The 115,343-nt window shown below is 45.9% G+C and carries 104 protein-coding genes and 1 riboswitch (2 of these 105 cut by a window edge); of the genes, 20 read left to right on the plus strand and 84 right to left on the minus strand.

Annotated elements, in window-relative coordinates; all coding sequences use genetic code 11:
* Both DWV34_RS09195 and dpsA read right to left on the minus strand, forming a co-directional pair.
* Positions 1–196, minus strand: the 5' portion of a protein-coding gene (locus DWV34_RS09195) for a dipicolinate synthase subunit B (RefSeq protein ID WP_009289030.1). Its footprint begins 386 nt before the window's first position; only the first 196 of its 582 coding nucleotides appear in the window; its start codon is at positions 194–196; its stop codon lies off the left edge, out of view.
* Positions 196–1,038 carry a dipicolinate synthase subunit DpsA gene (gene dpsA / locus DWV34_RS09200; RefSeq protein ID WP_009289031.1) on the minus strand — a complete coding sequence of 281 codons (843 nt, stop codon included), beginning with the start codon at positions 1,036–1,038 and terminating at the stop codon, positions 196–198. The genes DWV34_RS09195 and dpsA overlap by 1 nt, the downstream gene beginning before the upstream one ends.
* Before the next feature lie 154 nt (positions 1,039–1,192).
* Between dpsA and DWV34_RS09205 the strand changes: the two genes are divergently transcribed.
* The gene (locus DWV34_RS09205; protein WP_006566484.1) at positions 1,193–1,561 is read left to right on the plus strand and encodes a desulfoferrodoxin family protein; all 369 of its coding nucleotides are present in this window, start codon (positions 1,193–1,195) and stop codon (positions 1,559–1,561) included.
* Positions 1,562–1,866: 305 nt separating this feature from the next.
* On the opposite strand, the gene DWV34_RS09210 is transcribed toward DWV34_RS09205, so the two are convergent.
* From DWV34_RS09210 to melB, 7 genes are all read right to left on the minus strand, one after another.
* Positions 1,867–3,129: an ATP-binding protein gene (locus DWV34_RS09210; protein ID WP_006566485.1), complete on the minus strand. Its 1,263-nt coding sequence runs from the start codon at positions 3,127–3,129 to the stop codon at positions 1,867–1,869.
* A gap of 36 nt (positions 3,130–3,165) precedes the next feature.
* Positions 3,166–3,882: a LytR/AlgR family response regulator transcription factor gene (locus tag DWV34_RS09215; RefSeq protein ID WP_118476109.1), complete on the minus strand. Its 717-nt coding sequence runs from the start codon at positions 3,880–3,882 to the stop codon at positions 3,166–3,168.
* A gap of 324 nt (positions 3,883–4,206) precedes the next feature.
* The gene (gene galE, locus DWV34_RS09220) at positions 4,207–5,202 is read right to left on the minus strand and encodes a UDP-glucose 4-epimerase GalE (protein WP_024728379.1); all 996 of its coding nucleotides are present in this window, start codon (positions 5,200–5,202) and stop codon (positions 4,207–4,209) included.
* Positions 5,203–5,219: 17 nt separating this feature from the next.
* On the minus strand, positions 5,220–6,722 hold the full coding sequence (gene galT / locus DWV34_RS09225; RefSeq protein WP_118476111.1) for a UDP-glucose--hexose-1-phosphate uridylyltransferase: 1,503 nt from the start codon (positions 6,720–6,722) through the stop codon (positions 5,220–5,222).
* Complete coding sequence (locus tag DWV34_RS09230) at positions 6,715–7,740, minus strand: aldose epimerase family protein (protein ID WP_024728381.1); 1,026 nt, start codon at positions 7,738–7,740, stop codon at positions 6,715–6,717. The genes galT and DWV34_RS09230 overlap by 8 nt, the downstream gene beginning before the upstream one ends.
* A gap of 12 nt (positions 7,741–7,752) precedes the next feature.
* Positions 7,753–9,033, minus strand: coding sequence for a galactokinase (locus DWV34_RS09235; RefSeq protein ID WP_118476113.1), 1,281 nt, complete (start codon positions 9,031–9,033; stop codon positions 7,753–7,755).
* Positions 9,034–9,053: 20 nt separating this feature from the next.
* Complete coding sequence (gene melB, locus DWV34_RS09240) at positions 9,054–10,433, minus strand: melibiose:sodium transporter MelB (RefSeq protein WP_009289039.1); 1,380 nt, start codon at positions 10,431–10,433, stop codon at positions 9,054–9,056.
* A 213-nt stretch (positions 10,434–10,646) separates the two neighbouring features.
* Between melB and DWV34_RS09245 the strand changes: the two genes are divergently transcribed.
* Positions 10,647–11,660 (plus strand): LacI family DNA-binding transcriptional regulator, encoded by a 1,014-nt coding sequence (locus DWV34_RS09245; RefSeq protein ID WP_009289040.1) that lies wholly within the window; start codon positions 10,647–10,649, stop codon positions 11,658–11,660.
* A gap of 46 nt (positions 11,661–11,706) precedes the next feature.
* Here DWV34_RS09245 and DWV34_RS09250 read toward each other — a convergent pair whose 3' ends face one another.
* From DWV34_RS09250 to ribD, 8 genes are all read right to left on the minus strand, one after another.
* Positions 11,707–12,771, minus strand: coding sequence for an FAD:protein FMN transferase (locus DWV34_RS09250; protein ID WP_009289041.1), 1,065 nt, complete (start codon positions 12,769–12,771; stop codon positions 11,707–11,709).
* A gap of 27 nt (positions 12,772–12,798) precedes the next feature.
* Complete coding sequence (locus DWV34_RS09255; protein ID WP_006566496.1) at positions 12,799–13,293, minus strand: Gx transporter family protein; 495 nt, start codon at positions 13,291–13,293, stop codon at positions 12,799–12,801.
* 12 nt (positions 13,294–13,305) lie between these two features.
* The gene (locus DWV34_RS09260; protein ID WP_009289042.1) at positions 13,306–13,671 is read right to left on the minus strand and encodes a NusG domain II-containing protein; all 366 of its coding nucleotides are present in this window, start codon (positions 13,669–13,671) and stop codon (positions 13,306–13,308) included.
* Positions 13,668–14,396: an NAD-dependent protein deacylase gene (locus DWV34_RS09265; protein WP_009289043.1), complete on the minus strand. Its 729-nt coding sequence runs from the start codon at positions 14,394–14,396 to the stop codon at positions 13,668–13,670. The genes DWV34_RS09260 and DWV34_RS09265 overlap by 4 nt, the downstream gene beginning before the upstream one ends.
* A 116-nt stretch (positions 14,397–14,512) precedes the next feature.
* On the minus strand, positions 14,513–14,977 hold the full coding sequence (gene ribH / locus DWV34_RS09270) for a 6,7-dimethyl-8-ribityllumazine synthase (RefSeq protein ID WP_009289044.1): 465 nt from the start codon (positions 14,975–14,977) through the stop codon (positions 14,513–14,515).
* A gap of 32 nt (positions 14,978–15,009) precedes the next feature.
* Positions 15,010–16,206, minus strand: a complete 1,197-nt coding sequence (locus DWV34_RS09275; protein ID WP_006566500.1) for a bifunctional 3,4-dihydroxy-2-butanone-4-phosphate synthase/GTP cyclohydrolase II — start codon at positions 16,204–16,206, stop codon at positions 15,010–15,012.
* 11 nt (positions 16,207–16,217) lie between these two features.
* Positions 16,218–16,862: a riboflavin synthase gene (locus DWV34_RS09280; RefSeq protein ID WP_118476115.1), complete on the minus strand. Its 645-nt coding sequence runs from the start codon at positions 16,860–16,862 to the stop codon at positions 16,218–16,220.
* A gap of 4 nt (positions 16,863–16,866) precedes the next feature.
* Positions 16,867–17,931, minus strand: coding sequence for a bifunctional diaminohydroxyphosphoribosylaminopyrimidine deaminase/5-amino-6-(5-phosphoribosylamino)uracil reductase RibD (gene ribD, locus DWV34_RS09285; protein ID WP_022260729.1), 1,065 nt, complete (start codon positions 17,929–17,931; stop codon positions 16,867–16,869).
* A gap of 361 nt (positions 17,932–18,292) precedes the next feature.
* Positions 18,293–18,407, minus strand: a riboswitch (FMN riboswitch).
* A 282-nt stretch (positions 18,408–18,689) separates the two neighbouring features.
* On the opposite strand from ribD, the gene DWV34_RS09290 reads away from it, so the two are divergent.
* Both DWV34_RS09290 and DWV34_RS09295 read left to right on the plus strand, forming a co-directional pair.
* Positions 18,690–18,917 carry a type II toxin-antitoxin system Phd/YefM family antitoxin gene (locus DWV34_RS09290; protein WP_009289049.1) on the plus strand — a complete coding sequence of 76 codons (228 nt, stop codon included), beginning with the start codon at positions 18,690–18,692 and terminating at the stop codon, positions 18,915–18,917.
* Complete coding sequence (locus DWV34_RS09295) at positions 18,901–19,314, plus strand: PIN domain-containing protein (protein WP_118476117.1); 414 nt, start codon at positions 18,901–18,903, stop codon at positions 19,312–19,314. Before DWV34_RS09290 ends, DWV34_RS09295 begins: the two co-directional genes overlap by 17 nt.
* A gap of 175 nt (positions 19,315–19,489) precedes the next feature.
* On the opposite strand, the gene fba is transcribed toward DWV34_RS09295, so the two are convergent.
* The 12 genes from fba to DWV34_RS09355 all read right to left on the minus strand — a co-directional run bounded on the left by fba (position 19,490) and on the right by DWV34_RS09355 (position 31,696).
* Positions 19,490–20,338 (minus strand): class II fructose-1,6-bisphosphate aldolase, encoded by an 849-nt coding sequence (gene fba / locus DWV34_RS09300; protein WP_264470105.1) that lies wholly within the window; start codon positions 20,336–20,338, stop codon positions 19,490–19,492.
* 4 nt (positions 20,339–20,342) lie between these two features.
* On the minus strand, positions 20,343–21,290 hold the full coding sequence (pfkB, locus tag DWV34_RS09305; protein WP_118476121.1) for a 1-phosphofructokinase: 948 nt from the start codon (positions 21,288–21,290) through the stop codon (positions 20,343–20,345).
* 18 nt (positions 21,291–21,308) lie between these two features.
* Positions 21,309–22,205 (minus strand): sugar phosphate isomerase/epimerase family protein, encoded by an 897-nt coding sequence (locus tag DWV34_RS09310; RefSeq protein ID WP_118476123.1) that lies wholly within the window; start codon positions 22,203–22,205, stop codon positions 21,309–21,311.
* Positions 22,206–22,245: 40 nt separating this feature from the next.
* Positions 22,246–22,779 carry a 6-phospho-3-hexuloisomerase gene (gene hxlB / locus DWV34_RS09315; RefSeq protein ID WP_118476189.1) on the minus strand — a complete coding sequence of 178 codons (534 nt, stop codon included), beginning with the start codon at positions 22,777–22,779 and terminating at the stop codon, positions 22,246–22,248.
* A 19-nt stretch (positions 22,780–22,798) separates the two neighbouring features.
* Positions 22,799–23,848 carry a galactitol-1-phosphate 5-dehydrogenase gene (locus DWV34_RS09320; RefSeq protein ID WP_009289055.1) on the minus strand — a complete coding sequence of 350 codons (1,050 nt, stop codon included), beginning with the start codon at positions 23,846–23,848 and terminating at the stop codon, positions 22,799–22,801.
* Positions 23,848–24,486 (minus strand): ribulose-phosphate 3-epimerase, encoded by a 639-nt coding sequence (gene rpe / locus DWV34_RS09325; RefSeq protein WP_227060204.1) that lies wholly within the window; start codon positions 24,484–24,486, stop codon positions 23,848–23,850. Before rpe ends, DWV34_RS09320 begins: the two co-directional genes overlap by 1 nt.
* Before the next feature lie 24 nt (positions 24,487–24,510).
* Positions 24,511–25,566: a galactitol-1-phosphate 5-dehydrogenase gene (locus DWV34_RS09330; RefSeq protein WP_009289057.1), complete on the minus strand. Its 1,056-nt coding sequence runs from the start codon at positions 25,564–25,566 to the stop codon at positions 24,511–24,513.
* A 34-nt stretch (positions 25,567–25,600) separates the two neighbouring features.
* A complete protein-coding gene (locus tag DWV34_RS09335) occupies positions 25,601–25,903 on the minus strand; it encodes a PTS galactitol transporter subunit IIB (protein WP_009289058.1) in 303 nt (100 codons plus the stop codon).
* Positions 25,904–25,928: 25 nt separating this feature from the next.
* Positions 25,929–26,372, minus strand: a complete 444-nt coding sequence (locus DWV34_RS09340) for a PTS sugar transporter subunit IIA (protein WP_009289059.1) — start codon at positions 26,370–26,372, stop codon at positions 25,929–25,931.
* A gap of 11 nt (positions 26,373–26,383) precedes the next feature.
* Positions 26,384–27,649 (minus strand): PTS transporter subunit IIC, encoded by a 1,266-nt coding sequence (locus tag DWV34_RS09345; protein WP_006566516.1) that lies wholly within the window; start codon positions 27,647–27,649, stop codon positions 26,384–26,386.
* A 250-nt stretch (positions 27,650–27,899) separates the two neighbouring features.
* On the minus strand, positions 27,900–29,993 hold the full coding sequence (locus tag DWV34_RS09350; RefSeq protein WP_006566517.1) for a BglG family transcription antiterminator: 2,094 nt from the start codon (positions 29,991–29,993) through the stop codon (positions 27,900–27,902).
* A 125-nt stretch (positions 29,994–30,118) separates the two neighbouring features.
* Entirely contained in the window at positions 30,119–31,696 is a 1,578-nt protein-coding gene (locus DWV34_RS09355; RefSeq protein ID WP_022260733.1) for an alpha-glucosidase, read from the minus strand.
* A gap of 125 nt (positions 31,697–31,821) precedes the next feature.
* Between DWV34_RS09355 and DWV34_RS09360 the strand changes: the two genes are divergently transcribed.
* Positions 31,822–33,210 carry an MATE family efflux transporter gene (locus DWV34_RS09360; protein ID WP_009289061.1) on the plus strand — a complete coding sequence of 463 codons (1,389 nt, stop codon included), beginning with the start codon at positions 31,822–31,824 and terminating at the stop codon, positions 33,208–33,210.
* A gap of 54 nt (positions 33,211–33,264) precedes the next feature.
* Here DWV34_RS09360 and DWV34_RS09365 read toward each other — a convergent pair whose 3' ends face one another.
* The 16 genes from DWV34_RS09365 to DWV34_RS09440 all read right to left on the minus strand — a co-directional run bounded on the left by DWV34_RS09365 (position 33,265) and on the right by DWV34_RS09440 (position 53,367).
* Positions 33,265–34,674 (minus strand): sensor domain-containing diguanylate cyclase, encoded by a 1,410-nt coding sequence (locus tag DWV34_RS09365; protein ID WP_022260735.1) that lies wholly within the window; start codon positions 34,672–34,674, stop codon positions 33,265–33,267.
* 128 nt (positions 34,675–34,802) lie between these two features.
* Positions 34,803–35,183, minus strand: coding sequence for a RidA family protein (locus DWV34_RS09370; RefSeq protein WP_039946522.1), 381 nt, complete (start codon positions 35,181–35,183; stop codon positions 34,803–34,805).
* Between the two features lie 91 nt (positions 35,184–35,274).
* Complete coding sequence (locus DWV34_RS09375; protein WP_006566522.1) at positions 35,275–36,411, minus strand: hypothetical protein; 1,137 nt, start codon at positions 36,409–36,411, stop codon at positions 35,275–35,277.
* Positions 36,412–36,423: 12 nt separating this feature from the next.
* Entirely contained in the window at positions 36,424–36,978 is a 555-nt protein-coding gene (gene lepB, locus DWV34_RS09380; protein WP_006566523.1) for a signal peptidase I, read from the minus strand.
* Between the two features lie 64 nt (positions 36,979–37,042).
* Entirely contained in the window at positions 37,043–38,329 is a 1,287-nt protein-coding gene (locus DWV34_RS09385; protein WP_009289065.1) for an adenylosuccinate synthase, read from the minus strand.
* A gap of 117 nt (positions 38,330–38,446) precedes the next feature.
* A complete protein-coding gene (locus DWV34_RS09390; protein WP_009289066.1) occupies positions 38,447–40,945 on the minus strand; it encodes an LTA synthase family protein in 2,499 nt (832 codons plus the stop codon).
* Between the two features lie 70 nt (positions 40,946–41,015).
* A complete protein-coding gene (locus DWV34_RS09395) occupies positions 41,016–42,146 on the minus strand; it encodes a chorismate mutase (protein ID WP_006566526.1) in 1,131 nt (376 codons plus the stop codon).
* Positions 42,143–42,970: a 2-amino-4-hydroxy-6-hydroxymethyldihydropteridine diphosphokinase gene (folK, locus tag DWV34_RS09400; protein WP_006566527.1), complete on the minus strand. Its 828-nt coding sequence runs from the start codon at positions 42,968–42,970 to the stop codon at positions 42,143–42,145. Before folK ends, DWV34_RS09395 begins: the two co-directional genes overlap by 4 nt.
* Before the next feature lie 13 nt (positions 42,971–42,983).
* Entirely contained in the window at positions 42,984–43,790 is an 807-nt protein-coding gene (folP, locus tag DWV34_RS09405; RefSeq protein WP_006566528.1) for a dihydropteroate synthase, read from the minus strand.
* Positions 43,791–43,799: 9 nt separating this feature from the next.
* Positions 43,800–44,273, minus strand: a complete 474-nt coding sequence (locus DWV34_RS09410; protein WP_009289067.1) for an HD domain-containing protein — start codon at positions 44,271–44,273, stop codon at positions 43,800–43,802.
* Positions 44,274–44,277: 4 nt separating this feature from the next.
* A complete protein-coding gene (locus tag DWV34_RS09415; RefSeq protein ID WP_118476125.1) occupies positions 44,278–45,555 on the minus strand; it encodes a bifunctional folylpolyglutamate synthase/dihydrofolate synthase in 1,278 nt (425 codons plus the stop codon).
* A 33-nt stretch (positions 45,556–45,588) separates the two neighbouring features.
* Positions 45,589–47,895, minus strand: a complete 2,307-nt coding sequence (lon, locus tag DWV34_RS09420) for an endopeptidase La (RefSeq protein ID WP_118476127.1) — start codon at positions 47,893–47,895, stop codon at positions 45,589–45,591.
* Positions 47,896–47,998: 103 nt separating this feature from the next.
* Positions 47,999–49,300, minus strand: a complete 1,302-nt coding sequence (gene clpX / locus DWV34_RS09425) for an ATP-dependent Clp protease ATP-binding subunit ClpX (RefSeq protein ID WP_006566532.1) — start codon at positions 49,298–49,300, stop codon at positions 47,999–48,001.
* A gap of 22 nt (positions 49,301–49,322) precedes the next feature.
* Entirely contained in the window at positions 49,323–49,913 is a 591-nt protein-coding gene (clpP, locus tag DWV34_RS09430; protein WP_006566533.1) for an ATP-dependent Clp endopeptidase proteolytic subunit ClpP, read from the minus strand.
* Positions 49,914–49,944: 31 nt separating this feature from the next.
* Positions 49,945–51,231 carry a trigger factor gene (gene tig, locus DWV34_RS09435; protein WP_009289070.1) on the minus strand — a complete coding sequence of 429 codons (1,287 nt, stop codon included), beginning with the start codon at positions 51,229–51,231 and terminating at the stop codon, positions 49,945–49,947.
* A gap of 132 nt (positions 51,232–51,363) precedes the next feature.
* Positions 51,364–53,367: an LTA synthase family protein gene (locus tag DWV34_RS09440; protein ID WP_009289071.1), complete on the minus strand. Its 2,004-nt coding sequence runs from the start codon at positions 53,365–53,367 to the stop codon at positions 51,364–51,366.
* 545 nt (positions 53,368–53,912) lie between these two features.
* On the opposite strand from DWV34_RS09440, the gene glmS reads away from it, so the two are divergent.
* Complete coding sequence (gene glmS, locus DWV34_RS09445; protein ID WP_009289073.1) at positions 53,913–55,733, plus strand: glutamine--fructose-6-phosphate transaminase (isomerizing); 1,821 nt, start codon at positions 53,913–53,915, stop codon at positions 55,731–55,733.
* A gap of 179 nt (positions 55,734–55,912) precedes the next feature.
* Here glmS and DWV34_RS09450 read toward each other — a convergent pair whose 3' ends face one another.
* The 5 genes from DWV34_RS09450 to fsa all read right to left on the minus strand — a co-directional run bounded on the left by DWV34_RS09450 (position 55,913) and on the right by fsa (position 60,152).
* Positions 55,913–56,341: a hypothetical protein gene (locus DWV34_RS09450; RefSeq protein ID WP_009289074.1), complete on the minus strand. Its 429-nt coding sequence runs from the start codon at positions 56,339–56,341 to the stop codon at positions 55,913–55,915.
* Between the two features lie 267 nt (positions 56,342–56,608).
* Positions 56,609–57,487, minus strand: a complete 879-nt coding sequence (locus DWV34_RS09455) for a ribokinase (RefSeq protein ID WP_009289075.1) — start codon at positions 57,485–57,487, stop codon at positions 56,609–56,611.
* Positions 57,488–57,718: 231 nt separating this feature from the next.
* A complete protein-coding gene (locus DWV34_RS09460; protein WP_118476129.1) occupies positions 57,719–58,657 on the minus strand; it encodes a transketolase family protein in 939 nt (312 codons plus the stop codon).
* A gap of 1 nt (position 58,658) precedes the next feature.
* Entirely contained in the window at positions 58,659–59,480 is an 822-nt protein-coding gene (locus DWV34_RS09465) for a transketolase (RefSeq protein WP_009289077.1), read from the minus strand.
* A gap of 18 nt (positions 59,481–59,498) precedes the next feature.
* Positions 59,499–60,152: a fructose-6-phosphate aldolase gene (fsa, locus tag DWV34_RS09470; protein ID WP_009289078.1), complete on the minus strand. Its 654-nt coding sequence runs from the start codon at positions 60,150–60,152 to the stop codon at positions 59,499–59,501.
* A 330-nt stretch (positions 60,153–60,482) separates the two neighbouring features.
* Between fsa and DWV34_RS09475 the strand changes: the two genes are divergently transcribed.
* Positions 60,483–61,562, plus strand: coding sequence for a LacI family DNA-binding transcriptional regulator (locus DWV34_RS09475; RefSeq protein ID WP_118476131.1), 1,080 nt, complete (start codon positions 60,483–60,485; stop codon positions 61,560–61,562).
* Here the strand turns inward: DWV34_RS09475 and DWV34_RS09480 are convergent.
* The 9 genes from DWV34_RS09480 to DWV34_RS09520 form a co-directional block, all read right to left on the minus strand.
* Complete coding sequence (locus tag DWV34_RS09480) at positions 61,559–63,163, minus strand: amidohydrolase (protein WP_118476133.1); 1,605 nt, start codon at positions 63,161–63,163, stop codon at positions 61,559–61,561. The two genes, DWV34_RS09475 and DWV34_RS09480, sit on opposite strands and share 4 nt — an antisense overlap.
* Before the next feature lie 71 nt (positions 63,164–63,234).
* Entirely contained in the window at positions 63,235–64,149 is a 915-nt protein-coding gene (locus DWV34_RS09485; protein WP_009289081.1) for a diacylglycerol/lipid kinase family protein, read from the minus strand.
* Between the two features lie 59 nt (positions 64,150–64,208).
* A complete protein-coding gene (purB, locus tag DWV34_RS09490) occupies positions 64,209–65,639 on the minus strand; it encodes an adenylosuccinate lyase (RefSeq protein WP_006566548.1) in 1,431 nt (476 codons plus the stop codon).
* 12 nt (positions 65,640–65,651) lie between these two features.
* Entirely contained in the window at positions 65,652–67,079 is a 1,428-nt protein-coding gene (gene purF, locus DWV34_RS09495; protein ID WP_009289082.1) for an amidophosphoribosyltransferase, read from the minus strand.
* A gap of 24 nt (positions 67,080–67,103) precedes the next feature.
* Complete coding sequence (purC, locus tag DWV34_RS09500) at positions 67,104–67,808, minus strand: phosphoribosylaminoimidazolesuccinocarboxamide synthase (RefSeq protein ID WP_006566550.1); 705 nt, start codon at positions 67,806–67,808, stop codon at positions 67,104–67,106.
* Positions 67,809–67,946: 138 nt separating this feature from the next.
* Positions 67,947–69,143, minus strand: coding sequence for a glycoside hydrolase family 3 protein (locus DWV34_RS09505; protein WP_022260878.1), 1,197 nt, complete (start codon positions 69,141–69,143; stop codon positions 67,947–67,949).
* Between the two features lie 80 nt (positions 69,144–69,223).
* A complete protein-coding gene (locus DWV34_RS09510; RefSeq protein ID WP_118476135.1) occupies positions 69,224–71,362 on the minus strand; it encodes a sensor histidine kinase in 2,139 nt (712 codons plus the stop codon).
* Entirely contained in the window at positions 71,334–72,041 is a 708-nt protein-coding gene (locus DWV34_RS09515) for a response regulator transcription factor (RefSeq protein WP_022260876.1), read from the minus strand. The genes DWV34_RS09510 and DWV34_RS09515 overlap by 29 nt, the downstream gene beginning before the upstream one ends.
* A 95-nt stretch (positions 72,042–72,136) precedes the next feature.
* Positions 72,137–72,781 carry a DNA-3-methyladenine glycosylase family protein gene (locus DWV34_RS09520; RefSeq protein WP_009289086.1) on the minus strand — a complete coding sequence of 215 codons (645 nt, stop codon included), beginning with the start codon at positions 72,779–72,781 and terminating at the stop codon, positions 72,137–72,139.
* 290 nt (positions 72,782–73,071) lie between these two features.
* Between DWV34_RS09520 and DWV34_RS09525 the strand changes: the two genes are divergently transcribed.
* Complete coding sequence (locus DWV34_RS09525) at positions 73,072–75,111, plus strand: thioredoxin domain-containing protein (protein WP_009289087.1); 2,040 nt, start codon at positions 73,072–73,074, stop codon at positions 75,109–75,111.
* Here the strand turns inward: DWV34_RS09525 and DWV34_RS09530 are convergent.
* The 3 genes from DWV34_RS09530 to DWV34_RS09540 are packed head-to-tail and all read right to left on the minus strand — an operon-like array spanning position 75,094 to position 77,904.
* The gene (locus DWV34_RS09530; protein ID WP_009289088.1) at positions 75,094–75,546 is read right to left on the minus strand and encodes an NADH-quinone oxidoreductase subunit NuoE family protein; all 453 of its coding nucleotides are present in this window, start codon (positions 75,544–75,546) and stop codon (positions 75,094–75,096) included. The genes DWV34_RS09525 and DWV34_RS09530 overlap by 18 nt on opposite strands.
* Complete coding sequence (locus tag DWV34_RS09535) at positions 75,543–76,469, minus strand: tocopherol cyclase family protein (protein WP_006566558.1); 927 nt, start codon at positions 76,467–76,469, stop codon at positions 75,543–75,545. The genes DWV34_RS09530 and DWV34_RS09535 overlap by 4 nt, the downstream gene beginning before the upstream one ends.
* A complete protein-coding gene (locus tag DWV34_RS09540; protein ID WP_009289089.1) occupies positions 76,426–77,904 on the minus strand; it encodes an FAD-dependent oxidoreductase in 1,479 nt (492 codons plus the stop codon). The genes DWV34_RS09535 and DWV34_RS09540 overlap by 44 nt, the downstream gene beginning before the upstream one ends.
* 224 nt (positions 77,905–78,128) lie before the next feature.
* Here DWV34_RS09540 and htpG point away from each other — a divergent pair, with 224 nt between their 5' ends.
* A complete protein-coding gene (gene htpG / locus DWV34_RS09545) occupies positions 78,129–80,120 on the plus strand; it encodes a molecular chaperone HtpG (protein WP_006566561.1) in 1,992 nt (663 codons plus the stop codon).
* Positions 80,121–80,180: 60 nt separating this feature from the next.
* On the opposite strand, the gene DWV34_RS09550 is transcribed toward htpG, so the two are convergent.
* The 9 genes from DWV34_RS09550 to DWV34_RS09595 all read right to left on the minus strand — a co-directional run bounded on the left by DWV34_RS09550 (position 80,181) and on the right by DWV34_RS09595 (position 88,035).
* Entirely contained in the window at positions 80,181–81,206 is a 1,026-nt protein-coding gene (locus DWV34_RS09550) for a sensor histidine kinase (RefSeq protein ID WP_009289091.1), read from the minus strand.
* On the minus strand, positions 81,199–81,882 hold the full coding sequence (locus DWV34_RS09555; RefSeq protein ID WP_009289092.1) for a response regulator transcription factor: 684 nt from the start codon (positions 81,880–81,882) through the stop codon (positions 81,199–81,201). The genes DWV34_RS09550 and DWV34_RS09555 overlap by 8 nt, the downstream gene beginning before the upstream one ends.
* A 12-nt stretch (positions 81,883–81,894) precedes the next feature.
* On the minus strand, positions 81,895–83,943 hold the full coding sequence (locus DWV34_RS09560; protein WP_009289093.1) for an ABC transporter permease: 2,049 nt from the start codon (positions 83,941–83,943) through the stop codon (positions 81,895–81,897).
* Entirely contained in the window at positions 83,933–84,703 is a 771-nt protein-coding gene (locus DWV34_RS09565) for an ABC transporter ATP-binding protein (RefSeq protein ID WP_006566566.1), read from the minus strand. The genes DWV34_RS09560 and DWV34_RS09565 overlap by 11 nt, the downstream gene beginning before the upstream one ends.
* 143 nt (positions 84,704–84,846) lie before the next feature.
* Positions 84,847–85,125, minus strand: a complete 279-nt coding sequence (locus DWV34_RS09570; RefSeq protein ID WP_006566567.1) for a DUF2325 domain-containing protein — start codon at positions 85,123–85,125, stop codon at positions 84,847–84,849.
* A gap of 61 nt (positions 85,126–85,186) precedes the next feature.
* Positions 85,187–85,624, minus strand: coding sequence for a flavodoxin (locus tag DWV34_RS09575; protein ID WP_009289094.1), 438 nt, complete (start codon positions 85,622–85,624; stop codon positions 85,187–85,189).
* Positions 85,625–85,636: 12 nt separating this feature from the next.
* Complete coding sequence (locus tag DWV34_RS09580) at positions 85,637–86,197, minus strand: DUF3793 family protein (RefSeq protein WP_118476137.1); 561 nt, start codon at positions 86,195–86,197, stop codon at positions 85,637–85,639.
* Between the two features lie 138 nt (positions 86,198–86,335).
* Complete coding sequence (locus DWV34_RS09585; RefSeq protein ID WP_009289095.1) at positions 86,336–87,172, minus strand: aldo/keto reductase; 837 nt, start codon at positions 87,170–87,172, stop codon at positions 86,336–86,338.
* A gap of 467 nt (positions 87,173–87,639) precedes the next feature.
* On the minus strand, positions 87,640–88,035 hold the full coding sequence (locus DWV34_RS09595; RefSeq protein WP_006566572.1) for a hypothetical protein: 396 nt from the start codon (positions 88,033–88,035) through the stop codon (positions 87,640–87,642).
* A 238-nt stretch (positions 88,036–88,273) separates the two neighbouring features.
* Between DWV34_RS09595 and DWV34_RS18100 the strand changes: the two genes are divergently transcribed.
* Genes DWV34_RS18100 through DWV34_RS09610 form a run of 4 tightly spaced genes read left to right on the plus strand, consistent with a single transcriptional unit; the run spans position 88,274 to position 90,145 of the window.
* Complete coding sequence (locus DWV34_RS18100) at positions 88,274–88,759, plus strand: nitroreductase family protein (RefSeq protein WP_412246719.1); 486 nt, start codon at positions 88,274–88,276, stop codon at positions 88,757–88,759.
* Positions 88,642–89,007, plus strand: a complete 366-nt coding sequence (locus DWV34_RS18200) for a nitroreductase family protein (protein WP_022260875.1) — start codon at positions 88,642–88,644, stop codon at positions 89,005–89,007. Before DWV34_RS18100 ends, DWV34_RS18200 begins: the two co-directional genes overlap by 118 nt.
* Before the next feature lie 11 nt (positions 89,008–89,018).
* Positions 89,019–89,396 carry an ArsR/SmtB family transcription factor gene (locus DWV34_RS09605; RefSeq protein WP_006566574.1) on the plus strand — a complete coding sequence of 126 codons (378 nt, stop codon included), beginning with the start codon at positions 89,019–89,021 and terminating at the stop codon, positions 89,394–89,396.
* The gene (locus DWV34_RS09610; RefSeq protein WP_118476141.1) at positions 89,393–90,145 is read left to right on the plus strand and encodes an EFR1 family ferrodoxin; all 753 of its coding nucleotides are present in this window, start codon (positions 89,393–89,395) and stop codon (positions 90,143–90,145) included. Before DWV34_RS09605 ends, DWV34_RS09610 begins: the two co-directional genes overlap by 4 nt.
* Here DWV34_RS09610 and DWV34_RS09615 read toward each other — a convergent pair whose 3' ends face one another.
* The 7 genes from DWV34_RS09615 to kdpA form a co-directional block, all read right to left on the minus strand.
* Complete coding sequence (locus DWV34_RS09615) at positions 90,146–90,844, minus strand: response regulator transcription factor (RefSeq protein ID WP_118476143.1); 699 nt, start codon at positions 90,842–90,844, stop codon at positions 90,146–90,148.
* Complete coding sequence (locus DWV34_RS09620) at positions 90,828–91,925, minus strand: sensor histidine kinase (RefSeq protein WP_006566577.1); 1,098 nt, start codon at positions 91,923–91,925, stop codon at positions 90,828–90,830. Before DWV34_RS09620 ends, DWV34_RS09615 begins: the two co-directional genes overlap by 17 nt.
* 9 nt (positions 91,926–91,934) lie before the next feature.
* Positions 91,935–92,633, minus strand: a complete 699-nt coding sequence (locus DWV34_RS09625) for a response regulator (RefSeq protein WP_006566578.1) — start codon at positions 92,631–92,633, stop codon at positions 91,935–91,937.
* A complete protein-coding gene (locus tag DWV34_RS09630) occupies positions 92,626–95,334 on the minus strand; it encodes a sensor histidine kinase (RefSeq protein ID WP_118476145.1) in 2,709 nt (902 codons plus the stop codon). Before DWV34_RS09630 ends, DWV34_RS09625 begins: the two co-directional genes overlap by 8 nt.
* 88 nt (positions 95,335–95,422) lie before the next feature.
* Entirely contained in the window at positions 95,423–96,073 is a 651-nt protein-coding gene (locus DWV34_RS09635) for a potassium-transporting ATPase subunit C (RefSeq protein ID WP_118476147.1), read from the minus strand.
* 19 nt (positions 96,074–96,092) lie between these two features.
* A complete protein-coding gene (kdpB, locus tag DWV34_RS09640; protein WP_006566581.1) occupies positions 96,093–98,159 on the minus strand; it encodes a potassium-transporting ATPase subunit KdpB in 2,067 nt (688 codons plus the stop codon).
* Between the two features lie 24 nt (positions 98,160–98,183).
* Positions 98,184–99,914 (minus strand): potassium-transporting ATPase subunit KdpA, encoded by a 1,731-nt coding sequence (kdpA, locus tag DWV34_RS09645; protein WP_009289102.1) that lies wholly within the window; start codon positions 99,912–99,914, stop codon positions 98,184–98,186.
* A gap of 228 nt (positions 99,915–100,142) precedes the next feature.
* Here kdpA and DWV34_RS09650 point away from each other — a divergent pair, with 228 nt between their 5' ends.
* Positions 100,143–101,048, plus strand: a complete 906-nt coding sequence (locus DWV34_RS09650) for a DMT family transporter (RefSeq protein WP_006566584.1) — start codon at positions 100,143–100,145, stop codon at positions 101,046–101,048.
* On the opposite strand, the gene DWV34_RS09655 is transcribed toward DWV34_RS09650, so the two are convergent.
* From DWV34_RS09655 to DWV34_RS09665, 3 genes are all read right to left on the minus strand, one after another.
* A complete protein-coding gene (locus DWV34_RS09655) occupies positions 101,045–102,331 on the minus strand; it encodes a homoserine dehydrogenase (protein WP_187115059.1) in 1,287 nt (428 codons plus the stop codon). The genes DWV34_RS09650 and DWV34_RS09655 overlap by 4 nt on opposite strands.
* Positions 102,332–102,437: 106 nt before the next feature.
* On the minus strand, positions 102,438–103,097 hold the full coding sequence (locus DWV34_RS09660; RefSeq protein WP_006566586.1) for an alpha/beta fold hydrolase: 660 nt from the start codon (positions 103,095–103,097) through the stop codon (positions 102,438–102,440).
* Between the two features lie 11 nt (positions 103,098–103,108).
* Positions 103,109–104,245 carry a glycerate kinase family protein gene (locus DWV34_RS09665; protein ID WP_118476151.1) on the minus strand — a complete coding sequence of 379 codons (1,137 nt, stop codon included), beginning with the start codon at positions 104,243–104,245 and terminating at the stop codon, positions 103,109–103,111.
* A 166-nt stretch (positions 104,246–104,411) separates the two neighbouring features.
* On the opposite strand from DWV34_RS09665, the gene DWV34_RS09670 reads away from it, so the two are divergent.
* Together DWV34_RS09670 and DWV34_RS09675 are read left to right on the plus strand one after the other, a co-directional pair.
* Entirely contained in the window at positions 104,412–104,840 is a 429-nt protein-coding gene (locus tag DWV34_RS09670; protein WP_009289106.1) for a MarR family transcriptional regulator, read from the plus strand.
* An 18-nt stretch (positions 104,841–104,858) separates the two neighbouring features.
* Positions 104,859–106,274 (plus strand): MATE family efflux transporter, encoded by a 1,416-nt coding sequence (locus DWV34_RS09675; RefSeq protein ID WP_118476153.1) that lies wholly within the window; start codon positions 104,859–104,861, stop codon positions 106,272–106,274.
* A gap of 8 nt (positions 106,275–106,282) precedes the next feature.
* Here the strand turns inward: DWV34_RS09675 and DWV34_RS09680 are convergent, their stop codons facing one another.
* On the minus strand, positions 106,283–107,650 hold the full coding sequence (locus DWV34_RS09680) for a citrate/2-methylcitrate synthase (protein ID WP_006566591.1): 1,368 nt from the start codon (positions 107,648–107,650) through the stop codon (positions 106,283–106,285).
* A gap of 138 nt (positions 107,651–107,788) precedes the next feature.
* Here DWV34_RS09680 and DWV34_RS09685 point away from each other — a divergent pair, with 138 nt between their 5' ends.
* The 3 genes from DWV34_RS09685 (at position 107,789) to DWV34_RS09695 (ending at position 110,482) form a co-directional block, all read left to right on the plus strand.
* Complete coding sequence (locus DWV34_RS09685) at positions 107,789–108,232, plus strand: MarR family winged helix-turn-helix transcriptional regulator (RefSeq protein ID WP_006566592.1); 444 nt, start codon at positions 107,789–107,791, stop codon at positions 108,230–108,232.
* An 86-nt stretch (positions 108,233–108,318) separates the two neighbouring features.
* A complete protein-coding gene (locus DWV34_RS09690) occupies positions 108,319–108,705 on the plus strand; it encodes a BlaI/MecI/CopY family transcriptional regulator (protein WP_006566593.1) in 387 nt (128 codons plus the stop codon).
* A 1-nt stretch (position 108,706) separates the two neighbouring features.
* Complete coding sequence (locus DWV34_RS09695; RefSeq protein WP_009289110.1) at positions 108,707–110,482, plus strand: BlaR1 family beta-lactam sensor/signal transducer; 1,776 nt, start codon at positions 108,707–108,709, stop codon at positions 110,480–110,482.
* On the opposite strand, the gene DWV34_RS09700 is transcribed toward DWV34_RS09695, so the two are convergent.
* Positions 110,460–112,478, minus strand: coding sequence for a penicillin-binding transpeptidase domain-containing protein (locus DWV34_RS09700; protein ID WP_306799460.1), 2,019 nt, complete (start codon positions 112,476–112,478; stop codon positions 110,460–110,462). The two genes, DWV34_RS09695 and DWV34_RS09700, sit on opposite strands and share 23 nt — an antisense overlap.
* 225 nt (positions 112,479–112,703) lie before the next feature.
* Here DWV34_RS09700 and DWV34_RS09705 point away from each other — a divergent pair, with 225 nt between their 5' ends.
* Positions 112,704–114,839: a sensor domain-containing phosphodiesterase gene (locus DWV34_RS09705; protein WP_233444252.1), complete on the plus strand. Its 2,136-nt coding sequence runs from the start codon at positions 112,704–112,706 to the stop codon at positions 114,837–114,839.
* Positions 114,840–114,903: 64 nt separating this feature from the next.
* On the opposite strand, the gene DWV34_RS09710 is transcribed toward DWV34_RS09705, so the two are convergent.
* Positions 114,904–115,343, minus strand: partial view of a hypothetical protein gene (locus tag DWV34_RS09710; RefSeq protein ID WP_022260869.1) — the end only. The gene runs 544 nt beyond the window's last position; the window shows 440 of its 984 coding nt (coding positions 545–984); its start codon lies beyond the right edge, outside the window; the stop codon is at positions 114,904–114,906.

The raw sequence follows: 115,343 nt of genomic DNA on the forward strand, positions 1-115,343 counted from the left end.
CAGTGATCTTCTCTGCCCTATCCAAGAAATCTTCTGCCTTTCCAAATCGGCTGTCTATGCTCTGTGCGGCCCCGGAAAAAATGGTCTGCACCTGTGCTCCTTCTTCTGCCAGCTTCTCAAGCTGGATAAAAATTTTTTCATATGTGCAGAATGAGCCAGTTACGGCAATTCCTATTTTCTTTCCTTTTACACTCATCATACATCCCATTCCGTAATCATTGTTTCTGTCAGAATGGCAGCTGCCGAACACGCTGCATACTTGCCGGGAATTCCAAGACATTGTTTTGCCTTGATCCCCAATTCGTCTGCCGCCATGAAATCTACGCCTCCCGGCGCAGATGCAATATCCACGATTAACGCCTCTTTTTTTACCTGTTCCAGACGTTCTCTGTCTAAAATCATGGCCGGAATCGTGTTAAAAATAAAATCAGCCTGAGAAAGTTCTTCTTTCAGCTCATCGAGAGAGACTGCTTTTATTCCAAAGGACTCCGCCAGGGCACGCTGCTCCTTATTTCTTGCGGCTGCCGTTACTTTGGCCGACCAAAGCTTCAGCTTTTCTGCCAGGACGCTGCCGCATCGTCCGAAGCCTGTCACCAGACATCGGCTTCCCTGTATCTGTACAGGAGAATCAAAAACGGCTTCTGCCACAGCTCCCTCGGCAGTGGGCACGGCATTTTTTAACGCCACTGAGTCCAATTTCATAAAGTCATGGACAGCAACCCCCGCATTCATGCAATAGCGGCAGAAGTCATCCGGAATACATCCCGCAAAGATCTTCTGCCCTTTCCTCAGATGCTGTTTTACATCCTCTATTCCGAAGTCAGCACAGCATTCCATGGAAACCAGGTTTTCACGGTCTTTGGAAAAAGGGATCGGGCCGATCAGGATTTCTGCATTTTCCACGGCTTCTTTCATAGAAGAAGCCTGCACCTCCCCGGATGCGATCCCATAGGTAATCACAGAATAGCCTTTAAAAGCAAGCTGTTTTGCCATATAAAACTGTCTTAAATCACCGCCAAGCACTGCAAAATCATACATTTTACCGCTCCTTTCTGCTGCCATCTAATGATAGTATATGAAATTTGTCACAGAGTTGCTTCATTTTTTCCAAATTCTACAGACAAATGACGCATAATCTGATATATTAGAATCAGTAACCAGGGTTGTTGTTTTAAAGAAGGGAGTTCTTAAAATGAAATTTTTTATCTGTGAACACTGCAAAAACATCATGACTTTGCTGAATGACAGCGGGGTACCGGTCATGTGCTGCGGCCAGAAAATGACGGAGCTTGTTCCAGGCACTACCGACGGGGCAGCAGAAAAACACGTCCCGGTCATTTCAGCGGATGACCGCAGGATCAGCGTGAAGGTCGGAGAAGCCGAACATCCTATGATGGAGGCTCACTACATTATGTTCATCTGCATTGAAACCAGCCGCGGCCATCAGATAAAATATCTGAATCCGGGTGAAAAACCGGAGGCAGAATTCCTTCTGGCAGACGGTGAGGAATTGATTGCCGCATATGAATACTGCAATCTCCACGGACTGTGGAAAGCATAAAATCAGACATAATAAAAGAGGCATCTCTGATCTTCTCAGAAATGCCTCTTGTTTTATGTCTCTTAATTTAAGGCTACCCTCATAATTAATTCTTTATCCTTTGTAATTAGTCCTCCAAACGGACTAGATGACGATTAGAAAGGCCAAGGCCATCTCATGCATGTCATTGTTTTATCCCCCTTTATACTGCTTTGCTTTCGACAATTATCTCGGTAACAATACACACTATAAAAGGTCCTATTCCTTGTTTCAATATACCCGCGGGGAACGACTTGATATTTGAATAACCGTCATCTTTTTTTCCATTAAATAGTATCCAGAAGGATAATTTTTACATAGAATATCCCATTCTCACACCGGAAGGAAACATCCCCGTTATACTTTTCGGCGATTTCGATCATATTGCGGCTTCCAATGCCGTGTTTTTCTTTGTCATGCTTCGTAGTTTTGAGACGGCCGTCTTCTATGATCACCGGCTTCATGGTCCGGTTGCTCTCCTCCAAAATCAAATGATGCCCGGTGAGCTTGACCGTGACGCTGACTGTCTTGTCTTCCATATCTCTGACGGCTTCCGCAGCATTTTTGAGAAGATTGGAAAACAAAATACAGATCTCTGCATTGGTCATGTTAAGCCTGCTCGGAATTTTTCCTTTCCAGTTGATCTTAATCTTTTCGCTCTGGACAATATCATTTACCACTATATCAACCACATCATTTCCGGTAGAAATGAGAATATTCAAACGCTTTATATCTCCGGTCAGCTCGCCCAGATATTCCCTTGCATTGTCATACTCTTCTTTTTCCAGAAATCTGCTCAGACATGCCAGCTGGCTTTTCATGTCATGTCTGATCTTTTTGGTCATCTCCTCCTTCTGAAGCAGCAGTTCATAATACTTTTTCTGTTCGTTTAACAGACGTTCATTCCACAGCATCTGCTGTTCAAACTGTTCCTGCTCCTGCCTGACTCTGCAGATCCGGTATATAATACTGCTGATTCCAAACAGCATCAAAAGAAATCCAAGAAGGATCTCCAGCCTCTTACCGATGGATGTCCAGTTCTGAAATCCTTCCGACAGAAAGGGACCGATACAGGCGATCACCCCAACCAGTACCATGGCTCCCAGTGCCACATCACTGTATGTATACTGGATCTTCTTGACTTCAAACCTCTTCCGTACCGCAATGATAACGATCAGCAGAAGAAAACTGAAGACCTCCTCCACATCAGCGAAATGATTGCTGTTATAAGCTGTCTGAAAATCCATCTGTGCGAAAAAAATAATAAACAGTCCGATCAGAAAATCCATGATCGAAATTCCGAGCCAGGTAAACACTGACAGAAAAAACTTATTAAAATAAATCCATGCCGACAACATAATAAACAGGACAATAACTATATTCACGGGAAGCTGGTACTTAAAGCTTGCCAGCACTCCCAAAACTGCCGGAATCTGAAACATCAGCACCTGCCGTTTCCGCACCGGTTCGATCCCTAAAATCCCCCTCATGATCAAGATCATCTTCCAAAGTTCAATGGCGTACACATACACCCAATATAATCCTTTCACTTTTCACCCTCACTGCCCATTTCCCATATGGGTTCATTATATCACTTTTGCATATTTGGTTATATACTCAAAATAGTGTTTTTTGACCTCCTTCTGTTTCCTCTTGGAAATCTGAAATTCCTTTCCGCAGAACAGCACAAGCCGTTCTTTGTAATAATGCTCTACGAATTGGAAATTAATTATGTATCCCTTGTGGATCCGCTGAAACCTCTCATCCAAACACCCCTCAATTTTTTTCAGAGACAATCTCACGATCAGATGCCCTCCCACAAGAAACACCGCTATTTCATCGCCCAGAGCTTCGATCCATCGAATCTCCCGGAAGTAAACGAATCTGCTCTCCTCCTTTCCCTCCAGTACAATCCCTTCATTGTCGTTCATATCTTTGAGCGCGTCTTCCAGCGCCTCCAAAAGATCCTGTCCGCTTCCACTTTTATACAGATACCTGAATGCCTGAACCTTAAAAGCTCTCTGGACCCATTCATCATGGCTCGTTATAAAAATGATCTTTCCGGGTCTCTGAAGGTTCTTCCACTCTTCCGCAACAGAAAATCCATCCATATCCGGCAGTTCCACGTCGAGCAGGATGATATCGAACTCATCCTCCGAAGAAAGCAGAGCTTTTCCCCTTTGAAAACAGAAGATTTGTGCCTTTTGATTTCTGCACTCCAGGAACCGGAGGCATTCATCTTCCAAGATATCCAAATAAGTCTGTTCATCGTCACAGATTGCTATTTTTAACGTTCTCTCCATCCTCAGTCCTTTCTATATTATAAAACGTAAAATATAATCATATTTTACCCCTTTCCCACGCCAAATGCAAAAAAGAACAGGCATGTGCAATAAAAAATGCATCATGCCTGCTTTTTTAATTATGATAAATATTTGTCTGTGCTCCGGCAGATTCTGGGATTACATTCTCTAAGGATGTTGTCTCTGCTGATCAACAACAAAACCCGCCAAGCTTGTGGTCAGTATAGAACAATACCGTATGATCGTCAAGCATATTGGTGGAAATCCAGATATACGTTCTAATTTCCTGATAACCGTTCCATTTTTTACATTATATTACTTGTATTATTTGCTCTGATATCCTTCCGGATGTGTGCTGTGCCACTTCCATGCACTCTCAATGATCTCATGAAGATCCGCATGTTCCGGCTTCCACCCAAGGACTTTCTTTGCCTTCTCACTGGATGCGATCAGCACTGCAGGGTCCCCGGCCCTCCGGCCTTCTTCCACTGCCTTGATCGGTTTTTGCGTTACCTCTTTTGCAGTCTCGATCACCTCTTTGACCGTAAAGCCGATTCCATTTCCGAGATTGAAGATATCACTTTCATTTCCTTCCATCAGATATTTTACCGCGAGGATATGCGCTTGTGCAAGATCCGTCACATGAATATAGTCCCTGACGCAGGTCCCGTCTTTGGTCGGATAATCGGTTCCGAAAATACTGATCGCTTCTCTTTTTCCGTTCGGCACCTGAAGGATCAGCGGAATCAGATGGGTCTCCGGATTGTGGGCCTCGCCGATCTCTCCGCTTTTATGGGCTCCGCATGCATTAAAATAGCGCAGTGATACAAACCGGAGTCCGTGTGCTTTGCCCACCCATTTGAACATCTTTTCCATGGAGAGCTTTGTCTCGCCATAAGTATTGGTCGGCTCTGTCCGGTCTGTCTCCAGGATCGGAGTCTTCTCCGGTTCTCCATAGGTCGCCGCCGTAGAAGAAAAAACAATCTTATCGATGCCGTGTGCCACCATAGATTCCAGCATGGTCTTTGTGCCGCACAGATTGTTGTCATAATATTTCAGCGGATTCGTCATGCTCTCACCTACGAGTGAGTTTGCCGCAAAGTGGATGACCGCATCGATGCCGGTCTCCTGATCCAGAACGCTGTCCACAAATGCCCTGTCTCTTAAATCTCCCTGATAGAATTTGGCTTTCGGGTGAACCGCCTCTTTGTATCCGGTCTCCAGGTTATCAATGATCACAACGTCTTCTCCCGCATCAGTCAGTTCATAAACCGTATGGGACCCGATGTAGCCTGCTCCGCCTAATACTAAAATCTTCATATTTCATTCCGCCTTTCTTACTGCTGATCCAGTGTAAAAATGAATCTCTCAAACTGTTTCCTGCCCTTTTCGGTGCATTTATAAACTCCTGCATCCTCAAGGACTTTTACAAATATCTGTCCGATCTCTTCTTTCAGGATATCCATGACATTCTCTTTGTTGATCTCCTTATATTTTGGCACAAACTGCTCCGCCCAGTCAACATGCTTTCTAAGACATTCATATTCTTCGATCGGAGTTTTACATACAAGGCACTCCGCAAGAAGCTCCATTTCTTTTTTTAATCTGGATGGCAGCACCGCAAGACCCATGACTTCGATCAGACCGATATTTTCTTTCTTAATATGGTGATATTGTTCATGAGGATGAAACAGCCCCAGAGGATGTTTTACAGTCGTGATATTATTTCTCAATACGAGATCCAGCTCATAGGTCTCCCCGGTCTTTCTCGCAATCGGAGTGATGGTATTGTGCGGTTCCCCGCCGGTCTGTGCATAAATATGGGCATCCCCGTCGCTGTATTCCCTCCATACTTTTAGGACATGATCCGCCATATCAATCAGCCGATTCTCGTCCTTTGACCGGATTCGGAGCACTGACAGCGGCCAGTTTAAGATTCCCGTCTCCACATCCTCAAATCCCTTGATCGTATAATGTTTTTCGATCTTCGCATCTGCCATGGCAAATTGATAATGTCCGCCCTGGAAATGGTCGTGTGACAGGATGGAACCTCCCACGATCGGAAGATCTGCATTGGAGCCGAGGAAGTAGTGAGGAAACTGTCTGACAAAATCAAACAGCTTCACAAACGCCGTCCGGTCAATCTTCATAGGCACATGCTCTCCGTTAAATACGATACAGTGCTCATTGTAATAAACATACGGTGAATACTGGAATCCCCATCTGCTGCCGTTGACTGTAACCGGAATGACTCTGTGATTCTGTCTCGCCGGGTGATTCATGTGCCCTGCATACCCTTCATTTTCCATGCACAGCTGGCATTTGGGATAACGGCTCTGCGCCGCATTCTTTGCCGCGGCAATGGCCTTCGGGTCCTTTTCCGGCTTGGAGAGATTCACGGTAATATCAATGATTCCATATGGGCTGTCTACGGTCCACTTCCAGTCCTTCTTCACACGGTATCTGCGGATATAGTCTGTATCCTGACTGAACTTATAGAAAAATTCGGTGGCTGCTTCCGGACTTTTTTGATACTTCTCCCGGAAATCCCGTATCACCTGGCTTGGCCTCGGCACCAAAACACCCATGAGCTTTGTGTCAAACAGATCTCTCGTCACGACATCATTGCTCTTTATAATATAACGGTCATATGCCTCATCCGTCAGTTTTGTCAGGATTTCTTCCAGATCGATCTCCCCGGCAGGTCTTTTGGGCTCCTCGTAATCATCCAGCTTAAAGATCTCCAGATACTGATTGATCGTGTAAATCTTGTCCTCCGGTTCGATCAGTTTTTTATCGAGCCCATACTGTACTAATTTTGCAATATATTCATCAATCATCTTCCTGCACCTCGAATTTAAAAGCGGTAAACACTGCATAACTGCCGCCTTTTCTGAGGATCACCTGTGGCTTTTCCTCAAGATTGACAGCATTTGGCATGAACTGGGTTTCCAGGCAGACACCGTCCCTGTTTACGTTGACTCTTCCCTCTTTCCCCGGCAAGCCTCCTTCCAGAAAGTTTGAAGTGTAAAGCTGTACGGTCGGAAGGTTCGTGGAAACTGTCACTTTTCTCCCTGTTTCTTCATGAAACAGCGTGATCTGGTCTTTCTGCCCGCTGAAAACAAAAGCGTGGTCATACCCTCCTGCAAAGTTAAGCTGTTCATGATCTTCATCGATCCGTTCCCCGATCCTGTGGAATTTTCTGAAATCGAACGGGGTGCCGTCCACGAAGAGTTTTTCGCCGGTAGTACATCCGTCCTGGTCTACACAGGCAATCTGAGCTGCTTTTATTTTCAGCTTATGGTCATAAATCTTTTCTTTTCCTCCGGACAGGTTAAAGTAGGTGTGGTTGGACAGATTTACAATCGTGTCCTTGTCGGTTGTTCCGTAGTAAACCATGGTAAACGTATTTCCTGTCAGTTCATAGGAAACATGTATCTTCAAGTTTCCAGGATATCCTTCTTCCATATCTTTTGACAGATAGGAAAAGATCACTTTATGGTCCCGGATCTCATAATCCCAGACTTTCTTATCGAACCCTTCTGTGCCTCCGTGAAGATGGTTCGGTCCGTTATTGACCGGCAGATGATACTCCTGTCCGTTAAGGGTAAACTTTCCGTCTTTGATCCGGTTCGCCGCCCTTCCTAGGATTCCTCCGATATATTTGTCATCCTCCTTATAGTCTTCTATATTTTGAAGTCCGAGCACAACATCGTCTATATTTTCTTTGTTGTCTTTCATCCAGACCGAAAGAATGTGGCATCCCAGATTTGTAACTCTCACTGTCAGATCCTGATTCTTCATCTCAATGATGTCAATGCCGTCTTGTCGCTGTTCGATCACTTTCATCTCCGCCATTGTCCTGTCTCCCTATAAAACTTTCATTCCGCCGTATTTGCGGACTTTCAAAATATGGCACGCTTCTTCTCCAAATACACTGTCCATGGTTTTCTGATACAGCGGAACGATCTCATCCGGTACAAAAGCCTGAATGGTTCCTGCAAAGCCTCCCCCGTGGACACGGCTTACACCTCTGTCTTTCAGTATCACATCACTGACTGCAAGTCCGATGGAAACACTCTGGTTGTTCACCTGGTGATTGGAATATACGTTTTGTAAATACTTGAAAGAGGAATCTCCTGAATCCTTCACCAGTTTTTTGAAGACCTCGAATTTTCCCTGTTCCAGGGCCTCCGCCTCTTCTTCCACCCTCTTATTTTCCTCAAACAAATGCATGGCGCGGAGCACGGCCCGGTCCCCAAGGATTTCACGGATGGCCGGTATATTCAGATAAAAGTCGGTCTTGTCTACTTTCCGCAGCACATCTTCTTCAAAATAATGGGCCACCTGCTTCATTTCAGACGGAATCATGGCATAGTCCTCTGTCAGATCCGCATGGGACCCTCTCGTATCCACAATGCAGAGGCTGTGTCCAAACCCTTCAAAGTCAACTTTTACCTGCTTTACTTCCGGCTCCTCCGGATTTTCAAAATCAATATAGATCATTCCTCCCACCGAAGACGCCATCTGATCCATCAGGCCGCATGGTTTCCCAAAATATTCATTTTCTGCATACTGGCCCGCCTGGGCTAAGAACACCGGGTCCAGTTTCATCTGATTGTACAGTCCGGACAGGATCGTACCAATCAAGGTTTCGTAGGCTGCGGAGGAAGACATTCCTGCGCCGATCAGCACATCACTGGTGATATATGCCCGGAAACCTCCTATCTTATGACCTTTCTGTTTCAGCCTGGCGGCAACCCCCCTGATTAGTGCCAGAGAGGTTTCTCTTTCATCCTCTTTGGCAGGCAGGTCGTTTAAACCGATTTCCATGCGCTCATATCCGTCAGATACTATCGTGATCTTCTCATCTTCTGTCCTGGCAGTCACTGCAATGGCATCCAGGTTAATAGACGTTGCAAGAACCTTACCATATTGATGGTCCGTGTGATTGCCCCCCACTTCACTTCGTCCCGGTGCAGAATAGATCTCCACTTCCTCTTCCCCGAATATTTCTTCATACTGATTCAGTGCTTTTATGTATCTTTCTCTCTGATATTCCAGCACACTGTCATCTACATAAATATCTTTCAACAGACTCTCATAAGTTCCTTTTTTAAATTCGTTCATCAGCACACTTGTATCTTTCATCTTTCCACCTCCGCAGAATGTCAGGCTTCTGCGTTAAATCTCCTTTCCTGTATTGTTTCAATCACTTGTTTCATAAAACTGTCGCTGAGCTTATATGCTTTTTTATAAATGACATATGCAGTGAGCATAGAAAGTGCAGGCACGGCACACATCAGCACCCGTATGGAATTCATGGTCAGCATACTCTGGTCCGGGCTGTTTGGTATGTATCCCGTCTGCTGCAGTGCAAATCCTATAAACAACGAGGTCAGTGCAGCTGTAAATTTCACGATCAGTGTCTGTAAAGAGAAGACTACCGACTCATTTCTTGTACCCAGCTTATATTCTCCGTAGTCCACTACGTCGGATAAAAATACAGTGGCACAGCCAAGTTCCAGGCCGGTTCCTGTCTTTACAATGATTCCTGATATGGCTGTGAGCACGATATTTTCGGGACAAACAAATCCCACCGCAAGGAGAAGAGCCAATCCCACAAACGGAAGAGTACAGGCCAGCAGGAAAGATACCTTTCTGGACAGCCTTGCCGCTACTTTCGGAAAGATGATGAGTCCCACCACTTCCGCAATGGATGCGCTGATCATAAATGCAGAAAGCATCCCTGCGTTGCCGCATACATAAGTAAAATAGTAAACTGCCACTCCCATAATAAACTGAATGCCTACATTGTACAGCAGGATCAGCCCCACTGCCGACTGCAGCTGGTCATTCTGTCTAATAATGGAGAATACACCTTTAAAAGAAATTTTTTCTGACGGCACATTCCCGTCATCTTTTAGTTTTAAGTTAAATACGGCGACTCCGATTGTAAAGATAAACATTCCGGCTATGAACATGGCAAATCTGTGATAACCGATATAGCCTCCTCCCAGAGCTCCGATGATCTGCACCCCGAAACCGGCAATGATCAGAGATTGTCCCAGACTGGCAAAAATACGCGGCAGGACGGAAACCACTTCCCTCTCCCTCGGATCGGATGTCAGGTTTGGAATGATGGACCAATACGGGATATCCATGATCGTGTAGGTCATTCCCCAGGCCACATAGATGACTGCGACAAACACACAGAGTGCATTTCCTGATAAATGAAAGTCTGTAAACAGTATAACGAACACTACAGAATTGATCAGTGTTCCGATTACCAGCCAGGGAACAAATTTTCCCCATCTGGATCTCGTATTGTCTACGATCATGCCCATAAACAAGTCATTGAACGCGTCCCACAATTTTGCCGCAAAAAATACGATACCGATAAATGCCGGCGATACTTTGAGGATATCAGTAAAGTAAATCATCGAGAATGTTGCGATCATTCCGTAGATTAAGTCTTTCCCCAGTGCCCCGAAAGCAAACGTATACTTCACTCTGCCCGGTACCTTCTCCCTGCTGTTATTCGTTTCCATACATAAAGCCTCCTATTTCATATCTTAGTTTCGTTCCTGTGTCTATATAGTAATACTGTTTAGTAAATATTTCAACTATATTTTACTTAAATATTTACTAAATATATTTATTATATTTTAGTAAATTTAATGAAAAGATTTTATTTTCGTTTACAGATATGATATACTTGGAATAAGAAAAGAGTTGGAATTAGATGCTAAAGGAGAATTCATATGGCTACCATTAAAGATATCGCTGAAAAAGCAGGTGTATCATCCGCCACAGTCTCCCGTATTTTAAATCAGGATGACACCCTGAGCGTCACAGAGGAGACAAGGGCCAGAGTTTTAAAGATTGCAGACGGTCTAAACTACAGAAAAAAGGGGAAAGGAACAACGAAAAGAACTACCATTGGAGTGTTCCAGTGGTACTCCCTGTTTCAGGAATTAGAAGACCCCTACTACCAGAACATTCGCGTGGGGATTGAAAAATACTGCGCAGACCAGAACATTGAAGTCATTCGCGCATTTCAGAGTGATCCGGACTATTTAAAGACTTTAAGCGGAGTGGACGGCCTGATCTGTATCGGAAAGTTTGCGCAAAAGGATATCAAAGCCTTTGAGCAGCTTACGGACAATATTATTTTTATCGATATGCGGACTTCCAGAATTTCCTTCAATAACATTGTTCTGGATTTCCACCAGTCGGTCATAGATGTGATCGATTACTTTGTGGAACTCGGACACACAAAGATTGGTTATCTGGGCGGAAAGGAAGACATCGGCGAGGATACCGTCTATTTTGAACAGCGGAAAGAAACGTTTATCAATTACTGCCGGAATCTTGGACTCTGTTATGAACCTTTTGTTCTGGAGGAAGAATTCAGCGCAGAATCCGGATATCAGATGATGAACAGACTCATAGAGTCCGGACATCTGCCCACCGCGGTTTTTGCCGCCAGCGACCCGATCGCTATCGGCGCCATGCGCTCCCTCTATGAACATGGCTATAAAATTCCCGAAGATATTTCGATCATTGGCTTTGATGATATCAGCGTGGCCGAATTTTCCAATCCTCCTCTGACTACGGTCCATGCCCCTTCGGAGTATATGGGGGAATATGCGGCAAACTTTGTGGCCAAACTCTATAATGAAGTGCCAAGTGAATACAAGACACCGGTGCGCCTAACACTGCCGTGTACACTGATTAAACGGCAGACCTGCGGAAAACCCCGCGGAGAAAAATAAAGAATTTATTTCAATCATAAAAAAAGATATTGGCAAATAAATTTTTTCATCCGCCAATATCTTTTTTAACTATTTTATATGCATCGTCTGTGAGTTCAAAATCCAATCCGTCACTGACATAAACATTTTTTTGTTTATCCACAAAAATTGCTTTTGCTCCGTACTTTTTCAACAGTGAACCGCTTTTTTCCGGCCCCAGCACAAAACATGCGGTGGACAGTCCGTCACTGACGATGCCTGAACTGCACACAATGGTACAGGATGTGATCTCTGTCTGTACCGGATATCCGGTATTCTCATCTAAGATGTGAAAATACCGTTTTCCTGTCTTTTTGTCAATAAAATATTTTTCATAATCACCGGAGGTAGAGATAAAGGTCCCGCCTTTTACGCTAAGCCCTCCAATAGTCTCCCCCTGTTTTCCGTCAGGGTTCTGTATCCCAACTTTCCAGTCCTCCCCGCCGGGCTTTTCCCCATAAACAGCGATGCTTCCCCCAAGAGCCACCATGGCTCCGGTGATTCTCTCATCTTTTTTGAGGAATTTCATGGCTTCGTCGGTTCCGATCCCCTTGCCGAAAGCTCCCAGATCAATTTTGATCTCCCTCTCTTTTCTCACAGTTTTCTGCTGTTCATTCAGTTTTACGTGCGCATATGCACTACTGACGATACCATCTTTAATCAGTGCTTCGATCTTATCCGCATTGGGTGCCTTTGGATTCTTGGATTCAAAATCCCACATTTGAGTGAGGCTGCCGATGGCCGGATCCGCAGCCCCTTTGCTGTCTTTTGCAATCTGAAGAGACTTTTCAAGCCAGGTAAACAGCGGCTCCTGGACATCCGCCGCTCTTTGTTTCCCTCGATTGAGCTTTGCCACAGCGGAACTGTCCTTCCTCCAGGAAAGCTGCTCAGTCTCCAGCTTCTTCATCTTCTCCATTATCGCTTGTTCAGTCTCAGAAAGATCCGGGCTTCTCCCATATAATGTCGTATTGGTCACAGTCCCCATGGCATAGTCTACGTGGGAATATTTCTGTATCTCTTCTTTCTTCACACAGCCAGATGCCATGACCGCTGTAAAAACAAATACCATGGCCGCACATACTTTCTTTTTCACGTCTTTCCTCCAATTCAAATTCTTTCCTTACTGAAATAGGTTTGCCGGGATCTTTTTTATCAGTCCTGCCGCCAGCACTCCGATGGCAGTGCCGGCAATGGTTCCGGTGATAAGCAGCACCGGCGCATAATAATAAATTCTTGCATTTTCCATCAGACACACGGCAACACTGAGCTGTCCCAGGTTGTGTGCCACTCCCCCGGCAACACTGAGTCCCACTGCCGAAAATCCCCCTGCTTTTTTCAAAATCGCCATGAAAAAAATACTCAAAATTCCGCCCGCCAGACTGTAAACAATCGTCATTGGATTCCCAAAAAGTATTCCTGCCAGAAGAATTCTCAAAACGGAGATAAACAGCGCCCTCTTCCAACCGGTAAAAAAGAGAAGAACCATGATGACTCCATTGGCAAGGCCGATCTTCACTCCCGGAATCCCTACCGGAATCGGAAGGAGTACCTCTATATAAGAAACAACGATGGCCAGCGTCAGAAACATGCCATCCACAGCAGTTCGTCTGGTCATTGGTTTTTCTCCTTAATTTGTAATTCCGTCATATTCTTTCTCCCTGGTTCCGTCTTTAATTTCCACCACGACTTTATGCGGCAGGCAGACAATGGTTTCCCCGGTTTTATCGATAGCTTTATGCTTTCTGCATATCTGATCAGGGCAGTCGGCCTCTGTGACTGATGCTTTCTGATCTTGGATTCGGACTACATTGGACCCGTTCGGGCTCTTTACCGTATAGACCGCATCCTCAGAAAGGCTGTGGCTCCAGACTTCTTTTCCATCTACCGTCACCACTACCCTTTCCCCGTCCTTTTTCACAAGAGACAGAAATAAAAATCCTGCCGCTGCTACAAGAAGGACTGCTCCGATCAACACAAGATCTCTCTTTTTCATGGATTCACCCTGATCTGTCCAAGGACCTTACCGATCGGATCTGTAATGCAGAGCTCTGCCTGCCGGTCTCTGGATGTGGCATCTTTATTAATCAGCACAAGATGTTTCCCATGAAAATAGTCAATCATGCCTGCTGCCGGATACACTACGAGAGAAGTCCCCCCGATGATCAGCATATCCGCCTCAGAAATCGCATCGACGGCTCCCCTCATCACGGATGCATCCAGTCCCTCTTCATATAGTACAACATCCGGTTTCACCAGTCCCCCGCATTCGTCGCAGCGCGGTACTCCCTCTGCTCCGGCTACGTAGTTTACATCAAAAAACTTATGGCATTTCTGACAGTAATTTCTGTGAACACTTCCGTGCAGCTCAAATACCTTCTGACTTCCGGCCTTCTGGTGCAGACCGTCGATGTTCTGAGTGACAACTGCCGTGAGCTTTCCGGTCTTCTCAAGCTCTGCGAGCTTTAAATGGGCAGGATTCGGTTTGGCATCCGGAAATATCATTTTCTTCTTATAAAAATCATAAAATTCTTCTGTCTTCTGAACAAAAAACGTATGGCTGACAATCACCTCAGGAGGATATTGATACGTCTGATGGTAGAGTCCATCCGTACTCCGAAAGTCCGGAATACTGCTCTCTGTGGAAACTCCCGCACCGCCGAAAAAGACGATCCTGCTGCTTTCGTCAATCATTCTCTGAAGTTGTTGAATCTGATCCATAGTAAGATACCTCCCTTATGTATTTGTGTGCATAACGCGAGCAGAACTTTTTTAATGCTTAGAAAAGCCGCTTATTTTCTGTTCTATTTTACAGGAAATAAGCGGCTCCGTCCAGTTTAACCAATCTCTTTCAATAAATTTACCATTTCAATCGCTGACAGCGCACAGTCATAACCCTTGTTTCCGGCTTTCGTACCGGCGCGCTCGATGGCCTGCTCGATATTTTCCGTGGTCAGTACACCGAACAGTACAGGAATTTGACTTTCCATAGACACGTGAGCAATCCCCTTGGATACCTCATTGCACACATAGTCATAGTGGCTGGTAGAGCCCCGGATCACGGTCCCCAGACAGATGACAGCATCATATTTCCCTGAGCCCGCCATCTTCTGTGCGGCAATCGGAATCTCAAATGCTCCTGGAACCCAGGCTACAGAAATATCGTCTTCCTTCACGTCATGGCGGCGCAGGCCGTCCAGCGCTCCTGAAAGCAGCTTGGATACGATAAACTCATTGAATCTGGCGACGACAATGCCGACTTTCATCCCTTTTGCGACTAATTTTCCTTCTAATACCTTCATCTTATATCTCCTTCTTCTTCATATTTTTCAGCTTAATATGTTAAATAGTGCCCCATTTTTTCCTGTTTGGTCTTCATATAGAATCCATCATAATCTGTGAGTTTGATCTGGATCGGCACCCTCTCCACGATCTCCAGGCCAAAATCACCCAGACCTTCGATTTTCGTCGGATTATTTGTCAAAAGTCTCAGTTCAGACGCACCCAGGTCTCTCAGAATCTGTGCACCTATGTAATATTCCCGTTGGTCTTCTTCAAATCCGAGGGCCAGATTTGCCTCTACCGTGTCCATTCCCTCATCCTGCAGGGCATATGCTTTCAATTTGTTGATCAGGCCAATGCCCCGCCCTTCCTGTCTCAGGTAGAGTAAAATCCCCCTGCCCTCCGCTTCGATCTGCCTCATGGCGGTGGTCAGCTGATCACCGCAGTCGCATCTTAATGAACCAAAGGTGTCTCCTGTCAGACACTCGGAGTGTACACGGCACAGCACCGGCTCCCCGTCATCTACTTTTCCTTTTACTAAAGCGACATGATGTTCACCGTTTAGTTTATTTACATAACCGTAAGCCCGGAATTCCCCATACTTAGTGGGCATCGGTGTCTCCGCCTCCCTGCTCACGAACACTTCATGTTTCTTCCGGTAATCCTGCAGTGCCTTTATAGTGATCATCTTAAGGCCAAACTTCTCTGCCAGTCCCATGAGTTCTGTGGTACGCATCATAGTACCGTCTTCCCTCATGATCTCACAGCACAAACCGCTTTCTTTTAAACCTGCAAGCTTCACAAGGTCCACCGTCGCCTCTGTGTGTCCGTTCCGCTCCATGACACCGCCCGGCTTTGCGATCAGCGGAAACATATGCCCGGGGCGCCTTAAATCCTCCGGCCTGATGCTGTCCTCCATACACTTCAATGCTGTGACAGAGCGTTCCACCGCAGAAATTCCCGTGGTGGTTTCCACATGATCAATACTTTCTGTAAATGCAGTCTCATGGTTATCCGTATTCTTGGTTACCATCGGAGACAATCCGAGTTTTTCTCCCATAGCTGCGCTCATAGGCATACAGATCAAACCCTTTCCATGGACCGCCATGAAATTAATGTTCTCCGTATCTGCAAATTCTGAGGCACAGATGAAATCCCCCTCATTTTCCCTGTCCTCATCGTCCGTGACAATGATGATCTTTCCCTGTCTCAGGTCTTCCAACGCTTCTTCAATCGTGCTGAACTTCATGTTCTTTCCTCCTAAAATCCTGCTCTTATTAACATTTCCTCGGTTATGGCACTGGTCTTTTCTCCATGTTCGGGCTGCATCAGTTTTTCTACATATTTTCCGATCATATCGTTTTCCAGATTCACCGGATCTCCGGGCTTTTTATATCCCAGCACCGTTTCCTTTAAGGTGTGGGGGATGACCGAAACCTGAAACCATTGATCCCCGGTATCCGCAATGGTAAGACTGATGCCGTCCACGGCTATAGAACCTTTTTTAATACAGTACCGCATGATTCCCGGCGGTGCCTTCACTGTAAACCATACTGCATTGGCATCCTGCTTCACCGAAGTGACCGTTCCCGTACCATCTACATGTCCGGCAACGATATGTCCGCCAAACCGGCCGCCTGCCCTCATGGCCCGTTCTAAATTTACCGGATCTCCCGGCTTTAAATTTTCCAGGCTGCTTTTCTCAAATGTCTCGTTCATCACATCCGCAAGAAATCCCTGTCCATCAAAGGTAACTGCCGTCAGGCATACCCCGTTGACTGCAATGCTGTCTCCTGTATGTATATCTTCGAGGACCCTGGATGCCCCTATCCTGACAGCCGAAGACTGTCCTCCTCTTTTAACCGAAAAGACCGTCCCCAATTCTTCAATAATTCCTGTAAACACTTTCTCACCTCACTTTATATTCCAGCAGAAGGTCTTCGCCGAACCTGGTAATCTCAGGCCCATTGAGAAGCAGCGCATCGCTTATCTTATCGACCCCTTCTCCTTCCACCGGAGATCTGGCCTGTCTTCCGCCGAAAATTTTCGGTGCGATAAAGGCATACACTTTGTTTACCGCTCCGGCCTGAATAACCGAATCGTTGATATCTGCTCCGCCTTCCACGAGGACACTGTCGATTTTTTCTTTTCTGAGAATCCGCATAAGTTCCAGAAGATCTGTCTTTCCATCCTTTCCGGGGCAGATCAGTACCCGGCACCCCAAAGCCTCAAGCCTCTGCGCCTTCTCGTTTCTTTCACATGCCGCAATGATGGTCGGGATAACTTTAGCACTCTGGACAATTTTTGAACTTATCGGAATCCTTAATCTGCTGTCGCAGATTACACGCACCGGATTATTCCCTCCTTCTATGCGGGCATTGAGCATCGGATCATCGCTTATAACCGTATGAATCCCTGTCAGGATCGCCGCATACCGATGCCTGAGAAACTGAACATGTTCCCTCGCCTCCCCGCCGGTGATCCATTTAGACTCACCTGTCCTGACTGCAATCTTCCCATCCAGTGTCATAGCATATTTCAGCACCACATAAGGCGTATCGTGGGTAATATAATAAAAAAAGATGTCGTTTAACCCCCTGCATTCCTCGTCGAGAATACCTGTTTCCGCTTCGATACCATGTTCTCTTAAAATTTTGATTCCCATCCCTGCCACTTTTGGATTCGGATCAACATTCCCAACATAAACTTTTCGAATTCCGCTTTTTATGACGGCTTCCGTACAGGGCGGCGTCCTTCCGTAATGGCAGCATGGTTCCAGAGTCACATAAAGTTCTGCGCCGTTTGGGTCTTTGGTACAGCTCTTAAGTGCATTCCTCTCCGCATGCAGACCCCCGTATGCCTCATGGAATCCCTCTCCAATCACCTCTCCGTCCTTTACGATGACAGCCCCCACCAATGGGTTGGGATTCGTATATCCTGTTCCTTTTTTGGCCAGTTCAATGGCCCTTCTCATATATTGTTCCTGCAATTGGACAAACCTCCTTTCAAGCTTGACAACTTTGCGTACCAGATGCGATTTGACGCAGTCAAATAATTTCCTTACGCATCTGTGTACAGCCCGCGGAGCGTTTTTTATTTCATAGGAAAGGTCGCAGAACTTTCCTGTGAAATAAAAAAATCCCCAAAATCCTGTAACACAGGACTTCAGGGCTTTAACAAGCTAAAGTTCACTCATAAATAAGCGGAACGTATTTATTTCACAAAGAAGGTCGTAGAACTTTCTTATAAAATAAAAAACCAGGACTTATAACAGCACGCCAAATACACCAAATGCATCTGACCTACGCTGTGCGTAAATCCCAGAGTTCTTTTATCACTATCTTCTTTCATCCAGACTGTACTGTCGGCTTCGGAGTTTCACCGAATCATGCCTTGCGGCTCGTGGGCTGTACCACCGGTAGGGAATTTCACCCTGCCCTGAAGATCCTATTCAATTTTTATACAGTTTATTATAACCTATCACAGGTTCTTGTCAAGACCAATCAGTCAATATCACAGGGCAACCGTATAAAAAGTATTTACAATTGCTTCTGAATGATACAGCTCATATATTCCAAAAATGAACATGGTCGCTTTTGCTTCCTTGGCAAGGGCCCTGTCTTATTTCGATCGATTTTTATAAATATATTTTTTATTTCGTACGAATTAATTGATTTTTCTTCAAAAATCGCATATAATAAAAATAAACTAAAAGGAAAGGAGGAGTCATTCATGATTGTTACCGCAACAGAATTTAAGACCAACTTCGGCAAATATCTGGATATGATCTCCAAAGAGGATATTTTCATTACCCGTAATGGTAAAACCATTGCAAAGGTCGTGAACCCCCAGATTTCCGCTGTGGATTCCCTCCGTGGAATGTTAAAGGATGTCCCTTCGGATATTGATCTTGATTCTTTACGAGAGGAGCGGCTGTCAAAATATGAAAATAATGTGTGATACCAATGTTATTATCGATGTACTTCTGGAACAGGAGCCTTTTGTCGATGATTCCTGCAAGATTTTAAACCTCTGTGAAGAACACCGGATGGACGGCTTTGTATCAGCATCCTCCGTTACAGACATCTTCTATTTGGTCAGAAAATACACCCACAGCACCGAGCTTGCATACACAGCAGTTGGAAAGCTGCTGGAAATCGTAAAGGTATGCAGTGTTACCAACAACGATGTTCTCACAGCGTTCCAGAAAAAAGCAAAGGATTTTGAGGATTGTCTTGTGGCTACTTGTGCAAAATCCATCCGCTGTAATTACATTATTACCCGCAATAAAAAGGACTTCGAGGAATTTGATGTCCCAATCCTGACTCCTTCTGAACTTCTGCAGCAGCTTTCCTGAAATCGAATAGGAGGCGGCGTGGGAACTGTATAAGTCTCTTTCTATTCAAAATGATCTCATAAATCCGAATAATCTTCTCCAGCAGACATTACGTCCATTTTCCACTTCTCGAAAGTTATTCACCACTATTGGAGGAGCGCATTTCAAAAGCGCGACGGAAATAGTGGTGAATAACTCATACTTTTCCTGCACTTCCGCATACTTTTATTTTGTCCATAACATATTTTTTAACTTCTTCACGACCTGCAGCACTATATTTCTTAGGGTCAATGGTGTCTGGATTTTCAGCAAAAACTCTGTTTACTCCATTGGTAAATGCGATACGGAGATCGGTTGCATAATTCACTTTACAGATACCGCGTTTGATACATTCTTTTACCGCTTCGTCCGGCACACCGCTTGTTCCGTGAAGCACGAGCGGAATCTCTACGACATCTCTGATCTGGCTTAAGATGTCAAACTGAAGTTTTGGTTCTCCCTTATAAACACCGTGGGCTGTACCAATCCCAACTGCGAGGGAATCAATCCCTGTTCTCTCTGCAAATTCCTTTGCTTCCTGCGGATCTGTATAGGGATTATCATCTCCGCCGTCCAGATCATCTTCTTTTCCGCCAACCTTTCCAAGTTCAGCCTCTACCGGAACTTTCGACGGATGGCAGGCATCTGTGACGGCCCTGCTGAGCGCAATATTATCTTCAAATGCCTCATGGGAACCATCAATCATGATGGATGTATAACCCGCTCTGAGTGCCTGCATCGCCAGTTCAAAGCTGCTGCCGTGATCTAAATGCATAACCACAGGAACCGATGCCCTCTTTGCGGCTGTCTCAACATTTGCAAGATAATAGTCAAGTCCCGCATATGCCACGGTAGACGGAGTTGTCTGCATGATGACCGGTGAGCGCAATTCCTCTGCTGCCTCCGCAACTGCCTGTACCATCTCCATGTTTTCTACATTGAATGCACCCACTGCATATCCGCCGGCCTGAGCTTTCCGTAATATTTCTTTTGATGTCATTAACATAATTCTATTCCCTTTCCGGATCTGATAATTTTATGATCTCAACGTTCTTTATAATTTCATCTCTCTTGGCCGTATCAAAAGTTCCTGTAAGGGGTGAAAGTGCGTTGGCAGATGCCACTGCCACTGCAAATTTCAGAGCTTCTTCCGGTTCCATATGACGTTCTAATCCTACTGCAAATGCTCCGACCATGGAGTCTCCGCATCCTACTGTATTTACCACTTCTATTTTGGGCGGTTTCCCCTGATAAATGCCTTTTTCGCATACAAGCAGTGCCCCGTCTCCTCCAAGAGAGATGACCACATACGGGATTCCTTTTTCATAGATTTTTTTGGCATATTCAATGACATCTTCACGGCTGCGGACTTTGATATGGAAAAGCAGTTCGATCTCATCCTGATTAGGCTTTACCATCGTCGGCATGCTCTCGATCCCTTTTTCCAAATATTCTCCGCTGGTATCTAAGATAACTTTCTTTCCCTCATCCTTTACAATCCGGATCATTTTTTTATAGATATCGCTTCCCATTCCACGGGGAGCGCTTCCTGAAATGGTCACAACATCACTGTCCCTAATAAGATCAGGAAATCGTTCTAAAAATGCAGCTTCTTCCTCCGAAGTAACCTGACAGCCGGGTTCCAGATATTCGGTGGAACCGTATTCCGGATCCAATATATTTATACAGCTTCTTGTTTCCCCCTCGATATGTTCAAATTCATAGGAAATTCCATCTGCGTCCAGAAGTGATTCTAAATATTGACCGTTATATCCTCCCACAAGACCGGCAGCTTTTGTGTCAGAACCGCAAAGCTTGACCACCCTTGCCACATTCAGTCCCTTTCCGCCGGCACTGTTATTCGTCTCTGCTACCCGCATTACCGTACCGTTCTCAATTTTTTGGGTCATATGATATGCTTTATCGATGGAAGCATTTAACGTTACAGTTGTAATCATGCCTTTTCCCTCCCATCATTACAGACTTTTTAAATATTTCACTCCTGCGGCGGCATCTGCCACAAGTCCGTCAATATCATCTGCTGGTTTGATTGCTCTCCAAAGTGAAACGCTCTTAGCGCTTGCGGACGTATTGAGAACGAATGGTTCCATCACCAAAGGTCCTTCAAAGCCGATCTCTTTGATCGTCTCTGCAATGGCTTCCCAGTCAATATTGGTCTTTCTTCCACCGGCAGGAATCTTCCGGTTGCTTTCTCCAATATGAAGATAGCCCAGATATCCCTTTTCATGGGCTGTGCGGATGGCATCCGGAATATAATCTTCTTCAATGTTCATATGAAACGTGTCTAAAAGAAGCTTGCAATACTCACTGCCAATGGCTTCGCAGACTGCAATTCCCTCTTCTGCAGTATTGGCAGTATACTGTTCAAAACGGTTTACAATTTCTAAACACATTGTTACGCCGGCTTCTTCGGCATGTTTTGCAACTTCGGTTAATCCTTTGACTGCATTTGCTGTGCGGACCTTCTTGATCCCGGCAATATCCTCTCCATCCGGGCGTGTATTCCATAAACCATAAGGAATTCCGGAAAAAAGTTTTGCGTCCATCTCAACACAGAGATCCAACATATGACATAAATGTTTGATTCCTGCTTCATGAGATTCTTTGTCAGAACTGGAAACATCTCTTTCCGGTCTGAGTCCGGTCCCATTGACTGTAACTGACAGACCTGCATCCTTGATATAGTTCTTAAGCTTCCTGCGTTCTTCTGTTGTCAAAGGAACAAAGTCCCCCGCTTTCAGTTCAATGGTGTCCATGTTGGCTTTCTTGGTCAAATCAATTATTTTATAAATGTCCAACTTAGGAGTTGTTCCATTCCAATATGCTGTCTGTAGACCAATGTTATTCTGCATGTTTATTCTCCTTGATTCTCTATAAGATTTCCGTCACAAGCTACTCCAGGCTTGCGTGTCTCTTTGCCATATCGTCATTACTGCCCGGCTCTTCCCGGCTCATTTCCAAAACAGCAGCATCAAACACGATGAGCAGCATCTGTTCGAACAAACTTCCCAGTGGCTGGATGCTTGTTTTGGATGTTGTAAATTTTGTGGCAGATTCAATCATGATATCCGGTGTCTGGATTTTTCCCAGGGTCGATTCCGCTGCTGAAGAAATCACGATCAAATCTGCCCCCTGTTTCTTTGCCGACTGTGCCGTCATACACACACTTCCTGTTTCCCCTGAAGCAGAGGCCACGATCAGCAGATCTCCCTTTTCCACTGACGGCGTTGTGGTTTCTCCCACCACATATGCATCCAGGCCAATCTGCATCAGTCTCATAGCAAGGGCCTTTAACATCAAACCCGATCTACCGGTCCCATAAACGAAAATCCGTTTATGGGACTTGATCTTCCGGATCAGATCTGAAATCTGATATTCAGGGACTCTGTCAGCTGACTGTTCCAATTCTTTTATAATTACTTTCATTCCCAAAACAACACCTTCCTTACATGATTTCTTCCGGATATAACAGAACTTTTCCGAAACTCTTTGGATCGGCAATGATCTCTTCAAACATCTCCGGGCCTTTGCTTAAATTTACTTTATGCGTCACCATTCCAAGGACATCCACCTTTTTGTTTCCGATATATTCTACCGCATTGTTCCATTCCTCTCCTGGATATGGAGCAGAAATGGTGCACCAGGAACCGATGATAGTTAATTCATTTCTCATAATTCTTTCAAAATAGAATCTTGGTACCGGAACATCTGCATATGGAATTCCCATGTATACGACTTCTCCGCCCTTTTTCGGCAGTCCGAGCACTCTTGCCGCCGTAAATGGATTGCCAGCTGATTCGATCGCTAAGTCCACGCCATTTCCGTATTTTCTGATTTCATCATGAAAATCAATATTGGTAGAATTAATCAGTACATCAGCGCCAAATTTCCGGGCAATTTCTAATTGTGCATCATCAATATCAATGGCAAACACTTTCTTTGCCCCGAATGCTTTTGCCCATCGGATTGCCATAAGCCCGATATTTCCGCATCCCACTACGGCAACTTCATATCCCATTTTAATGTTTGTCTGATATAAGCCGTGAATCGCAACCGTTGCCGGTTCTACTAATGCGCCCTGTTCATAAGTCATACTTTCCGCCATTTTTACAAGATTGACGGCAGGCATTTTAATGTACTCCGCAAATGCACCGGGAACATAGGCTCCAATGGTATTTAAAGATTCACATCTTGACGGATGTCCGCTTTTGCAGTACCTACACTCGTGACAAACCAAGTTTGGGCACCCCACCACACGGTCACCAGCCTTTAATTCTGTAACAGCAGGACCAGTTTGAACAACCTCCCCTGAAAATTCATGTCCCCAAACATTCCCTTTCACATAAGGTCCTAAATTACGGTATCTTGCAATGTCCGAACCACAGATCCCGACTGCTTTTACTTTTACGATGACATCATCATCTTTTTCGATTGCAGGGTCAGCAACCTCTTCATATCTTAAATCCTGTACGTCATAAAATGTCAATGCTTTCATTATCTCACTGCCTTTCTTAAAGCCTCTGTATTCTCTTTGATATTTTTGAACAAATATCCCCCGGACACAAATACATTTGCTCCCGCTTCATAACAAGGCTTTATCGTTTCATGGTCAATACTTCCATCTACTTCAAGATCGATATCCCGGTCCCCGATCATTGCCCGGACATTTTTAATTTTCTCCACAGTTGAATTCAGGAAATGCTGTCCTCCCTCCCCGGGATTTACACTCATCAGAAGGATCATATCTACATCATCTAGTAAATACTTGATCGTCTCTTCCGGGGTCCCCGGGCTCAGCACGATCCCCGCCCTGATACCCCGATTACGGATTTTATGTAAACAGCTTAATACTCTCGCTGTGGATTCCTGATGGATTGTTATGATATCTGCTCCTGCGTCTGCGATGCTGTCGATATGTACCTCCGGACGTTCGATCATTAAATGAACATCCAGCGGAATATCTGTCATTGATTTTAAAGCCCTGATGTGATCTGCTCCAAATGCCATCCGCTCCACAAAATGTCCGTCCATCACATCTACATGCAGAAGTTCCACGCCGCTGTCTTCCAGTTCTTTGATCTGGCTTTTTAATTCTCCTAAGTCTGCGGCAAAGATGGACGGAGATAATTTCATTTCTCTCACTGTCATACCTCCTTCCTATATCTCCTCAGAACTATCTATCAATATCTTCCCTTTTACTGCCCCGCGGGTCTTAAACATTTCAAAGCCCTCTGCGATTTCTGAAAGCGGCAGCTTCTTATAGATCAGGGAGTCTTCCCCCTTTAATTGTCCTGTTGCAAAATAGTGCGCCACGCAGTCCCACTCATGTCCGGGAAATGGAGCCGAATAGGATAACCAGGATCCTGTCACAGTGAATTCTTTCCGATTCATGTTTTCCCATTCTTCCACAGTAAATGTTAATTCTCTCGTTGGTTTTCCGATATAGCAGATACCAGCTTTGTTCGCTGCCAGTTCATATGCCATTTTCATGGTAATCGTACTTCCGGCCGTTTCGTAAATGTAATCGTAGCCTTTTCCATCCGTCAGATCCATTGCCTTTTGCATGAAGCCTTCTTTTAAAGTATTGACTCCGTCGGCTGCACCCATCTGTTTTGCCAGCTCAATTCTGTCATCATCAATATCGAATACCACGGTCTTTGCCGCTCCAAAAATATTGGCCCACTGCATGACAAGCAGTCCGATGGTTCCGCCGCCGAGGATCGCAACTGTCTTTCCTCCTTTATAAGGAAGACATTCCAATCCGTGGAGGGCAACTGCTGCCGGTTCAAACAGCGCTCCTTGTTCAAAGGATACTGTATCCGTAAAAGAAACCACATTTTGCTCCGGAAGACAGATATATTCTGCAAAACTTCCTGCCTGTCTTGTCCCGATAAAACTGTAGTCTTTACAGAGTGCATAATCACCTTTCATACAGTCTTCACAGTTCATGCACGGTACCAGCGGGGCTCCGGCGACCCTCTGGCCTTTCTTTACCTTTGTCACTCCGTCCCCCACAGCTGCCACAATCCCTGAGAACTCATGTCCGAGAACAATCGGATAGAAATGGGCTCCGTCTTCAATTACTCTGGGTACATCCGATCCGCAGATCCCTGAATATTTCACTTTTACAAGCACTTCCCCGGCTTTTGGCTCCGGGGTCTGTACTTCCTCATATCTTATGTCATCTCTTGCGTGTAAAACTCCTGCTTTCATTTATAATCACCTGATCCTTTCACATATTGGGCTTTTATAACTCTTCTGAAATCTTTTTCAGCAATTCTTCCACTTTCTTCTTTGCTGCTTCTTTATTCAGTCCGGAGACAAGCCCAAATACGCTGAGATGTGGTTTTTCAAGCAGATTTCGGTAATTTGCTGTGGTAAATACTACATCTACATCTTTTTGTTTTATAGGAACTTCAGAAATCGTTCCTTTCATTATTCTGATTTTAACGCCTGCATTTTTTGCAATTTCTTTAATTTCTTCCTGTGCGATGGTTGATGTTGCCACGCCGCTGCCGCACGCTACTAATACTTTTACTTCTTTCGCCATAATATTTCTCCTTTACTGCGATTTATTATGATTCTAATTGCTCCTGAAGATAAACTTCTGTTTCTTCATTTGAAAGTTTTTTACATTTTGTTAAGACTTCCGGATTATTCAAAAATGCCATCATTTTTTGAAGCACCGCTAAGTGTTCATCTGCATCCCTGATCGCCAAATTGAAAATCATGTCTGTTTTCACTTCCTCTGTATCATCATCCAACCTTTTAAACGTCACCGGATGATTCAGTTTCAGTAAACAGATGGCGTTCTCTGTAATTCCTTCGTCTTTCACATGGGGAATCGCCGTTGGGATTTCTGTCGGAAGTCCTGTGGGAAAGTCCCTTTCTCGTTTCGCACAGAGATCCCCGAAATTTTCACTGACAATGCCTGCTTTATATAAGGCTTCTCCACATAGTTTGATTGCCTGTTCATTATTATCTGCTGTTCCATGAATTACTAAATATCTAGTTTTCATTTCAAGCCTCCTCATCCGAAGATCGCCATAATTCTGTGAATAATTGATACAACTACATTGCCTGGATTCCATCCAAAATGAGATGCTGTGACACTTTTTCCAAAGTCTACATTTGTAACGGACATCATGCTTGTAGCCTCCGGAATAAACATATTTGCCAAAAACAGGGTTATGTACATTAAAATAGTCATTGCAAGTAATGACCGAAATAGATTTCCCTTGCTGCTTAATACGACCATAGGTGCCAAATAACAAATCTCAGCTAATAAACCAAGCGGAAAGAATCTCATATCCGGTACAAGAAACACAAGAAGAATGGTAACCGGGATCATAACGGCAGTACATGTGATACAGGTCGGATCACCTAAACCAAGGGCAATGTCCATACCGATATAAATATCTGCGTCTTCTCCGATTTTCTTATGCATATATTCATTTGCAGACTGTCCCAATGGAGAGAGCCCTTCCATCATGATGGAAACCATTCTCGGGATCAATACCATTGCCGCCGCAACACCCATTGCCATTGTGAGAATTTCTCCGGGACTTTGTTTTGTGATGACTGCAAGAAAAGCTCCAACTACAACACCGATGATTGCAGGATCGCCAAATACTCCAAGCTTTTGTCCCACTTTATCCATATTCAGATCAATTTTATTAAGTCCCGGGATTTTGTCTATGATCTTATTTAATCCGTAGCTGATCGGGTAGGCCCATGCTACGAAAGAAAGACAGGTACATGTGGTTCCTTCCAGTCCAAAAAATTCTTCCCATGGTTTTGCAATCCACTGGCCAAAAAACAGAACAATAATACCGCAGGCAAAAGCAACTAAAAATCCGATAACGGCACTTCCAAACAAAGCATACGCAAGTGCTCCGGGAACGAGAAAATGCATAAAATTCCAGATGTCAACATTTAAGACCTTTGTAATCTTTAAACGGACTAAAATGATATTCACAAGGATAATCGACGGAATTACAAGTACTGCAAACGGTGTCGTCCACGATGCCGCACCCAGCGCTGCAAATCCAACTTCCAAAGTGTCATATCCTGATCCTAATTTTTCATAATATTCCATTGCCGGTGTCACTGAAGTAATTAATAGATTTACTGCTAAAACAAGTCCTTGGAAACCAATTCCTACCAGCAAGCCGGCTTTAATCGCCCGGCCGATTTTCATCCCAAAGAAAATTCCCAATATTGCGATTACAACCGGCAGCAGGACGCTCGCCCCTAAACCTACAAACCCCTGAAAAAATTTTAATAGTATTTCCATTTTTACCTCCGTTTTTCTAATCGTATTATTTGTATGATGTTATGTTCCTGAGATTGTTGGCCAAACGTTCTATCTCTTGTTTACAGTTACATACTATCATGCAGCCTAAATCAAAAACAGTGAAAGGTCTTTCCCCATTCGGGAAAAAATTTAGCTTGGTCAAATCCATTTCTGTTTCTGGAAATAAAATAAATCAGTCGAATCCATTTCCGGATCCGGAAATAAATTCGACCAATCAGCTTCACCTTATTTAACTGTTGCTGTGTTCATATTTTTCAATGATTCCTGCCATTTCTTCGGGACACTCTGCCTCATGAAGCATCTGCCGGTACTCAGCATCCCTCAGCATATTTACCAGACTGAAAAATGCTTTCAGGTAGCTTTTATGGTCAATAGCGCTTAAACAGCATACAAACTCTATAGGGTCCAATTCTTCTACCCCAAATGGCACCGGATTTTTTAAACGGATCAAGTGCATGCCAAGGCGTATACTTCCTTCTTCTACTTTTGCATGTGGCATGGCAAATCCTTTTGACAATACGACATAAGAACCATATTCTTCAATGCTATGGATCATTGCGTCTATATACCTTGACTCAATATAGCCTCTCTCTACAAGCTTTTCACCGGACTTTCGCACTGCATCCTTCCAGTCTTCACATTCTACATCCACTTCAATATTCATTGCCGGCAGCAGATGATGCAGATACGGCGACAGAACCTCCGTCTCATTTTCCACAGATTGTTTAAAATAATCCCGGATCACTCTGCGCAGTTCCTTCATAAATGTCTTCGCCTTTTCTTCCGGCTCGATCATGCTGTATACAAGCGGATGGATCTCATCGATCAAACCTTTGGCGCTTAAACCGTCTTCTTCCATTCTGACCGGAAAATTTCTGCAGTTTCTCAGTGCATCGATCCTATTTCCCACACGGATATAATCCGCATCATTAAAAGCCGCTGAGACAACAACATACTCTAATGAGCAGCCTTCCAGCGGGACCGTGGAGATTACAAAGTCGGCTGCATTAGGCTCGATGCTCATCGCTTCATGGGCTGAGATCACATCCACAACCCGGAATTTAAAATGCCTTTTCAGCTTTTCCAATAATAATCTGGACGTTCCGATTCCTGCGTGGCAGGCTACAATCACACGGAAAGCAACCTCTTTATTTTTCTTTCGTTCAATGGCTGCGCATACATGGACTGCAATATATTTTATTTCTATCTCGTTTAATTGACGCTCCGTATATTGATATATAACGAACATCTGGTTGTTGACTGCCTCCAGTACATCCTGATTATCTTCCAATACCTCATTAATCACATCGACTTCCTGATAATCGATTGGAGGTGCAGAAAATATAGATCCCAGATGATTGGACAGATTCTCAAAAAAATCATAATCCGCATTCAGATCGATTCCCAGTTCCGAAGAAATACCCGAAATATATTGTCTCGTGATCATTTGGATGATAACTGTATTCTTACTGAATCTGCTGTTGTTCATGTAGCGTACTCCATCCAGAAATCTGCTGAAATACTTAATGTCGTCCTCGGTTGTAACCACATCACAATACTGTGAAATGTATTTCAGCGTATCCAGGGCAAACATATAATTCTCACTGTTCGTATCCGGCTGCGGCTCAAGAAATTCTCCCATCTGATTCCGGTTCACCATAATTCTTAAATATAAAATAATCTCCCGAAAAGAGCTGTCATCCAGATATTTCTTATACCGTTGTTCCTGTTCTCCCAGAATTTTCTGAATAACAGAGGAGTCACCTGCCTGTACACTGACATGCTCAGCAACGACATTTTTATGATTTTCATAGATGGAAAGGGAGGGACGAAGAAGATTCAAAAGAAAATTTCTCTTTTCACTCTCTGCACCTTCTATACGAAGTCCCTTGTTGGCATGAGAGATCACATTCAGATTTCCTTCCCTGATAAATGCCTTAATGTCTTTCAGATCATTGATGACCGTTGCCCTGCTGACAAACAAATGATCTGCAATGGTTGCAAGCGTAATATAATCTGCAGAATTTACAATCATTGCCGATGCTGCCTGCCTGCGTTCTTTCCTTGATAATTTATAGTTGTAGAAATCCCCCTCGAGCAGTAATGACAGAGATTCTTTAAAGTTCTCCGGCGGATTGATTCTGCCGCCGCTCTGTATCAAAACTTCCTCCCGCTGATTCTGATTCAGAATCGTATTAATTTCTTTTAAATCATTGCGGATAGTTTTCTGAGACACCTGAAAATATTCTGCAAATCCTGAGACTGTAATCTCATCCTTCTCTTTACTTAATAACTGCACAATCTCAGTGCTCCGCTGGTTCATTCTAATTACCTCCAATTATTTATCTGGCAAAACAGTAACACTCTATTTCATTGTATCCTAATGGAATAGATTAAAAAAGAATGAATTTCTTCTTAAGTATAGAAATTTTTTATATCATCTGCAGATCAATCTTTTATCAATATGACCTGAAAGGGCCTCAGAATTTTTTCTTTCACCGGCTGATTGCTCAGCAGTATCTCTCCTCCTCTTACCCCAATCTTCTTTGTTCTTCGTGAAAAGTTACACAGTATAAGGAATCTTGTAAATCCGTCGTTTCTCTCATATGCCACCACTTCTTTTCCGTATTCTCTATGAGGGATGAATTTACCGTAAATTAAACACGGCTCCTGTTTTCTGAGTGCTGTCATCTTTTTGTAAAATTTCAGTACCGATTGCTCTTCTTTCTCCTGGGTCTCTGCCTCTTTCCAGTCCATCATCTCTCTTGCATTGTCTCTGCTGCGCAGGTTAATATAGTACAGTGCTTCTTCTTTTGTACATCCGTCTGACAGAGCAGAAAGGTACTGTCCTCTGCTCTCAATATCATCAAATTCACAGACAGAATCTTTCCATACATTTGTTGTTCCTAATTCCTGTCCCTGGTAAATAAAAGGAGTCCCCCTCAAAAAGAAATACATGGCAGCCAGCATGGAAGCAGCCTCATACGTCTGGGCTTTTTTATCAGGAAAAAATTTGCTCACCGCTCTGGGCTGGTCGTGGTTTTCTATAAATACTGCCGGCCAGCCAGTCTTCTGAATCTCTTCCTGGCTTTTAAACAGTAACTCTCTGAATTCTTCTGTCGTCCATGTTTTCCTTTTATACCATTTCTCATCTTTTCCTTCCAGATCAAAATTTGTATAACTGAAGTCAAACATCATCGAAAAACATCCCTGCTTTCCAATATAATCTCCAAGTGATGAATATGGTACATCTACAGCCTCTGAGACAGTGACACAGTCCAGTGGGTCAAATACTTGGTTTTTAAGTTCCCTCAAAAAGGCTTCAATCCCTTTTACATTTCTTACATACAGAAGGCAGCTTGCCAGCCCATCCCTTCCATCAGGTTTTCCGTCAGGAAAAGTGTGATCCTTTTTTATAAAATTGATGGCATCCACACGAAATCCCGCAATTCCTTTTTTCATCCACCACCGGATCATTTCATACAGTTCTTTTCTCATGTCTTCGTTTTCCCAGTTAAGATCCGGCTGCCTTTTTGAAAAAGAATGAAAGTAGTACTCCTCCGTTCCCTCAACAGGCTCCCACACTGATCCCCCGAAAACAGACCTTAAATTGCTCGGTGGGCGCCCATTCCTGGATTTCTTAAATATATAATAATCCCTGTATCTGCTTTTTGGATCCCTCAGCGCGTTCTGAAACCAGACATGTTCATCCGATGTGTGATTGAGCACCAGATCCATCATGATTTTCATCCCCCTGATCCCCGCCTCATCTATGAGCTTTTCCAAATCCTCCATCGTCCCAAACATGGGATGAACGGCATAATAATCCGAAACATCGTAACCATTGTCATCCATCGGTGAAGCATAGACCGGACAGATCCACAGCATGGTCACTCCCAGATCACTAAGATAATCAAGATGCTTTAAAATTCCTCTCAAATCTCCGATTCCATCCCCGCTACTGTCGCAAAAACTTTTCGGATATATCTGATATACAATTTCCTGTTTTCCTTTCTGACTGTCCATAACCTGCCCCTTTCCTGAAGAAAAGAATTGCTCCCATTGAGAGAACAATGTAAAATAATAAAGTGACATTTTTATATGATAGGAGTGATTTTTTGAATACAAACAACGAAACAGCCCTTGGAACCATGCCTGTCGGCAAATTATTGTTCCAGCTGGCTGTTCCCACCATTGCCGCCCAAGTCATAAACGCGCTGTATAATATGGTGGACCGCATTTACATCGGCCGTCTTCCGGGAGGAGAAGGACCTCTTGCCATTGCAGGGCTTGGAATTGCTTTTCCGATCATTATGATCATTTCTGCATTTGCCTCCATGATCGGTATGGGAGGAAGCCCCAGAGTCTCAATAAAAATGGGACAGCAGGATCATGACGGGGCGGAAAAAATCCTTGGGAATGCCGTCACAGCTTTGATTGCTCTGGCCGTTCCTCTTACCCTGTTTTTTTATCTTGCAAAAGAACCTCTGCTTTCCATGTTTGGAGCGACAGACAATATACTGCCTTATGCCAATGACTATCTGGGCATCTATCTGCTCGGCTCCATTTTTGTCATGTTTTCTCTCGGCCTGAACAGCTTTATCACCTGCCAGGGGTTTGCCAGGACCAGTATGCTCACAGTGCTGATTGGGGCTCTATTAAATATCGTACTGGACCCAATCTTTATTTTTATCATGGGTCTCGGTGTCAAGGGCTCCGCCTTAGCTACCGTCATTTCCCAGGGGGTCTCTGCGGCCTGGGTCCTCCGTTTTTTAACCGGAAAGAAAACGGATCTCAAGATCCGCAGGAAAAATCTCAGGCTGGAAGCGAAAGTTCTCCTCCCTGTTATCGCCCTGGGGATCGCGCCGTTTATTATGCAGTCCACAGAAAGTCTGGTACAGATCACATTAAATTCAGGAATGAAACGCTACGGCGGTGCCAACGCAGACTCCCTTGTCTCTGTCACGACCATCGCCATAAGCGCCATGCAGTTTCTATCCATGCCCGCCCTTGGACTCGCTCAGGGTGCACAGCCGATCATCAGCTTTAACTATGGAAGCCGGAATATGGACCGGGTAAAAAAGGCCTTTCGCCTGTTATTTGTGATCACTGTGGCCTACACTTTGGGAATCTGGGCCCTCTCCATGGCAGTTCCCCAGATCTATATCTATCTGTTTTCCAGCGGTGAGGCAGCCAGGCAGCTCTCTGTCCTCGGCAGACCCATGATCCGCATTTTCATGGGAGGCTTTCTGTTTATCGGGGCACAGTACGCCTGCCAAAATACATTCATGGCACTGGGCAGGGCAAAGATTTCTCTTGTCATGGCCCTTCTGAGAAAGATCATCCTGCTGATCCCTCTGGCCTTGTTCCTGCCGTTATTTTTTGGCACTACGGGAATCTTCGCGGCAGAACCGATTGCAGATATTCTGGCCTCTGCCGTCACCACCGGAGTTTTCTATTTTATGTCAAAAAAACTGCTCGTATATGCTCCTGATGATTCTGAACAGGGGAATCCTGCAGAGGAGGAAATGAAAGCTTAGTTTTTAAAATCAGGAGGGACTGCCCGGTTAAGCATCCCTCCTGAAATTAAATACTTAAAGAATCATAAACTGGTTTTTGCCCCTTACTTTTGCTTCATACAATGCACCGTCCGCTCTCTCGATGATCTGCTCATAGGAATCATTATCCTGGATCAAAGTAATACCCATACTGATATTCACATGGACTTTCCCCGTCACTTCCCGAAGGATCCTGCCGGCAATCTCCCTTATCTTCTCTTTCTCTGTAATCCCATAGATCAGACAGGTAAATTCATCTCCTCCGTAGCGGCTGACTACATCTTTTTCGCGAAGATTTTTCTCTAAATGTCTGGCCACGGCAGTCAAAACTTCGTCTCCCTTTTGGTGTCCATAAGTATCATTGATTCTTTTAAAGTCATCCACGTCCAGAAAGAAACAGGCACGGTACTTTTTATTCCGCTTTAAATCCTTTTCCAGTAATTTTTGAAAATATTTACGGTTTATGACACCTGTCAGCACATCTTTTGTATTCTCTCTTTTTTCGTTTCTATGGATTTTAAAAAACTGCAGGCTAAAGAATAAAAGCAGAATGGTAATCAGCACACCCTTGGTCATGAGTATAAATGTCTCGCTTTTTAAAGAATACAGTGTTCCTTCATAGAGTTCCGCCACAGCCAACGTACAAATTATCCAGTCACTGATATCCGCCGGTTCATAGTAAAGCATGCGCAATTTTCCTTTGTTTTGATAGTTCAGAAAACCGCTGCTTCCTTTCTGTACGTTTGCCTCCATCTCATGCAGCTGTGCCGGGTCATCGTATTTCATAGTCTTGAGCATATCATACATGGTCGGAAATTTCTCCATTCCTTCATAGGAAGCGACCATCCTGCCTTTTCGTGTAAACACAAGTACAGCTCCCATCCCGCTGGTATCTTTCCCATTGAGAAGTCTTCCCAGCTCCATTGTGCTGTACTCCAGGCAGATGGCGCCTTCAAATCTGCCCTGCTTTATCATAGGCACACCGATGATAATGGATTCGGTTCCTTCTTCTTCATCAAAAAGTACTTTGGAGATGCTGCTCTTTTGTTTTTTAAGAACTTTGTAGTACTGTCTCCCGGAGATATCCATCTTCTTATGGCTGCTGTAGTAAATCGTTCCTCTGCTGTCTGCAACTCCGATTTTCATTCCTTTTGTATCGAACTTTTTGACTACATTCCACCAGTTTTCTTTCCCTGTCCCATCTGGAATATCACATATGACCGCAAGACTCTCCAGCCAGTTTTTCCCGTCCTTTAACAGTGAATTCAAAGCTGCCTTGGCCGTATCATTTGTAGTCTGCAGGTCATGTTTTGTCTGGGCTGCGATCTTTTGATCCATTTCACGGTAATACTGTACAAACGAAAAAATGAAATATGAAAGCAGCGCTATAATTACCAGAAGGATGACTGCTGAATTTATTTGAATTTTTTTCTTTCTTTCTCCCATGCAGTCTCTCCTGTTCTGTGAAGCCATAAATTCTTACTTTCATTATACCCCATTTACCCGGACAATAAAAGAAAACCCGGATCCTGAATTTACATTTGCAGGAAACCGGGTTTTCTTCGGTGATAATGTTATTTCACAGCTGCGACCGCTTCTATTTCAAAAAGCGCCCCTTTGGGAAGTGCCGCCACTTCCACACAGGACCGGGCGGGTTTGTTGTCTCCGAACCTTTTCTCATAAATTGCATTGATTGCCGCAAAATCATTGATATCGTCTAAAAATACAGTAGTCTTGATCACATCACTAAGAGATAATCCTGCCTCTTTCAGTACTTCATCCAGGTTGCTCAGTGCCTGGTCCGCCTGTGCTTCCACTCCATCCGGCAGAGTTCCATTTTCCGGGTCCAGCCCAAGCTGTCCTGAAGTAAATACAAGTTCACCCGCTTTTACCGCATGGCAGTATGGTCCCACTGCTGCGGGAGCTTTCTGTGCATTGATAGTCTCACATGTCATAGCTGATTCCTCACTTTCTAAAAAATAATTAGGTTCATACAATTTTTTTGTATCACTATTATAGCACAGACTGTGTCCGGCGTCCATGCTTTTAGCTGCTTATGCTCACCCTGAGCTTTTTATTTTGCTGATCGGTCTTTTCCATGCTCTTCTCATCCGGTGCATCTTTTGTGGCATAGTAGTCAATATAGTAAAATAATTCTTTTTTCAGGCCACTGAAGGTATAGGTGTTTTTACCTTTTGTTAATTCTATCATTTGGGGTTCTCCCTTTTCATCGATGTTGTTCAGTGACAGTACCGGTTTCAGAGAAAGATCTCCTTTTGAAATATCTTCAAATGTAACTGTAAGTTTCCCGCTCTTTGACTGAAAGACATTTCCAATGACAAGTTCCCCAAATGTCCCCTTCGTCCCGTCGGTCTTCTGCATAGCATCCACATCGAAGTAGAGAACACCGTTTTCGCTGAATTTCATGAAACGGCTGCCTTTAAAGACAAGCTTTGAGGCGTCAGTCTCCCGATCGGTCTTTACAAACCCGTCAAACAGAGAAGTCACAGTCTTCTTTTTTGCTTTGACATCGTATTGGACCAAAGAAAGATTTTTAAACATCTGATCTTCCTTCATATATACACCGGATGGGTATCCGAGGAAGTCCACGGTGCTGTCATTTTGGATCAGCGCATTGGAATCATTCTGCCCATTTTCCATAAGTTCCCGGATCACCTCTTCCTTCGGGCGTCCGGCAAACTTCTTTTTGTCTGTATTCTGGATATCCCCTTCGTAGACATCATCAAAAGCCTGTTTTTTATCCGACAGAGTCTGTTCCTTCACATCATAGAAATAGTCTTTAACCGTATCTTCCCCTTTTGTTCTCAAGAGCCGGACCATATTTCCGTCACTGGAAACGATGATCTTTGCCTCTGTCTCCCCATCCTCGGAAAATAATTTCATTTTTGCCAGGTCCAAAGCTGCAGTAACTTTCTTCTCCTTCAGATCAAAGACATAGAAGCCCTGGGAATTGTGGAACATCACCCTGTCATCTGAAGCGTAGTCCAGTTTTGGGAAATCAGAAACTTCGTCTTTTTTGGTTGTCTCTCCTATGAATGCTTTCAGATCTTTTTCCGATACGAAAGGCTTCTGGTTTTGTTCAGATTTTTTTTGACATCCTGCCGCTGCCAGGGCAAGCATGACTGCCGCTGCAAACATAACAATCCTGATTTTTCTTTTCATGGTCTCACTCCTTTATTTGATCCACTTTGGAGACGGATAATATCGAAAGCTTGCTTTTCCTATGATCTCTTCCCTGGTCACATAGTGAGTCTGCCATTCTCTGGCATCATTGGAACTGTTCCGATTGTCTCCCATGACAAAGTATCCGTTCTTCGGCACTTTATACGGTCCGAAATCGTCCACTGGCTCCTCTTTAATATAAGGCTCCTTCAGGGGCTTTTTACTCCCGTTGATATAAACCTTTCCGTCCTTTACCTCGATCGTTTCTCCCGGAAGTGCAATGACTCTCTTAATATACCACTCTGACTCGTCGTCCGGGTACTCAAATATAATCACATCTCCCCGTTCAGGCTCACTGAACAGGTATGCGGTCCTGAATGCAATGAGTTTATCTCCGGTCATGATGGTATTTTCCATGGAACCGCTCGGTATACTGGCGTTGACTATGACGAAATTCGTGATAAACAAAGTAATGGCCAGAGTGGCAGCAATACAGACAATCCAGCTTCTGACTTCTTTCCTGAAGTTTTGTTTTTTCTTATTCTCTTGTTCCTGTTCTTTTTCCATAGATGTCTCCTATACCTTTGCAAAAAACCTCTTTGCCATATCTGCAAAGAGGTTTTTTTTATTTTTAGTCTGTATATCCTCTGCGGATAATCTCATGTCTGCCGGGTCCGTTGGAGATCAGCGTAATCGGATATCCGATCTTTTCCTCGACGAACTCTACGTATTTTCTGCAGTTTTCCGGCAGTTCTTCGTATTTTGTAATTCCGCGGATGTCACTCTTCCATCCCGGAAGTACTTCGATCACCGGTTTTGCTCTCTCCAGATCACCCGTTGTCGGGAAATCGGTCGTTATTTCACCGTCAATATCATAAGCGACGCAGACCGGAATTTCTTCTAAATAGCCAAGAACATCGAGCACGGTAAATGCCACGTCTGTCGTTCCCTGCATCCTGCATCCGTACTTGGAAGCCACGACGTCAAACCATCCCATCCTTCTCGGACGTCCGGTCGTTGCCCCGAATTCACCGCCGTCTCCCCCGCGTTTTCTGAGCTCATCGGCTTCTTCTCCGAAAATCTCACTGACGAAGGCACCTGCGCCTACAGCACTTGAGTATGCTTTAACTACGGTGACAATCTTCTTAATTTCATATGGCGGAATACCTGCACCGATCGCTCCGTACGCCGCTAAAGTGGAGGAAGATGTCACCATCGGATAAATACCGTGGTCCGGGTCCTTTAACGAGCCCAGCTGGCCTTCCAGGAGAATGGTCTTCTGTTCTTTCATCGCTTTGTGAAGAAACAGGGATACATCGCAGACATACGGCGCTACCATTTCCTTGTACTCCATCAGTTTTTCATACAGCTCATCCGGATTAAGAAGGGGTTTGTGGTAGAGATGCTCGAGCAAAACATTCTTCATCTCGCAGATTCTGACCAATTTTTCTTTTAACACTTTGCCGTCAAACAACTCGTTGACCTGGAAACCGATCTTTGCATATTTGTCTGAATAAAACGGTGCGATCCCCGATTTTGTAGATCCGAAGGACCCTTTTCCCAGTCGTTCCTCCTCGTATTCATCAAACAGGATATGGTACGGCATAACGATCTGGGCACGGTCGGAAACGAGAATTTTCGGCTTTGGCACTCCCTGGGAGACGATTTCCCCAATCTCCTTAAAAAGCACAGGAATATTCAGTGCCACACCGTTACCGATAATGCTGGTTGTATGATCATAGAATACACCGGATGGCAGCGTGTGAAGCGCGAACTTTCCGTAGTCGTTGATGATGGTATGCCCGGCATTCGCTCCTCCCTGGAAACGCACGATAATGTCAGAAGTCTCACCTAACATATCCGTGATCTTACCTTTTCCTTCGTCGCCCCAGTTGGCTCCAACTATTGCTTTAACCATATGTGTATCCTCCTAATTATCAATGACGTGTTTTCGCCATTTTCTTTTGCATAAAGCGAACAACATTTTAATATTATATTGTTTTGTCCCATGTGTCAAGAATCCGCATGGAGATTCCTACTTTTCTTTCACAGAAAAGAAGGAATCTACGCGGTGTTTATAGTCCAGCAGGGAATTGTACTGCAGATACTGATAGTTTGTCAGCCATTTATCTTTATCTTCCTCATCCTGGGTCGCAACATTTTTACCGTCTTTTGTCACATATCCGTTGGCATTGATTGCCGGAATCTGTTTCTCCAGTTCTTCCAGATACTGATTATACGGAGTCATTTTTAAATTTGTCTGTTTCAGCATCAGCGTGGACAGATAGTTGGCACTGGTAAGTTTTACATTTTCCTGTTCTTTGATATCATAGTTTGCCCAGATAACAAACGGAACAGTAAATTTCTTCTGCATCTCCTTGATGTTCAGGCTGTTTAAGTCCTTTCCGTAGAGAAGCTCATAGAACTCGTCTTCCAGTTTTGGCTGATGGTCTCCGAACATCACAACGATGGTCGGTTCTTTCTGCTCCTTAAAGTAATCGATCAGCTTCTTAAATGCCCGGTCGGATTCATGGATCAGAGACAGATAACGCTCTGCGGGTTCTGTCTTCTTCTCGTCTTCAATCGTAATTTCCTGCTTGAAGTTATCGTCCGGAAGCAGATATCCGCCGTGGTTCTGAATTGTTACATTAAACATAAACAGAGGATTATCTGATTTTCTGTTCTCGAATGTCTCTATGATCTTGTCATAATCTGACTCGTCGCTGACCCATCCTCTGATTCTCCTGACTTTGGATTCATCCAGCGATGACTCATCCAGGAAGTTGTCGAATCCAAGCAGCGGATACACGCTCTGTCTGTTCCATGCATTCGGCTTATAAGGGTGGAATGCGGTCGTGTCATATCCCTGTTCTTTTAACTGGGTAGCAAGACTCGGCACTTCGTGTTTTACAAACTGGGTATATGCATTTCCGTTCAGCGGAAGAGAAGATACTGAGTTTCCTGTGAGGAACTCATACTCGGAGTTGCTTGTTCCGCCTCCGAATACAGATACCAGCATATCACCCTTGATTGTATTTTCTTTCATAGAATTGATATAAGGCATCACTTCTTTATTTGTCTTGATCTTGTTGACCACATTCAGATCAGAAAATGTCTCGTTCATGATGACGACCACATTTGGTTTCTGCTTCAGATTCTTGTTCTGTCCGGTTGTCACCTCATAATTTTTGGCAATGTCTTTTACCTTATCCACACTGTATCCTTCCGGTTCCGTCCCAAGAAGATACTGTACATTCAGAAGGAAGCTTAAGACAAAGCCGTTTCGTTTATATCCCTTTTTCTGATTGAAAAATTCTACCTTTACGTTATGTGCTTCTAAAAAGTTCACCCTGGTGCAGAAGAAACTCTGTCCCAGTGTTGCCACAACTACAACGGCCAATGCCGCCAGACGGTGCTTCCACCGAAACGCCTTGATAGTATCCAGTTTCCATGCTATGATGCACAGTCCCAAACAAATAATTGTAGCAACAATGGCTGCTTTATCATAGGACAGAGTATAGTGATCCGCAACGTCCATAGCAGTACCGAGCGCCCATATATCCGCCGGTGTGATCGGTGTGCCTCTGAACTGCATGACGAAGTAGTTTCCAACCGCACATCCGTATAAGAGCAGATTCCCCACAATAACTGCATATTTGACCCGGTTAAAGATCAGAAGCAGTATTGCAAAGATGATATAGAACCATATGACATTCAAGGCATAGGACAGAATACCCATGACACTGATTGGATTGTAAAATACCTTTTCGACCATATAAAAGGCCAGCCACGGATTCACAATAAATAAGGCCCATGTGAGCCATTTATTCCATTTTTCAGGAATATTCAGCTGAACCAGTAAAAGTACAATCAATCCTACGGCAATGGCAATCGTCAAACCGATGGCCCACATGTCAATCTGGGTTGTCCAAACCCTTGCACAGAGACGGATATCCTGTGTCTTGTTATTCTTTACAAGAGGCTGGAAAACAGAACCCATATCCTTTGAAATGTAAATATACAGAGGATCTTTCTTGTTAATTCCGATTCCTTTAATTTCGTAGGTATAAGTTTCTCCCTTTTCAAGCTTCTGATTCACGACAACTTTGTACCAGCGGTCGTCATGAAGCTCTCTGCGGCGCATAGTGGATTTGACTTCAGCCCTTCCGTCAACTTCCTCCATCGTTGGGGTGATATGAAATACAACATTACCTTTTGAATCTTTTATCGTCAGATCAATGCTTCCCGGTCTTGCATCTCCATAGTTTCTCCCCACACGGAAGTCAATTCTTTCTGCCGAAGTAAAATTAGCTTTAAATTCCTGCTTAATCGTATCCCCGTCTGCAATCGCGATCTTCTCCATGCCGCTTTCCGGTACGCCCTTAGCTACCCGTTCCGCAAACTGATCTTTATTCTTAATACACAGCACACAGAATAAGATCAGACACGCAATAATAAAGTACTTTCCAAACTTGTGAATAAAGCTATGGATTTTTCCCAGTTTGTCTTTCAAACCATTTGATTTACTGTTCATGTTTTCTTCCCACCTAATTTTGTATTTTTTAAACGGCTGTTTTTAAAGCCTGCCCCTCTCTTCAGTGTCCTTAAAAATTTCCAAGTATTTTAAAGTCCTTTACCTCCGCCCGGATGCCGGTCAGAGCATTGCGTATGCCCGGTTCATTTAAGTTTCCGGCCACATCTATATAAAATCCATATTCCCACTGCCTGTTCGGAAGCGGTCTGGATTCAATATTCGTCATACTGACATCATTGAACATAAAATGTGCAAGAATGTTATAAAGAGATCCCGTCTCATGCGGAAGAGAAAAACTGATGCTTACCTTCCCGGCATCTCTCCGGTACTGCTTTTTCTTGGACATAACCACAAAACGGGTGCAGTTATTTCCTTCGTAATTCACCTTGCGCTTCAGCACCTCCAGTCCATAGAGCTTAGCCGCCCGCTCGCTGGAAATCGCAACCTTGGTCGGGTCATTGTCATCCGCAACTTTTTTGGCCGCAACGGCAGTGTTCCTTATGCGAACCTGATCCCAGCCGGTCTCGTCTAAAAATTGCTTGCACTGCATCAGCCCCTGGGGATGTGAATATACCTTGGTCACCTTGGAAAGATCTGTTCCCTTAATGCCTACAAGGGCATGATTGCACTCTACCGTCTCTTCCCCGACTACACATACGTCATGATTCAGGAGCAGATCATAGATGCCGCTCACAGTGCCTGCGGAGGTATTTTCGATGGGCAGAATTCCGTAATCTGCCTTTCCCTCATCCACTGCCACGACCACATCTTTAAATTCATCGGCTGTAAAATGGCTGATATTTTCTCCAAAAAACTGCACCATGGCCTGTTCCTGATACGCTCCGGGAATCCCCTGATATACAACTTTTGTATCTCGGTTGATCTCCAGTTTATCCACCTCTTTAAACATTTTCCGCACGTAGCTGTCTTCTTCCGACAGGAGACTGTACTGGTATCTGCGCCCGATGGACATAAGCTGTAAAAAGAGTTCCTCTGTTCCCTTCTTTAAAAACTCCGGTTCGACTTCGCCTGTTAGCGCCTCTATCTTCTCCTGTTCCCTATCTCTGTCATAAATCGGCTTGCCTGTTCCTTTTTTATACTCTGCAACCTCCTCGGAACAATGCATCCGCTCTTCAAACAGGCGGACAATCTTCCGGTCTATCCGGTCTATGTCCTTTCTTATGTCAAGTAAATCTCTCATTTTTCTTCCTTTTCCTCCAAAGCATCTTTTAACTCCAGGATCGTCTTGTTCAAGACAGGATGCCTCTCATAGGGTGCTATCTGTACGAGAGGCTCCAAAACAAAACTTCGTTTCGGAATCTCTGGATGAGGTATCGTCAAATGATCTCCATGAATCACGATGTCATCATACAGCAAAATATCCAGATCCAGTGTCCTTGGTCCCCAATGTACAATCCGTTCTCTGCCCGCATTATTTTCCAGTCCCTGCAAATATTCGAGGAGTTCCTCAGGTGTCTTCAATGTATCGATCCCGATACATCCGTTGATAAATTTATCCTGCTCCGTATATCCGTAAGGTTCTGTCTCTGCAAGGTCTGACACACAGATCAGCCTGAGATCATCTTCCTGTTTCATCTGTTTTACTGCTTCGTTTATATACTTCATCCGGTCCCCCATATTGGAACCTATCCCAATATATGCCCGGTGCCACTGCCGCTCAATTCTGACAGAGACACTCTGGATCGGCAGCCCGATCGGAGCCCAGGGTTTTTTGACTTCCACCTCTGTCTTCCTGATCAGGTCAAATTCTATCAGAAGCCGCTCTGCAATCGTTTCCGCCACCCGTTCGATCAGGTCAAAGGTATTTCCCTCCATGATCTCCCGAATCCGATGGCATACTTCCCCGTAGTTGACGGAGTATTCTATTTTATCACTCTTGCCGGCCCGTTTTGTATCTGTATACAGTACTGCGGACACAAGAAATTTCTGTCCCAGGACTTTTTCTTCTTTATATACGCCGTGATTGCTGTAAAGCTCCAGCTCTTTTATAATAATCTGATCCATCTTCCCCGCTCCTTTAATAACGGCAGATTGCCTCGATCATAGTGAGGGCGCGCCTGTTTTCCTTAACGTCATGAACCCGGAACATCCGGCAGCCTTTCATATATCCGCTCACCGTAGTGGCCACAGTACCCTCTGTCCTCTCATCTGCCGGCAGATCCAGAGTAAATCCGATCATAGATTTTCTGGATGTACCGAGCAGTACCGGCACCTGAAACTCAAGAAGAAGTTCCAAATGGTTCATGAGCATCAAATTTTGTTCCAAAGTCTTTGCAAATCCAATGCCCGGGTCCAGCAGTATCTGTTCTTTCCGCATGCCGGCCTCCCCGGCAGTCTGCATAGTCTCCCTGAGGTCCTTTATCACATCACTCAAAAAATTCTTGTAATCTGTATTCTTCCGGTTATGCATAAGGCAGGCCGGAAGGCCTTCCCTGGCCAGCAGCGGAGCCATTTTTCCGTCCCACTTGAGTCCCCATATGTCGTTGATCATATCGGCGCCTGCACGGATGCCTTCCTCAGCCACCTGCCACTTGTATGTATCCAGGGAAATGACCGGATCAAACTCTCTTTTCAGTGCCTCAATCACCGGAGCTGTCCTCTCGATCTCTTCATCCACGGTGATCTTTTCATGTCCCGGGCGGGTGGATTCCCCTCCGACATCGATGATATCCGCCCCTTCGCCGAGCATTTGCTCCGCATGCTTCAGAGCCGCATCCAGACGGGTGTATCTTCCTCCATCCGAAAAAGAGTCCGGAGTCACATTGAGTATCCCCATAATATATCCATGGTTTTTCATATCAAATTGTCTTTTTCCTATCTTCATGTCCAGCTCCTAATACCGATATATGTTGTTTTTCTTCTCTTCCGGCCAATAGCATTCTTCTCTCGCCTTACAGTTGCAGCAGTCCCTGGAGAGCTTGTCTGCCCGGCCAAAAAGGCAGGAAAGCTTATCACTGTCCGGCCTTCTGTGGGACTCTAATAAAAGCAGAATCGTGCTCCGCTCCTCTATATTATAAGGGGACTCAGACAAAATAGCCGAGGCGATCGAAATGCCTGCCTCCTCATGTGGAATTCCCTCGGCATACTGCTTTCCTCTTCCGATATCGTGCAGAAAACCTGCGGCATAGATCACATCTTTCTTTACGTCAAGCCGTTCTTCAAGCACAAGGATATAAGCAATCCTGGAAACTGCCAGGAAGTGCCCGGTGTCGTGGAGACAAAAGGCCCTTCCTTTCTCCGCATCCTGAATCTGCCGGTAAGCACTCTGATATTCCGGATGATTCGTGATATATGAAAGCCGCTTCACTGCTCTAACCTCTCAGTTCTTTTAAAAATGACAGGGTTCCGAACACGACGATAACATCGTCCTGTCCGCATTCCTTCTTAACCTTCTGATAACATTCTCCAAGACTTCCTCCTTCGGTCACTTTCCGGTAAAACGAACGGGCAGCGTCAGCTAGCACACCCGAAGGCAGGGCACGGTCACCTTCCGGTGTCACCGTGTAAATTTCATCTGACATTGGAGACATGATCTTTAACATCTGCGGATAATCTTTATCCGACAATACTCCCATTATATAGATTATTTTTTTATTTGTAAAATTCTTTTGAAGGAACCGTAAAAGCTTCTGGGCTCCGTCCGGGTTGTGAGCTCCGTCGCAGAAAGCCGCAGGAACCGCGGAAATACGCTGTAATCGGCCATCCCACCTGGCATTTTTAAATCCTTTTCTTATGGAATCCTGCCGAAAAATATAAGATTTTTTTAAGATTTGAATGGTCTCCAGAGCGGCTGCGGCATTAAAGATCTGATGCTCCCCAAGCATACCGATTTCCATATTCCGGTACTCTGTTCCATCTGCACAGACATAAGAAAATACTGAGCCCTCTAAGTTTTCGGATAAGACGGTGACACGGCTTGTGTCTGCGAAGATGAGAGGCACGTTTTTTTCTTCTGCAGCCTTCTCTATCACTTCCCTGGCCTCAGAAGTATTATCGTAAGAAACGGCAGGACATCCTTTTTTCAGGATACCTGCCTTCTCACCTGCGATCTCCTGAATCGTGCTGCCCAGATACTGGGTATGGTCATAGCCAATCGATGCAATGACTGTACAGATCGGGTGCTTTATCACGTTTGTTGCATCCAGTCGTCCCCCAAGCCCTGTTTCCAGAAGGACTGCGTCCACTTTTTTATCGAGAAAATAAAGAAATGAAAGGGCAGTCTCCATTTCGAAGACTGTCGGATGCTCTTTTCCGTCCCTGACCATCTCCTCCGCTGTTTTTTTTATTTTCTCCATATAAAAGCAGAGATCTTCCTTTGTGATGATCTCATCGTTAATACGGAACTTTTCTTCATAGCAGAAAGAAGCAGGCGACACATACCGCCCTGCTTCATAACCCTGCTCTTTGAATACCGACGCAAGAAACGCCAGGGTAGAACCTTTTCCGTTAGTTCCTGCTATATGAACGATCTTCAGCCGGTCCTGGGGATTCCCGAGACGGTTTAACAATTCCCTGATATTGTCAAGTCCTAAAATACTTCCAAACTTATTGGCTCGTCCAATAAATTCCATTGTCGCCTGATAGTTCATGTTAGCTGCCTCCCTGTCTCATCTCTTTGTCTGTTAAGAAAGAAGAGCCTCCCTTATGACGTCCTCAATCTTTTTCACATATACGATCTCGATATTTTCTGTAATCTCTGTATCAAATTCCCTGACATCTTTTTCATTGGCCTTTGGCACGAGTACTTTTGTCATGCCCGCGCGTTTTGCCGCCAGCATTTTTTCTTTCAGTCCCCCGATTGCCAATACCTGTCCTCTGATCGTCACCTCTCCGGTCATTGCCACAGTTCCCCGGACTTTTCTTCCCGTGATCGCCGAGATGAGGGCAAGAGTCATGGTAATTCCGGCAGACGGTCCGTCTTTTGGCACCGCACCTTCCGGAATGTGAATGTGGATATCGTGAGATTCAAAGAAATCATCCTTGATCTTATATTTGCCGCTCTTGCTCCGGATATAGCTGACTGCAGCCTGGGCCGATTCCTTCATCACATCACCAAGAGATCCTGTGACGGTAAACTTGCCCTTCCCCGGCATTGTGTTTACTTCCACGTTGAGCATGACGCCTCCGACACTGGTCCATGCCAGTCCGTGCACGATTCCCACCTCGTCCTTCAAATTTTCTTTTTCCAGTTCATACGGAGCCGTGCCCAAATAATCCCGGACTGCTTTTTTCGTCACCGTCACTTTTTTCTTCTTTCCCTGATAAATGTCTTTTGTAATCTTTCGGGAAACATTTCCAATGGTTCTCTCCAGGCTTCTCACACCCGCTTCTCTCGTATAACTGTCGATCAGCAGCCTGAGAGCATCGTCCTTCCAGACAATTTCCTTCGGAGTCAGCCCGTTGGCTTCCATCTGCTTTTTTACCAGATAATTTTTGGCGATGTGAAATTTCTCGTTTTCAGAGTAACTGGAAACTTCTATGACCTCCATCCGGTCTAAAAGCGGTTTGGGGATCGTGGAAAGATCATTTGCCGTGGCGATGAACAGTACATCACTTAAATCCAGCGGCACTTCCAGATAATGATCCCGGAAATGTTCGTTCTGCTCTCCATCCAGGACTTCCAGGAGCGCCGATGCCGTATCTCCTCTCTGGTCCTTTCCCACCTTATCCACTTCATCCAGAAGCATCAGCGGGTTGCGTACTTTAGCCTGACGGATCGCTGCCACGATCCTTCCCGGCATAGCTCCCACGTAAGTCTTCCTGTGCCCCCGGATCTCGGACTCGTCTCTGACGCCTCCCAGTGATAATCTCACATATTCTTTGTGGGTAGCCCTGGCAATCGACCTTGCGATGGATGTTTTCCCCGTTCCCGGAGGGCCCACAAGGCAGAGGATAGCCGCGTCCTTCTTCTGGCTCATGGCCCTTGCCGCCAGATATTCCAGAACCCGCTCCTTAACTTTCTTCAGTCCATAGTGATCTGCTTCCAGAATCTTTTCTGCTTCTTCCAGATCCATGGAATCTTCCGAAAGCTTTTCCCACGGCACATCCAGCATAATCTCGATGTAAGTTCTGAGCACCGCGCTCTCGGCGGCACTGTTTCCCATAGCCTGGAACCGGGAGATTTCTTTCTTTATCTTGTCCTTCACCTCTTCGCCGGCTTCCATTTCAGAAAGACTGCGCAGGAACTCATCGGCTTCATCTGCGATATTGGTCTCTCCAAGTTCTTCCCGGATCACCTTGAGCTGTTCCCTCAGCATATATTCACGCTGATTGTCGTCAATATTCTCTTTGACCTTCTCCTGAATGTCCAGTCTCAAATAGGCGAGACGCAGTTCCTGTTCCAGAAGCACAAGCATGAGCTCACATCTCCGTTTTAAGTCCATCTCTTCCAGAAGTTTTTGTTTGTTCTGAAGAGAAAACGGAAGATGGGTTGCCAGATGGTCCACAAACACTTCCAGATCTGTCTGCATGAGGATATAACTGTATACATTAGGGTCCATCTGATTCCAAACCCCGGTATATTTTTCAAAACTTTCTTTTAAGGCTCTGAATACCGCCTCCTTCTCATCCTGTTCAAATTCCTGCTGCTCTGTATGCTGATAAGCCGCTTCCACCCGGAATATCGGTTCTTCCTCACAGACTTCCAGAATTTCAGCCCGGAACATGCCCTCGGCGAAAACCCGGATAATATTTTGAGGCAGTTTTACTACCTGGCGGATTCTCGCCAATGTCCCGATCTGGTAGAGGTCGTAAGATTTAGGATCTTCCATCGCCGGATCGATCTGATTATCCAAAAAAATCATCTGATCGTTCTGCATGGCTTCCTCGATCGCGCGCACCGATTTACTCCGTGAGACATCAAAATGAATCACCGAATTCGGATATATGTATTTCCCTCTCAGCGCAAGCATCGGTAATACTTTTTTCATCTGTTTCTCCTTCGTTGTTATATCGTTATTTATGCCAAAAAAACTGCCTCAATAGCAAGAAATTCTTGTATTAAAGCAGTTTGTTGACTTTGGGCCGGATGTCTTATGCTATCTCGCCATTGCTCTTCTTCGTTCTTTTTTTTACGCCTGACGTCCTCTTTGATCTGTCATCAGACCTCTCGATCACCGGCTCTTCCGAAGATTCTACAACGCCTCTGGTGATCACGCATTTGGACACTTTCTCGTCAGAAGGCACCTGATACATCAGATCCATGATGACGCCTTCCATGATGGCCCTTAACCCCCTGGCTCCTGTCTTTCTCTCCATGGCCTTCTCTGCAATCGCTTCCAGAGCACCATCTTCAAATTCCAGGTCTACTCCGTCGAGTTCAAACAGCTTCTGATACTGTTTCACCAGTGCGCTCTTCGGTTCTTTCAGTATGCGCACAAGCGCTTCTCTGTCCAGAGGATTTAAGGATACATTCACTGGAACTCTTCCAATGAACTCAGGAATCAGACCGAATTTTACGAAGTCTTCGGGCAGAACCTGCTGAAGCAGACTTCCAATGTCTTCTTTCTGTCCATTTCCAATTTCTGCATTGAATCCGATAGACTTCTGTCCGATTCTGGATTCAATAATCTTCTCCAGCCCGTCAAAAGCTCCTCCACAGATAAACAGGATATTGGTTGTATCAATCTGTATAAACTCCTGGTGCGGATGCTTCCGTCCTCCCTGCGGCGGAACAGAGGCTACCGTACCCTCGATGATCTTTAATAAAGCCTGCTGCACGCCTTCCCCGGAGACATCTCTGGTGATAGAGGTGTTTTCTGACTTTCTTGTAATCTTATCAATCTCGTCAATATAAATAATCCCGCACTGTGCCCGTTCGATGTCATAGTCTGCCGCCTGGATAATCTTTAAGAGAATATTCTCCACATCCTCTCCCACATAGCCGGCTTCAGTCAGCGCTGTAGCGTCTGCGATAGCAAACGGAACGTTGAGCATCTTTGCCAATGTCTGGGCAAGCAGCGTTTTCCCTGATCCCGTTGGCCCAAGCATTATAATATTGCTCTTCTGAAGATCAATATCTGAGGAATCTCCCAGAAGGATCCTCTTGTAGTGATTATAGACTGCTACAGACAGCACTTTCTTGGCCTCGTCCTGTCCGATCACATAATCGTCCAAAAATGCTTTGATTTCTTTCGGTTTATTTAAATGGATCTCTGTATCATCAATATACTGCTCAAATTCCTCTGCAATGATATCCGCACAGACCTCAATACATTCATCACATATATAGACGCCTTTTGCCTTCGGCCCTGCGATCAGTTTTCTCACCTGGTCCTGGGTCTTATTGCAAAAAGAGCAACGAAGCTGCTTTTTGTCATCGCTGTGATTTACCATAGAATTACCTCGCTCTTTCTAATTATGATTCCCTCTTCTTGTCAAAGACGGCATCAATCAGTCCGTACTCCACAGCTTCCTCTGCAGTCAGCCAGTTGTCACGGTCCGTATCCCGTTCAATGACTTCTAATGGTTTTCCTGTATTTTCACTTAAAATGCGGTTTAAGCGCTTCTTCGTCTGTAAAATATGCTCTGCGGCAATCTGGATCTCTGTTGCCTGCCCCTGGGCTCCGCCCATCGGCTGGTGGATCATGATCTCGGCATTCGGCAGCGCCATACGCTTTCCTTTTGCTCCCCCTGAAAGCAGGAAAGAGCCCATGCTGGCTGCCATACCCATGCAGATCGTAGACACATCACACTTGATGAAATTCATCGTGTCATAGATGGCCATGCCTGCTGTGACAGATCCCCCCGGACTGTTGATATACAGGCTGATATCCTTCTCCGGGTCTTCTGCTTCCAGAAAAAGAAGCTGGGATACAATCAGGCTTGCTGAAACATCGGTAACTTCTTCTCCCAGGAAGATGATTCTTTCTTTTAATAAGCGGGAATAAATGTCATAAGAACGCTCCCCGCGGCTTGTTTGTTCAATGACATAAGGTACTAAACTCATCTTAAATTCCTCCCGGTTTTCTATCTTTCAATTATTTTGTCTGGCAGGAACTGATCAGGAAATCTACTGCCTTCTGAACAGCAATATCATCCATCATCTGATCCTTCTGGCTTCCCTGTACCATCTTTTCTAACTGTTCTGTTTCCATCTGGTACATACCTGCCATTTTTTCTAATTCTTTCTTAAAGTCTTCTTCGCTGGCTTCAATGCCTTCTGCTGCGACGATCGCCTCCAATACAAGACGTGTCTTTATTCTCTTTAATGCCTGAGGTTTTAACTCTTCAGCAAACTTCTGGGCATCACTTCCTGTATACTGAAGGTACTGTTCCATGTTAAGTCCCTGGTAGCTGAGTCTCTGTGAGAATTCATCTGCCATCTGCTGTACCTGCTCTTCGATCATGGCATCAGGGATGTCCATGGATGCATTCTCTACTGCCTGGTCAACCAATGCATTTTCTTTCTCTGTCTTGGCAGCTTCTTCTTTCTGTGCCCTGATATTCTTCTTGATCTCTTTTTTGTAGTCTTCCAATGTCTCAAATTCTGAAACTTCAGATGCAAATTCATCGTCTAATTCCGGAAGTTCTTTTTCTTTAATTCCTTTGATTTTCACTTCAAAAACAGCCGGTTTTCCTGCCAGTTCCGGTGCATGGTACTGTTCCGGGAACGTTACGTTGACTTCGATTTCATCACCGATATTTTTGCCGATCAGCTGCTCCTCAAATCCTTCAATAAAGGTACCTGATCCGATAACCAGAGTCTGGTCTTCAGCCGTTCCTCCTTCAAACTTTTCACCGTCAACAGATCCTGAGTAATTAATCAGAGTGATGTCTCCGTCTTTGACCGGGCGGTCTTCTACTGTAATCTCCCTGGCATTTGCTTCCTGTTCCTTCTTCAGCTGCTCTTCAATTTCTTCTTTTGTTACGCGGATTTTCTTTTCTTCGACTTCCAGTCCTTTATATTCTCCAAGAGTCACTTCCGGTTTAACCGCAATCTCGGCTGTAAAAATAAACGGTTTCCCTTTTTCTAACTGAACTACGTCGATATCAGGTCTGGAAACGATATCCAGGTCAGAATCTTTCATTGATTCACTGTATGCTTCAGGAATCAAAATATTCGCGGCATCCTCGTAAAAAACTTCTACTCCGTATGCTTTTTCAATAAAGTTTTGAGGTACTTTTCCTTTTCTGAATCCAGGTACGCTGAACTGTGATTTCTTCTTATTATATGCTTTTTTGATTGCTGCATCTAATTTCTCAGGCTCTACCTCAATCGTCACTTTTACCATATTATTGTCTAACTTTTCAACTTGTAATCCCATTCTTACAAATCCTCCTAAATATCATTATCTTTGTTGTAGTTTTATACAAACATTAAGTCATTATACCATGACGTTTCCGACCTGTCGACTGAAAATACAGATTTTACGCCATTTCTGTCAAATGAAGCCTTCCTACTGCTTTACTCCCTGATAGACATATTCACCGGATGTCTGAAGAATTCTCGGGGCCTTGCTCACGATTTTCACCGTAAATGCATCTCCCTTCTTCAGATCCTTTTTGGATACTTCCAACAGATGTTCGTTGTGGAATGTCGTATTGATCTTCGTCTCATCCACATACACCTGACAGAAGTTTGTGAAGTTATTTCCTTCTATAAATATACTGTTCTCAGTCTCATAAGCTTTTGTCACATTGATTTTTTTAATGCCAAACGAGATATCTGTCGCCTGAAATGGATTTTTTTGATCCCAGACATACTGCTTGCCGTAAAGCATATCATACTGCAGTGTCTTCATATCCTTCTGGTAATTTTTCGTGCCCTGCCGGGTCTGGTGAAAACTGTTCATGACCCCGTTTTTGATGTTCAGCTTGGCGAGGATATCGGAACCGAGCTGATAAGCTTCGATCACACCGTCCTTCTTTTTCAGTCCCATGTTATCCCAGATAAAATAGCTTGTCTCATATTTATTCCCGTAGGTCAGATCTTTATCGTCTACCTCAAGACTAGGAAGATGGTCGCCATACATCACAAGGACCGTATCTTCACCCCGTTTTTTCAGTGCACTCACCAGATCTCCCACAAACTGATCCATCTGGTATACCTGATTGGCATAGTAGGTATATTTGTTCTTTAAAGCCTCATCTTTGATTCCGCCTACGACCTTGATCTTTGGATTTTCAATAATCTCTGTCTTAGGATAATCTCCGTGCCCCTGGACAGAAATTGTATAGATATAGTCTTGTCCCTTTGTAGAATCCAAAGCGTTCAGAATACAGCCTGTGAGTATCGTATCCTTGGCCCATCCGTTTTCTGTCCACTTTTTGATATTCATACATTCTTTGGAGGTGAAGGTGTCAAACCCAAGCTGGGAGAAAACCAGATCCCTGTCATAGAAGGCGGCACTGTTGTTGTGGATAGCATGCGCAGTATAACCATTTTCCTTCAGCAATGTGGCCATGCTCTCTGTGGTAGTCGACTGCAGGACAGTTTTGTAAGGGTATTCCGCCGCTCCGAAGTGATCCAGGTTCATGCCTGTAATCGCCTCAAATTCGGAATTGGCAGTTCCGGCACCGTAAGACGGCATGCTCAGCTGTCCGGAAGAATATCCCTTCATATATTTGTGAAAATTCGGAAGAGGGTCCTGATTGAACTTCACGCCTTTTACCTGGGTGATATCAAAGTGTGACTCCAGCTGTACAAAAATAATATTCGGCTTCCTGACTCTGCCCTTTTTCTTATCCTGCGCCTGTTTGGTCTTTTGCTCAATCTGGTCAATTTTATCTTCTGAATAGTTGGACGGTTTATCAATCCCATTTTTCAAGGCAGTAATTGAAAAGCAATACGGTGTCCCGTAATCTCCATAGGCAATCCGGATGTTGCCGATCCTGTCTGTGAGCATATTGCTCCTGAAACCATATACAGTTGTCCCTCCGAATGCCGCAAAAATAACAGCAACCGCAAGGATATTCCTCTTATACTGCAGATTCTGTTTTTTGGGCAGATACAGAAATCCTACAACGAGCAGCACCAGTACGATTAAAATAAGTGCACCCATAAAGACGATGGCTGACGGCGAATAATAGTTGGTCATGACCGGAAGTACAGATTTCATCAGTGTGACGTCCACATACGTGAATGGAGTATTTCTGGCACTGAGCATCAGAAAATTGACGATCCCGATGACTGACCAGACCAATGTCACTATAATGTAGGTAAACAGCCTTCGCTTCACGATCAATACCACAGAATAAGTGACAAAAATGATGAATGCGCTGTACAGAAACATCTTGGTCCTGTCATTGACAAAGCCGAATACTCCCTGGTCAAATGTCTGGCGCCCGAGAACTTCCAGTAAAAATGCCATGCCAAATGCCAGCACAATATTGCACAGAACAGGAACCTTCTCGATCCACTTCCCAATCTGCCTTACTATATTCTTTACCAAAGATTTCATGATACTCTCCTTACTTTGATTCTGTCTTTCAAAAAAGGCCCCGAAAAACTCGGAGATTTCTTATTTGCAAAAAGTCATACAGTGTATTATAACACTGTCATTCCAAAGTATCTATACTTTAATTGTGAAAAATTTCTTAAATGCTCTGCCCAGATTGACAGTTTTCTGTATCCATGATACGATGCTCTAGGAAACTTTTCTTATGGTTTTTTGTAAAGTTTCTAGTTTATATTAAAGAAAGGAGCAGAACAGTTTTAAGCGCCATGCACCTTCTGGCACGGAACCTGACTTATCGAACAGATAACGAAGAGCAGAAGGTTAACGAGGTGGAAAGTGATCGAAGATTCGGCGGATGCTTTCCCGTGGCTTTGGACACGTGATGTACAGAAAAAAACTGTGAGTAATCGCAGAACAAAGGCTGTACAGCCAAAGATATAAAAACCACACAAAAGAACATTTAAATAGAAGGACACTTCATCGCTTTTACATTTTAAGCGACGTTTTCTTTGTGTCCGCATAAAATTAAATAAAAAGGAGATTTCAACATGTGTGGAATTATTGGATTTACAGGAAAACTCGAGGCAGCAGATATCTTGGTAGGAGGCCTGACACAGCTTGAATACCGCGGATATGACAGTGCGGGAATCGCAGTCAATGAAGGCTCCTCCACTAAGATCATTAAAACAGCCGGAAAGGTTTCCAATCTCCGCGAAAAAGTAGAGTCATCAGAAGACCGCAGCGGAACATGCGGGATCGGACACACACGATGGGCTACTCACGGAGGAGTGACTACCGCCAACGCGCATCCCCATGTAGCAGGAAATATTACGCTGATCCACAACGGAATCATCGAAAATTATAAAGAGCTTGCGATCGCTCTAAAGGCCCAGGGCCGGACTCCGGTCTCTGAGACTGACACTGAAATTGCCGCTCTTTATCTGGATTCTGTATATGAGGGAGACCCGTTTGCTGCCATGAAAAAAGCAAATGAAGCATTGGATGGAGCCTACGGCTTCTGTATTATGTTTAAAGATCATCCCGGAGAGATCTACTGCATGCGCAATTCCAGCCCTCTGGTAGCAACCTCCACAGAAGACGGTGCCTTCATCGCCTCCGATATGGTAGCACTGCTCCAGTACTCTAAAGATTATTTTGTCGTGCCGGAAGAGCACATCGTAGTTATGAAAAAAGACGGTATCACACTCTATGATATGGAACAGAACATCGTTTCACCGAAAATGCTTCACGTTGACTGGGATACTACTGCTGCTCAAAAAGGCGGATATGATTACTTTATGCAGAAAGAAATCTATGACCAGCCGGAGGCACTGACAAACACTGTTATGCCCAGACTTCACAATGGTCTTGCGGATTTCAGCGCCGATGGGATCTCAGATGACCTGTTCAAAGATATCAGCCGCGTGATCGTGACTGCCTGCGGTACTGCAATGCATGCCGGATTAGTGGGCCGTCATCTGATTGAATCCATGGTGCGTATTCCTGTCACCGTAGAACTCTCTTCAGAGTTCCGCTATATGGATCCTATTCTGGATGAACATACATTGGTTGTCATTGTTTCCCAGTCCGGAGAAACTGCTGACTCCCTGGCTGCTCTGCGCCTTGCAAACGAACGGGGTGCAAAAACACTTTCCATCGTCAATGTGAAAGGTTCCAGCATCGCAAGGGAAAGCGATCAGGTTTTATATACACACGCAGGTCCGGAAATCGCTGTTGCCAGCACAAAAGCATTCTCTGTACAGTGTTCAGGTTTCTATCTGATCGCACTGAAACTTGCTGAACTGAGCGGTAAATTCACCGAGGCAGAATTATCAGAGTACTGCAAAAAATTTGAGGAAGCGATTGCAACCGTGCCGGAAGTCCTGAAAATGGACAGTTACATCAAAGATATCGCCGAAAAAATTAAAGATACCTTCTCTGCATTCTTCCTGGGCCGCAGCCTTGATTATGCCATTGCAAGCGAGGGATCTTTGAAATTAAAGGAGATTTCCTATGTTAACTCTGAGGCATACAATGCAGGAGAATTAAAGCACGGAACCATCTCTCTTGTGACAGAAGGAGTTCCGATCATCGCTATTGCTACTCAGGATCATGTCCTTCCTAAGATCATGGCCAATGTAGAAGAAGTCAAAGCCCGCGGAGCCCATGTGATCATGGTGACCGACAAAGACATGTCAGATTACGAAGGCGTCTATGACGACCTGATCCAGGTGCCTTCCGTGGATGACAGATTCGGAACCTTCGGCGTCACTGTGGCACTGCAGCTGCTTGCATACCACGTAACCGTATTCAGAGGAAATGACGTAGACCAGCCAAGAAACCTGGCAAAATCCGTAACCGTAGAGTAATTTTATGAAATCCAGCCGACAGACAAAGACTGAATTTCATGTGAGAGCTGATATTGCTGAGATACAAAAAACACCGGCCTATTTTAGGCTGGTGTTTTTTATCCATAGAAAAAACTGGTTCGCGAACTGTTAAGGATCTGAAATTGTGCAGAACCAAAATAAGCAGGCTCTCTTATCGCTTACTTTACCTCTTCCAGCCGCCGGATTTCTCCGCTGTGATCTATGATGACATCCTTCATTACCAGAAGCATTTCTGTATTTTTATCCACACGCTCACTCAATCTGCTGAACTCCGCGTGTGAAATCCTGTCCTCATAAAGAGCATCCAACTTTGGTATAACTTCGTTTTCCACACGGAAACAAGTCTTTTTTACAGAACCAAGATCATCCTCCACTGTCGTCAGTCTATCGTCTATCGATTCAACTTTTACTTCCAGCGAATCAACTTTTGTCTCCAATGAATCGACCTTTTGTTCCACTGAAGTCAGTCTTTCATGGATTGGCTGAAGTTTTTCATCAAACTTTTTATCGAGTTTCTCTTCTAACTTCTCTTCTAATTTGCGGTCCAGCATCTCTTCTATCTGTATAAGCAGTTCACCGTGGTCCATTTTCCGCTCCTCCTTCTTTTGTTATAACAATATTATACTCCTGAACAGAAAGAAAATCAACATATTTTTCCATATAACAAAGTAGGCGAGCCCACTTCAGCTCTTAGGCCCCTCAATCTTTGAGGGGCTTGACAACTTTGCGTGCCAGATGCGATTTGACGCAGTCAAATAATTTCCTTACGCATCTGTGCACAGCCCGCGGAGCGTTTTTATTTCATAGGGAAGGTCGTAGAACTTTCCTATGGAATAAGAAAATATTCAGAAACTTCAAACAATATCCACTTCATCTGATGTCGGTATCGATGGTGCTGCCCCTTTCCTGGACACGGCCAGTGACGATGCTTTGGCACATCTCTTCAAATTGTCGGCAGGACTCATTCCATTTATTATACCTGCAATAAAATAGCCGGTGAAAGTATCTCCTGCCGCTGTGGTATCCGCCACATCAGCCGGTATACATTCCTGCCTTAGTTCCACAGTTCCTTTCCGGTAAACCGCTCCTTCTTCCCCTAACGTCAGTACGGCTTCTGCCTTAGGAAACCGCTCCGACATCACATCCAGAATTTTTTCCGGCTCTCTTTGTCCTGTCATCTGAAAACCTTCCACTTCGTTGAGCATAAAGAGAGAAATTTTTGAAAAGTCACACGTTTCAAGAATTCGATTGTAAGGAGAAGGGTTGCAGACTATGCAAAGCCCCCGGTCAAATGCACGGTCAATGAGATAGTCCAGGAGATTGATCTCATTCTGGATCAGCAGAAAATCTCCCGGTCCAAACGTATCCAGAGCACGTTCCATCTCCTGCTTTGACTGCCTCATATTTGCTCCTCCAAATAAAAGGATTCCGTTTTGTGCATTCCGGTCCACCTGTATGACCGCATGTCCGGTCTCGCCGTCAATTTTTTGCACAAAAGAGGTGTCCACTCCGTATTTATTCAGTTCATCGAGAAGCATCTGACCGTCAGCTCCGACCGTCCCGCCCTGATAAACTTTTGCTCCGGCTTTCGCAAGGGCTATGGACTGGTTCAGCCCTTTTCCCCCACAGAAGGTTTTTCTTTGTTCCGATGCCTGTGTCTCTCCCGCCGCTGTAATGTGATCTACTTGATATACAAAATCATAATTTAAAGAACCATAATTTAATACCTTCATAAAATCGCCTCCCGCCCATTTGTTAGGACTATTATACCATCTTCTGCCGCGCAGGGACATAACAAAAGGGAAGAGATCTATAAAAAGACCTCTTCCCTGATATGTCTAAAAAAACTATCATTGGACGGTTCCATTTGTTTGATGGATACTTATCCAGTAGATATTACGTCCATTTTCTACATGATTGGAGTGAGGCATTCTAAGAGCCGAACGGAAATCATGTGGAAAATGTTATACAAACGCTTTCACGCTCTTGTAAATTCCTTCGCTGTCCAGTCCGAATTCTTTGATCAGTTCCACTGCAGGTCCTGAGTGTCCGAACACGTCCTGTACTCCGAGTTTCAGTACCGGAGTCGGTGCTTTCTCGCTCAGTACATCACATACTGCGCTTCCAAGTCCGCCGATCACAGAGTGTTCTTCTACAGTAACCACTTTTCCGGTCTCTTTTGCTGCAGTGATCACCAGCTCGTCATCCAGCGGCTTCACTGTTGCCATGTTGATAACTTTTGCGTTGATTCCGTCTGCGGCAAGCTTCTCAGCAGCTTCAAGGCTTTCACCTACGCAAAGTCCGTTGGCGATGATGGTCACATCTGTACCTTCTCTTAACACGGTACCTTTTCCGATCTCAAATTTGTAATCTGCTGTGTCATTGATGACCGGAACAGCCAGACGTCCGAATCTCATGTAGACAGGTCCGTCAAGTTCTGCCGCTGCCTTTACAACTGCCTTTGCTTCCACATCGTCAGAAGGAACGATGACAGTCATTCCAGGGATCGTGCGCATTAAAGCCACGTCTTCGCAGCACTGGTGGGTAGCACCGTCTTCTCCGACAGAGATACCGCCGTGGGTAGCACCGATCTTTACGTTCAGGTGAGGATATCCTACACCGTTTCTTACCTGCTCATATGCACGGCCTGCAGCGAACATTGCGAATGTACTGACAAACGGGATCATGCCGCTGGCAGCAAGTCCTGCTCCCATTCCCATCATATTGCACTCTGCGATACCGCAGTCAATGTGGCGTTCCGGAAATTCTTTCTTGAATACACCAGTCTTTGTAGCGGCAGCCAAATCGGCGTCTAACACTACTACGTTTGGATTTTCTTTTCCTAATTCAACCAGGGCGTTTCCATAGCTTTCTCTGGTTGCGATTTTCTTTACATCTGCCATCTTAACATCCCACCTTCTCTAATTCATTCAATGCCTGTTCACATTGTTCATCATTCGGAGCAGAACCATGCCATCCGACCTGATTTTCCATAAAGGAAACACCTTTTCCTTTGACCGTCTTCATAATGATCGCCGTCGGTTTTCCTTTGCACTCTTTTGCTTTTTTCAGTGCGTCGGCAATCTCGTCAAAGTTATGTCCGTCGATATTGATCACATTGAAGTTGAATGCTTCAAATTTTGCATCGATCGGATATGGTGAACAAACATCGTCAATATTTCCGTCAATCTGAAGGCCGTTGTTGTCTACGATGACAACAAGATTGTCAAGCTTTCTGAAGCCTGCGCTCATGGCAGCTTCCCAAACTTGTCCCTCCTGGATCTCCCCGTCACCAAGCAGTGTGTAGGTACGGTAGTCCTTTCCTTTTAATTTCGCAGCTACAGCCATTCCCACTGCTGCAGAGATTCCCTGTCCCAATGATCCGCTGGACATATCAACACCAGGGATTTTCTTCATATCAGGATGTCCCTGTAAATAAGAATCAATATGACGCAGTGTGAGTAAATCTTCTTTTGGGAAAAATCCTCTCTCTGCAAGAGTAGAGTAAAGTCCAGGTGCTACATGTCCCTTGGACAGCACGAAACGGTCTCTGTCTTCCATCTTCGGATTTTCCGGATCAATGTTCATTTCTTCAAAATATAAATATGCAAACATGTCTGCGGATGATAAGGATCCGCCCGGATGTCCGGATTTTGCAGCGTGTGTCGCTTTTATGATCCCTTTTCGGATCTCATTGGCTGTTTTTTGTAATTCTGCCACTGTCATTTTTTCTCCCAACCTTTCTTATTCTCCAAATACTGCTTTATAGTCTGCCTGGAATTTTGCGATTCCCTGGTCCGTCAGAGGATGGTTCATCATCTGCTCAATGACATTGTAAGGTACAGTAGCGATATCCGCACCCATTTTTGCACACTCAATTACGTGGATCGGGTTGCGGACACTAGCACAGATGATCTGTGTATCGATTCCGCCTGCCTCAAAAATCTCAACGATATCAGCGATCAGGTCTAAACCGTTCTGAGAGATATCATCTAATCTTCCTAAGAACGGAGAAACATATGTAGCACCTGCTCTGGCTGCAAGCAATGCCTGTGTCGGATTAAATACAAGAGTCAGATTCGTCTTAACTCCCTCAGAAGATAATACTTTTGTAGCCTTTAACCCTTCTACTGTTGTAGGAATCTTAACTACCATGTTCGGATGGATCTTTGCGATTTCTCTTCCCTCTTTGATCATTCCTTCTGCATCTGTAGTAGTCGCTTTGACTTCCCCGCTGATGGCTCCATCTACAATAGAAGTGATTTCTTTAATGACATCTTCAAACTGTCTTCCGGATTTAGCGATCAGTGACGGATTTGTTGTCACTCCGCAGATCACTCCCATGTCATTTGCTTTTTTGATGTCTTCTACATCTGCTGTGTCTAAAAAAAATCTCATATTATCTTCCTCCTAAAATGAATTGCTGCACTTTTGCTCTGGTATCATTTAACCATGGATCCCCCCGGTTTGTCAAACTCCTAAACCCCAGTGTTTATGCGATTTCCCGTGAATTTATTAATAATTTTACGGTTTATTAATAACCTTTCTTTTGTGATTATTGTATACCAGATCTATTGTCAAAAAAAAACCTAGGTTTTATCAGTTTTTCCTATTCCGTTGATGTGATGATTTTTTACAAAAATTAATATTTTATAGCTTTATTAGTAATATTTTATTATAATATTAATGAATATTAATTAATAAATATTTTTTTGATTAGGAGGGTTTATGGCTTCAAAGAAAAAGATCACTACAAAAGATGTTGCAAAATACGCAAATGTTTCCCAGTCTGCCGTATCCATGATTCTAAATCAGAAGAGCAATGTATCCTTTTCTGAAGAGACAAGGATCAAAGTATTAAACGCGGCAAAAGAACTTGGATATGAAAAAAAGAAAAAAAAGGCTGCTCAGCCCGCGGGTCTTTCCAAAGTCATCGTTATTATGTGTCCATTTTTGTCCAACCATTATTACTCGATCCTTGTACATTCCATCACAGAGCGCGCCCACGATTATGGATATGTCACCTTCGTCGCCCCTACCCTGAGAAATCCCAACACGGAGCAGTTTTACCTGAATATGATCCAGGATTTTGATGCGGCAGGCATTGTATATCTATATCCGACGTCATGGCTTGAAGATGTAAACGACATGTCCAAAAACATTCCTGTCATCAATATTGGAGACAAAAACGACGACATCATGTTTGACTCCATCCATGTCAGCAGCACCAAACCGGCTTATCTGGTGGCAGAGCATCTGCTCTCCCTTGGACACCGGAAGATCACTTATGTGTCCACGCCGATGAGCACGATCGAGCGTTCCCGTTCCAAGCGCTACGAAGGTCTGAAAAAAGCCTTTTATGAACATGGCTTTGATCCGGAAAACGTGACCTGCCGCTCTGTTTCAACCGGAGAATATAATACGCTCTCTCCCAATATGCTGGAATATTCCTGCGGCTTTAATCTCACCAAAGAAATCCTCACGGAGGGGACGGATTCCACTGCGTTTGTAGCCTACAACGACATGGTTGCCCTGGGTATTCTTGATGCTCTTTTTGACATGAAGTATAAAGTGCCCAGTGATTTTTCTGTCTGCGGCTTTGATAACATTCCTATGGCAGACATGCGCAGGATCTCCCTGACTTCCGTGGAACATTCCATCGAGGCCAAAGGAAGAGAAGCCGTAGATATTATTGTGCGGCACAGAGAATCCAAATCCAAGAATAAACCCAGAAGCTTCGTGACAAAACTGGAATTTGAACCATTCATCGTCAAACGAAAAAGCACCGGAAAAGCCAGAAACACCTAGCATTTAGGGTACACAGTTTCTCCCTCCTTCAGTGTCTCCGTCACCTTGATATCTTTCAGTTCTGATACAGGCGTTTTCAGCGGATTCCGATCGAGGATCACAAGGTCTGCAAGTTTTCCTTCAGCGATACTCCCTTTTTTGTCTTCTTCAAAATAAGCATAGGCCCCGTTGATTGTCACGGCTTTCAGTGCCTCGCAGACATTGACCCGTTCTTCCTCTCCAAGGATCTTTCCCTCCCTTGTCAACCGGTTTACTGCGCACCAGACTGTATGCAGCATATCCGGAGGGACGACCGGAGAGTCCTGATGAAAATTCACACAAAGCCCCTGCTCAAATGCAGACTTGGCAGGACTTATGGCTTCTGCCCTTTCTTCTCCCAGATTCCTTAAATGAATGTCACCCCAGTAGTAAACATGGTCTACAAACATAGACGGGATCATACCGATAGTTTTCATCCTGAGAAGCTGATCTTTCCGCACGGTCTGGCAGTGGATCATGACCGGCCTCAAATCATCTTCTTTTGAGACACCGCACTGTTCCATAGCGTTCTCAAAACTGTCGATCCACTGCTGGGAAGCCGCGTCTCCGTTGCAGTGGGCGAGGATCTGCACACCGCTTTCTATGGCATTCCGGATATATGTCTGTACTTTCTCCTGTTCCATTGCCGGATATCCCCGGTATTCTTCTTCTCCTGCATATGGTTTCGACAGCCATGCGGTCTTTCCCTGTGGAGATCCGTCCAGGATCACTTTCCGGCCGCCCAGTTTCATGTGATTCCAGTATGCTTTTTTAAGCCCTGCATATTCCTGCTCCAGCTTTTCCGGTTCTTCTCCGACGAGGACATAAGAAACAACGTCTGCTTTCAGCAGCCCTTCTTTTGCGGCCTCAAACAAAGCCTCCACATCCTGTCCGGATGCCGCACCGTCCTGGATCGTAGTAATTCCATGGGACAGGTAAAGCTCCTGGGCTTTCTCTATCTGTGCTTTCGGGTCCCTTGGAATCTTTGCGTACACCCGGGCCAAAAGCAGGTTCAGTGCCTTCGTCTCTTCCGCATATCCGTCCGGTTCCATAGATCCCGGTATCCTGCCGAATCTGGAACCTTCCATATCCGGTGTCGACGCATCGATCCCTGCCTCTTTTAACAAAACGGAATTTCCGACCCCCATATGCCCGGACGCATGCAGCACAAATACCGGTATTTGATCAGAAACTTCATCCAATACGTTTTTATCCGGATGCTTCTTTTCATCCAGAAAATTGTGGTCATAACCCACACCTATGACAGCACCGCCGTCTCCAATCTTCTTTTCCTTCTGGAATGCAGTCAGGCGCATTTTGATGTCTGCGAAGCTTTCGCATCCGGACAAATCAGCAAACTGTGAAAATTGGGCCACAAGAGAAATATGACTGTGTCCGTCTATAAATGCCGGCATCAGGGTCTTCCCGTTAAGATCTGTCATCTCCGGCTGATGTGCAGCCCTCACTGCTTCTTTCAGGCTTCCTGTGAACGCAATGATGCCGTCCGATATCAAAACTGCCTCCGGCTCTGTCCGGGTGTCTTCCATAGTAAGAATATCCCCATTATAGTATATCTTGTCCATCTGATCCCTTCCTCTCTGTAAATCATTGACCTTGTTAGGATTTACAGATGGGAACAATTTTACTCCTCCGTTCAGCCCAAAATCTGCAAATTTTCAGAGCCGATTTCTGCCGTCACGTGGCATGACTGCCCCGGTACTTCTCCGTCCATATGAAAAAACTGAGGTTTCTCCATAAAAAATTCTGCCTTCCGGCAGCGGAAACTGTAAACACCCGGACAGCCAATATGCTTTCCTCCGGGTACTCTGGACAGCAGACGAATCATCTTTGCCTTTGATATGCCTGCCACAATACACAGATTCAGAAAACCGTCATCCGGCCGGGCATCCGGTGAAAATTTCAGGCCCCCGCCCTCATAAGGCAGGTTATGGACCGATGTAAACAGCACATCGTGAAATATTTCTTCTCTGGAATCATCAAGAACCAGCCGCATCTCAAACAGTTCAGCCGCAAACAGGCCGCGAAGACCGATCCCCAGATAAGTCAGTTTTCCCATGTGGAGCCGGTTCATCAGCTTTTTTGTCTTTGCGTGATTGACCATATGGCAGACCCGTGCGTCATATCCTATCCCGGAGCTGACGAGGAAACACCCGGAGGCATCGGGAGCAAAAGTGCTCCCCACATTGATCACGGCCCCGTTCTCATCTGCTAAGATGCTCCTGAGTCTCTCTTTCGGGTCTTTTGAATACCCCATCCCCCTGGCAAAGTCATTGCCGGACCCTGCGGGAATGAAAGCAAGCTTCGCCTCTGTTCCTTTCTTCATTCCCGAAACCGTCTCATGAAGTGTCCCGTCGCCGCCCACCGCTACAATCACATCCGGCCTGCCTTTCTCCGTGATCCGCTCTGCAAATCTCGCGGCATCACCTTCTCCTTTTGTCAGGAGTTCACGGAATACGATCCCTTCTTCCAGCAGATATGTCTTGATCTCCTCCCAGCAGCGCATTCCTTTTCTGGAACCTGCGTTTGGATTTACAATAAAATAATACATCATCATCCCCTATAAGCAGAGAAAGCCCCTTTTTAAAGGAGCTTTCCATCAAATAAATATTATACCGTGATCTCGGCTGTCATTCCGAGCATTTCTTTATTTTCATCCAGGATCGGCTGAATGACTTCGCTGACAAATTCCTCTGTCTGCTGTGGTGCACGTCCCACGAAGTTTTTCGGTTCCATGATCGCTTCCAGCTGTTCCATCGTCATTCCGAAGGAAGGATCGTTCGCAATCCTCTCCAACAGGTCGTTTTCTTTCCCTTCTTCTTTGACCACTTTTCCGGCCGCCATAGAATGTACACGGATCTTCTCATGAAGTTCCTGGCGGTCTCCGCCTGCTTTTGCTGCGTCCATCATGATATTTTCCGTTGCCATAAACGGAAGTTCTTTCATAAGACGGCTTTCAATAACCTTAGGATAAACGACCAGACCATCCACGACGTTCAGGTACAGATCCAGGATGCCGTCAATTGCAAGGAATCCTTCCGGTACAGAAAGACGCTTATTGGCAGAATCGTCCAGAGTCCTCTCAAACCACTGGGTAGAAGCTACGAGCGCAGGATTCATGGCATCGGAGATCACATAGTCAGCCAGGGAAGCCATACGTTCGCTTCTCATCGGATTTCTCTTGTATGCCATAGCAGAAGATCCGATCTGGTTCTTCTCAAACGGCTCCTCTACCTCTTTCAAATGCTGAAGGAGGCGGATATCATTGGAGAACTTGTGTGCAGACTGTGCGATGCCGCTTAAAACGTTCAGCACTCTGGAATCAATCTTCCTTGAATAGGTCTGGCCGGATACCGGCTGGCACTTCTCATATCCCATTTTTTCGGCAATCATGCCGTCGATCTTTTTGATCGTCTCATGGTCACCCTCAAACAGTTCCAAAAAGCTTGCCTGAGTCCCGGTCGTTCCCTTGGACCCGAGAAGACGCATATTGTCAATGACATGGTCAAGATCCTCCAGATCATACACAAGATCCATCAGCCAGAGGCTTGCCCGTTTCCCAACTGTAGTCGGCTGTGCCGGCTGAAAATGGGTAAAGCCAAGGGTCGGAAGGTCCTTGTATTCCAGAGCAAACTTGGAAAGCTCGGCGATCACATTCACAAGCTTTTTCTTCACAAGCTTTAATGCCTCTGTCATGATGATAATGTCTGTATTGTCTCCGACATAGCAGGAGGTGGCTCCCAGGTGGATAATGCCTTTAGCGTTAGGACACTGCTGTCCATAGGCATAGACATGGGACATCACATCATGACGGACTAATTTCTCACGCTCTTTTGCGACATCATAGTTAATGTCTTCTGCATGTTCTTTCAGCTCGTCAATCTGCTCCTGTGTAATAGAAAGTCCCAGTTCCTTTTCCACTTCGGCCAGTGCGATCCACAGTTTCCTCCATGTTTTAAACTTCATATCCGGTGAAAAGATATACTGCATCTCTTTGCTGGCATATCGTTCGGATAAGGGGCTCTGATATTTATCGTTCATGAATTCTTCTCCTTATTTGTCGTAATCTCCGCGGATATTATCCTTCGGCGGTTCCATCGGATATTCTCCCGTAAAACAGCCTTTGCAGATCGGCAGCCCCTCAGAGAGCTGTTCCAATCTCTCAGTCTTTAAGTAGCCCAGGCTGTCCGCTCCGATCAGATCACAAATTTCATCAATGCTTCGGTTATACGCGATCAGCTGCTCTCTGGCAGGAACATCGGTCCCGAAATAACACGGCCATAAGAAAGGCGGTGAACTGATCCTTACGTGGACCTCACTGGCTCCCGCCTCTCTGAGCATGGAGATGATCCGGTCGCTGGTTGTACCCCGGACGATAGAGTCGTCGATCATGATGACTCTCTTTCCTCTCACAGATTCTTTTAAGACATTCAGCTTAACCTGCACGCTGGACTCCCGGCTGCTCTGTTTCGGTTTAATAAATGTCCGTCCCACATAAGTATTTTTCACAAAAGCTGTTCCATAAGGAATTCCCGATTCCAGAGAGTAGCCCAGTGCAGCGGCATTGCCGGATTCCGGCACACCCACAACGATGTCCGCATCCACCGGTGAATCAATCGCCAGATACTTTCCCGCCTGAAGCCTTGACTGGTACACGCTGACTCCGTCAATACAGCTGTCCGGCCGCGCAAAATAGATGTATTCAAAAACACATCTGGCGGCTTCTCCCTTTGGAAGGCACATACTGCAGTCTGACTGAATGCCGTCTTTTGTGATCGTAACGATCTCACCCGGCTCCACATCCCGGACGAACTCAGCCCCTACCGTATCCAGAGCACAGGTCTCAGATGCCAGGATGTAGGCATTATCTCTCTTTCCGATGCAGAGCGGCTTAAAGCCATATGGATCTCTTGCCCCGATGAGCTTTCTTGGAGACATCACCACAAGAGAGTATGCGCCCTTTATCTTGCGGATGGCCTTTGCCACTGCGTCTTCCACGCTGTGGGTATTGACCCTCTCCCGGGCAATATGATAAGCGATCACTTCAGAATCTATGGTTGTCTGAAAAATAGCCCCGGAATATTCCAGTTCATGCCTTAACTCCAGCGCATTGATCAGATTACCATTGTGGGCCAGTCCCAGAGTACCTTTGACATAATTTAATACGAGCGGCTGCGCATTCTCGGGACAGCTCTGTCCTGCAGTAGAATATCTGACATGGCCGACACCAATATCGCCTTTCAGTTCGCCTAACGATTCCTGAGTAAAGACTTCATTACATAGTCCCATACCTTTTCTGGAAGAAACCTTCCCTTTCGGACCGTTGGTATCGGAAACCGCGATTCCGCAGCTCTCCTGTCCCCGGTGCTGAAGCGCAAATAAACCATAATAAATTGTAGAAGCCACGTCATTGCCGTCAAAATCATAGACTCCGAAGACGCCGCACTCTTCTCCTAACTTGTCAAAACGTTCTATGTCCATTTTCAAGCCTCTCTTAAGAATAAATTATAAGCCAAGTCTTCTGTATACTTCTTCGTATGCCTCTTCCACGTCCCCTAAATCTCTGCGGAAACGGTCTTTGTCTAATTTCTGGTTTGTCTCTAAATCCCAAAGACGGCATGTGTCCGGAGAAATCTCATCTGCTAAGATGATCTCATCTTTATAACGGCCGAATTCAATCTTAAAGTCAACCAGTTTAATGCCTATCTTCTTAAATTCCTCAATCAATGCCTCGTTTACTTTAAATGCATACTCTGTGATACGTTCTACTTCTTTGCGGTTGGAAATACCGATAGCATAAGCAAAATATTCGTTAATCAATGGATCTCCAAGATCATCATCTTTGTAGCTGAACTCAAGGGTTGGCTCTAACAATTCAAACCCTTCTTCAATTCCAAGTCTTTTAGAAAAGCTTCCTGCCGCCACGTTGCGGATAATCACTTCCAAAGGTACGATCTCTACCTTTTTTACAACGGTTTCACGATCGCTGAGTTCCTGTACATAGTGAGTCGGAACACCTTTTTCTTCCAGCATCTTGAACATGTAGTTGGACATGCGGTTATTTACAACACCTTTTCCGATAATCGTTCCTTTTTTCTCTCCGTTGAACGCTGTCGCATCATCTTTATAGTCGACAATTAATAAATCCGGATCTTCTGTTGTAAATACTTTCTTTGCCTTTCCTTCATATAATAATTCCTGTTTCTCCATGTCTTATCTCCTTTATTCTTCTGCTTTTGCTGCATTGCCTCAAACCGGAGGCTTCCTCACAAATAGTATCACATATAAAAAACCAGTGCAATATTTTCTACTGCACTGATTTTTATTTTTCGACAAACAAAAAAATTATTAGTCATCCTCAAGAAGGTTGGTATCCGGCGGTATCACGCCCCTTTTCAGCTTCGTGTAAATGATCCTTCTCACAGCTTTATCTATGACAGATTCCTTGATCTCCCCATTTTTTACAGCCTTTCTCACGGCCTTAAACGCCTGTCCCAGATTCTCCGGCATAACGACAATATTTACGCCTGCCTTTACCGCCTTCACCGCAGCCTCTCCTGAAGTATAGTTATCTGTGATGGAATTCATATTCATAGCGTCGGTCAGGATCAGACCGTCATATTCCAATTCATCTCTTAAAATGTCCGATATTACCCGCTCGCTTAAACTGCACGGCTCCTTTTCATCCGTTACATTGGTAAGGATCAGGTGGGAAACCATGACTGCGTCAGCGTCTGCATCCATACCGCTTTCAAATGGAAGAAACTCTTTTTTCCTCAGCTCCTGGATAGACTGCTTCGTCTCCACTGCCCCTCTGTGAGTATCTCCAAGAGCGTCGCCGCTTCCCGGAAAATGTTTTAATGTCGCAGAAAACTGCTGCTTCTGCATACTTTTCACCAGTGTCTTAACGATGGATGCCACTTCCTTGGCATCAGAGCCAAAGGCCCGGTTTCCAACCTCAGTGTTGTTCTCATTTGAGAGAACATCAGCCACAGGGGCCAGATTCATATTGATGCCAAGAGCCTTGAGCTGTCTGCTCTGCTCCTTCCCCATCTTGGCGATCTGCTTGTCTGTGTAGGTCTCCCCGATTTCTTTGGCGTCAGGATACTGGCTGACTGCGTCCGGCAGCTTTGAGGCAATCCTCGAGACAGTGCCTCCCTCTTCATCAGCCGCTATAAACAGCGGTACATAGGAAGCGCTTTGAAAATCCTTCGTAAGCTGCTTTAATTGCTTCTCAGAATCTACATTTTTTGAAAACAGAAGAATCCCGCCCACAGGATATTTCTTCATAGCCTTTTTCATGGAAGCTGTAACCTTTGTCTGATTCTTGCTGCCCGAACTGTCTAGAGAGTACATGGATACCATAAAGAGCTGTCCGATCTTCTGTTTCAGTGTCATCTCCTTCGTGATATCCTTTGCCATGCCCTGAAGGGTAGCCTCGTCCAGATCTTCTGTTTTTGTATAGTCCTTTTTGCCGTCAATGTTGCACCCGCATAACAAAAGACAGAGTGCCAGCAGCATGCATGTAATACGTCTTTTCATCATAGAAATTCCTTTCTTCAATGAAGTTATTATAGCATGGAATGGCACTTCTGTCATTGTCCTTACATTTAAAACTTTGTGTCCTACGGAAGGATCGGGAACAGGATCATAGCCTTAAACTGATCTCCGTCGATCTCGATCTTAAATTCTCCCCTGCAGTTTGCAGTAAAGCTGTCTGCGATCGAGAGTCCCAGGCCGTTTCCTTCACTGGTCCTGGATTTTTCTCCTCTGTAAAAGCGCTCCATGATCTCCTCCTCCGTAAAGTCCATTTCATAACCGGACGTATTCTGGACCGTCAGGCAGACTCTGCTGCCCTGATTTGAGATCGTGGCAAAAATCCTTGTACCTTTCAGGGAATACTTCAGTGCATTTTCCAGTATATTCTGCACTACCCGGTACATGCGGTTCACATCCCCCTTAAATTTCGTATGCTCTGCATCACACTGAAATTTCACTTTAAAGCCGGACTCTCTGATCTGATCGCTCATATCCTCCAGAGTCTGTTCCATCAGTTTTTTAAGATCCATCGGCTCCAATGTAACCTTGGCCTCACCGCTGGTGGATTTTGCAAGTTCAAACAGATCAGCGATCGTATTTTTCAGTCTCTCTGTTTTCTGATTCAATATGGTCACATAATCCCTCGCCTCAGGAGAAAGTGAATCATCTCTTGCAAGAAGATCCACATAGCTGATGATCGACGTGAGCGGCGTTTTCAGATCATGGGATACATTTGTGATCAGGTCGATCTTCATGCGTTCCCCTTTCATCTGGTCCTGGAGGGATTTGTCCAGGCCGCTTCCGATGTTGCTCAGCTGTTTCGACGCGTTATAATACAGGGATTCCTTCGGTATGTCTGCATCGGCTTTCAGATCTCCTTCAGAGATCCTTTCAATCTGCCGGATCAGTTTTCCGAGATCCCTCTGCTGTCTCGCAACCTCATCAAAATGTTCTCCCAGATATTTCATGCCAAGTACACCGACACAGAGCGCGATTACTGCCAGAAGAGGCGACCAGCCGATCATAAACAGCCCTGCAAAGAAAATTGCAAGCATGAGGTATTTTCCTTTTCGGTAGATCGAAAGCCGTTCCACAGCCAGACGGTCTGCAAACTCCAGAGCTTCTTTTTCGGCCACCCGTCTCTGCCTGTTCCTGCGGTACCACCTCCGGGCCGTACCCACACAAAGTGTGTGTTCTAAAAATGTCCCTTCCTTGAGGCGCCAGACCGTTGTCTGCAGGCAGACAGAAAGTACAAGCCCGATCATCAGCAGTACGATCCCCGCAAATGTCATAATCGGTATCAGTTCTTCCTGCTGAAGAGCACCGATGGATGCAGCCGCCACTGTTCCTGTTCCCATGAACAGGCCGAAGCCAATGACGCATAGGATCACCTCATACCAGATACGGTCCATATTCTCAAAAAAGCGTGCGCGGCTTTTCTGAAGTGCAAACAGCACGGACAGGGCAAGCAGTCCCAATACCTCTGCTCCCAATAAGATGGACAGCTTGATCATCATTTCTTTCCTCACATCAGGAAATGTCTTATAGTGTTTATTCAGCGCGTTATAATACCCATCGTAAAAGCCTACTTCGATCACTGCTGATTCCAGCCTCTGCTGTTTTGCATCGTCAATGAAAAATGTCTGTGGCAGGGAAAGGCTTCCCCTGTTCATAGAGTTTCCGCTGATATTGTAAAAATCCGACGGTGACATCGTATTATCTTCGGAATCATAATAAGCCTCATCCATATTTGCATTGCTTGAATATTTTGCTCTTATGCTTTTGTTGGGATTCAATCCATACCCCAGCGTATCGTTTCTGTTGATCACGATCTTTTTCTTAAATACAGGTTTTCTTGCTGTCTTGGCATCGGCACCGTATTCTTTCGTCACGGCTTTTTTGCCGTAGGGCTGAATCGTAAGTTTTGCCTTTACAAAAATCTCGTTTTCAAGGTTGGACGGAAGTTCTGATTCAACATCATCATAATTCTGATCCATCAGATTATTCGCTTTCACCCATTTGTTTAAAATCCTCTGGACGGCGTGCACATAGTAATCGGAGTCTTCCATCCGCTCACCTTTTTTGATCGTTGTGAAATCCAGTCCGTCATTATAATTATCCATGGTGTGCATCTGATAGATGCCGAACAGCACTCCGCCCACCATGGCGATGATCACCGCAGCGATCAGTCCGCTGTTAATCCATTTTTTCCATTTTGTATCCAATTCCCCATACCACCTTTAAATATTTTGGGTTCTTCGGATCAATCTCAATCTTTTCACGGATCCTCCGAATATGAACCATCACTGTGTTTTCTGTTGCATACGCCGCTTCTTCCCAGACTCTTTCATAGATTTCTTCGGCGGAAAAAACTCTGCCCGGATGCCTCATCAGCAAATTCAGAATTTTAAACTCAGTTGCTGTGACTTTCACCGGTTCCCCGTCCACATAAATGCATTTGCCGTCCAGGTCCAGCGTCAATCCGCCAAGGATCAGCCGGTTCTTATCTTCCGGCCCTGCCGCTTTGCTGCCGAGCTGTAAATATCTGCGAAGCTGGGATTTTACCCTTGCAATCAGCTCATCCGGCCGGAAAGGTTTGCTGACATAATCGTCCGCCCCCATGGAAAGTCCTAAGATCTTATCGCTCTCCTCCGTCTTAGCAGACAGGATGATGATCGGAATATTTTTACTCTCCCGGATCTTCATGGTAGCAGATAATCCGTCCATACCCGGCATCATTATGTCAATGATCAGAAGCTGGATATCCTGCTCCACGAGCACATCCAGAGCCTCCAGGCCGTTATAAGCTGGAACTACATCATATCCTTCCAGTTCCAGACGCTTTTTGATCGCTCCCACAATCTCTTTGTCATCATCTACTACTAAAATCTTGGGCTGTGCCATAGTCTTCCTCCTCTTTTTCTTGATAACCACAGTGTATCATCCAATTCTGAGATTTCATTGAATACAATTCTGAAAAAAATCTTACAATCGTTGTTTTATTTCTTTTTCTTCGGCGCATAGTCTTTAAGTTCCGGGAGTGCACCTCCTGCCACAGCCCACAGATAAAGGCTGGCCACAGTTCCATAGGGGCTGTACCGCCCCGCGTATTTTGCAAATAACTTGGGAGTAATGGTTCTGTGATGGTAAAGCATTCTCATCCCTCTCTGGATCGCCAGATCAGAATAGCTTACGATATCCGGCCGCTGCATGGAAAATGTCATCAGCATCTCCGCCGTCCATACCCCGACTCCGGGCAGTTTTGTAAGCTCCTTCTTGACCTGTTCATCCCCGGCCTCTTTCAGGCCCTCAAGGTCCAGACTGCCGCTCAGAATTCTGTCAGCAGCAGCTTTTATGTACCCTGCTTTCCTGAAAGAAATCCCAAAGCTTTGAAGTTCTTCTTCTGTACACTCCCCCACCTTTTCGGGAGTGACATCCGAAAGTCCGTCTTTTATCCTCCTCCAGACTGTCTCCTGGGCCTTCGTGGAGATCTGCTGTCCCACGATGGAATTCACAAGCGCCGCAAACAATTCTGTGTGAACCTCTCTTTTTATAAATCCGATCCGGTCAATAGCCTGTCCCAGGACCGGGTCCCTCGATTTTAAGTACCCGATTTCCTGTTCTCCGTATTTAAAATATTCCATGAATTTTTCTCCTTTATTCTTCTTTCTATTATAACAGAACCTGAGCCGGATGAAACAAAAAGGAACTGCATATTCTAAAGGCATCACATTTTCCACATGATTTCCGTTCGGCTCTTAGAATGCCTCACTCCAATCATGTAGAAAATGGAGATAATGTCTGCTGGATAAAGAATTCTTCAAACAGGAGGCAACATTCTGCAATAGTTTTTCTTCACTATCATAAGGAAGCATTTCAAGAGCTGACTGGAGATAGTGGAGAAAAACTCACACTTACTTGGAAAGGAGTTTTTATGTCTATTTTTGAACCAAATCTTTTAATCCATGAAAAATCACCCTATCTGCTCCAGCACGCTCATAATCCAGTGCGCTGGTATCCATGGGGTTCCGAAGCTTTTGAAAAAGCCAGGGCAGAAGACAAGCCTGTTTTTTTGAGTATCGGCTATGCCTCCTGTCATTGGTGCCATGTAATGGAGGAGGAATCTTTCGAAGACCATGAGGTAGCAGAGCTTTTAAACAAGCATTTTATTTCTATTAAAGTAGACCGGGAAGAACGCCCGGACATTGATTCCGTCTATATGTCTGTCTGCCAGGCAATGACCGGTTCCGGAGGCTGGCCCATGTCTGTTTTTATGACACCTGACCAGAAACCGTTTTTTGCAGCCACTTATCTGCCTAAGACTTCCCGATACCATCTGACAGGCCTCATGGACCTGCTGCCCCGGATCTCTCTCTTATGGAAACAGGACCGGGAACGCCTTTTAAAGATCGGAAATGAGATCACAGACCACCTGAATACAGACCAAAGACCGTCAGAAACTGTTTCCCTGTCAGAAGATGTCCCGGCTCAGGCCCTGGCAGATCTTAATGCATCCTTTGACAACGTCAACGGTGGGTTCGGCACGGCGCCCAAATTTCCGACTCCGGCAGTGCTGCTGTTTCTGATTCAGCAATACAAGCTGTGCGGTGACAAAGACAGCCTGGCTATGGCAGAGCACACACTTCTTCGCATGTACCGGGGAGGGATCTTTGACCACATCGGAGGCGGCTTTTCCCGCTATTCTACCGATGACCGCTGGCTTGTGCCCCATTTTGAGAAAATGCTGTATGACAACGCACTGTTATTAGAGGCATATGCGGAAGCTTACGCGTGCTGTGAGAATCCTCTCTTCCCGGAAATCGCCGACGCCGTCGTATCCTGCGTCTTGAATGAACTTTCTCATCCCGATGGAGGCTTTTACTGCAGCCAGGACGCTGACAGCGAAGGAGAAGAAGGAAAATACTATACTTTTACCAGAGATGAAGTCCTTCACGTTCTGGGAGAAGAAAACGGCAGCCTTTTCTGCTCCCTCTATGATATTACGGACCGGGGAAATTTTGAAGGCAAAAGCATCCCGAATCTGCTCAAGCAGTCTCCATTCCCGAATGACCACGAGGGTCTGAAAAGGATGAAAAGGACCCTTTATCTTTACCGAAAAAAACGGACCAGCCTGTCCACAGACAAAAAGATCCTGACTTCCTGGAACTGTCTGATGATCTCTGCCCTTACAAAGGCATCCCGGATCTTCGGGCGGGAGAAGTTCCTTGCTGCCGCTCAGAAGGCAGAATCTTTCCTCGACAAACATTTAAGGAAAGATGACGGTCGTCTGTTTCTCCGGTGGTGTGACGGTGAAGCGGCTTACGACGGCCAGCTGGAGGACTATGCTTTTTATTCTCTGTCCATGCTTTCCCTCTACCGCTCTACATTTCTGGAAGAATATCTTGAAAAGGCGGTACAGGCGGCAGATCTCATGATCTCTCTGTTTTTTGACCGGGAACACGGCGGTTTTTTCCTCTATTCCAGCGAAAGCGAGGCCCTGATCTTAAAACCGAAAGAACTCTATGACGGCGCCATGCCTTCCGGCAACTCCGCTGCCCTCCATGTACTCTTTATCCTGTCTAAAATAACCGGAAAATCCATATACAGAGACTGCATGGATCAGACTTTTTCTTATTTTTCCCCCGAGCTGTCTGTCCATCCTTCTGCTTACTGTTATGCTCTGTCCGTGCTGTCTTCCCAGTTTCATCCGTCCAGACAGCTGGTCATCACAACAAAAAAAGAGAGCCTTCCCAAAAAATTCATGGAACTGCTCTCCAAACCTCAGATGAACGACTTCACCGTGCTGGTCAAAACAGAACAAAACAAAGATACACTGGCTGCCATTGCTCCGTTCACGAAAGAATATCCGGTTCTTGCTGATAAAACATCCTGCTACCTCTGTCGGGGAGGAGCATGTCAGGCCCCGGTCTTTGACGCAGAAAGCCTGGAAACACTCTTACAGGCGGCGGATTAACCCGGCCGCCTGGTCCGGCGTCATGTGATGGTGAAGTACCCCATTGATTATAAGATTAGGGCCTTTGCCGCATCGCCGGGTACACCTGCCTTTCACAATTTTAATGGAGATCCCCTGGTCCCGTTCTTTCTCCTCACCGGCAGCTTCCACAGCCCTCAATATTTCAAGGGCTTTTCCTGCCCCGCAGGACGGGCCGGTGCAGACCTTAACCTCATATTTTTCTGAAACTTCCTTGAAGCCGGGATACTTTTTTACGAACGCGGCCAGAAAGGACGGCTTGACTCCAAGCCGCAGGGCAGCTTCTTCCTGTACTGCTTTCGGGATGCATCCCAGCACCTCCTGGATCTCCCGGAGAGCAGAAAGAATCTCTTCCTGTCCCGCGGGCTTTCCCTGCCTCTCATAAAACCTCAGGATCTCATCGACATGCGGATTCATGACTTCTCCTTTATGCTCTGTTCAAAACTTCCCCTGTCTGTGATCATATCGAGAACTTTCAGTTTCCGGTCCCAAAAAGTATATCTCACTCTGCAGCAGAGACTTTCTCTGATCCTCCGGTCCATTGCCCCGTGTTCCGGCGCAAGAAGCTCATTTCCCTCTCCCGAAAGCAGCTGGGCCCGGAGTTTTAAATCTCCCTGACGGATGATGATTCTGGATTTCCAGTCTGTCTTTACCTTAGCGCCCAGGTAAGTACCCATCTTATATTCTTTTCCGTATAAATGAAGCGCCGCCAGCACGCCATCGAAATGAAGACCTGCAATCGGTATTTTTGCCGCCGCCAGCATCAGGCTGTTCTTTCCGCTGTCGGGAAATATGCTCTGGGACCATAGGTAGGCATCCGGAAAAGATCCGCCCCAGTCCTTTTCAATGTATCCTGTCCCCTGATCAAAGTTCATTTTATATCCGTTCAAAGTGAGTTCTCCGAAAAGCTGATGCCGCATACTGATGATTCCATGGCGGCACTGCATTCCGGGCACATACCGGAACGGCCCCATAATATCGGAAGAAAGAGGATGAATATTTTTATAAATGATCCTCCCCTCAAGGCTCAGTCCTTCCTCATGGATATTGAGAAGAATCCCCCGCTCAGAGAAAATGCTTGCTGGACCCTCTCCTCTTCCCGTGTCCAGGACCACATGAAACTTCTGTTTCGAACCACAGAAAGCCTCTGCCTTCCATGAAAAATACCATGACTGTTCCTTTGTAATCACCTGAAGGGATGAAAATGCATTTCCTTCCCGGTCAATATGATAAGCCGGTATGACCGAAAACATCTGATCCCCTTTCTGGTGTTTTAAATACCATCCTTCAAAATAATTATTCTTTCTTTTTGTACCCTGAAATGCATTCGGGTTTTTCATGTGTTAAATCCTCCTTTGCTGGATTGTCAATCAAATTTCCTTTATAGTCAAATCTGGAACCATGACATGGACAGTCCCAGCTTAATTCCTCCGGATTCCATTTAAGGATGCACCCCAGATGCGGACAGGTCAGAGAAACCACGTGAACACTTCCTTTTTCGTCTCTGTATCCCCCGGCCTTTTTCCCTTCGTATTCGATCACGCCGCCCTGTCCCTTTTTAAGATGCGCTGCCGCTTCATCCGGAATCTTCATTCTCTCCAGCACAAAGTTCCTGGCAGTCTCCATCCCCTCTTTTGCCAGCGGTTTGGCTGAAGCTTTCAGATGAAGCCTCTGAGGTGAAAAAACATGGGCAAAGGCATTCTTCTTTTCAATAATATAATCTGTAATCAAAAGAGCCGATGCCATGGAAGAACTCATTCCCCACTTTTTAAATCCTGATGCCACATACCATCCCGTCTTTGAAAAAGAGTAATATCCAATGTACGGAATGGAATCAATGGTCATACAGTCCTGTGCGGACCAGGCGCTTTCCACCCGGCAGTTTTCCCAATACTGTCGGGCATTAGACTCAAGCATCTGATACTGCCCTCCCAAAAGATTCTCTCCCGTCCTGTGACCGCCGCCGCCAAATAATAAATATGGCCCGTAAGACCGGAACGACAGGCCGTCATTTGGATCGACTCCCAGATACATATTTTCTATATGATCGGTTCCCGTGAGAGCCAGAACATAGCTCCTTTCCTGATGCATCCGCAGAAAATAATATCCGGGCCGGTTCATGATGGGATAATGGGTCGTAAAGACGATATTCTCCGCCTCAACAGTTCCCTGGTCCATGATAATTTTATTTCCTTCCACGTCTGTGACAAGGGTCTGTTCATATATCTCCAGCCCTTCCGCCGCTGCTTTTAAGAATTTCAGCGGATGGAATCTGGCCTGTCCGGTATACCTGACCGCCCCTTTCACGGAAAATGGAAGTTCTGTCTGTGACGTATAATCGGCCGGAAGTCCTAATGACTGTGCCGCGCGGACTTCTTCCTTCAGCGCCTCCTCCTGATATTTGGAATATAAATAGGAGGAACACTCTTTAAAATCACAGTCGATCTGATGATCCTTGATCAGCTCCCTGTATTTTCTCACCGCAGCCTGGTTCATCAGCGCATACTGCCTGGCCTGTTCCTTTCCGACTTCACGGATCAGCTTTTGGTAGATAAGACCATGGGAAACTGTAATTTTTGCCGTAGTCCCCTTTGTCTGTCCGCTGCCGATCCTGTCTGCCTCCAAAACGAGAACCTCTCTACCCTCCAATGACAAGAGATACGCTGTCAGAATCCCGGCCATGCCTCCGCCGATCACTGCAGTTTCAACTTTTTTTCTCCCCTGAAAAGGCGGGAAAGAAGGCATATCCACAGTCTTTTCCCAAATTGTATCCACTAAAATCCCTCCCTTCATTTATTTTTCTTTTTAGGATGGCTCAAATCAATCAGGACTATTCACGGCAGAATTGTTAGCACTCATATTAATCGAGTGCTAATTTTCTCTTGACTTTCCCTTTCTGTGGCTCTACAATATTATGCAGAACGGCAGATTCCTGCTCTGCCGAAGAATTGAAAATTAAACCTGTCAATAGAAAATCAATGCAAAGGAGTGTGTATATCATGGCACAAAAACATGGTAACCTTTCAATTAACAGTGAAAACATTTTTCCAATCATTAAAAAATGGCTGTATTCCGATCATGACATCTTCGTCAGGGAATTGATCTCCAACGGATGCGATGCTATCACAAAACTTCGAAAACTGTCCTCCATGGGAGAATACGAATTTCCGGAAGGCCACAAAGAAAAAATCGAAGTCATCGTAGACGCAAAAGAAAAAACAATGAAGTTCGTCGACACCGGCCTTGGTATGACGGCTGAAGAAGTCGAAGAATACATCACACAGATCGCGTTTTCAGGAGCCACAGAATTTTTAGAGAAATATAAAGATAAGACAGATCAGGACCAGATCATCGGACATTTCGGACTTGGCTTCTATTCTGCATTTATGGTAGCCGACAAAGTTTATATCGACAGCCTCTCCTACAAAGAAGGGGCAGTCCCGGTACACTGGGAATGCGACGGCGGTACAGAATATGACATCGAAGACGGCGTCCGGGATCAGGTCGGAACTCAGATCACACTGTTTTTAAATGAAGACAGCCTGATGTTTGCCAACGAATCAAAAGTTGAGGAAGTCATTCAAAAATACTGTTCTTTCATGCCTGTGGAAATCTTTTTGACTGATGCGGGCAAAGAACAGGAATATGAGACGATCGACGAATCAGAACTGACTGAAGAAGACGTGGTTGTCGAGCACATCCATGAGGATGCAAAAACCGAAGAGAAAGAAAATGAAAACGGTGAGAAAGAAACGGTGGAGGTCTCTCCCGCAAAAGATCTGGTAAAAATCCATAAGCGCCCGGTATCCTTAAGCGATACTCATCCGCTCTGGATGAAACACCCGAACGACTGCACGGACGAAGAATACAAGGCATTTTACCATAAAGTATTCGCTGACTTTAAAGAGCCTCTGTTCTGGATTCACCTGAATATGGACTATCCGTTTAATCTGAAAGGAATTTTATACTTCCCTCAGATCAACACAGAGTATGACTCCATCGAAGGAACGATCAAGCTCTACAACAGCCAGGTATTCATCGCCGACAACATCAAGGAAGTCATCCCTGAATTCCTGATGCTCTTAAAAGGTGTCATCGACTGTCCGGATCTGCCGCTGAACGTTTCAAGGAGTGCGCTCCAGAACGACGGCTTTGTGAAAAAAATCTCCGACTATATTTCCAAGAAGGTTGCGGATAAACTGAGCGGCATGTGTAAGACTGATCGGGAAACCTATGAAAAATACTGGGATGATATCAGCCCGTTCATTAAATTCGGCTATATCAAGGACCAGAAATTCGGAGAAAAGATCAAAGATTATATTCTGTTTAAGAACATGGACCAGAAATATTTAACCCTCAGTGATCTGGCTCCGGCACCGGCTGATGAGAAAGACAAGACAACCATCTACTACATCACGGACGAAGTACAGCAGAGCCAGTATATCAACATGTTTAAGGAACAGGGTCTGGATGCCGTGATTCTGAAGCACAATATTGATTCTGCATTTATCTCCCAGTTAGAACAGCAGAGCCAGAACCTGGCGTTCAAACGGATCGATGCGGATGTGGAAGGCGCACTGAAAGAGGATTCCGAAGAGGATCTCACCGATATCACGACTGCTCTGACAGAACTATTTAGAAAGACTCTCGGAAAAGAGAATCTGGATGTCCATGTGGACAAACTGAAAAACGAGGACATATCTGCCGTCATTACCTTATCCGAGGAGAGCCGCCGGATGCAGGACATGATGAAGATGTACGGCATGGCAGGCATGGACCCGGCCATGTTCGGAGGAGCAGAATCCCTGACCTTAAATGCCAACAACCAGCTGGTGCAGTACCTGTTTGAACACGGGGACGCAGAGAATACACCGATCATCTGCGAACAGCTGTATGACCTGGCAGTTTTGAGCAACAAACAGCTCCCTGCAGACCAGATGACCAAATTTATCGCACGCAGCAACAAGATCATGCAGATGCTGACGAAATAGAAAATGAGCCGCAGACAATTTCACAGACTGTCTGCGGCTCTCTTTTACCTGTCACTTATCCTAAACTTTACAAAACCGAAATATAATCTCAAATCCTTCTGTGTAATCCTCCGGGATCTCAATCTGTATTCCCAGGCTGTCCGCCGTCTGTTTTGCCAGATAAAGTCCCATTCCGGTGGAATTCTTTCTCTTTTCCTCTGTGTCTCCGGTAAATCCCTTTTCAAAAAGAAAGGGAAGATCCCAGGGCTTTACTCCGATTCCATTGTCCCTGACTGCCAGTGTTACATCCCCGCTTTCTGCATCACGCTTTGTATACAGCTTCAAAAAAGATGCTTCTGCTTTCTGCCCGGCATATTTCAAAGAATTGCTCACTGCCTGACGGATCAGGAAAGAAAGACCTTTTTTGTCCGACAGAACATGTAAATCTTCCACTTCATTTATGACACGGATCTTCTGTTCCTTCAGCAGATTTTCATATCCGCAAAGCACTTCCCCGCATATATCAGAAAGAGATACTTGTTCAAATACATAGTCTGTACATACATTTTTTATCCTTGCGTAATACAGCATTCTCTCGACATTTTCTTCTATGTTGGTCTGCACATACTCAAGCCTCCTGTAAGCAGCAGAAGACATCTCATCATTTCGGTTATCCAGAACAAAGGTCATCAACGCCAGCGGAGTTTTGATCTCATGGGCCCATGATTCAATATACTCCTCATACTCCGCAAGATCCGCCTCCTGATCCCGGATCTTATGGTCCAGCATTTCAATGCGCTCTCCTATGAGTCCCATCGCCTGTATTTCCCTGTCATTCATAGATAAAAGTTCTATCTCATTTGGAGAACTTCCGGGCTTCTCCAGGAACCGCATAAAGTCCTTTTCTTTTTTCCTGTCCCTTCTGTCCAGCCAGAGACCCATAAATACGTATAAGATTACGGCAGCCAAAATCACCGAAGGCAGGATGGCATAAAAGCTGCCAATGTCTGAGAGCCAGAGAAACATACAGAATACGAGACAAAGAACCATGGTAAACACAAACCATTCTTTGTATTTTAATAAAATCTGCTTCCATCTGTCAGTCATCGCTTTCTCCGATCTCTGTAAGGCAGTACCCTATCCCTCTTCTTGTCTCTATTCTATAAGGGATATGAAGTTTTCTTATGGTTTTCTTTATTCTTGTCATGTTCACCTGAAGTGCATTTTCATCGATATACTCTGTGGTTCCCCATAATCTCTCTGACAGCATGGATTTTGTCACAGTTTCTCCCGCATGCAGCAGAAGCAGTTCCATGATCTTTCCCTGATTTTCAGGCAGTACCGCCGACTGTCCATTCATATACACCGTAAAAGTCTGGCGGTCCAGCCTGACTCCCTGAATCTCCGCAAAGCGGTCTCTGTCCTCATATCTTCGGAGCAGGTTTAAAATCCGGGCGGTCAGCCTGTCTTTGTGACAAGGCTTTGTCAGATATTCATCTGCCCCCAGCTTAAGGGCATGCAGTTCATCCTTTAACTGATCCCGGCTGGTCAGCACAAGAACTGGCACTGTACTTATCTTCCTGATGGATCTGCATATCTCAAAGCCCGTGATTCCCGGAAGATTCAGATCCAGCAGCACCAGATCAGGAGACAGACTGAGAATCTTCCTGGCCGCATCGGAAAAGTCCGCAAGACAGTCCGTCTCATAGCCCTCCTTCATAAGAATCGAAGCAAGTTCTTCCCTCATAAATACGTCATCTTCTGCAATCACAATCTTTTTCACGCTATCCGCCTTTCAGCCGTCGTCCCTCTTAAGCTTTGTCTGCCGGAGGATCTGTTTGTCGCTCATTTTCATGACGGCCACAATATATCCTAATTCTATCACACACACAAGCAGAATTACAGGCACTGCTGACGCTGTAAGAATTCCTTCTCTTCCCCGCATGTCAGATGCAGCAAAGCCTGAGGCCATGGACCGAATGCCAAACAGGCTTCCGAAAGCGGCGGCGGATATGGGCAGAAGGAAGAACCATCTGATCTGTCTCCTGGCAGACTCGCACAAATATTTGCAGCGGCATCCGAGACGAAGAATCGTCCGGTATCTCTTTTTCGTCTGCTGCTGATGCATCAGAAACTGCACGCCAAGCACCGTATTTGCGATAAGAAGAAAGATGACCCCCAGATAAATGGTTGTATAACTGGCTGCCGCCGTATAAAACAGCTGCCTGCCCATGCTCTTTAAATAGCTTTCATACTTTAGGGAAGTTTTGTCCAGCCGGGTGTTGATATCTGTCATGGTTTGCATCAGCCCTTTCTTCCGGACAACAGAATCCTTGAGCTTTATATTCCAGTACGAATGAAACTGCCCTTCTGTCAGCTGTTCAAATACCGGATCAGGAACGACCAATCCATAGCTGATCGTAATCGAACGGTCCGTGACGATGTTTTCCTGACAGTATGTTTTGGACAGTTCATATCTTTCGTGGTTCATTTCCACAGCGGGCCGTGTTTTCAGCGCAGACTTCATTGTCCTGTCGATATCCCCATTTGAATATTCCCTGCTGGTATAGAGAGCAGCCTGACGGCTTTTCAGACGGAGCGGCTCGTCTCCCTTCAGCTTTAGAATTCGGTTATATCCGGATAAGGAGATCAGGTAGGGTTCATCAAAATATTGGAGATTGTTTAGAAGAACTTCTCTGCCCTGAGAGTCCTCCTGCGCCTTTACGGCTTCGTAAAGTTCCGCTCCGGAAAAAGTTCCCTCTGATTTGTTCCCCTTAAACGGACCTGTTTTCACCTGGAATGATTCCTCTGTAAATTCATCCAGATTCAGCTGTTTCAGCTCTCTTTTGATCTGTCCCGGCTCTCCTTCAAAAGTATAGTCAATGACATGACGGTTATTGAGACCAGAGTTTACGCCGATGGCACATCCATATCCAAAACAGCAGAACGCAGCCAGCATAAGCATAGAGGACACCGCTATGGAATCCGGCCTCAGAACGATCGTCTCCTGGATCTGACGGAATGTAAAAACGGCCAGTCCCTTATTGCTGTCTTTTTGCTTTAGGTACATATCAAATACAATTCCTATCCCCCTGAAAATAAGGAAGGTCCCGCCGATACCCAGTACCATAATCACAGCCATTTCTCCAGGTGATCTCCACGCATTTACCTTCAGGGCCCGGAGATAGGCCGCTGCCAGCATAAAAAATCCCGCTGCCAGCTGTATAGCTGTGAAACAAGTCCTGTGATCCCTGTGCCTCTTATCCTGTGACTGGGACAGCAGCTGTGTGATCTCTTTTCGGACGGTCTTTATACTCTGAAAAAGCAGTGCAGTAAGCCTGACGGCAAAATATCCGGCAGCAGTCCACAGTGCAGCGGAAAGCGAAAATGTAAAACGATGCCCCACAATTCCCATCCCCGCCGCTTTTGCCGTGATCATACTGATCAGCTCTGACAGAAGGACCGCTATGGGGATACCTGCGGCAAGCGACAGGATACTGTTCCAGATATCCTCAGCAAGGAGCATGGCAAACAATTTCCTCCGACCCATTCCAAACATCAGATAGATGCCCATTTCATGGCTCCTCTGCTCCATTCGGTATCTGTCTGAAAAATACACGAGAAAAAACAGGAAAAAAAGAGAGATCCCATAAAGAACAGGAATCAGAAGCAGCAGCTTTTGGACGGCATCGCTCTCCATTTTTTTCAAAAATACCATCACATCCTGATTTTCAAGAGACAGAATAATATAAAATGCAGCAATGGAAACGATAAGAGATACAAACAGCAGCCCGTTTTCTTTTCTGTTTTTCCTGCTATTTTTTCTGACGGTCTCAAAGAACATTGGCACTTCCCCCTCCCAGCTGAGCCATGACTGCTATGATCCTGTCATAGAACTCCTGTCTGGATTCCGCCGGAACCCTTTTCCTCAGCTGATGAAAAATTACTCCGTCCTGAATAAAAAGGATCCTAGAACAATAGCTGGCCACATTGGCATCATGGGTCACCATAAGGATCGTGGCCTTCTGCTCCCTGTTCAGATCAGAAAGCTTCTGCATCAGCAGCCTGGCATTTTTAGAATCAAGTGCCCCTGTGGGTTCATCCGCCAGCAGAATCTCTGGGTTTAACAAGAGCGCCCTGGCCGCTGCGGCCCGCTGCTTCTGCCCGCCGGACAGTTCCGAAGGAAACTTTCCAAGAATATCCTCTATATCAAGGCAGACGGCCAATTCCTTCAGGCGGTGCTTCATCCTGCCTGCATTATGGATGGCAGCCGGCAGCAGAATATTTTCTGCCGCAGTCATATTGTCAATCAGTTCAAAGTTCTGAAACAAATATCCCATCTGCCTCCCTCTGTAGTTTTCCAGCTCTTTTCTGGTAAACTTACTGATGTCCTGTCCTTTTAAAAGAATCCTGCCGCCAGTTGGGTTTGAAGCCGTGGAAATGCAGTTTAAAAGAGTCGTCTTTCCCGATCCGCTGCTGCCCATGATACCGATAAACTCACTGTCCACAACCTGGAAACTGATTCCATTCAGAGCCTTTGTTATATTCTCTTTCTTCCCATAATACTTTGTCAGAGATTCTATTTCTAATTTTTTTCCGGTCATTTTGTATCCTTTCTATCAGCCACAAGACTTGATTGCCTTTCTGACTTAATTATACAAAATAACGCTTCTGAATAACACTTACACTTCTTGTAAGGATTCATGAACAAAGTGGGCAAGCCACTTCAACTCCCTGCATCCTTTTCTCAGGAACACTGTTCTAAGATTGATTCCAGCGCCGCCTCACTGCTGCTGTGTGACCGGACGATTTTGGCCTTGCTCCTTTTCGCCTCACAGAGGGCACATTTCACCATCTTATGGGAAACTGTATTGGTGAACAGAACAACTAAGTCAGGACTTCCTACCTGTTTTCCCAGTTTTGCACTCATCTGAGTAAACACTTTTGCTTTGCAGTTATACTCTTTGCAGATTCTTTTATATTGACAGACCATCCGGTCGTGTCCTCCAATGATCACAACACTCATAAGGAACCTCCTCTGTTTGAAAAGGAGCCGGTGAAACCGGCTCCGGCACTTGTTATCGCTTCTATTGGGCCAGCTGGGCCAGGGTTTTTCCAAGTCTTACACAGTCTGCTTTTACGTCGTCGTCCGGAGTTTCATGGGCAATCAGTCCCTCTCCGTCAACAACAGATGCTCCTGCAGATTTCATGCGGTCTGTCCAGTCCCTCATCCATTCTCCGTCACCCCATCCATAGGAGCCGAAAAGTGCGATCTGCTTTCCTGAAGCAAAAGCTTCCACTTCCTCGACAAAAGGCTCCATTGCCGATTCTTCCAGCTGTTCTGCTCCCATTGACGGGCAGCCGAGTGCAAATGCCTTTGCATCTTTCAGTGTGTCCGCAGAGACTGATTCCACATCTACAAATTCCGGAGTCCCTCCTGCCGCCGTGACCCCCTCTGCGATGGCCTCCGCCATGATTCCTGTATTGCCTGTGCCGCTCCAAAATGCGATGTATACTTTTGCCATGATAGCTCCTTTCTAAGCTGCAACGGTCATCTTCAAGATACCCCTGCCCTGCTGATACAATTTCCAGTAGACTTCTTTACATTTTTTATATATTTTAAATAGTTTCAGTGCTTCACATTGATCGCAGTAAACCTTCCACATTCCGCAGAGCCTGCAGTTCATCCCTCTGTTCTCAATAAATCCAAGAACATCCCCCAGCGGATAATCCAAAAACACACCGATCTCATGGGGAAAATCATCTGCCAAAAGCCTGCTTTTCAGATGACTCAGACAGTCTCCGGCCTCTGTTCCGGAATAGCCGAAATCAGAGAGCAGCTCAGCAATTCCTTCCTCCCGGAGTCTCTGATCCAGGTCTTTTCTACGGTATACATAAACCAACACCGACTCTTCTCTCCATTTCAGTTCTTCCAGATACAGCCCGCATGGATTCAGCCGTTGATTCCAGCTGCGGATTTCCTGTCTTGCAGCCGTAGTTCCCTGATAACGGTAGTTAAACAAGCTGCCGCATTTCATCCCCGCCAAAGTCGGGGCACATTGCTCTACGATTAAATCTGATAAGGTTTTCTCTCCCATGTCACACCTGCTTCATTTTTACACCGCGCGATGGTTAGTTTTAACTAACTATCAACATCATATCATCCTTTTCAAAAAAAACAAGGGAATAACTGAGAGTCATTCTCAATTATTCCCTTACCAAAAACTCATATCATTTTAAAAATCAATGTGGTCGCTGTCTCTGTAAGAACCTTCACAGGTGGAAACCTCATCCAGAATCTTCATATCTTCAGGACTGATCGTAAAGTCAAGCTTTAAATTATCCTTAATCCTTTCCCTGGTCACGCTTTTTACGAGCGGCACCGTATTATGCTGCAGTGCATACTTCACACAGAGCTGTGCAGCACTCACACCGCAGCGCTCTGCTATTTCTCTGATCTCCTCACATTGAAAGACTTTTCCGTTCGCCAGAGGGCTGTAGGCTTCTACGATAATATTTTTTTCTTCGCAGTATGCCCTGGTCTCTTTCTGCAGACAGCTTGGGTGAAACTCTATCTGATTGACCATTGGGGGGATCTCGCATACTTCGAGGATCTCATCGATGTGATGGGGCTTAAAGTTGCTGACACCGATAGCTTTCACCTTTCCTGCCTTGTAGAGTTCCTCAAAGGCTTTCCATGTCTCCCGGTTCTTTTCGATATAATCGTCATGGAACTTTACAGGCACCGGCCAGTGGATCAGATACAGGTCCAGGTAATCCACGCCAAGATCCGTAATCGTATTCTCAAATGCCCTCAGTGTGGACTCATATCCGTGATCATCGTTCCAAAGTTTGCTTGTCAAAAATAAGTCTTCCCGTTTGATCCCGCTCTCCCTGATTCCTTTGCCCACCCAGATCTCATTGTGGTAAGCTGCCGCCGCGTCGATATGAGTATATCCGCATTCAACGGCTGTCTTTACTGCATTCACCGTGATCTCGTCACTGGGCGCCTTCCATGTTCCGAACCCGACCGCCGGCATCTGCTTTCCGTTTGAAAGTGTCACTGTTTCCATAAAAGCATAACCACCTTTCCTCTTCACACTGCATCGACTGTTATCATTATTATATCAGATTTTCCCGGGTTCGGACAGCCGCTGTTTTGCGCAGTGAGTGATAACGGAGCAGCATATATGACATTTTGACCAGTTTTCCGTCTTGCTGTCTCAGAGATGTAAGATTTTCTAACTTTCAGTAAAGTCTCTGCGGTGGCCCGCTCGGAACTCGCTGGCGCGGGGGGCGGCCTCACTGTGCTTTGCACACCACCTCCGAGCCTTTTCTGAAAGAAGAAAAACTAACATCTCTTCGAATGCAAGGCCTCCAAACTGGTCAAAATGGATGTAATATCTACTGGATAAATATTCATTAAACAAATGGAACCGTCCAACGATAGTTGTTTAGCACTATTGGAGGAACGCATTTCAAAGCGTGACGGAAATAATAGTCAATAACTCATGCTTGAAAATCACCGGCAGGCTATGAATCATGCCAGTTCTTTCCTAACCATGTGGCCTACTCCGTATTCGTCATAGACCGCCTCATATCTGGTCCGTTTATCTTCCTTTCGGCAGTCTGATTCGTCAAAAGCACATGCGCCTTTCGGATAAAGATTGCAGAACCGTTCCATATTCCTTCTTGCGGGTATATAGGTCGGGTCCAGGGCCCAGGCGGCTCTGAAATGTTTCATGGCATTTCCGTGCTCCCCGTTTTTCTCCAGAAGGATTCCCATCAGATTATGGGGCTGGGGCGCATGCGGATACACCTTCATAGCCTCCGTAATTCTTTCCTGACAGATATCGTACTCTTTATTTTCCATGAGATATCTTACATCTTTACATAATATACTCAGTCCGTCTCTTTCTATTTTATGATTGAACATAACTATCAAACTCCTTTCCTTTCTTTCTGATTTTATTATAAAGAAAAATCTGTGAAGCCGATGTGAGGAACAGCAGAAGACTGTGAGAATTCTGTGAGAATTCAGCAAAAACAATGGTAACGCCTTTCTTTACCGATGTTGAAATCCGTATCTTATTTGCTATAATGGTTCATAATCTTTAACGAAAGGAAAGAAACCTACGCCACAACATAAAGTCAAAATAAATGCCGAAAAATGCATCGGCTGCGGGTTATGCGCAAAGACGTGCCCCGAACACAATATTATAATGAAAAACAAGAAAGCCGGTATCTTACTGCAGGACTGTCTGATGTGCGGACACTGTTCCTCGGTATGCCCGAAAGAAGCTGTCACAGTTACCGGCTTCCATACGAAACAATATCCGCAGACGAAATCCGTGCGTCTAAACCCCGATGAAGTCCTGGATGTCATTCGGTTCAGGAGGACAGTCAGACGGTTTAAAGATAAAAAAATACCGGATGCTGTGATCGCTCAGATTCTGGAAGCAGGGAGGCTTACCCATACGGCTAAAAATATGCAGGACGTATCCTTCGTCGTTCTAAATAAAAAAAGCAGGAACTGGAGCAGATGGCTGTCCGCCTGTTCAGAAAAGTCAAGCCTCTGGCAGATTTGTTCAGTCCAATGGCCAGAAATAACAAGATACATGATCATTTTTTCTTCTTCCAGGCACCCATTGTCATCGTAATATTGGCAAAAGATAAAACAAACGGCCTGCTTGCCGCCCAGAACATGGAATTTATTGCAGAAGCCAATGGACTTGGTGTGCTGTACAGCGGCTTCTTTACGACTGCCGCAAACATTTCAGGGAAGATCAGGAAAGCATTGAAAATTCCAAAAGGAAAACATGCTGCAATGACTTTGGTATTGGGATATCCGGATGTAAAATTTCTCCGCTCTGCCCGGCGTGAAGCATTAGATGTGAAATATATGTAAAGGGCCAGGATATGGATAAAGATTGTGAAAAAAGATTAAGTCAGATTGTACAGGGTTTCAGCGAATGCAAAGATGCATTTACTGCCATCGGAGATGAGACGAGACAACTGATCCTGATGGTGCTGTTAGAGAGTGACTTATCCGGCATCCGTGTCGGAGAAATTGCCCGGAAGACCCATTTAACCAGGCCGTCTGTCTCCCACCATCTGAAAATATTAAAGGAGGCAGACATTGTGGCCATGAGAAAAGAAGGAACAAAAAATTATTACTATATCAGTCTGGATGAAACCCGCTGGAAAACCATAGCCGGACTGATCAATCTTATTTATGAGAGTATCGAATGCAGCAGCCATAATATAGCCGGTGAAAGGCAGGAGAAAATATTATGATCTTATATTTTTCAGGAACAGGCAACAGCGAATATGCGGCAAAAAGAATTGCAGCAGAATTACAGGATGAGGCTGTAAATCTCTTTCATAAAATAAGAAGAAATGATTGCAGCAAAATAAATTCAGAGACTCCATGGGTCATTGTCACTCCCACCTATGGATGGAGAATCCCCCGGATTTTACAGGAATGGCTGTCAAAAACAGAATTAAAGGGCGCCAAAGATATTTACTTTGTCATGACATGCGGCGGAAGCATAGGAAACGCGGGCAAATATGTCAGGAAACTGTGTTCAAAGAAAGGCCTCTCTTTTAAAGGATGTATCCCCGTGGTCATGCCGGAGAACTATATTGCGCTTTTTGAAGCGCCGGAGCAAAATGAAGCATTGGAGATCATTGCGAAAGCCGAACCTGTACTGGACGAAGCGGCCCGTCTGATAAAAAACAGAGAAGCGTATGCACAGCCCGCGGTCACATTAAAAGACAGACTAAGCAGCAGTATCGTGAATGACATCTATTATCCTGCCGTCATACACGCAAAAAAGTTTTATGCCACAGACAGGTGTACATCCTGCGGCATGTGTGAAAGGATTTGTCCGTTAAAGAATATCGATATAAAAGAAGGAAAACCTGTATGGAAAGACAGATGCACACACTGTATGGCATGTATCTGCCGCTGTCCCGCAGAGGCGATTGAATACGGCAGCCACAGCAAAGGGCTGGTCCGGTACCTCTGTCCAAAGCAGCTCTGATCACTCATCCACCAGACGGTAGCCTACCCCAATCTCTGTCAGAATATATCTCGGATTGGCCGGCGTCTTCTCTATTTTTCTCCTGAGTGCTGCCATCAGGGCTCTCAGTGCCTGGGTATCCCTGCCGTAGCCTTCTCCCCATATTTCTTTGATGATATAGCTTGTCGTCAGAACCCGGCCCATATTTTTAAACAGCAGGGCGAGAAGCTGATATTCCATAGGCGTTAAATGCAGAACTTTTCCTTCCAGAAAAACAGCCCGCTTGTGAAGATCCAGTTTCAGGCCTCCAACTTCAAAGGAGGTCTGTTCCTTTGCCGCGGTTCCTTTATAATAATGGCGGAATGCCACCCGGATTCTTGCCAGCAGTTCCGTGGCTGAAAACGGTTTGGTCAGATAATCGTCAGCCCCTGCATCCAGTGCCGCAGCCTTTTCTTTGTCCTGGTCCCTCGCCGATACGATGATGACCGGCATCTCTGACCACTCCCTGACATTTTTAAGCACATCCATGCCGTCCATTCTGGGAAGGCCCAGGTCCAGAAGCATCATGTCCACCGGCTCTGAGACCAGGGCATTCAGTGCACTTTCCCCGGAATTAGCCGTGATACATCCAAATCCCTCCTGCCTCAAAGCATAGCCTATGAAATTTCTTATCTGGGGATCATCTTCCACGATCAGAATCCGTTCATGATAATGCTCCATTGCTTCCTTCCTCCTTGTTTACGGGAATCTTAAGAGTAAAGACGGCGCCCTTCCCGTCGGCGCGGTTCTCCGCCCTGATGCTCCCTCCGTGTGCTTTTATTATGGTATCGCAAATCGCCAGGCCGAGCCCGATCCCCTGTTTTGAATCTGCATCTCTTGTACTGGAAGTATAGAACGTCTCGAAAATGTTCGGAAGATCTGCGTCCGAAATCCCTTCTCCCCGGTCTGCCACCTCGATACGGATGCCGGATTCCCGCTCCGGCGCCTCCACAGTTATCGTAATCTGGTCTGACGGTTCAGAATGTTTGACCGCGTTATCCAAAAGATTCACAAATACCTGCTCCATAAGCCTGGCATCCATTGGGATCATGAGAACTTCTTCCGGCATCTCCACCTGAATTTTCTGCTCCGGAGCTCTCTTTAAGATCAGTGCGATGGCGCCGCCGATGACTTCCTCCAGAGCCTCCGGTTCTTTCTTGATCTTTAGTCTTCCGTCCTGCAGCCTCGTAAGGCTTAATATATTTTCCACCAGAGAATGCAGCCAGTCCGCGTCTTTGTGGATACCGACGGCCATCTCATGCCGTGGATCATCCTCACTGGTCATGCCAATAAGCATTTCGGACGTTCCCATGATGCCTGACAGAGGCGTCCTCAGATCGTGGGAAATGGCCCGCAGAAGATTACCCCGATACCGCTCCTGCTCAATCTCAGCCTCTTTCTCCTGTGCCCTCACCGCATCTTCCTTCACCCTGGTCGTAAGGGCGCTGGTACAAATCGCCGTTATCGTCATGATAACAAATGTGATCAGATACCCCGGATTGTATACGGCGAAAGAGTAGTAAGGCTTTGTAAACAGCCAGTTGAAAAGAAATGTTGCGATGACGGAAGCTGTAAGGCCAAAAACATATCCTTCCGTAAACCTGGATGTCAGGAGTACAGACAGCATGTAGACGATAACAATATTAGACTCCTGAAAGTGCAGCTCCCTGAAACATATACCCACGGCAGAAGCCAGCAAAAGGAATCCCGCCGTGATCAAGATGCGGCTGCCTGCTGATTCTTTGTTTTTCCCTGTTTTCATGCGGTCACCCTATTCTATCTTCATCATCCGGTACCCGATTCCCACATGAGTCTGGATATATTTTGGATGAGAGGAATCTGTTTCAATCTTCTTGCGCAGATTTGCCATATAGACCCGAAGAGATGTCACGTCACTGTCCAGTGCGCTCTTCCACACATCATTTAAGATGAAGTTGTGTGTCAGAACCTTTCCCACGTTTCTGGAAAGCAGACAGAGCAGCTTATATTCAATCGGTGTCAAATGAAGTTCTTTTCCGTCCAGTGACACACAGCCCGAGCTGTAATCGATCTCAAGCCCTCCGTTTGTGAAAACAGCTTCTTCCTGTGCAGCATCCGAAAAGTCATGAAGTCTTCTCAAACTGACCCTGAGTCTTGCCAGCAGTTCCTCTACATTAAAAGGTTTTGTCAGATAATCATCGGCTCCTGCATTCAATGCCTCAATCTTATCTTCGTCATCACTTCTGGCACTAACCACAATAATCGGCATTTTGGACCAGCTCCTTACCTTGCTGATGATCTCCATGCCGTCCATATCCGGAAGTCCCAGATCCAGAAGCATAATATCAGGCTTCTGGGACACAGCCTCCACCATGGCCTCCTGTGCCCGGCCCGCCGTATGGTAACGGTATCCCTCAATATCCAGTGTAGTAGTAATCAGATTTTTCACTGCTTTGTCATCCTCCACAACGAGAATCAATGGTCTATCCATGTACAATTACCTCCTCAGCCTGCAGTTCAAATGAAAATACAGTTCCCCTGGGTTTCCGGTCCCTGACAGTGATCGTGCCTCCGTGTGCCTGAACGATGGATTTACAAAGAGCAAGCCCCATGCCCATGCTCCGGCGGCTGTCCGCCACGGTTTTGCTTCCCGTATAAAACATATCAAACAGCCTGGTCTTTGCCTCATCAGAAATCCCTTCCCCGTCGTCGGCTACCTCTATGAGTACCTTTCCGTTTTTCTTCTCCGCAGAGATATCGATATGGGAACCTTTTCCTGTATACTTGATGGCGTTGTCCACCAGATTGATGATCACCTGAATCATCAGCTTGGCATCCATATCCGCCATCATCATATCGTCATCTATGCGGATATGGATATGATGCTCATTTTTTCTCCTGTCAATGTGTTTCACAGCCTCCAGGATCACTTCCTCCACGATCTCCGGCTCCTTTTCAATCTTCATTGTCCCATTCTCAATCCTGGTGACAGAAAGCAGATTTTCCACCAGGTTGATCAGCCACATGGCATCGTCATAGATATCCGTGTACAGTTCCTGTTTCTTTTCCTCACTGATCTGGTCCGAACTCTGTCTTAAAACACCGGCATTTCCTGAAATGCTTGTGAGGGGAGTCCTCAGGTCATGAGAGATAGAGCGAAGCAGATTTGCCCGAAACTCTTCTCTCTGGGCCTTTAGTTCCGCCTCTTTCTGGCTGGCCGCGATCTTATCCTTTTCCAGAGCCAGACCGATCTCATCCAGCATAGAAATCATCAGCTCTTTTTCAAAAGTCTCCAGTTTGGTCTTCTCCAGGCAGATCCCGATGACGCCGTGGACATGGTCAGCACTTCTCACTGCCAGGTAAAGACCTTTCGCTCCCGGAAGAGTGTCGGTGGTAGCCCCCGCATGTTTATTATTCTTTCGCACCCATTCCGCAACAGCCCGTTCCTCATGAGTTAAATAGCGGCTGAAATCTGTCTGCGTTTTATTCCCATAGGTTCTGGGTTCCAACAGTCTGTCATCCTCTGCATCATAGAAAATAATAGCACGATCCAGAAGCCTTGTCATCTGCTTTGAGGAAAGCTCTATGATCTCCTCCCTGTCTGCGGCATTCTGGAGCCTGCGGTTTGTCTCCAGCAGAATTCCCGTCCGGTACGCCTGGATGGATGCTGCCCTGGCCTGCTGTTTTACTCTGGTCATCAGATTTCCGCTGATCAGTGCTGACAAAAGCATGATCGCAAACGTGACCGGATACCCGCTGCCATAGACATTGAGTGTAAACAGCGGCTGAATGAACAGAAAGTTAAAACACAAAACGCTGCACACGGAAAACAAAAGACTGTAAAACCTGTATTCCGTCACCAGCGCGGTGATCAGTGTCCCCAGAATATAGATTGTAATAATATTGGATTCGCTGAATCCGATGCTCTGAAACCATAGTCCCAGCGCTGTCACAAACACGAAAATAGATGCTGTCCTGATGACGTCTTCGGATCTGACCCGGATTTTTTCTTTATTCCAGAATGTTCTCCTCCCTGAGTCAGGAGCAGCCTGCTGGTCCGGAATGATATAAATGTCCAGATTCGGTGCCAGAGCCGAAAGCCTGTCGGCAAAGTTATGTCTGGCCGCAAAGACGCTCCTGTTTACCGACCGTCCGATAACGATCTTGGACACTCCTGCAGCCTTTGCATAGCCTGCAATCTGCTCGGGAATATCTTCCCCAAAAATCGTCGTGATCTTTGCCCCCAGCTGTTCTGCAAGCCGGACATTTTCCACCAGCCTCTGTTCGTCATCCAAAGATATTTTGTCAGCCGCCTCTGTTTTTACAAAAACTGCCGTAAATTTCCCATGGAACGCCCTGCTCATCCTCGAAGCAGTGCGGATCACTTTCTGGTTGGAAGGAGACGGAGACAGGCAGATTAAAATGTGTTCATCCGTATAATAGCCCTCTTTTCCCTCCTGCTCCTTCTGCTGCTCAGAGATATGATTCACCCGGTCTGCAGTCCTTCGAAGTGCTATCTCTCTGAGCGCAACCAGATTGCTCTCAATAAAAAAGTTCTGCATGGCCTTTCCCGCCTGGGCTTCCCGGTAGATTTTCCCCGCCTTCAGACGTTTTAATAAATCTTCGGGTTCGATATCGGCCAATTCCACAGAATCCGCGTTATCAAACACGCTGTCAGGAATCCGCTCTCTCACAATCACCCCGGTGATGGATGCCACAATATCATTTAAACTCTCGATGTGCTGGACATTGACTGTTGTATACACATCGATCCCCGCTTTTAAGATTTCTTCCACATCCTGGTATCTCTTTTTATGCCGGCATCCCATGCCGTTGGTATGAGCCAGCTCATCCACAAGCACAAGCTGAGGATGCCTTTTTATAACCCCGTCCAGGTCAAGTTCCCTTAAATTCATCCCATTGTATTCAATTTCTTTCACTGGTACGGTCTCGAGTCCTTTCACTAAAGCCATCGTCTCCGGCCTGGTATGAGGCTCGATATACCCAATGACCGTATCCCTCCCCTGTTCCAGTGCATCATGTGCCGCTTTCAGCATTGAATAAGTCTTACCCACCCCCGCGGCATACCCGAAAAATATTTTCAGCTTTCCACTCGCCCGTGCCTGTTCCGTCTCTTCTCTGTGAATCTGTTTTAAAATCCGGTCCGGATTCCGGCGCATCTCTTCTTCCATTTCTTTTCCTCCCTGAACACATAGAACCTTACCATGGATTATACTCCACGGTAAGGCTTTCTTCTATCCAATAAAGACAGATTTCCTGTTATTTCAAAATTCCTTCCAGGGCAAGGTTTACTTTCAGTACATTGACATACTCCTCTCCAAAGATTCCAAGAAATTTATGGACCGTGTACTTATCCACGATCTTCCTTAATTCCGCCTCAGATTTACCAGTAGTTTTCACGAGACGCGGAATCTGATACTCGGCCGCTGCCACGGAAATTCCAGGGTCCAGGCCGCTTCCCGAACAGGTCACCAGGTCCACCGGCACCTTCTTGTCTGTCTGTTCCGGATTTGCCTTCCTGATCATGGCCACACGGTCGGCGACAAGCTCTTTCATCTGTTTTTCATCCTCTTTGAGTTCTCCCTTGTCCTTCTGTTTCGTCTCCCCTGCCGGAGTCAGGTTTGACGGTGACGCATACATGACCGGACTGCCGTCCTTGTCGGTAAATGTCTTTGTATCCACGTTCATGATCCTTCCCCACATATGCTTTTCATCATTGAACTGCTGTGCCAAAAGCTCAGATCCATATTTCTTTCCGTTCACTTCTACAATGCTGCCGTTGGCCTTATCCGAAAAGAGCAGCTGGGAGATTCCGGTGACAGCCAGTGTATAAAGCAGCCCGCATATAATGGAAAAGATCAGCAAAATCAGTGCCGCTTTGGGCAGATCTTCTTTTAATATTTTACTCATAACTGAAAACATCCTTTCTTTAAACCAGGCCCAGCGTGACGAGTATCACATCGATGGCCTTGATACAGATAAACGGTGTGATGATCCCTCCGAGTCCATAAACCAAAAGGTTTCTTGAAAGCAGCGCCCCCGCAGATACTTCCCTGTATTTAACGCCTTTCAGTGCCAGAGGGATCAGTGCAATGATGATCAGCGCATTGTATATGATAGCCGAAAGAATCGCACTCATCGGGCTGTCCAGCCGCATAAGGTTCAGCGTCTGGAGTCCGGGATACAATCCCACAAACATAGCCGGGATGATGGCAAAATATTTTGCTATATCATTGGCGATGCTGAAAGTTGTAAGACTTCCTCTTGTCATAAGCAGCTGTTTTCCGATCCTGACAATGTCAATCAGCTTCGTCGGTGAGGAATCCAGATCCACCATGTTCCCGGCTTCTTTTGCCGCCTGAGTACCGGTGTTCATGGCCACGGCTACATCGGCCTGTGCCAAAGCGGGCGCATCGTTGGTTCCGTCGCCGGTCATAGCAACAAGATGACCCTTTTTCTGCAGATCCCTGATCATATCGAGTTTTCCCTCCGGAGTGGCCTCAGCGAGAAAGTCATCGACTCCCGCTTCTGCCGCAATGGCTGCCGCAGTCAGCGGATTGTCTCCTGTGATCATCACTGTCTTGATTCCCATTTTCCTCAGATCGGCGAATTTTTCTTTTACGCCCTTCTTAATGATATCCTTTAAGTAAATAACACCGAGAACCTTTTGATTCTTTGCCACTACAAGAGGTGTCCCTCCTTTTCTTGCAATGCCGTCCACTACTTCCTGACACTGGGGGCTGAAGATTCCTCCACCTGCCGTCACATACTCCCTGACTGCATCGGCCGCACCTTTTCTTATCTGAGTGCCGTCGTAATTTACGCCGCTCATTCTTGTCCTGGCAGAGAATGGAACAAACTCCATATGTAACTCATTTAAATTTCTTCCCCTAAGTCCAAACTGTTCCTTTGCAAGAACTACAATGCTCCGTCCTTCCGGTGTCTCATCCGGCAGGGATGCCAGCTGTGCCGCGTCCGCAAGCTCTTCTATGCTGTTTCGGTCCACCGGGATAAACTCACTGGCCTGACGGTTTCCGAGAGTGATCGTTCCGGTCTTGTCAAGCATCAGTGTATCTACATCACCGGCTGCTTCGATCGCCCGGCCGCTCATGGCAAGTACATTAGCCTGATTTAACCGGCTCATTCCCGCAATTCCGATGGATGAGAGCAGTGCTCCGATGGTTGTCGGTGCCAGGCAGACAAGCAGTGCCACAAGTGAGGTGACAGATGTAGGATTATCGACCCCTGCCTGCTTTGCTGAAAATACGGAATAGGAGTACAGGGATACGGTCACTAAGATAAAAATGATGGACAGCGCAACCAGGAAGATCTGAAGCGCGATCTCATTCGGGGTCTTCTTTCTGGAAGCACCCTCCACCATGGCAATCATCTTATCCATAAAACTCTTGCCCGGCTCACTTGTTACTTTTACAGCGAGCCAGTCGGAAATAACTGTGGTCCCTCCGGTTACCGCACTCCGGTCACCGCCGCTCTCCCGGATGACCGGGGCAGACTCGCCGGTAATAGCGCTCTCATCTACAGATGCAGCGCCGTCGATGACATCTCCGTCGGCAGGGATCTGTTCCCCTGCCTTTATAATCACAATATCACCTTTGTTTAACTGATTGGACGGCACCACCGTCACCTGATCTTTCTTATCCAGAGAAGGAATCTTATTTGCCGGTACATCCTTTTTGGATGCGCGCAGGGCGTCTGCCTGTGCCTTTCCTCTTCCTTCCGCAATGGCCTCCGCAAAGTTTGCAAAAATTACGGTAAACCACAGAATGACTGCGATGGCCAGGGTAAAGCCGGAAGGGGCATCCTGAATACCCATAAGCGAGATCAGGAAGAGAATGGTCGTCATGACCGCAGATACATAGACGAGCATCATGACCGGATTCTTTACCTGCGTCTTTGGGGCAAGTTTCACAAATGAATCTTTCACGGCTCTTAACAGCATCTTTTTATCCGTCAGAGCACTTTTCTTTTTTTCCATATTCTTAACCACCTATCCTAAATTCTACATCTGAAAAAATTCTGCAATCGGTCCTAATGAGAGTGCCGGGAAGAAACTTAGTGCTCCGACGATCAATACAACCAGAATGAGCAAAAATACAAACATGGCGTTTGTCGTTGAAAGCGTTCCCGCCGTCTGTGCGACCTTTTTCTTTTGAGCGAGGCTTCCTGCAATCGCAAGGACTGCAAATATTGGAAGAAATCTTACAAACAGCATGACCAGTCCCAGGCTTACATTTAAAAATACCGTATCTGCTCCGAAGCCGGCAAATGCGGAACCGTTGTTTCCTCCGGCAGATGAGTAGGCATACAGGATCTCAGAAAAGCCATGGGCTCCAGGGTTATTGAGACTGTCCGCCACCTGAGGCAGCAGCGCCGCGATACCGCTTCCTACAAGAATTGCAACCGGTGTGGCAAGGCAGACTAACACTGCCATTTTCATTTCAAAAGGCTCGATCTTCTTTCCGAGAAATTCCGGCGTCCGCCCGACCATGAGCCCTGCGATAAATACCGTGAGGATCGCAAATCCCAGCATTCCATAGAGTCCGCATCCGGTACCTCCGAACACTACCTCACCGAGCTGCATCAGAAGCATCGGCACCATACCTCCGATCGGTGTATAGCTGTCGTGCATGGAGTTTACGGAGCCGTTGGATGCCGCCGTCGTAAATGCAGCCCATGTGGCCGATGTGGCAATTCCGAATCTCGACTCTTTGCCCTCCATATTTCCGCCCGGCTGATTGTCTGTACTCAGATCAACCGTCTGCTCATTTGCCAGCTGAGGGGTTCCTTTCTGTTCGTTATATCCGACAACTCCGAGAGATACCGCAAGCATAAGGAACATAGCCATAAATATGGCAAAGCCTTGTTTTTTATTTTTTACCTGTCTTCCGAATGTAAAACACAGTGCTGCCGGAATCAGAAGAAGAGAAATCATTTCCACCATGTTGGACAGTGCCGTGGGATTTTCAAGCGGATGTGCTGAATTGACTCCGAAGAATCCTCCTCCGTTTGTTCCCGCCTGTTTGATGGCAATCTGGCTGGCTGCCGGACCCTGGGGCACGATCTGCTGTGTCACCTCGGTGCCGTCTTCCATTGTGATCGGTTCTACCAGATCCACGGTCTCATAAGCGCTGAAGTTCTGCACAACACCCTGAGATACGAGGACCAGGGAAGATACAATGCACAGAGGAATCAAAAGGTAAAGTGTAATCCTCGTGAGATCCACCCAGAAGTTCCCGAGACCCTTGGATTTTACTTTAATAAATCCCCGAATCAGCGCAAATAGAACTGCGATTCCAACCGCTGCGGACAAAAAATTCTGCACCGTAAGCCCCATGGCCTGAGTGAAATAACTCAGCGCGGATTCACCGCTGTACGCCTGCCAGTTGGTGTTCGTCACAAAACTGACTGCATTGTTGAATGCCAGATCCCATGAAATTCCTTTTTGCCCCTGAGGATTCCACGGAAGGACTCCCTGGAACATGTGGATCAGCATCAGCACGATCAGTGCCGTGATGCTGAACATGAATACGCTTCCCGCGTACCGTTTCCATCCCATCTCTTCCTCTTCCTTTACGTGCATGATCTTATAGATGCCATGCTCCACAGGACGAAGAAGCCTTGATAAAAACACTTTTTCTCCATCCATGATCTTACCGATGTATTTTCCAAGCGGAATGGCAAGTGCCGCCAGGATGACGAGATAAAGTACATACTGCAATATCGTTCCCATTACATATTCTCTCCTTTCAGCAAGACGATGACTAAATAGACAAGCAGTGCCAGCACTGTGACACCAATCAGACAAATAACTGTATTCATTCTTCATATCCTCCTTTATGATTAAAAAGCTTATCACAGAGAAAATAAAATTAGTGTTAAGGTAGAGGGGAAGGGCATTAAAATTGTGTAAAGATGTGGTATACTAAGATTTATAATTACGATAGAAAAGAGAGTTGTTATGAAATTATTAGAAAAACATCCAATGGCTATGATCGTCATCGGAATCATAGGGATATCCCTTTCGGCAATTTTTGTCAAATATTCTGCGGCCCCTTCTTCGGTGACTGCGGCATACCGCCTTTTGTGGACGGTGCTCCTGATGACGCCGGTTGTTCTTGGAAAGAAAAGATACCTTGCCGAGCTCAGACAGACCGACCGGAAAACCGTCTGTCTCTGTGCGGTCAGCGGTATTTTTCTGGCCCTGCATTTTACCTTCTGGTTTGAATCCCTCTCCCACACCACCGTCGCAAGCTCCACGGCCATCGTTTGTACGGAAGTCATCTGGGTCGCCCTTGGCTTCACCATTTTTATGAAGGGGCATCTGTCCCGAACTGCACTCATAAGCATTGTCATCACTCTGGCCGGAAGCATCCTGATCGCATTTTCCGACTCTGCCGGTTCCCACGGCAGCCTGTACGGAGACATGCTGGCCCTGGCCGCCGCTGTCTTTGTGGCGGTATATACGCTGATCGGACGGATCGCCCGGACGGAGATGTCCACGGTGAGCTATACATATATCGTATATGGATTCTGCTCCATATCGCTGGTATTTGCTTTGCTGGTCCAGGGAAATTCACTTTTCGGGCATGGAAAAAGCCCGGCAGTCGTCGGGCTTTTGTTAAGTATTTTTTCCACTTTATTAGGCCACAGCATCTTCAGCTGGTGCCTGAAATTTTTCTCACCGGCCTTTGTATCGGCCTCCAAGCTGTGCGAACCTGTGGTGGCATCTGTATTTGCAGTCTTTTTATTTCAGGAACTTCCCGCTGTCCTTCAGATCCTTGGCGGACTCATCACGATAGGAGGCGTGCTTCTTTACTCCAGGGCTGAATCCAGAGAAGCCGGACAGACATCCGCGGATACTTAATATACCCGGATGACGCTGGAAACTTTCTTTGTCGTTTGCATCTCAGCGATGGTCGCCAGCGCGTCAAAGAAGTTCTGCTCTTTTACTTTTGCGGTAATGACAACCAGCTCAGCTGTTCCTTCCCTGCTGTCTTTCTGGATCACCTGGGAGATGCTGACATTATATCTGCCCAGTGTATCCGCGATCTTTGCAAGCACTCCTGCCCTGTCCTCGACTTTAAGCCTCAGAAAATATCTGCTCTCTATTTCATTGATCTTCTTGATCGGCAGATCCTTATAACAAGTGCAGCTGATCCTTCCGCAGCAGTCAAACTGGATATTTCTCGCCACGTCGATCACGTCGCCCATGATGGCGCTGGCTGTCGGCAGTTCTCCCGCACCTCTTCCATAGAACATGGCATCATCCACGGCGTCTCCGTGGACAAACACCGCATTGAAGGAGTCATCCACCTTTGCCAGCGGATGGCCGCTTGGAATCAGCATCGGGTGAACACGCACTTCGATGCCTTCCGGCGTGTTTTTCGCCACGCCCAAAAGCTTGATGGTACAGCCCATCTCTTTAGCGTAGGCGATATCTCTGGACGTAATCTTTGTAATCCCTTCCGTATAAACATCTGAAAAAGTGACTCTGGAATTAAATGCGATGGAGGCCATGATGGCAACTTTCCGCCCCGCATCGTACCCTTCGATATCCGCTGTGGGATCTGCCTCCGCATAACCAAGTTCCGTGGCAAGCATAAGAGCATCTGAAAATTCCATTCCCTCCTGTGTCATCTTGGAGAGGATAAAGTTTGTGGTGCCGTTTACGATCCCCATGACTTCGGACAGATGGTTCCCCGCCAGGCACTGCTTTAACGGGCGGAGGATCGGAATCCCACCGGCCACCGCCGCCTCAAACAGCAGGTCACATCCATTGGCGGAAGCCTCGTCCAAAAGTTCCTTTCCATGCTCCGCGATCAGATCCTTGTTGGCGGTAACTACGTGCTTTCCTGCTCTCAGAGCAGCATTTATGTAGGTTCTGGCAGGCTCGATTCCTCCCATCACTTCCACGACGATCTGGATGTCCTCATCCTCTATGATATCTTCAAAACGGTCTGTGAGCAGGCTCTGGTCAATTCCGTCCCTCTTTTTTGTCTTATCCCTCACAAGGATCTTTGCCACTGAGAGATTCGCTCCGATTTTATGGGGCATCTCTTCCTTCTGACTCTCCACCAGCTTGTAAACTCCGGTTCCCACAGTCCCGTACCCCAAAAGGCCGATTTTCAGCGTCTTTAAATCTTTCATATTTATACCTCTTTCCTTTGGATTTTTCATATCAGAAGATCAAATTTAGTTCCTTTAGTATATGCCCGCCGATTCTTCTTTGCAAGACCTTTACGGTGACAAATTGCTAACGCAGAAGTTCGTGTTCGATAATCTCTGCCAGCGTTTTATTATGAACCACATAGCTCTCATGGCTCTCCCCCTTTAAGATCCTTAATCTGGCTCTTGGAATCAGCCTGGCGATCTCTCTCGTCTGGCTCTCTTTGACCAGATCCCTTCCTCCGGCAAGGACGAGAGTTTTTGCCCTTATAGCCCTCAGCTGACTTCTGGAAATATGAGGTTCTGTAAGCATCAGCTTCACCTTCGGGTCCCGGGACCAAAAATAAGAAATCTTCAGCGGAATCCTGAGCTCTGCTTTCAGGCCTCCGGGATTGATATTGGCTCCGCTTATAATCAGATGAGACAAGAGTCCCGGCCTTCTGGATGCCAGCAGAAGCCCCACGATCCCTCCGTCACTGAAGCCGTAAAAAGCCGGACTTTCAATCCTGAGCTTTTTGATAAACTGAAGCATATCGGATGCCATGTCCACATAGTGAAACTCCTCTGTGCCCGAGCTTCTCCCATGTCCTCTGGCATCCGGCAGATAAAGCGTAAAATTTTTGGACAGCGGTTTTATGACCTCCCTGAAAATCGTGTGGTCTTCCCCATTGCCGTGCAGCAGAATCAGCGGCCTTCCGCTGCCATATCGTTTATAATACATCTTGATGCTGTTTAACTGGACAAACATAACTCTCCTCCCTATTTTTCTAAAGCCCTGACAAGGCGAAGGATATTTTCCACCGCAAACGCGATGTTTTCTTCCGTATAGAAACGGCTCTCCGAAAAATCCTGAGGTCTTTGATTGATGGGAAAGACGGCCGAAAGCCCTTTTTCATAGATTCCGTCAATTCCTTCTCCGACACCTCCGACCACAGCCGCCGACGGTATCCCCAGGGCCCTGGCTCTCCCGGCTACTCCGTCCACAACTTTTCCGCAGAGGCTTTCCCCGTCAAGCCTGCCTTCTCCGGTCAGGATGAGCTTTGCGCCCCGGGCGATATCATTGAAATGCACCATGTCAAGAACAACCTCAATTCCCATATTAAGTTTCGATCCCAGAAATGCGGCCATGCCTGCTCCCATGCCTCCTGCCGCTCCTGCCCCCGGAATTTCCGACACATCCAGGTTGATATCTTCTCTGATCCTTGTACACAGGTGGATCAGTCCCTGGTCCAAATGTGCCACCTGTTCCGAGTCTGCTCCCTTTTGGGGCGCACAGACATGGGCCGCTCCCCGAAGTCCATAGAGAGGGCTGTTCATATCACACATCGTGATGATTTCCACCCCTGATAGCTCTTTTGCGAGCCCTGATTTGTCAATATAGCGGATATCCATCAGCGTCCCTCCGTTTGGGATAAACGTCTGCTGTTCTCTGTCAAAAAACTGAACGCCCAGTGCGGAAGCCATGCCGCATCCCCCGTCGTTCGTACACGAGTCCCCCAGTCCGACGATGATGATCTCGGCTCCCCTCTGGGCGGCAGAGAGAATCAGCTGTCCCACTCCGTATGTCGTGGTGATCTCCGGATTCTTCGTCTTTCCCGCCATAGGAATTCCCGCGCAGGAAGCCATCTCGATCACAGCCACTCTGCCGTTGTCCACCAAACCATAGGAAGCGCTGATGTCATGAAAATATGGATCTTTTACCTCAATCCGGACCTTCTCTCCGCCAAAAACCTTCAAAAACACATCCACACTGCCCTCCCCTCCGTCTGCCGCAGGGATGGCAATCACCTCACTGTCCGGATATATCTCTGAAATTTTTCTGCTCATAATCCGGCACACTTCGAGAGAAGTTGCCGTCCCCTGAAAAGAATCCGGGATACAAATAAACTTTTCCATTTAAACATCCTTCTTTCTCTTTCTTCATCTTACATTGATTTTTCCCGAAATTCTTTGCCTGATACATCATCCTTACGATTATCATACGCCTTGACAATCTTTTTTTCCAGCGGTATCATAAAGTTATCATTTATTGCGCACGCAACTGTTATAAAGGAGTAGATCAGTGAAAGGCTTTTTAAAATGGATATCAACCATATCCCGCTTTACCAAAATGCAGCTGGATAAAGAATTCAAAAATCTGGGGTTTAACAGCAGCCAGCACATTTATATCTTAAAAATCTGCGAAGATCCGGGCATTGCCCAGGAAGACCTGCTGACCGCGTTCAACGTCAATGCCAGCAACGTGACGAGAGCTCTTGCCCACCTGGAAAAGGAAAATTATATTGTCCGGGTACAGAACAGAGACAACAGACGCTGCTACAACATCTATCCGACCCAAAGAGCAAAAGACGTATGCCCGGTCATCAAAGACGCCCTGAAGCGCTGGAACTCAAAGATTCTTGAAGATTTCACCGACGAAGAAAAACATCTGTTTCTGGAATTCCTCACACGGGCCGGAAACCATATGTTAGATTTTGTATATCATAGATAAGAAAGAGAGATATGAATTATGGAACAGCAGCAGTCAGTCAGGGACAATCCGCTGGCCTTTGAGAGCACCGGCCGGCTCATTGCCAAATATTCCGTACCGAGCGTGATCGCCATGCTGGTGAGCTCCCTCTACAATATTGTAGACCAGATCTTCATCGGCCAGGGAGTCGGCATGCTCGGCAATGCGGCAACCAACGTGGCGTTTCCCTTCGTCAATATATGCATCGCCCTTTCACTGCTCATCGGAATCGGCGGTGCCTCCAATTTTAACTTAAATATGGGAAGAGGAGAAAACGAAAAAGCAAAAAGCTATGCAGGCACCTCGATCTCTCTCCTGATCCTCTCGGGCCTTGCCTTAAGTATTTTTTCCCTGCTGTTCCTGAAACCGATCCTGATCGCCTTCGGTTCCACGAAACAGGTATTTCCCTATGCCCTGACCTACACGAGGATCACCGCACTGGGATTTCCGTTTCTGATCGCCACCAACGGATTCTGCAATCTGATCCGGTCTGACGGCAGCCCCAGATATTCTATGGTCGTCATGGTGACCGGAGCCGTCATCAACACCTGCCTGGACCCTCTGTTTATCTTTGGATTCCATTGGGGCATCGCCGGCGGAGCCGCTGCTACCGTCATCGGCCAGATCGTCTCCTGTGTCATGGCCGCTGCCTATCTCACAAGGTTCCGTACCATGAAGCTCACAAAAGACTGCCTGAAGATCAATGCGGACAATCTAAAGGCCATTGTGTCCATCGGCATCGCCAGCTTCTTCAACCAGATTGCCATGATGGCCGTGCAGATCGCTTTAAACAACACCCTGGCATACTACGGTGCCCTGTCCTCCTACGGAAGTGATATCCCCCTTGCGTGTGCGGGTGTGATCATCAAGGTCAACGCTTTTGTCATGGCATTTGCCATCGGCATCGCCCAGGGATGTCAGCCTATCCTAGGCTTCAACTACGGCGCACAGCTGTATGGAAGGGTCCGTGACACCCTGAAAAAAGAGATCATAACCGTTACCGCTATCTTCTCCGCTGCATTTATCTGTTTTCAGCTGATTCCGAGACAGATCGTCAGTATTTTCGGGGAGGGAAGCGCGGCCTATTTTCACTTTGCCGAGCGCTATTTCCGCATTTATCTTTTTATGGTTTTTATAAACGGACTCCAGCCTATTGTGTCCAACTTTTTCAGTTCCATAGGAAAAGCCTGGAAAGGGATTTTCTTATCCCTCACCAGGCAGATACTGTTTTTGCTCCCTCTGATCCTGCTGCTTCCTATATTTTTAGGAATCGATGGAGTCATGTATGCAGGTCCCATCGCGGACGGGATTGCCGCCGTCACCGCCTTTTTCCTTGGCCGTCATGAATTTATTCAGATGCAGAAGCTGGAAACTTCACAGGATTCTTCTGAGACGGCAGCAGCCGTTCCCCGCTGAGATTAAGATCAGCGCTCTTCCATGGGAATATACTTCTTTTCTTCTGCCACACTCTTATAGGCAGGTCGTATGATCTTATCCACGTTGGTAAGCTCCTCCAGCCTGTGGGCGCTCCAGCCGACGATCCTCGCCATGGCAAAGATCGGTGTGAACAATTCCAGCGGAATATCCAGCATGCTGTAAACAAATCCGCTGTAAAAGTCTACGTTGGCGCTGACGCCTTTGTAGATCTTCCGCTCCTCCGCAATGGCCTGGGTTGCCAGTTTTTCCACTGATGAATAAAGTGCGAAATCATCATCCCGGCCCTTTTCTTTCGCAAGTTTCTCCACAAAGCTCTTAAAGATCAGCGCTCTCGGATCGGAGATCGAATACACCGCGTGTCCCATGCCGTAGATCAGGCCCTTTTTATCAAAGGCCTCTCTGTTCAGCAGCTTCAGCAAATATGCCTTCACCTCATCTTCGTCTTTGACGTCCTTTACACTTTTCCTGAGATCCTGCATCATCTGGACGACTTTAATATTGGCGCCGCCGTGTTTGGGCCCTTTCAAAGAAGATAAGGCTGCCGCAATGACTGAATATGTATCAGACCCGGCGGATGTGACCACATGGGTCGTAAATGCGGAGTTATTTCCTCCTCCGTGCTCCATATGCAGCACAAGTGCGATGTCAAGTACCTTGGCTTCCAGTTCTGTATACTTCATGTCCGGACGGAGCATCCGCAAAATATTCTCAGCCGCAGAAAGTTTTTCGTCCGGACGGTGGATATAAAAACTCTCCTGCTTTACATAATGATTATATGCATGGTAGCCGTAGACTGCCAGCATCGGAAATACACTGATCAGCATCAGGCTCTGCCGGAGAACATTCGGCATGGAGATATCGGCTGCCTTCGGGTCATAGGACGCCAGATTCAGCACACTCTTTGTCAGAGAGTTCATGATGTCTGCGTTGGCCGCTTTCATAATAACGTCTCGGGTAAAGTTCCTTGGAAGTGTCCTGCAGAGTGAAAGGACGTCTTTAAATTCTGCCAGTTTCGTTTCGTTTGGAAGTTCCCCGAACAGCAGAAGATATGCAGTCTCCTCAAAACCAAACCTGCGGTTTTGTACAAAATTTCTTGTGAGGTCAATAATATCATAGCCTCGGTACAGGAGCCGCCCGTCGCACGGTACCTTTTTCCCGTCAATCTCTTCATACGCCTGGATTGATGAAATATTTGTGAGTCCTGCCAGGACACCCGTACCGTTTTCATCTCTCAGTCCCCTCTTTACGCCGAACTGGGAATACAGCTCCTTCGGAACCGTACAGCTCTCCGTACACAGCTTAGAATAGGAATCTGTATACTCTCTGATAATGCTGCTCGTCTTCTTGTATTTCATTCTGGGTACCTCCTTTACATTTCCTGGTATTTCTTTTCATCATACCTCAATATTTGATTTTTGTCAACCATTGACACTTATCAATTAACTGATTATACTGTAGATAAGTATCAAAGAAAATTAAGGAGAGTATAAAACATGAATCAGGCAGAATCAACGGGGATCGCCGTATCTCTGTTTGAAATATTCCCTCTGTGCCGGAAACTGATTTTCAGTTCTCTGGATATGAAAGATCTGAATCTGACGAAAAGCCAGCTGTCCATCCTGTTTGCGCTGGAAGTCAAACCTTGCCTTACGATGTCCAGGCTGTCCAAATATATCGGTTCGTCAAAAGAACAGACGACCCGGGCAGTGGCTCCCCTGGCAAAGGAAGGTCTTGTGGAGCGGTACATGGATGAGGAAAATCGGAAATATGTCTACATTCGGCTATCCGAAAAGGGCACATGTATGATACAGAAAGCAAAACAGGCTTTTATCAATCATCTCAAGCAGTCCTTTGACCGGCTGCCGGAAGAGGATTTAAACGATTTAAAACAGGCGGCCCGGACTACCTTAAACATCTTAAAAAAGCTGGAACCATAGTGCTGCACGGTTCCGGCTTTACTTTTTATAACATCCTGTGTTATAATTTTATATACTACATTTGTAAGATTAAAAGGAGTGGACCTATGAAACCGATTCCCCAGATTTCAGATGCCGAATATAAAGTGATGAAAACCGTGTGGGCCCATGCGCCGATCAGCACACCCCAGGTGACAAAGCTTCTGGCCGCCCAAAATGACTGGAGTCCGAAGACTGTTCAGACCCTCCTCTCAAGACTGGTCAAGAAAAGAGCCCTGACCTATGAAAAACGAGGCAGAGCTTTTTTCTATACCCCTCTGGTAAAGGAGGAGGAGATCTTAAAACAGGAGACAGATTGTTTTCTCAACCGCTTTTATGACGGCTGTTTCAGTTCGCTTGTAACAAATTTTTTAGAAGAAGACCGGCTGACAGCCCGGGAAATCCATGAATTAAAAGAGATTTTGGATGCGGGACTTGGCAGGGAGGATGAATAACATGTATCAAGCTCTGATGGAGAATTTTCTCTTCCACTGCCTGTTTCTTGCTTTTATCGTCCCTGTAATCCTGGCAGGACAAAAATTGCTGCGGCGTTGTCTGACAGCGCAGTACCGGCATATGACCTGGTATCTTTACTGTTTCTGCGCTCTTCTTTTCTTTCTTCCCGTCCGTCTGCCCGGATCAGCGGATCTCTGCTCTTTTATCATCAGTTTTATGACGAATGCTTCCAGGCAGGCTGTACAGATTTCCCCTGCCTCCGCCGCATCAGGCTCTGCCGTACAAATCAGCGACTACGCCGTATCCGCCGGAGCATCTGTCCCCGGCCCGGTCTTTACTGCCCTGTTTTGGATCTGGGCTGCCGGCGCTGCCGCCATGACTGCCGTCTTTTTATATCACTGTGTCCGCTTAAACCGCCTGGACCGCTCTATGGCTTTCGTTAAAAATATGGATACAGAGCGCCTTTTTCTCCAGTGTAAAGAGGAATTGGGAATCCGCAGAAACATCCGCTTTGTGCTCTCCGAGACCACAGATACTCCCATGGCATTCGGGATCTTCTTCCCTGTCATCGTATTTCCGAAAAAGTTTCTCTCGGTCTTTTCTGAACGAGAACTTTCCTATGTATTTTATCACGAGCTGAGCCATTATAAGCGGGGTGATCTCGCCGGCAGCCTCATCTGCTGTATCGTGAGGGTGCTTTACTGGTTCCACCCTTTCGTGCTTTATTCTCTCAAAAAAATGCGGACAGATCGGGAAATAGCCTGTGACGCTTCCGTACTGAATCATATAAGACAGCAGGAATGGAATTCTTACGGCCACACAATCCTGAATTTTGCAGGATACCTGTCTTCCGGAGAGATATTTTCTGTTTCCTCAGGCATCGGAGGCAGCGATTCCCAGCTAAAACAGCGCATCACGGCCATCGCCTCCTACCGCAGGCCGTCAAAGAAAACAAAACTTGCAGGTTTTTCTCTCCTGCTGATCCTCTGGCTCCTGTTCTCGCCTTTCGTTCAGAATCATAATTTATTGGCGGACTCCGTATCCGGGAAACCTGACCGGCCATTCGTTTCGGTTGATCTGTCTTCTTTCTTTCCGGAAAATGAGGGCTGTTTTGTCCTATATGATAAAAATAAAGACCAGTACAGCATATACAATGAAAAAATGAGCCGGCAGAGAGTCTCCCCGGATTCCACCTATAAAATATACAGCGCACTTGCCGCATTGGATGCCGGCGTGATATCCCCCGGCAAATCTGAGATTGCCTGGGACCAAAAGCAGTATCCATTTTCATCCTGGAATAAAGACCAGACTCTTGACAGCGCCATGTCCTCCTCAGTCAACTGGTACTTCCAGACCCTGGATAAAAAGCTTGGGAAAACGGAACTGCAAAAAACACTCAGACGCATCCGGTACGGCAATGAGGATATTTCCGGCGGAATCACTTCTTTCTGGCTGGAATCCTCTCTGAAAATTTCCCCCTTAGAACAGGTCATTCTGCTCAGAGATTTTGATCAAAACCGACTCGGCTGCTCTGAGAGATCGGTCAGAGCAGTCCAAAATTCCATCCGGCTCAACAGCGGCCCCGACAGCACCCTGTATGGAAAAACCGGGACCGGCAGCATAGACGGCCATGACATAAACGGATGGTTCATTGGTATTCTGAAAACCAAAGATAATACGTACTGCTTTGCCCTGAGAATCGAAGGCCGCGACGGCGCATCGGGGAAGGAAGCAGCCCGGACTGCCTTAGAGATTATTCGTTCTCTTTCGCTTTGATCACCGGAATAGTCTTCTTCACGACATATCCGCTGCTCCCGCGTTCTTTCACATCTTCTGCCATGGTAATTAAAAGCCATGGCTCTTTTTCACTTTTGTCTGCAGTAAAAATCCCGAACCATCCAAGCTCTGTTCCTGAAGTATCGCTCTTGCTCGCTTTGATCTCGGCGGTTCCGGTCTTTCCGGCAAGCTTCACGCCGGGAGTCCTTGCCCCGTGTCCGGTGCCGTCCGGGTGTTCGATGACCTGAATAAGATCTTTTCTCACGATCTCCGCCGTTTTTTCAGAAAATGCGTCTTTAATCCAGTATTGCGGTTCCGGTTTCTTCTTATAGAGAAGATATGGACGCACCATGCTGCCCTTGTTGACAAAGGCCGAATAGATCGATGCCAGGTGAACCGGATTCACAAGTACCTGGCCCTGGCCATACCCGCTGTCAGCCAGCTGGACTTCTGAATCAATACTTTTTTGATTATTTGAAAAGTGAGACACTGCCATCTTAATGTCAAAGGGCAGTTCCCGGCCAAACCCGAGATGTTTTGCCTGTGCCGCATAGTCCCTGGCCCCGATCTTTAACGCCGCCTTCGCAAAATAAATGTTATCGGAATAAATCAGTGCATTCTCAAGCACTGCGTGCTTGTATGTATGCAGGGTCGTCACTTTATAAGATCCCCAGCTGCTGTCTTTCTGCCATGAGAGCCCGCTGTATCCGAAATCCTCATTGGGCTTCAGTTTTCCTGTATTCATGCCCATCCCTGCCACCACCGGCTTAAAGGAGGATCCCGGCGCCCATTTCTGGCGGAAGCGGTTGTAGAGCGGTTTTGCCTTGTCTTTGTTCAGTTCCTCCCACTGATCCGCCGGAATCCCCAGCACAAAGTCATTACTGTCATAGGCCGGAGTGCTGACCAGAGCCAGGACCTCCCCTGTCTTCGGATTCATCATCACAGAACAGCTTTTATCACCTTTATATTGGTCATAAATTTTCTCCTGAAGTCCCGCATCGATCGTTGTATAAATATCTTCCCCATTCTTTTCCCTTTTTACGGCAAGCACCTTCTTTTCTCTGCCGTCCTCATTGAGAATCGATATCTTATATCCGTCGGTCTCATGGAGCCGGTCTTCATATAATACTTCAAGACCGCTTTTCCCCACCAGCTGTCCCTGCTCATATCCCTGATCTTTCTTTTTTTCCAGTTCCTCTGCGCTGATCTCCTGGACATATCCGGTCAGGTGTGATGCCTTCTTTCCATACGGATACACTCTGCTGTCCTCTGAAGACACAAGCACACCGGATATCTTTAACAGTTTCTTCTCTATTTTCGCTTCCTGGACAGGCGTCATTTTCTTTACCGGTACAAAGGAATCTTTTGTGACCCAGGATGCGTCAAGCTTTTTATCAATATCCTCCTTTTTCACACCAAGCAGTTTCGCTAAACCGGATACAGAAGCTTTCCGGTCTTTTATTTTCCCCGGCACAAGTCCCACAGATGCGGCTTTTCCTTTTCCGGCCAGCATTTTCCCATTTCGGTCGTAGATTGCTCCACGGTTTCCTTTTAATTTCGTGACACGGACTTTATCTGTGAATTCCATGTCCGGAAAGATCAGGCTGTCATCCCACTTGAGACGGTACTCTCTTCCCTCTTTCTCAAAATAAGCCTTTTGGTCAAAAGAAATCCTGCCTGCGATCGTATCCATGGACATGCGGTAGGAAACCTTATCCCCTTCTGAATCTTTATCCACAGCAACCTTCATATTTTGAGCCCCGATCCCCTGATAAATCTTTTGATTTCTCTGTATAAACTCCTTTTTTGAAATCTCCTTTTGACTGCCTTTATCTAACAGCCCATACATAGCCTCATAGTCTTTTTTCTCAATACACGAAACATACTCGGAGAGTACATCTTTCGGACGCTCTGTGCCAAAATAATTCCAGAGAGCATATGCCGCAGCGCCCAGTGCAGCTGCCGCTCCGAGTATCAAAATCACTGTCTTCTTCATGGACACCTCCTGTTCCCGACCGTCACATATAAATATCATCTATATCTTACACGTGTAGGATATATGTGTCAAGAAGAACAAGGCGGTTGAACATCCTACAAATAATTTCCAGCTTTTTCACGGAAAGCGGGTGGGAATCTGGCAAAATCTGTTGTATAATAATAAGTACAGTATTTGCCGCAGATGAATATAATAAGACTCGCAGAAAGACAGGGGAGGGTAATCGTGTTTAAATTAATCGACGAAATCGCAGAAGTAATCTATGTCGCAGATATAGAGACATACGAACTTCTGTATCTGAACAGTTCCGGCAAGCGCCTGTTCGGTGCAGAAAACTATAAATGGGAAACATGCTACCGTCTTCTTCAGGGAAGGGATGAGCCGTGTGAATTCTGCACAAACCATCTGCTGTCCAGGGATTCTGTCTATACATGGCGTTTCACCAACAGGATGACAAACCGGCATTTTATACTAAAAGATAAACTGATCGAATGGAACGGCCGTCCGGCGCGGATGGAGATAGGATTTGATCTGACAGAACAGGAGAAGTCCGAACAACTGCTGAAAAACAAAGCAAAAGGAGAAGAACTTCTTCTGGAATGTCTGCGCATCCTCCACCAGACCAAAGATTTAGAAAATTCCGTACAGATGATCCTTGAAAAAGCAGGAAGATTCCTTTCCGCAGACCGGACCTATATTTTTGAAATCAGCGGACAGACCATGAACAACACCTACGAATGGTGTGCAGAAGGCATAGACCCTGAGAAAGACAATCTGCAGAATCTGCCTGTGACCCTGATCGACCGCTGGAGCAGAGAATTTGAGAATAACAAGTGTATTTTTATAGAAGACATGGAAGATCTCAGGAGTCAGTCACCGGAAGAATATGAGGTCCTTTCATCCCAGAATATCAAACGGCTGATCGCAGCACCGCTTTTTTCTAACCAGCGTCTTGCCGGCTACATCGGAGTAGACAATCCGCCCGGAGATCTTTTTGATCAGGTAGAGGCTTTTCTGGAGACTCTCAGCTACTTTCTTTCTTCCAGCATGGAGCAGATGCGCACGTACCGCGTGCTGAAAGATCTGAGTTATCTGGATACACTGACCGGACTCTATAACCGCAACCGTTTCAATGAAGATCTCGACCGCTTCGGCAGACAGGATTTCCGTTCAGCCGGGGTCATTTACCTGGATCTGAACGGACTGAAAGATATCAATGACACAAAGGGCCATCAGTGCGGAGACCAACTTCTCAAAGAATCCGCCAAAAAGCTTCAGGTCATCTTCTCAGAGCATATGATCTACCGAATCGGCGGAGACGAATTTGCCATTCTCTGTCTGAATATAAAAAATGAGCACTTTATGCGTATGATACGTGAACTTAAATATTTGTTTTCCCACTCGGTAGACGGCAGCGGCGCCGTCGGATACAGCTGGTCTGAAAGCCCGTCTGACTTTCAGGTTCTCTTAACTGAGGCAGATAAGATGATGTACACAGACAAAAAAGAGTATTACCGGTCCAATCCAAATTCTTCGAGATACCGGAATTACTTTGATGACCGGCTCGATCTCAAAAGCCTTGATCATCTTCTGAAAGCCATTGAAGAGGAACGGTTCTGTGTGTATCTCCAGCCAAAAGTCCTGTGCAGTACACAGGAAATCATCGGTGCCGAGGCTCTTGTGCGGTATATTGGTCAGGATGGAACCGTAGAGCCCCCCATCAGCTTTATTCCGCTGCTGGAATCTGCCATGACCATAAAATATGTAGATTTTTTTGTATTTGAAGAAGTTTGCCGGATCATCCAGGACTTTATCAAGTCCGATTCTCCGGTGTTCCCTATTTCTGTAAACTTCTCACGATTCACACTGGTGGATGCCGATTTTCTGAAGACGATCTTTTCCATCTGTGATCAGTATCAGGTACCGCGCAGTCTCCTGGAGTTTGAGATCACGGAAAGTGCAGAAAACATCGACGAGACATTTCTGGATGATATGATCCGGGATATCAAAAAAGCCGGATTTTCTGTGGCCATCGACGATTTCGGAGTCAAATATGCCAACCTGTCTCTAGTTCTTAACAGCGATATTGATACGCTGAAGCTGGACAAAAGCATGATCGACTCCATCGAGAGCAATGAAAAAGCCATGATGTTTATCCAGGCTCTGGCTTATATCTGTAAGACTCTGAATATCAGTTTTATCGTGGAAGGCGTGGAATCACAGGATCAGTTTGAAATCCTAAAAGCTTTGCGGTGTGAAGGCATACAGGGCTATCTATTTGGACGTCCTATGCCCCTTTCTGACTTCTGCCGGTTCCTTGAAGAAAAACAAAACAAACCGAAAAACTCCCCCGCAGAATAAAACTGCAAAATCATATGGCCTCCGCTGCATCAGGCAGCGGAGGCCATATAAGGCTCTGTACTTCTTATTCTTCCATGATCTCTTCCGGCGTAAAGCCCCGGTATCTCCACTGCCGGGTTCGTTTCTGCCAGCGTGCGCAGCAGGCCAGGAATTCCTCTTTTTCATGTGTCTCATTCAGAAAAATACCGGCGTCTTTCATCAGAAGGAACATTTGAGAGACACCGCCTCCTAAGAGCAGATTGTCTTCCAGTGCGGTCATCAGTTCCGCAAACGACAGGGGATTGTGTTTCCTTTTCTCCAGAAACTTTCTCAATTCCTTGTACTCAGGTGCATCTACATCCACATATTCTTCATAATACAGACGGATCTCCTCCTGATCTGGTATGTAATACGGCAGGTTTTTCACCTCATTCATAAGGTTTAGGCAGACTCTGGTATCCGAAATTTTGGAGGAGATCACGTAGCGCCCTTCGACACGGTAATCCCCGTAGACTTTTTCGGAGA

This window comes from Anaerostipes sp. AF04-45 (assembly GCF_003461725.1).
Taxonomy (GTDB): Bacteria; Bacillota; Clostridia; order Lachnospirales; family Lachnospiraceae; genus Anaerostipes; species Anaerostipes caccae.

What these genes read in the sequence shown, in the direction of transcription:
- dpsA (WP_009289031.1), bottom strand. Translation starts at nt 1,038, where the DNA reads ATGTATGATTTTGCAGTGCTTGGCGGTGATTTAAGACAGTTTTATATG.
- DWV34_RS09205 (WP_006566484.1), top strand. Translation starts at nt 1,193, where the DNA reads ATGAAATTTTTTATCTGTGAACACTGCAAAAACATCATGACTTTGCTG.
- DWV34_RS09215 (WP_118476109.1), bottom strand. Translation starts at nt 3,882, where the DNA reads ATGGAGAGAACGTTAAAAATAGCAATCTGTGACGATGAACAGACTTAT.
- galE (WP_024728379.1), bottom strand. Translation starts at nt 5,202, where the DNA reads ATGAAGATTTTAGTATTAGGCGGAGCAGGCTACATCGGGTCCCATACG.
- galT (WP_118476111.1), bottom strand. Translation starts at nt 6,722, where the DNA reads ATGATTGATGAATATATTGCAAAATTAGTACAGTATGGGCTCGATAAA.
- DWV34_RS09230 (WP_024728381.1), bottom strand. Translation starts at nt 7,740, where the DNA reads ATGGCGGAGATGAAAGTGATCGAACAGCGACAAGACGGCATTGACATC.
- DWV34_RS09235 (WP_118476113.1), bottom strand. Translation starts at nt 9,033, where the DNA reads ATGAAAGATACAAGTGTGCTGATGAACGAATTTAAAAAAGGAACTTAT.
- melB (WP_009289039.1), bottom strand. Translation starts at nt 10,433, where the DNA reads ATGGAAACGAATAACAGCAGGGAGAAGGTACCGGGCAGAGTGAAGTAT.
- DWV34_RS09245 (WP_009289040.1), top strand. Translation starts at nt 10,647, where the DNA reads ATGGCTACCATTAAAGATATCGCTGAAAAAGCAGGTGTATCATCCGCC.
- DWV34_RS09255 (WP_006566496.1), bottom strand. Translation starts at nt 13,293, where the DNA reads ATGACCAGACGAACTGCTGTGGATGGCATGTTTCTGACGCTGGCCATC.
- DWV34_RS09260 (WP_009289042.1), bottom strand. Translation starts at nt 13,671, where the DNA reads ATGAAAAAGAGAGATCTTGTGTTGATCGGAGCAGTCCTTCTTGTAGCA.
- DWV34_RS09265 (WP_009289043.1), bottom strand. Translation starts at nt 14,396, where the DNA reads ATGGATCAGATTCAACAACTTCAGAGAATGATTGACGAAAGCAGCAGG.
- ribH (WP_009289044.1), bottom strand. Translation starts at nt 14,977, where the DNA reads ATGAAGGTATTAGAAGGAAAATTAGTCGCAAAAGGGATGAAAGTCGGC.
- DWV34_RS09275 (WP_006566500.1), bottom strand. Translation starts at nt 16,206, where the DNA reads ATGAAGTTCAGCACGATTGAAGAAGCGTTGGAAGACCTGAGACAGGGA.
- ribD (WP_022260729.1), bottom strand. Translation starts at nt 17,931, where the DNA reads ATGAGAAGGGCCATTGAACTGGCCAAAAAAGGAACAGGATATACGAAT.
- DWV34_RS09290 (WP_009289049.1), top strand. Translation starts at nt 18,690, where the DNA reads ATGATTGTTACCGCAACAGAATTTAAGACCAACTTCGGCAAATATCTG.
- DWV34_RS09295 (WP_118476117.1), top strand. Translation starts at nt 18,901, where the DNA reads ATGAAAATAATGTGTGATACCAATGTTATTATCGATGTACTTCTGGAA.
- fba (WP_264470105.1), bottom strand. Translation starts at nt 20,338, where the DNA reads ATGTTAATGACATCAAAAGAAATATTACGGAAAGCTCAGGCCGGCGGA.
- pfkB (WP_118476121.1), bottom strand. Translation starts at nt 21,290, where the DNA reads ATGATTACAACTGTAACGTTAAATGCTTCCATCGATAAAGCATATCAT.
- DWV34_RS09310 (WP_118476123.1), bottom strand. Translation starts at nt 22,205, where the DNA reads ATGCAGAATAACATTGGTCTACAGACAGCATATTGGAATGGAACAACT.
- hxlB (WP_118476189.1), bottom strand. Translation starts at nt 22,779, where the DNA reads ATGAAAGTAATTATAAAAGAATTGGAACAGTCAGCTGACAGAGTCCCT.
- DWV34_RS09320 (WP_009289055.1), bottom strand. Translation starts at nt 23,848, where the DNA reads ATGAAAGCATTGACATTTTATGACGTACAGGATTTAAGATATGAAGAG.
- rpe (WP_227060204.1), bottom strand. Translation starts at nt 24,486, where the DNA reads ATGAAATTATCTCCGTCCATCTTTGCCGCAGACTTAGGAGAATTAAAA.
- DWV34_RS09330 (WP_009289057.1), bottom strand. Translation starts at nt 25,566, where the DNA reads ATGAAAGCAGGAGTTTTACACGCAAGAGATGACATAAGATATGAGGAA.
- DWV34_RS09335 (WP_009289058.1), bottom strand. Translation starts at nt 25,903, where the DNA reads ATGGCGAAAGAAGTAAAAGTATTAGTAGCGTGCGGCAGCGGCGTGGCA.
- DWV34_RS09340 (WP_009289059.1), bottom strand. Translation starts at nt 26,372, where the DNA reads ATGAAAACTAGATATTTAGTAATTCATGGAACAGCAGATAATAATGAA.
- DWV34_RS09345 (WP_006566516.1), bottom strand. Translation starts at nt 27,649, where the DNA reads ATGGAAATACTATTAAAATTTTTTCAGGGGTTTGTAGGTTTAGGGGCG.
- DWV34_RS09350 (WP_006566517.1), bottom strand. Translation starts at nt 29,993, where the DNA reads ATGAACCAGCGGAGCACTGAGATTGTGCAGTTATTAAGTAAAGAGAAG.
- DWV34_RS09355 (WP_022260733.1), bottom strand. Translation starts at nt 31,696, where the DNA reads ATGGACAGTCAGAAAGGAAAACAGGAAATTGTATATCAGATATATCCG.
- DWV34_RS09360 (WP_009289061.1), top strand. Translation starts at nt 31,822, where the DNA reads ATGCCTGTCGGCAAATTATTGTTCCAGCTGGCTGTTCCCACCATTGCC.
- DWV34_RS09365 (WP_022260735.1), bottom strand. Translation starts at nt 34,674, where the DNA reads ATGGGAGAAAGAAAGAAAAAAATTCAAATAAATTCAGCAGTCATCCTT.
- DWV34_RS09370 (WP_039946522.1), bottom strand. Translation starts at nt 35,183, where the DNA reads ATGACATGTGAGACTATCAATGCACAGAAAGCTCCCGCAGCAGTGGGA.
- DWV34_RS09375 (WP_006566522.1), bottom strand. Translation starts at nt 36,411, where the DNA reads ATGAAAAGAAAAATCAGGATTGTTATGTTTGCAGCGGCAGTCATGCTT.
- lepB (WP_006566523.1), bottom strand. Translation starts at nt 36,978, where the DNA reads ATGGAAAAAGAACAGGAACAAGAGAATAAGAAAAAACAAAACTTCAGG.
- DWV34_RS09385 (WP_009289065.1), bottom strand. Translation starts at nt 38,329, where the DNA reads ATGGTTAAAGCAATAGTTGGAGCCAACTGGGGCGACGAAGGAAAAGGT.
- DWV34_RS09390 (WP_009289066.1), bottom strand. Translation starts at nt 40,945, where the DNA reads ATGAACAGTAAATCAAATGGTTTGAAAGACAAACTGGGAAAAATCCAT.
- DWV34_RS09395 (WP_006566526.1), bottom strand. Translation starts at nt 42,146, where the DNA reads ATGAGAGATTTACTTGACATAAGAAAGGACATAGACCGGATAGACCGG.
- folK (WP_006566527.1), bottom strand. Translation starts at nt 42,970, where the DNA reads ATGGATCAGATTATTATAAAAGAGCTGGAGCTTTACAGCAATCACGGC.
- folP (WP_006566528.1), bottom strand. Translation starts at nt 43,790, where the DNA reads ATGAAGATAGGAAAAAGACAATTTGATATGAAAAACCATGGATATATT.
- DWV34_RS09415 (WP_118476125.1), bottom strand. Translation starts at nt 45,555, where the DNA reads ATGAACTATCAGGCGACAATGGAATTTATTGGACGAGCCAATAAGTTT.
- lon (WP_118476127.1), bottom strand. Translation starts at nt 47,895, where the DNA reads ATGAAAAAAGTATTACCGATGCTTGCGCTGAGAGGGAAATACATATAT.
- clpX (WP_006566532.1), bottom strand. Translation starts at nt 49,300, where the DNA reads ATGGTAAATCACAGCGATGACAAAAAGCAGCTTCGTTGCTCTTTTTGC.
- clpP (WP_006566533.1), bottom strand. Translation starts at nt 49,913, where the DNA reads ATGAGTTTAGTACCTTATGTCATTGAACAAACAAGCCGCGGGGAGCGT.
- tig (WP_009289070.1), bottom strand. Translation starts at nt 51,231, where the DNA reads ATGGGATTACAAGTTGAAAAGTTAGACAATAATATGGTAAAAGTGACG.
- DWV34_RS09440 (WP_009289071.1), bottom strand. Translation starts at nt 53,367, where the DNA reads ATGAAATCTTTGGTAAAGAATATAGTAAGGCAGATTGGGAAGTGGATC.
- glmS (WP_009289073.1), top strand. Translation starts at nt 53,913, where the DNA reads ATGTGTGGAATTATTGGATTTACAGGAAAACTCGAGGCAGCAGATATC.
- DWV34_RS09450 (WP_009289074.1), bottom strand. Translation starts at nt 56,341, where the DNA reads ATGGACCACGGTGAACTGCTTATACAGATAGAAGAGATGCTGGACCGC.
- DWV34_RS09455 (WP_009289075.1), bottom strand. Translation starts at nt 57,487, where the DNA reads ATGAAGGTATTAAATTATGGTTCTTTAAATTATGATTTTGTATATCAA.
- DWV34_RS09460 (WP_118476129.1), bottom strand. Translation starts at nt 58,657, where the DNA reads ATGGCAGATGTAAAGAAAATCGCAACCAGAGAAAGCTATGGAAACGCC.
- DWV34_RS09465 (WP_009289077.1), bottom strand. Translation starts at nt 59,480, where the DNA reads ATGACAGTGGCAGAATTACAAAAAACAGCCAATGAGATCCGAAAAGGG.
- fsa (WP_009289078.1), bottom strand. Translation starts at nt 60,152, where the DNA reads ATGAGATTTTTTTTAGACACAGCAGATGTAGAAGACATCAAAAAAGCA.
- DWV34_RS09475 (WP_118476131.1), top strand. Translation starts at nt 60,483, where the DNA reads ATGGCTTCAAAGAAAAAGATCACTACAAAAGATGTTGCAAAATACGCA.
- DWV34_RS09480 (WP_118476133.1), bottom strand. Translation starts at nt 63,163, where the DNA reads ATGGACAAGATATACTATAATGGGGATATTCTTACTATGGAAGACACC.
- DWV34_RS09485 (WP_009289081.1), bottom strand. Translation starts at nt 64,149, where the DNA reads ATGTATTATTTTATTGTAAATCCAAACGCAGGTTCCAGAAAAGGAATG.
- purB (WP_006566548.1), bottom strand. Translation starts at nt 65,639, where the DNA reads ATGAACGATAAATATCAGAGCCCCTTATCCGAACGATATGCCAGCAAA.
- purF (WP_009289082.1), bottom strand. Translation starts at nt 67,079, where the DNA reads ATGGACATAGAACGTTTTGACAAGTTAGGAGAAGAGTGCGGCGTCTTC.
- purC (WP_006566550.1), bottom strand. Translation starts at nt 67,808, where the DNA reads ATGGAGAAACAGGAATTATTATATGAAGGAAAGGCAAAGAAAGTATTT.
- DWV34_RS09505 (WP_022260878.1), bottom strand. Translation starts at nt 69,143, where the DNA reads ATGATGAAAAGACGTATTACATGCATGCTGCTGGCACTCTGTCTTTTG.
- DWV34_RS09515 (WP_022260876.1), bottom strand. Translation starts at nt 72,041, where the DNA reads ATGGCACAGCCCAAGATTTTAGTAGTAGATGATGACAAAGAGATTGTG.
- DWV34_RS09520 (WP_009289086.1), bottom strand. Translation starts at nt 72,781, where the DNA reads ATGGAATATTTTAAATACGGAGAACAGGAAATCGGGTACTTAAAATCG.
- DWV34_RS09525 (WP_009289087.1), top strand. Translation starts at nt 73,072, where the DNA reads ATGTCTATTTTTGAACCAAATCTTTTAATCCATGAAAAATCACCCTAT.
- DWV34_RS09530 (WP_009289088.1), bottom strand. Translation starts at nt 75,546, where the DNA reads ATGAATCCGCATGTCGATGAGATCCTGAGGTTTTATGAGAGGCAGGGA.
- DWV34_RS09535 (WP_006566558.1), bottom strand. Translation starts at nt 76,469, where the DNA reads ATGAAAAACCCGAATGCATTTCAGGGTACAAAAAGAAAGAATAATTAT.
- htpG (WP_006566561.1), top strand. Translation starts at nt 78,129, where the DNA reads ATGGCACAAAAACATGGTAACCTTTCAATTAACAGTGAAAACATTTTT.
- DWV34_RS09550 (WP_009289091.1), bottom strand. Translation starts at nt 81,206, where the DNA reads ATGACTGACAGATGGAAGCAGATTTTATTAAAATACAAAGAATGGTTT.
- DWV34_RS09560 (WP_009289093.1), bottom strand. Translation starts at nt 83,943, where the DNA reads ATGTTCTTTGAGACCGTCAGAAAAAATAGCAGGAAAAACAGAAAAGAA.
- DWV34_RS09565 (WP_006566566.1), bottom strand. Translation starts at nt 84,703, where the DNA reads ATGACCGGAAAAAAATTAGAAATAGAATCTCTGACAAAGTATTATGGG.
- DWV34_RS09570 (WP_006566567.1), bottom strand. Translation starts at nt 85,125, where the DNA reads ATGAGTGTTGTGATCATTGGAGGACACGACCGGATGGTCTGTCAATAT.
- DWV34_RS09575 (WP_009289094.1), bottom strand. Translation starts at nt 85,624, where the DNA reads ATGGCAAAAGTATACATCGCATTTTGGAGCGGCACAGGCAATACAGGA.
- DWV34_RS09580 (WP_118476137.1), bottom strand. Translation starts at nt 86,197, where the DNA reads ATGGGAGAGAAAACCTTATCAGATTTAATCGTAGAGCAATGTGCCCCG.
- DWV34_RS09585 (WP_009289095.1), bottom strand. Translation starts at nt 87,172, where the DNA reads ATGGAAACAGTGACACTTTCAAACGGAAAGCAGATGCCGGCGGTCGGG.
- DWV34_RS09595 (WP_006566572.1), bottom strand. Translation starts at nt 88,035, where the DNA reads ATGTTCAATCATAAAATAGAAAGAGACGGACTGAGTATATTATGTAAA.
- DWV34_RS18200 (WP_022260875.1), top strand. Translation starts at nt 88,642, where the DNA reads ATGGCTGTCCGCCTGTTCAGAAAAGTCAAGCCTCTGGCAGATTTGTTC.
- DWV34_RS09605 (WP_006566574.1), top strand. Translation starts at nt 89,019, where the DNA reads ATGGATAAAGATTGTGAAAAAAGATTAAGTCAGATTGTACAGGGTTTC.
- DWV34_RS09610 (WP_118476141.1), top strand. Translation starts at nt 89,393, where the DNA reads ATGATCTTATATTTTTCAGGAACAGGCAACAGCGAATATGCGGCAAAA.
- DWV34_RS09615 (WP_118476143.1), bottom strand. Translation starts at nt 90,844, where the DNA reads ATGGAGCATTATCATGAACGGATTCTGATCGTGGAAGATGATCCCCAG.
- DWV34_RS09620 (WP_006566577.1), bottom strand. Translation starts at nt 91,925, where the DNA reads ATGAAAACAGGGAAAAACAAAGAATCAGCAGGCAGCCGCATCTTGATC.
- DWV34_RS09625 (WP_006566578.1), bottom strand. Translation starts at nt 92,633, where the DNA reads ATGGATAGACCATTGATTCTCGTTGTGGAGGATGACAAAGCAGTGAAA.
- DWV34_RS09630 (WP_118476145.1), bottom strand. Translation starts at nt 95,334, where the DNA reads ATGGAAGAAGAGATGCGCCGGAATCCGGACCGGATTTTAAAACAGATT.
- DWV34_RS09635 (WP_118476147.1), bottom strand. Translation starts at nt 96,073, where the DNA reads ATGAGTAAAATATTAAAAGAAGATCTGCCCAAAGCGGCACTGATTTTG.
- kdpB (WP_006566581.1), bottom strand. Translation starts at nt 98,159, where the DNA reads ATGGAAAAAAAGAAAAGTGCTCTGACGGATAAAAAGATGCTGTTAAGA.
- kdpA (WP_009289102.1), bottom strand. Translation starts at nt 99,914, where the DNA reads ATGGGAACGATATTGCAGTATGTACTTTATCTCGTCATCCTGGCGGCA.
- DWV34_RS09650 (WP_006566584.1), top strand. Translation starts at nt 100,143, where the DNA reads ATGAAATTATTAGAAAAACATCCAATGGCTATGATCGTCATCGGAATC.
- DWV34_RS09655 (WP_187115059.1), bottom strand. Translation starts at nt 102,331, where the DNA reads ATGAAAGATTTAAAGACGCTGAAAATCGGCCTTTTGGGGTACGGGACT.
- DWV34_RS09660 (WP_006566586.1), bottom strand. Translation starts at nt 103,097, where the DNA reads ATGTTTGTCCAGTTAAACAGCATCAAGATGTATTATAAACGATATGGC.
- DWV34_RS09665 (WP_118476151.1), bottom strand. Translation starts at nt 104,245, where the DNA reads ATGGAAAAGTTTATTTGTATCCCGGATTCTTTTCAGGGGACGGCAACT.
- DWV34_RS09675 (WP_118476153.1), top strand. Translation starts at nt 104,859, where the DNA reads ATGGAACAGCAGCAGTCAGTCAGGGACAATCCGCTGGCCTTTGAGAGC.
- DWV34_RS09680 (WP_006566591.1), bottom strand. Translation starts at nt 107,650, where the DNA reads ATGAAATACAAGAAGACGAGCAGCATTATCAGAGAGTATACAGATTCC.
- DWV34_RS09685 (WP_006566592.1), top strand. Translation starts at nt 107,789, where the DNA reads ATGAATCAGGCAGAATCAACGGGGATCGCCGTATCTCTGTTTGAAATA.
- DWV34_RS09690 (WP_006566593.1), top strand. Translation starts at nt 108,319, where the DNA reads ATGAAACCGATTCCCCAGATTTCAGATGCCGAATATAAAGTGATGAAA.
- DWV34_RS09695 (WP_009289110.1), top strand. Translation starts at nt 108,707, where the DNA reads ATGTATCAAGCTCTGATGGAGAATTTTCTCTTCCACTGCCTGTTTCTT.
- DWV34_RS09700 (WP_306799460.1), bottom strand. Translation starts at nt 112,478, where the DNA reads ATGAAGAAGACAGTGATTTTGATACTCGGAGCGGCAGCTGCACTGGGC.